The 110,831-nt window shown below is 60.7% G+C and carries 116 protein-coding genes (2 of these 116 only partly in view); 62 read left to right on the forward strand and 54 right to left on the reverse strand.

The window, feature by feature from the left end; all coding sequences use genetic code 11:
- From MCUTH_RS05220 to MCUTH_RS05295, 17 genes are all read left to right on the forward strand, one after another.
- Nucleotides 1–208, forward strand: partial view of a DNA-binding protein gene (locus MCUTH_RS05220; RefSeq protein WP_066956499.1) — the 3' portion only. Its footprint begins 131 nt before the window's first position; 208 of the gene's 339 nt are visible here — the last part of the coding sequence; its start codon lies off the left edge, out of view; the stop codon is at nt 206–208.
- The gene (locus tag MCUTH_RS05225) at nt 208–798 is read left to right on the forward strand and encodes a DUF7411 family protein (protein ID WP_066956502.1); all 591 of its coding nucleotides are present in this window, start codon (nt 208–210) and stop codon (nt 796–798) included. Before MCUTH_RS05220 ends, MCUTH_RS05225 begins: the two co-directional genes overlap by 1 nt.
- A gap of 20 nt (nt 799–818) precedes the next feature.
- Nucleotides 819–971 carry a 50S ribosomal protein L39e gene (locus tag MCUTH_RS11335; RefSeq protein ID WP_083524776.1) on the forward strand — a complete coding sequence of 51 codons (153 nt, stop codon included), beginning with the start codon at nt 819–821 and terminating at the stop codon, nt 969–971.
- A gap of 4 nt (nt 972–975) precedes the next feature.
- Nucleotides 976–1,239 carry a 50S ribosomal protein L31e gene (locus tag MCUTH_RS05230; protein ID WP_066956505.1) on the forward strand — a complete coding sequence of 88 codons (264 nt, stop codon included), beginning with the start codon at nt 976–978 and terminating at the stop codon, nt 1,237–1,239.
- A 1-nt stretch (nt 1,240) separates the two neighbouring features.
- Nucleotides 1,241–1,903, forward strand: coding sequence for a translation initiation factor IF-6 (locus tag MCUTH_RS05235; protein WP_066956507.1), 663 nt, complete (start codon nt 1,241–1,243; stop codon nt 1,901–1,903).
- A gap of 7 nt (nt 1,904–1,910) precedes the next feature.
- Nucleotides 1,911–2,102 carry a 50S ribosomal protein L18Ae gene (gene rpl18a, locus MCUTH_RS05240; protein WP_066956510.1) on the forward strand — a complete coding sequence of 64 codons (192 nt, stop codon included), beginning with the start codon at nt 1,911–1,913 and terminating at the stop codon, nt 2,100–2,102.
- Complete coding sequence (gene pfdA / locus MCUTH_RS05245) at nt 2,095–2,553, forward strand: prefoldin subunit alpha (RefSeq protein WP_224732729.1); 459 nt, start codon at nt 2,095–2,097, stop codon at nt 2,551–2,553. Before rpl18a ends, pfdA begins: the two co-directional genes overlap by 8 nt.
- Nucleotides 2,553–3,644, forward strand: coding sequence for a signal recognition particle-docking protein FtsY (ftsY, locus tag MCUTH_RS05250; RefSeq protein ID WP_066956514.1), 1,092 nt, complete (start codon nt 2,553–2,555; stop codon nt 3,642–3,644). The genes pfdA and ftsY overlap by 1 nt, the downstream gene beginning before the upstream one ends.
- Complete coding sequence (locus MCUTH_RS05255; RefSeq protein WP_066956517.1) at nt 3,644–4,975, forward strand: signal recognition particle protein Srp54; 1,332 nt, start codon at nt 3,644–3,646, stop codon at nt 4,973–4,975. Before ftsY ends, MCUTH_RS05255 begins: the two co-directional genes overlap by 1 nt.
- Nucleotides 4,972–5,553, forward strand: coding sequence for a tRNA (pseudouridine(54)-N(1))-methyltransferase TrmY (gene trmY, locus MCUTH_RS05260; protein ID WP_066956520.1), 582 nt, complete (start codon nt 4,972–4,974; stop codon nt 5,551–5,553). Before MCUTH_RS05255 ends, trmY begins: the two co-directional genes overlap by 4 nt.
- The gene (locus MCUTH_RS05265; RefSeq protein ID WP_066956523.1) at nt 5,541–6,779 is read left to right on the forward strand and encodes a tRNA pseudouridine(54/55) synthase Pus10; all 1,239 of its coding nucleotides are present in this window, start codon (nt 5,541–5,543) and stop codon (nt 6,777–6,779) included. Before trmY ends, MCUTH_RS05265 begins: the two co-directional genes overlap by 13 nt.
- A gap of 2 nt (nt 6,780–6,781) precedes the next feature.
- Nucleotides 6,782–7,075: a 50S ribosomal protein L21e gene (locus tag MCUTH_RS05270; RefSeq protein WP_066956526.1), complete on the forward strand. Its 294-nt coding sequence runs from the start codon at nt 6,782–6,784 to the stop codon at nt 7,073–7,075.
- Nucleotides 7,076–7,096: 21 nt separating this feature from the next.
- Nucleotides 7,097–7,447, forward strand: coding sequence for an RNA polymerase Rpb4 family protein (locus MCUTH_RS05275; RefSeq protein WP_066956529.1), 351 nt, complete (start codon nt 7,097–7,099; stop codon nt 7,445–7,447).
- 18 nt (nt 7,448–7,465) lie between these two features.
- Nucleotides 7,466–8,035 (forward strand): DUF655 domain-containing protein, encoded by a 570-nt coding sequence (locus tag MCUTH_RS05280; protein WP_066956532.1) that lies wholly within the window; start codon nt 7,466–7,468, stop codon nt 8,033–8,035.
- The gene (gene rsmA, locus MCUTH_RS05285; protein WP_066956535.1) at nt 8,032–8,811 is read left to right on the forward strand and encodes a 16S rRNA (adenine(1518)-N(6)/adenine(1519)-N(6))-dimethyltransferase RsmA; all 780 of its coding nucleotides are present in this window, start codon (nt 8,032–8,034) and stop codon (nt 8,809–8,811) included. The genes MCUTH_RS05280 and rsmA overlap by 4 nt, the downstream gene beginning before the upstream one ends.
- Nucleotides 8,808–9,386 carry a HemK2/MTQ2 family protein methyltransferase gene (locus tag MCUTH_RS05290; protein ID WP_066956538.1) on the forward strand — a complete coding sequence of 193 codons (579 nt, stop codon included), beginning with the start codon at nt 8,808–8,810 and terminating at the stop codon, nt 9,384–9,386. The genes rsmA and MCUTH_RS05290 overlap by 4 nt, the downstream gene beginning before the upstream one ends.
- Nucleotides 9,387–9,577: 191 nt before the next feature.
- Nucleotides 9,578–10,957 (forward strand): MATE family efflux transporter, encoded by a 1,380-nt coding sequence (locus MCUTH_RS05295; RefSeq protein ID WP_066956541.1) that lies wholly within the window; start codon nt 9,578–9,580, stop codon nt 10,955–10,957.
- Between the two features lie 242 nt (nt 10,958–11,199).
- Here the strand turns inward: MCUTH_RS05295 and MCUTH_RS05300 are convergent, their stop codons facing one another.
- The 5 genes from MCUTH_RS05300 to MCUTH_RS05320 are packed head-to-tail and all read right to left on the reverse strand — an operon-like array spanning nt 11,200 to nt 16,605.
- Nucleotides 11,200–12,951 (reverse strand): radical SAM protein, encoded by a 1,752-nt coding sequence (locus tag MCUTH_RS05300; protein ID WP_066956544.1) that lies wholly within the window; start codon nt 12,949–12,951, stop codon nt 11,200–11,202.
- Between the two features lie 6 nt (nt 12,952–12,957).
- Nucleotides 12,958–13,599 carry a class I SAM-dependent methyltransferase gene (locus MCUTH_RS05305; protein ID WP_066956547.1) on the reverse strand — a complete coding sequence of 214 codons (642 nt, stop codon included), beginning with the start codon at nt 13,597–13,599 and terminating at the stop codon, nt 12,958–12,960.
- Nucleotides 13,596–14,393, reverse strand: coding sequence for an ABC transporter ATP-binding protein (locus MCUTH_RS05310; RefSeq protein ID WP_066956550.1), 798 nt, complete (start codon nt 14,391–14,393; stop codon nt 13,596–13,598). The genes MCUTH_RS05305 and MCUTH_RS05310 overlap by 4 nt, the downstream gene beginning before the upstream one ends.
- Nucleotides 14,394–14,395: 2 nt before the next feature.
- On the reverse strand, nt 14,396–15,499 hold the full coding sequence (locus MCUTH_RS05315) for a FecCD family ABC transporter permease (protein ID WP_083524777.1): 1,104 nt from the start codon (nt 15,497–15,499) through the stop codon (nt 14,396–14,398).
- The gene (locus tag MCUTH_RS05320; RefSeq protein WP_066956553.1) at nt 15,496–16,605 is read right to left on the reverse strand and encodes an ABC transporter substrate-binding protein; all 1,110 of its coding nucleotides are present in this window, start codon (nt 16,603–16,605) and stop codon (nt 15,496–15,498) included. Before MCUTH_RS05320 ends, MCUTH_RS05315 begins: the two co-directional genes overlap by 4 nt.
- Before the next feature lie 229 nt (nt 16,606–16,834).
- On the opposite strand from MCUTH_RS05320, the gene MCUTH_RS05325 reads away from it, so the two are divergent.
- Together MCUTH_RS05325 and MCUTH_RS05330 are read left to right on the forward strand one after the other, a co-directional pair.
- Nucleotides 16,835–17,701, forward strand: a complete 867-nt coding sequence (locus MCUTH_RS05325) for a S16 family serine protease (RefSeq protein WP_066956555.1) — start codon at nt 16,835–16,837, stop codon at nt 17,699–17,701.
- A 174-nt stretch (nt 17,702–17,875) separates the two neighbouring features.
- Entirely contained in the window at nt 17,876–18,463 is a 588-nt protein-coding gene (locus MCUTH_RS05330) for a PsbP-related protein (protein WP_150468680.1), read from the forward strand.
- Between the two features lie 390 nt (nt 18,464–18,853).
- On the opposite strand, the gene mutL is transcribed toward MCUTH_RS05330, so the two are convergent.
- Complete coding sequence (mutL, locus tag MCUTH_RS05335) at nt 18,854–20,614, reverse strand: DNA mismatch repair endonuclease MutL (RefSeq protein ID WP_066956561.1); 1,761 nt, start codon at nt 20,612–20,614, stop codon at nt 18,854–18,856.
- Complete coding sequence (gene mutS, locus MCUTH_RS05340) at nt 20,611–23,235, reverse strand: DNA mismatch repair protein MutS (RefSeq protein WP_066956564.1); 2,625 nt, start codon at nt 23,233–23,235, stop codon at nt 20,611–20,613. The genes mutL and mutS overlap by 4 nt, the downstream gene beginning before the upstream one ends.
- A gap of 143 nt (nt 23,236–23,378) precedes the next feature.
- Between mutS and MCUTH_RS05345 the strand changes: the two genes are divergently transcribed.
- The 7 genes from MCUTH_RS05345 to MCUTH_RS05375 all read left to right on the forward strand — a co-directional run bounded on the left by MCUTH_RS05345 (nt 23,379) and on the right by MCUTH_RS05375 (nt 29,130).
- Nucleotides 23,379–24,632: a 3-isopropylmalate dehydratase large subunit gene (locus tag MCUTH_RS05345; RefSeq protein ID WP_066956569.1), complete on the forward strand. Its 1,254-nt coding sequence runs from the start codon at nt 23,379–23,381 to the stop codon at nt 24,630–24,632.
- A 3-nt stretch (nt 24,633–24,635) separates the two neighbouring features.
- Nucleotides 24,636–25,127, forward strand: coding sequence for a 3-isopropylmalate dehydratase small subunit (locus tag MCUTH_RS05350; RefSeq protein WP_066956573.1), 492 nt, complete (start codon nt 24,636–24,638; stop codon nt 25,125–25,127).
- Nucleotides 25,112–26,233, forward strand: coding sequence for an isocitrate/isopropylmalate dehydrogenase family protein (locus tag MCUTH_RS05355; RefSeq protein ID WP_066956576.1), 1,122 nt, complete (start codon nt 25,112–25,114; stop codon nt 26,231–26,233). Before MCUTH_RS05350 ends, MCUTH_RS05355 begins: the two co-directional genes overlap by 16 nt.
- A 91-nt stretch (nt 26,234–26,324) precedes the next feature.
- Nucleotides 26,325–27,485: a nitrogenase component 1 gene (locus MCUTH_RS05360; RefSeq protein WP_224732730.1), complete on the forward strand. Its 1,161-nt coding sequence runs from the start codon at nt 26,325–26,327 to the stop codon at nt 27,483–27,485.
- Between the two features lie 201 nt (nt 27,486–27,686).
- A complete protein-coding gene (locus tag MCUTH_RS05365) occupies nt 27,687–27,893 on the forward strand; it encodes a hypothetical protein (RefSeq protein ID WP_066956582.1) in 207 nt (68 codons plus the stop codon).
- Between the two features lie 202 nt (nt 27,894–28,095).
- Nucleotides 28,096–28,530 carry a GNAT family N-acetyltransferase gene (locus MCUTH_RS05370; RefSeq protein WP_224732731.1) on the forward strand — a complete coding sequence of 145 codons (435 nt, stop codon included), beginning with the start codon at nt 28,096–28,098 and terminating at the stop codon, nt 28,528–28,530.
- Nucleotides 28,531–28,545: 15 nt separating this feature from the next.
- Nucleotides 28,546–29,130, forward strand: coding sequence for a PH domain-containing protein (locus MCUTH_RS05375; protein ID WP_066956588.1), 585 nt, complete (start codon nt 28,546–28,548; stop codon nt 29,128–29,130).
- A gap of 17 nt (nt 29,131–29,147) precedes the next feature.
- Here MCUTH_RS05375 and MCUTH_RS05380 read toward each other — a convergent pair whose 3' ends face one another.
- From MCUTH_RS05380 to cfbC, 3 genes are all read right to left on the reverse strand, one after another.
- The gene (locus MCUTH_RS05380) at nt 29,148–29,621 is read right to left on the reverse strand and encodes a universal stress protein (RefSeq protein WP_066956591.1); all 474 of its coding nucleotides are present in this window, start codon (nt 29,619–29,621) and stop codon (nt 29,148–29,150) included.
- Nucleotides 29,622–29,704: 83 nt separating this feature from the next.
- Nucleotides 29,705–30,826: a nitrogenase component 1 gene (locus tag MCUTH_RS05385; RefSeq protein WP_066956594.1), complete on the reverse strand. Its 1,122-nt coding sequence runs from the start codon at nt 30,824–30,826 to the stop codon at nt 29,705–29,707.
- Nucleotides 30,786–31,604 (reverse strand): Ni-sirohydrochlorin a,c-diamide reductive cyclase ATP-dependent reductase subunit, encoded by an 819-nt coding sequence (gene cfbC, locus MCUTH_RS05390; RefSeq protein ID WP_066956598.1) that lies wholly within the window; start codon nt 31,602–31,604, stop codon nt 30,786–30,788. The genes MCUTH_RS05385 and cfbC overlap by 41 nt, the downstream gene beginning before the upstream one ends.
- 229 nt (nt 31,605–31,833) lie before the next feature.
- Between cfbC and MCUTH_RS05395 the strand changes: the two genes are divergently transcribed.
- Entirely contained in the window at nt 31,834–32,454 is a 621-nt protein-coding gene (locus tag MCUTH_RS05395; RefSeq protein ID WP_066956601.1) for a hypothetical protein, read from the forward strand.
- 73 nt (nt 32,455–32,527) lie between these two features.
- Here the strand turns inward: MCUTH_RS05395 and MCUTH_RS05400 are convergent, their stop codons facing one another.
- The 4 genes from MCUTH_RS05400 to nfi all read right to left on the reverse strand — a co-directional run bounded on the left by MCUTH_RS05400 (nt 32,528) and on the right by nfi (nt 37,228).
- Nucleotides 32,528–33,985: a TrkH family potassium uptake protein gene (locus MCUTH_RS05400; RefSeq protein WP_066956604.1), complete on the reverse strand. Its 1,458-nt coding sequence runs from the start codon at nt 33,983–33,985 to the stop codon at nt 32,528–32,530.
- 73 nt (nt 33,986–34,058) lie between these two features.
- Nucleotides 34,059–35,084, reverse strand: coding sequence for a phosphoribulokinase (locus MCUTH_RS05405; protein ID WP_066956607.1), 1,026 nt, complete (start codon nt 35,082–35,084; stop codon nt 34,059–34,061).
- A gap of 101 nt (nt 35,085–35,185) precedes the next feature.
- Complete coding sequence (locus MCUTH_RS05410; protein ID WP_066956609.1) at nt 35,186–36,376, reverse strand: FprA family A-type flavoprotein; 1,191 nt, start codon at nt 36,374–36,376, stop codon at nt 35,186–35,188.
- Nucleotides 36,377–36,514: 138 nt separating this feature from the next.
- Nucleotides 36,515–37,228: a deoxyribonuclease V gene (nfi, locus tag MCUTH_RS05415; protein WP_066956612.1), complete on the reverse strand. Its 714-nt coding sequence runs from the start codon at nt 37,226–37,228 to the stop codon at nt 36,515–36,517.
- A gap of 269 nt (nt 37,229–37,497) precedes the next feature.
- Between nfi and MCUTH_RS11340 the strand changes: the two genes are divergently transcribed.
- Nucleotides 37,498–37,698, forward strand: coding sequence for a rubredoxin (locus tag MCUTH_RS11340; protein ID WP_083524793.1), 201 nt, complete (start codon nt 37,498–37,500; stop codon nt 37,696–37,698).
- Nucleotides 37,679–39,298 carry a thiamine pyrophosphate-binding protein gene (locus tag MCUTH_RS05420; protein WP_066956616.1) on the forward strand — a complete coding sequence of 540 codons (1,620 nt, stop codon included), beginning with the start codon at nt 37,679–37,681 and terminating at the stop codon, nt 39,296–39,298. The genes MCUTH_RS11340 and MCUTH_RS05420 overlap by 20 nt, the downstream gene beginning before the upstream one ends.
- A 368-nt stretch (nt 39,299–39,666) precedes the next feature.
- On the opposite strand, the gene MCUTH_RS05425 is transcribed toward MCUTH_RS05420, so the two are convergent.
- The 5 genes from MCUTH_RS05425 to MCUTH_RS05445 all read right to left on the reverse strand — a co-directional run bounded on the left by MCUTH_RS05425 (nt 39,667) and on the right by MCUTH_RS05445 (nt 43,926).
- Nucleotides 39,667–40,410, reverse strand: coding sequence for an MIP/aquaporin family protein (locus tag MCUTH_RS05425; RefSeq protein WP_066956619.1), 744 nt, complete (start codon nt 40,408–40,410; stop codon nt 39,667–39,669).
- 63 nt (nt 40,411–40,473) lie between these two features.
- Entirely contained in the window at nt 40,474–40,683 is a 210-nt protein-coding gene (locus MCUTH_RS05430) for a DUF2180 family protein (RefSeq protein WP_066956622.1), read from the reverse strand.
- 13 nt (nt 40,684–40,696) lie between these two features.
- Nucleotides 40,697–42,196, reverse strand: a complete 1,500-nt coding sequence (locus tag MCUTH_RS05435) for a DUF2193 domain-containing protein (RefSeq protein ID WP_066956624.1) — start codon at nt 42,194–42,196, stop codon at nt 40,697–40,699.
- Nucleotides 42,197–42,560: 364 nt separating this feature from the next.
- Nucleotides 42,561–43,562, reverse strand: a complete 1,002-nt coding sequence (fen, locus tag MCUTH_RS05440) for a flap endonuclease-1 (RefSeq protein WP_066956627.1) — start codon at nt 43,560–43,562, stop codon at nt 42,561–42,563.
- Between the two features lie 49 nt (nt 43,563–43,611).
- Nucleotides 43,612–43,926 (reverse strand): hypothetical protein, encoded by a 315-nt coding sequence (locus MCUTH_RS05445; RefSeq protein ID WP_066956630.1) that lies wholly within the window; start codon nt 43,924–43,926, stop codon nt 43,612–43,614.
- Nucleotides 43,927–43,983: 57 nt separating this feature from the next.
- Between MCUTH_RS05445 and MCUTH_RS05450 the strand changes: the two genes are divergently transcribed.
- On the forward strand, nt 43,984–44,895 hold the full coding sequence (locus MCUTH_RS05450) for a presenilin family intramembrane aspartyl protease PSH (RefSeq protein WP_066956634.1): 912 nt from the start codon (nt 43,984–43,986) through the stop codon (nt 44,893–44,895).
- On the opposite strand, the gene MCUTH_RS05455 is transcribed toward MCUTH_RS05450, so the two are convergent.
- Nucleotides 44,828–45,808, reverse strand: coding sequence for an NOG1 family protein (locus tag MCUTH_RS05455; RefSeq protein ID WP_066956997.1), 981 nt, complete (start codon nt 45,806–45,808; stop codon nt 44,828–44,830). The two genes, MCUTH_RS05450 and MCUTH_RS05455, sit on opposite strands and share 68 nt — an antisense overlap.
- 48 nt (nt 45,809–45,856) lie before the next feature.
- Between MCUTH_RS05455 and MCUTH_RS05460 the strand changes: the two genes are divergently transcribed.
- From MCUTH_RS05460 to MCUTH_RS05470, 3 genes are all read left to right on the forward strand, one after another.
- Entirely contained in the window at nt 45,857–46,738 is an 882-nt protein-coding gene (locus tag MCUTH_RS05460; protein WP_066956639.1) for a CBS domain-containing protein, read from the forward strand.
- A 144-nt stretch (nt 46,739–46,882) separates the two neighbouring features.
- Nucleotides 46,883–47,092, forward strand: coding sequence for a histone family protein (locus MCUTH_RS05465; RefSeq protein ID WP_011844756.1), 210 nt, complete (start codon nt 46,883–46,885; stop codon nt 47,090–47,092).
- 243 nt (nt 47,093–47,335) lie between these two features.
- Nucleotides 47,336–47,593 carry a PRC-barrel domain-containing protein gene (locus MCUTH_RS05470; protein ID WP_066956642.1) on the forward strand — a complete coding sequence of 86 codons (258 nt, stop codon included), beginning with the start codon at nt 47,336–47,338 and terminating at the stop codon, nt 47,591–47,593.
- On the opposite strand, the gene MCUTH_RS05475 is transcribed toward MCUTH_RS05470, so the two are convergent.
- The 5 genes from MCUTH_RS05475 to MCUTH_RS05495 form a co-directional block, all read right to left on the reverse strand.
- Nucleotides 47,569–48,273 carry a phosphoglycolate phosphatase gene (locus MCUTH_RS05475; protein WP_066956645.1) on the reverse strand — a complete coding sequence of 235 codons (705 nt, stop codon included), beginning with the start codon at nt 48,271–48,273 and terminating at the stop codon, nt 47,569–47,571. The two genes, MCUTH_RS05470 and MCUTH_RS05475, sit on opposite strands and share 25 nt — an antisense overlap.
- Nucleotides 48,267–49,241: a DNA repair and recombination protein RadA gene (gene radA, locus MCUTH_RS05480; RefSeq protein ID WP_066956648.1), complete on the reverse strand. Its 975-nt coding sequence runs from the start codon at nt 49,239–49,241 to the stop codon at nt 48,267–48,269. The genes MCUTH_RS05475 and radA overlap by 7 nt, the downstream gene beginning before the upstream one ends.
- Before the next feature lie 108 nt (nt 49,242–49,349).
- On the reverse strand, nt 49,350–50,633 hold the full coding sequence (locus tag MCUTH_RS05485) for a nucleotide-binding protein (protein ID WP_066956651.1): 1,284 nt from the start codon (nt 50,631–50,633) through the stop codon (nt 49,350–49,352).
- Between the two features lie 16 nt (nt 50,634–50,649).
- The gene (gene lysA, locus MCUTH_RS05490) at nt 50,650–51,942 is read right to left on the reverse strand and encodes a diaminopimelate decarboxylase (protein WP_066956654.1); all 1,293 of its coding nucleotides are present in this window, start codon (nt 51,940–51,942) and stop codon (nt 50,650–50,652) included.
- Nucleotides 51,939–53,087 carry an LL-diaminopimelate aminotransferase gene (locus tag MCUTH_RS05495; protein WP_066956657.1) on the reverse strand — a complete coding sequence of 383 codons (1,149 nt, stop codon included), beginning with the start codon at nt 53,085–53,087 and terminating at the stop codon, nt 51,939–51,941. The genes lysA and MCUTH_RS05495 overlap by 4 nt, the downstream gene beginning before the upstream one ends.
- Before the next feature lie 351 nt (nt 53,088–53,438).
- Between MCUTH_RS05495 and cutA the strand changes: the two genes are divergently transcribed.
- Genes cutA through MCUTH_RS05515 form a run of 4 tightly spaced genes read left to right on the forward strand, consistent with a single transcriptional unit; the run spans nt 53,439 to nt 55,241 of the window.
- A complete protein-coding gene (cutA, locus tag MCUTH_RS05500) occupies nt 53,439–53,756 on the forward strand; it encodes a divalent-cation tolerance protein CutA (protein ID WP_066956660.1) in 318 nt (105 codons plus the stop codon).
- Nucleotides 53,756–54,499, forward strand: coding sequence for a formate dehydrogenase accessory sulfurtransferase FdhD (gene fdhD, locus MCUTH_RS05505; protein ID WP_066956662.1), 744 nt, complete (start codon nt 53,756–53,758; stop codon nt 54,497–54,499). The genes cutA and fdhD overlap by 1 nt, the downstream gene beginning before the upstream one ends.
- Before the next feature lie 2 nt (nt 54,500–54,501).
- A complete protein-coding gene (locus MCUTH_RS05510; RefSeq protein WP_066956666.1) occupies nt 54,502–54,987 on the forward strand; it encodes a DUF1890 domain-containing protein in 486 nt (161 codons plus the stop codon).
- Complete coding sequence (locus MCUTH_RS05515; RefSeq protein WP_066956669.1) at nt 54,963–55,241, forward strand: DUF1894 domain-containing protein; 279 nt, start codon at nt 54,963–54,965, stop codon at nt 55,239–55,241. Before MCUTH_RS05510 ends, MCUTH_RS05515 begins: the two co-directional genes overlap by 25 nt.
- A 45-nt stretch (nt 55,242–55,286) precedes the next feature.
- On the opposite strand, the gene MCUTH_RS05520 is transcribed toward MCUTH_RS05515, so the two are convergent.
- Entirely contained in the window at nt 55,287–56,426 is a 1,140-nt protein-coding gene (locus MCUTH_RS05520) for a PKD domain-containing protein (protein WP_161937574.1), read from the reverse strand.
- 203 nt (nt 56,427–56,629) lie between these two features.
- Here MCUTH_RS05520 and MCUTH_RS05525 point away from each other — a divergent pair, with 203 nt between their 5' ends.
- Nucleotides 56,630–58,957: a PAS domain S-box protein gene (locus tag MCUTH_RS05525; RefSeq protein WP_161937575.1), complete on the forward strand. Its 2,328-nt coding sequence runs from the start codon at nt 56,630–56,632 to the stop codon at nt 58,955–58,957.
- A 93-nt stretch (nt 58,958–59,050) separates the two neighbouring features.
- The gene (locus MCUTH_RS05530) at nt 59,051–59,536 is read left to right on the forward strand and encodes a TspO/MBR family protein (RefSeq protein WP_083524794.1); all 486 of its coding nucleotides are present in this window, start codon (nt 59,051–59,053) and stop codon (nt 59,534–59,536) included.
- A 109-nt stretch (nt 59,537–59,645) separates the two neighbouring features.
- Here the strand turns inward: MCUTH_RS05530 and MCUTH_RS05535 are convergent, their stop codons facing one another.
- From MCUTH_RS05535 to MCUTH_RS05565, 7 genes are all read right to left on the reverse strand, one after another.
- Nucleotides 59,646–60,248, reverse strand: coding sequence for a CDP-alcohol phosphatidyltransferase family protein (locus MCUTH_RS05535; protein WP_066956682.1), 603 nt, complete (start codon nt 60,246–60,248; stop codon nt 59,646–59,648).
- Nucleotides 60,245–60,757, reverse strand: coding sequence for an adenylate kinase family protein (locus MCUTH_RS05540; protein ID WP_066956685.1), 513 nt, complete (start codon nt 60,755–60,757; stop codon nt 60,245–60,247). The genes MCUTH_RS05535 and MCUTH_RS05540 overlap by 4 nt, the downstream gene beginning before the upstream one ends.
- The gene (hisC, locus tag MCUTH_RS05545) at nt 60,754–61,812 is read right to left on the reverse strand and encodes a histidinol-phosphate transaminase (protein WP_066956688.1); all 1,059 of its coding nucleotides are present in this window, start codon (nt 61,810–61,812) and stop codon (nt 60,754–60,756) included. The genes MCUTH_RS05540 and hisC overlap by 4 nt, the downstream gene beginning before the upstream one ends.
- Nucleotides 61,796–62,920 (reverse strand): acetylornithine transaminase, encoded by a 1,125-nt coding sequence (locus MCUTH_RS05550; protein ID WP_066956692.1) that lies wholly within the window; start codon nt 62,918–62,920, stop codon nt 61,796–61,798. The genes hisC and MCUTH_RS05550 overlap by 17 nt, the downstream gene beginning before the upstream one ends.
- A gap of 4 nt (nt 62,921–62,924) precedes the next feature.
- Entirely contained in the window at nt 62,925–63,842 is a 918-nt protein-coding gene (guaA, locus tag MCUTH_RS05555; RefSeq protein WP_066956695.1) for a glutamine-hydrolyzing GMP synthase, read from the reverse strand.
- Nucleotides 63,843–63,851: 9 nt separating this feature from the next.
- Nucleotides 63,852–65,441, reverse strand: coding sequence for a CTP synthase (locus MCUTH_RS05560; RefSeq protein WP_066956699.1), 1,590 nt, complete (start codon nt 65,439–65,441; stop codon nt 63,852–63,854).
- A 136-nt stretch (nt 65,442–65,577) separates the two neighbouring features.
- On the reverse strand, nt 65,578–65,988 hold the full coding sequence (locus MCUTH_RS05565; protein WP_066956702.1) for a PaaI family thioesterase: 411 nt from the start codon (nt 65,986–65,988) through the stop codon (nt 65,578–65,580).
- Between the two features lie 104 nt (nt 65,989–66,092).
- On the opposite strand from MCUTH_RS05565, the gene MCUTH_RS05570 reads away from it, so the two are divergent.
- On the forward strand, nt 66,093–66,326 hold the full coding sequence (locus MCUTH_RS05570; protein ID WP_066956704.1) for a hypothetical protein: 234 nt from the start codon (nt 66,093–66,095) through the stop codon (nt 66,324–66,326).
- 35 nt (nt 66,327–66,361) lie between these two features.
- Here MCUTH_RS05570 and MCUTH_RS05575 read toward each other — a convergent pair whose 3' ends face one another.
- Nucleotides 66,362–66,862 (reverse strand): SdrD B-like domain-containing protein, encoded by a 501-nt coding sequence (locus tag MCUTH_RS05575; RefSeq protein WP_236707435.1) that lies wholly within the window; start codon nt 66,860–66,862, stop codon nt 66,362–66,364.
- Nucleotides 66,863–67,246: 384 nt separating this feature from the next.
- The gene (locus MCUTH_RS05580) at nt 67,247–69,769 is read right to left on the reverse strand and encodes an SdrD B-like domain-containing protein (RefSeq protein ID WP_083524781.1); all 2,523 of its coding nucleotides are present in this window, start codon (nt 69,767–69,769) and stop codon (nt 67,247–67,249) included.
- Between the two features lie 369 nt (nt 69,770–70,138).
- On the opposite strand from MCUTH_RS05580, the gene MCUTH_RS05585 reads away from it, so the two are divergent.
- From MCUTH_RS05585 to MCUTH_RS05595, 3 genes are all read left to right on the forward strand, one after another.
- Complete coding sequence (locus MCUTH_RS05585) at nt 70,139–70,654, forward strand: DJ-1/PfpI/YhbO family deglycase/protease (protein WP_066956710.1); 516 nt, start codon at nt 70,139–70,141, stop codon at nt 70,652–70,654.
- Nucleotides 70,648–71,361 carry a dolichyl-phosphate beta-glucosyltransferase gene (locus MCUTH_RS05590; protein ID WP_066956713.1) on the forward strand — a complete coding sequence of 238 codons (714 nt, stop codon included), beginning with the start codon at nt 70,648–70,650 and terminating at the stop codon, nt 71,359–71,361. Before MCUTH_RS05585 ends, MCUTH_RS05590 begins: the two co-directional genes overlap by 7 nt.
- 152 nt (nt 71,362–71,513) lie before the next feature.
- Nucleotides 71,514–72,470 carry an HD domain-containing protein gene (locus tag MCUTH_RS05595; RefSeq protein WP_066956715.1) on the forward strand — a complete coding sequence of 319 codons (957 nt, stop codon included), beginning with the start codon at nt 71,514–71,516 and terminating at the stop codon, nt 72,468–72,470.
- A 158-nt stretch (nt 72,471–72,628) separates the two neighbouring features.
- On the opposite strand, the gene MCUTH_RS11345 is transcribed toward MCUTH_RS05595, so the two are convergent.
- A complete protein-coding gene (locus MCUTH_RS11345; RefSeq protein ID WP_083524782.1) occupies nt 72,629–72,778 on the reverse strand; it encodes a YHS domain-containing protein in 150 nt (49 codons plus the stop codon).
- Nucleotides 72,768–75,233, reverse strand: coding sequence for a heavy metal translocating P-type ATPase (locus MCUTH_RS05600; RefSeq protein WP_066957003.1), 2,466 nt, complete (start codon nt 75,231–75,233; stop codon nt 72,768–72,770). Before MCUTH_RS05600 ends, MCUTH_RS11345 begins: the two co-directional genes overlap by 11 nt.
- A gap of 143 nt (nt 75,234–75,376) precedes the next feature.
- Between MCUTH_RS05600 and MCUTH_RS05605 the strand changes: the two genes are divergently transcribed.
- A complete protein-coding gene (locus MCUTH_RS05605) occupies nt 75,377–76,336 on the forward strand; it encodes a HEAT repeat domain-containing protein (RefSeq protein WP_224732732.1) in 960 nt (319 codons plus the stop codon).
- Between the two features lie 71 nt (nt 76,337–76,407).
- On the forward strand, nt 76,408–77,478 hold the full coding sequence (locus MCUTH_RS05610; RefSeq protein ID WP_083524783.1) for a HEAT repeat domain-containing protein: 1,071 nt from the start codon (nt 76,408–76,410) through the stop codon (nt 77,476–77,478).
- Nucleotides 77,479–77,607: 129 nt separating this feature from the next.
- Here the strand turns inward: MCUTH_RS05610 and hisD are convergent, their stop codons facing one another.
- A complete protein-coding gene (gene hisD, locus MCUTH_RS05615) occupies nt 77,608–78,876 on the reverse strand; it encodes a histidinol dehydrogenase (protein ID WP_066956724.1) in 1,269 nt (422 codons plus the stop codon).
- A gap of 76 nt (nt 78,877–78,952) precedes the next feature.
- Here hisD and MCUTH_RS05620 point away from each other — a divergent pair, with 76 nt between their 5' ends.
- From MCUTH_RS05620 to MCUTH_RS05645, 6 genes are all read left to right on the forward strand, one after another.
- Nucleotides 78,953–79,309 (forward strand): hypothetical protein, encoded by a 357-nt coding sequence (locus MCUTH_RS05620; RefSeq protein ID WP_066956727.1) that lies wholly within the window; start codon nt 78,953–78,955, stop codon nt 79,307–79,309.
- A gap of 270 nt (nt 79,310–79,579) precedes the next feature.
- Complete coding sequence (locus tag MCUTH_RS05625; protein ID WP_066956730.1) at nt 79,580–80,557, forward strand: substrate-binding domain-containing protein; 978 nt, start codon at nt 79,580–79,582, stop codon at nt 80,555–80,557.
- A gap of 62 nt (nt 80,558–80,619) precedes the next feature.
- Complete coding sequence (locus tag MCUTH_RS05630; protein WP_066956732.1) at nt 80,620–81,315, forward strand: ABC transporter permease; 696 nt, start codon at nt 80,620–80,622, stop codon at nt 81,313–81,315.
- A 4-nt stretch (nt 81,316–81,319) separates the two neighbouring features.
- Complete coding sequence (locus MCUTH_RS05635) at nt 81,320–82,405, forward strand: ABC transporter ATP-binding protein (RefSeq protein ID WP_066956736.1); 1,086 nt, start codon at nt 81,320–81,322, stop codon at nt 82,403–82,405.
- 400 nt (nt 82,406–82,805) lie between these two features.
- Nucleotides 82,806–83,687: an ABC transporter permease gene (locus tag MCUTH_RS05640; protein ID WP_083524784.1), complete on the forward strand. Its 882-nt coding sequence runs from the start codon at nt 82,806–82,808 to the stop codon at nt 83,685–83,687.
- On the forward strand, nt 83,674–84,741 hold the full coding sequence (locus MCUTH_RS05645; RefSeq protein ID WP_066956739.1) for an ABC transporter ATP-binding protein: 1,068 nt from the start codon (nt 83,674–83,676) through the stop codon (nt 84,739–84,741). The genes MCUTH_RS05640 and MCUTH_RS05645 overlap by 14 nt, the downstream gene beginning before the upstream one ends.
- Nucleotides 84,742–85,020: 279 nt before the next feature.
- On the opposite strand, the gene MCUTH_RS05650 is transcribed toward MCUTH_RS05645, so the two are convergent.
- The 5 genes from MCUTH_RS05650 to MCUTH_RS05670 form a co-directional block, all read right to left on the reverse strand.
- Complete coding sequence (locus MCUTH_RS05650; protein ID WP_066956742.1) at nt 85,021–86,154, reverse strand: putative sulfate/molybdate transporter; 1,134 nt, start codon at nt 86,152–86,154, stop codon at nt 85,021–85,023.
- Nucleotides 86,155–86,405: 251 nt separating this feature from the next.
- Nucleotides 86,406–87,413, reverse strand: coding sequence for a mechanosensitive ion channel family protein (locus MCUTH_RS05655; protein WP_066956746.1), 1,008 nt, complete (start codon nt 87,411–87,413; stop codon nt 86,406–86,408).
- Complete coding sequence (locus MCUTH_RS05660; protein ID WP_066956750.1) at nt 87,410–88,294, reverse strand: mechanosensitive ion channel family protein; 885 nt, start codon at nt 88,292–88,294, stop codon at nt 87,410–87,412. The genes MCUTH_RS05655 and MCUTH_RS05660 overlap by 4 nt, the downstream gene beginning before the upstream one ends.
- 43 nt (nt 88,295–88,337) lie before the next feature.
- Nucleotides 88,338–88,706, reverse strand: a complete 369-nt coding sequence (locus MCUTH_RS05665) for a hypothetical protein (protein WP_066956752.1) — start codon at nt 88,704–88,706, stop codon at nt 88,338–88,340.
- Nucleotides 88,707–88,756: 50 nt separating this feature from the next.
- A complete protein-coding gene (locus tag MCUTH_RS05670; RefSeq protein ID WP_066956755.1) occupies nt 88,757–88,993 on the reverse strand; it encodes a hypothetical protein in 237 nt (78 codons plus the stop codon).
- Nucleotides 88,994–89,082: 89 nt separating this feature from the next.
- Here MCUTH_RS05670 and MCUTH_RS05675 point away from each other — a divergent pair, with 89 nt between their 5' ends.
- The 5 genes from MCUTH_RS05675 (at nt 89,083) to MCUTH_RS05695 (ending at nt 93,750) form a co-directional block, all read left to right on the forward strand.
- Nucleotides 89,083–89,892: an amino acid kinase family protein gene (locus tag MCUTH_RS05675; protein ID WP_066956758.1), complete on the forward strand. Its 810-nt coding sequence runs from the start codon at nt 89,083–89,085 to the stop codon at nt 89,890–89,892.
- A gap of 76 nt (nt 89,893–89,968) precedes the next feature.
- A complete protein-coding gene (locus MCUTH_RS05680) occupies nt 89,969–90,667 on the forward strand; it encodes an ABC transporter substrate-binding protein (RefSeq protein WP_066956761.1) in 699 nt (232 codons plus the stop codon).
- A 366-nt stretch (nt 90,668–91,033) separates the two neighbouring features.
- Nucleotides 91,034–91,909 (forward strand): substrate-binding domain-containing protein, encoded by an 876-nt coding sequence (locus MCUTH_RS05685; protein WP_224732733.1) that lies wholly within the window; start codon nt 91,034–91,036, stop codon nt 91,907–91,909.
- Between the two features lie 58 nt (nt 91,910–91,967).
- Entirely contained in the window at nt 91,968–92,669 is a 702-nt protein-coding gene (locus MCUTH_RS05690) for an ABC transporter permease (RefSeq protein WP_066956767.1), read from the forward strand.
- Between the two features lie 4 nt (nt 92,670–92,673).
- Nucleotides 92,674–93,750, forward strand: a complete 1,077-nt coding sequence (locus MCUTH_RS05695; RefSeq protein WP_066956770.1) for an ABC transporter ATP-binding protein — start codon at nt 92,674–92,676, stop codon at nt 93,748–93,750.
- A gap of 89 nt (nt 93,751–93,839) precedes the next feature.
- Here the strand turns inward: MCUTH_RS05695 and MCUTH_RS05700 are convergent, their stop codons facing one another.
- Nucleotides 93,840–95,213, reverse strand: a complete 1,374-nt coding sequence (locus MCUTH_RS05700; RefSeq protein ID WP_066956773.1) for a P-loop domain-containing protein — start codon at nt 95,211–95,213, stop codon at nt 93,840–93,842.
- 94 nt (nt 95,214–95,307) lie between these two features.
- Here MCUTH_RS05700 and MCUTH_RS05705 point away from each other — a divergent pair, with 94 nt between their 5' ends.
- Complete coding sequence (locus MCUTH_RS05705) at nt 95,308–96,090, forward strand: MBL fold metallo-hydrolase (RefSeq protein ID WP_066956776.1); 783 nt, start codon at nt 95,308–95,310, stop codon at nt 96,088–96,090.
- A gap of 2 nt (nt 96,091–96,092) precedes the next feature.
- Here MCUTH_RS05705 and MCUTH_RS05710 read toward each other — a convergent pair whose 3' ends face one another.
- Entirely contained in the window at nt 96,093–97,355 is a 1,263-nt protein-coding gene (locus tag MCUTH_RS05710) for a PAS domain S-box protein (RefSeq protein WP_224732734.1), read from the reverse strand.
- 234 nt (nt 97,356–97,589) lie between these two features.
- Nucleotides 97,590–98,774: a hypothetical protein gene (locus MCUTH_RS05715; protein WP_066956779.1), complete on the reverse strand. Its 1,185-nt coding sequence runs from the start codon at nt 98,772–98,774 to the stop codon at nt 97,590–97,592.
- Between the two features lie 174 nt (nt 98,775–98,948).
- Between MCUTH_RS05715 and MCUTH_RS05720 the strand changes: the two genes are divergently transcribed.
- The gene (locus tag MCUTH_RS05720; protein ID WP_066957012.1) at nt 98,949–100,598 is read left to right on the forward strand and encodes an ATP-dependent DNA ligase; all 1,650 of its coding nucleotides are present in this window, start codon (nt 98,949–98,951) and stop codon (nt 100,596–100,598) included.
- On the opposite strand, the gene MCUTH_RS05725 is transcribed toward MCUTH_RS05720, so the two are convergent.
- The 3 genes from MCUTH_RS05725 to MCUTH_RS05735 are packed head-to-tail and all read right to left on the reverse strand — an operon-like array spanning nt 100,595 to nt 103,504.
- Entirely contained in the window at nt 100,595–101,743 is a 1,149-nt protein-coding gene (locus MCUTH_RS05725; protein WP_066956782.1) for an Nre family DNA repair protein, read from the reverse strand. The genes MCUTH_RS05720 and MCUTH_RS05725 overlap by 4 nt on opposite strands.
- Nucleotides 101,744–101,745: 2 nt before the next feature.
- Entirely contained in the window at nt 101,746–102,780 is a 1,035-nt protein-coding gene (locus tag MCUTH_RS05730; RefSeq protein WP_066956785.1) for a DUF2117 domain-containing protein, read from the reverse strand.
- Between the two features lie 31 nt (nt 102,781–102,811).
- On the reverse strand, nt 102,812–103,504 hold the full coding sequence (locus tag MCUTH_RS05735; RefSeq protein WP_066957015.1) for a TIGR00266 family protein: 693 nt from the start codon (nt 103,502–103,504) through the stop codon (nt 102,812–102,814).
- A 209-nt stretch (nt 103,505–103,713) separates the two neighbouring features.
- On the opposite strand from MCUTH_RS05735, the gene MCUTH_RS05740 reads away from it, so the two are divergent.
- On the forward strand, nt 103,714–103,998 hold the full coding sequence (locus MCUTH_RS05740; protein ID WP_066956787.1) for an HNH endonuclease: 285 nt from the start codon (nt 103,714–103,716) through the stop codon (nt 103,996–103,998).
- Between the two features lie 16 nt (nt 103,999–104,014).
- Here MCUTH_RS05740 and MCUTH_RS05745 read toward each other — a convergent pair whose 3' ends face one another.
- The 3 genes from MCUTH_RS05745 to MCUTH_RS05755 are packed head-to-tail and all read right to left on the reverse strand — an operon-like array spanning nt 104,015 to nt 106,541.
- On the reverse strand, nt 104,015–104,257 hold the full coding sequence (locus MCUTH_RS05745) for a hypothetical protein (RefSeq protein ID WP_066956790.1): 243 nt from the start codon (nt 104,255–104,257) through the stop codon (nt 104,015–104,017).
- Nucleotides 104,254–106,095: a YgiQ family radical SAM protein gene (locus MCUTH_RS05750; protein ID WP_066956793.1), complete on the reverse strand. Its 1,842-nt coding sequence runs from the start codon at nt 106,093–106,095 to the stop codon at nt 104,254–104,256. The genes MCUTH_RS05745 and MCUTH_RS05750 overlap by 4 nt, the downstream gene beginning before the upstream one ends.
- Nucleotides 106,092–106,541: a PPC domain-containing DNA-binding protein gene (locus MCUTH_RS05755; protein ID WP_066956798.1), complete on the reverse strand. Its 450-nt coding sequence runs from the start codon at nt 106,539–106,541 to the stop codon at nt 106,092–106,094. The genes MCUTH_RS05750 and MCUTH_RS05755 overlap by 4 nt, the downstream gene beginning before the upstream one ends.
- Nucleotides 106,542–106,662: 121 nt before the next feature.
- Between MCUTH_RS05755 and MCUTH_RS05760 the strand changes: the two genes are divergently transcribed.
- Genes MCUTH_RS05760 through MCUTH_RS05765 form a run of 3 tightly spaced genes read left to right on the forward strand, consistent with a single transcriptional unit; the run spans nt 106,663 to nt 108,537 of the window.
- Nucleotides 106,663–107,844: an acyltransferase gene (locus MCUTH_RS05760; protein WP_224732735.1), complete on the forward strand. Its 1,182-nt coding sequence runs from the start codon at nt 106,663–106,665 to the stop codon at nt 107,842–107,844.
- Nucleotides 107,841–108,005, forward strand: coding sequence for a hypothetical protein (locus MCUTH_RS11720; protein ID WP_161937576.1), 165 nt, complete (start codon nt 107,841–107,843; stop codon nt 108,003–108,005). Before MCUTH_RS05760 ends, MCUTH_RS11720 begins: the two co-directional genes overlap by 4 nt.
- Nucleotide 108,006: 1 nt before the next feature.
- Nucleotides 108,007–108,537 carry an SRPBCC family protein gene (locus tag MCUTH_RS05765; protein ID WP_066956801.1) on the forward strand — a complete coding sequence of 177 codons (531 nt, stop codon included), beginning with the start codon at nt 108,007–108,009 and terminating at the stop codon, nt 108,535–108,537.
- A 57-nt stretch (nt 108,538–108,594) separates the two neighbouring features.
- On the opposite strand, the gene MCUTH_RS12055 is transcribed toward MCUTH_RS05765, so the two are convergent.
- Complete coding sequence (locus MCUTH_RS12055) at nt 108,595–108,723, reverse strand: hypothetical protein (RefSeq protein ID WP_263478091.1); 129 nt, start codon at nt 108,721–108,723, stop codon at nt 108,595–108,597.
- Between the two features lie 215 nt (nt 108,724–108,938).
- On the reverse strand, nt 108,939–110,831 hold the 3' portion of the coding sequence (locus MCUTH_RS05770) for a beta-glucosidase (protein ID WP_201784941.1). It continues 261 nt past the right edge of the window; the window shows 1,893 of its 2,154 coding nt (coding positions 262–2,154); its start codon lies off the right edge, out of view; the stop codon is at nt 108,939–108,941.

Genomic DNA, 110,831 nt, shown 5'->3' on the forward strand with positions numbered 1-110,831 from the left:
GCTCATGGAGATCCTCGAACCCGAAGCGAGAGAGAGACTCAATACCATCAAGTTGACCCGGCCGGATTTTGCGAAGGCGGTCGAGCAGCAACTGGTAATGCTGGCTCAGAGCGGCCGTATCCGACAGCGGATCACCGATGAGCAGTTAAAAGCCCTGCTCAGCCAGTTGACGCCGTCCAAAAGAGAGTTTCGGATTACACGAAAGTAATGAAAGCGGGTGTGCTCTTCTCGGGAGGGAAAGACAGTTCGCTCGCGGCGATCATGCTTGCGCGCGACTACGACGTGGAACTGAATACCTGCGTATTCGACCCTGACCGTGAGGTTCCGGCGGTGCAGGCTGTAGCAGCCGCCTTAAACCTTCCCTTCAAGAGAAGGGTGCTCGGGAGAGACGTCCTTGACGAGGCCGTCGATCTGATCCTCTCGTGCGGCTACCCGAACGACGCGATCAATATGGTCCACCGGAAGGCTGTTGAGACCCTCCTGCATGAGTACGAAGTGGTCGGCGACGGCACTCGCCGGGAGGACCGGGTCCCCCGACTCGAGCGCTCCGATGTGCAGCGCCTGGAGATGACGAGCGGCCACTCCTACGTCCGGCCGCTCCTCGGCTACGGGAAACAGGAGGTTGAACGCCTCGCGAAAAGGTTGTTTGTGATCCGCTACGGAGAGACGGGCACGATCGAGAACGGTGACTACGAGCAGGAGATCCGCAGCGCGATTCGCGCTCGCGGCATCGATCCGGCTCCTCTCTTTCCTCCCAACCACCAACAGTCGCTGGTGGTTGGGATGAGGGAGACCTGAAAGTTATAAGAGTGAGAGTTATGAGCAAGTTGATGAAGGGCCGGAAGATCCGGCTGGCGAAGGCATGCGAGCAGAATCGCCGCGTGCCGGCATGGGTGATGATCAGGACCAACCGTGCAGTCGTGTCGCATCCCAAGCGGCGCAACTGGAGACGGAGTACGTTAAAGGTGTAAGGCTATGGCAGAGGCATTGAAGGAGCATATCTATATCATCCCTCTCCGCGAGGTGAAGCGTGCACCCCGCTGGAAGCGAAGCAACACCGCAATTAAGGACATCAGGGCGTTCCTTGCCCGGCACATGAAGAGCGAGGACGTCAAACTGGATAAGAGCATCAACGAGAAGGTCTGGGAGCACGGTAATTCCAAGCCCCCGCGAAAGATTCGCGTCCGTGCGATGAAGTTCGAGGATGGGCAGGTCCAGGCCGAGCTCGCCGAGGAGTGAAATGACAGGAACGATCGATCTCGCCGGCGATCCGAACATTGGTGTCTACGCCCGCGTCTTTGAGGATATCGCGATCGTATATCCCGGGGCGCCGGCGGAGTTCACCGAGGCTCTCGTGCGAGACCTCGATGTCGATATCGTGACCACTACTATCCAGGGAAGCAACATTATCGGGTCGCTTGTTGCGGGAAACAGCCAGGGTCTGATCGTCAGCGGTCTTGCCGACGACGATGAACTGGCTGTTCTTGGTGATTATCGCGACATCATGCTGCTCGAAGGCTCCATGAACGCGGCCGGCAACGTGATCCTCGCAAACGACTATGTTGCCGCCGTCCATCCCGATATGAGCATCGACATCGCCGAGGAGATCGGGTCGTTCCTTGGGGTGCCGGTGATCCGGCTCTCACTTGGAGGCATCAAGACCGTCGGTATGGCCGGGCATGCGACGAATAAGGGGATCCTCGTCCACCCGAGAGCCAACGATACGGAGATCGCCGCCCTCGAACGGGTTGTCGACCTCCCGATTGGTCTTGGTTCCGTCAACATGGGTACGGGGCTTGTGGGTACCGGACTTCTTGCGAACAGCAAGGGGTACATTGCAGGCTCCGCCACGACCGGGTTTGAGCTGGGACGGATAGAAGAAGTCTTTGGGTTTTTGGAGTGAGTCAGTCATGGAGAACCAGACATTTGAAGTTGTGGGCGCGTGCATGATCAACAAAGAGTGGAGACCGTACCGTAAGGTTGTCGCGGCCCCAAACGAGAACCAGGCAAGAGAGAGAATTTTCACTGAGATTGGAAGCAAACACCGCTTGAAGAGAAGTTATATCACCATCGAGTCGGTTAACGTAGTAACTGGTGAATAACGTGGACCAGGCAGATCCTCGCGAGATACAGACCCTCCAGATGTACTTAAATGAGTACGGGCAGCAGATCGAGATTCTGACGCAGCAACTCTCGATGATCGAGCAGCAGCGACTTGAGGCAGCCGCCGCCGTCGAGACCCTTCGTGCCCTTCAGGAGAACGGGGATGCCACGCTTCTTCTCCCAATCGGGGGCGGCGCTCACCTCCGGGTGAAGGTGCTTGACGCCGGGCATGCAATCGTGAACATCGGGGCCGACGTCTCTGTCGAACGTGCCAGTGCGGAGGCGGTTGAGTATCTGGAGGATCGAATCACCGAGCTTGAAGCGCTTGGAAAGAAGGTCGCAGGTTCGGTTGAACAATTGCAGGGGCAGGCAACGGAGATCTCCCGCCGCCTTGAGGCGGCCTACCGGGGAGCCCGGCAGGCTCAGGCAGGCCAGAGCGGAAGTTCATAATGTTCGATTCATTAAAGAAAAAACTTCAGAATATTAAGACTAAGTTTACCTCAAGAATCGAGGAGGTCGCCGGTCCGGAGCCGGCGGCTATTGAACAGCCGGCGCTACCGGAGGCTGCAAAACCCGTCCAGCCCCCCGCCCAGTCCTCTCCCGAACCGACGGCCCCCGCAGAGAGTGTGCCGGAGGAGAAGCGGGAGGAACCTACACTTTTCAACAGGCTGAAGGTTCTCGTCCGCGAACGGGAGGTCCTTATCCAGGAGAAGGATATCGAGGAGCCTCTTCTTGAACTTGAGATGACTCTCCTCGAGAACGACGTCGCCCTCCCGGTCACGGACGAGATCATCACCCGTATGCGCACCGACCTTGTGGGCCGGCATAGAAAGATCGGCTCGTCGATCGACGGCCTGGTCGTCTCAACCCTGCGGTCCGCACTCTGTGGCGTTCTGGGTGAGGGTCTTGACCTCTGCACCTACATCCGTGAGCATGAGCGTCCGGTGAAGATCCTCTTTACCGGAGTGAACGGAACCGGAAAGACTACAACTGTTGCGAAGGTCGGGCATTACCTTCAGAAGAACGGGTTTTCCGTCGTGATCGGTGCGGGCGACACGTTCCGCGCGGGTGCGATCGAGCAGATCCGGACCCATGCAGACCGTCTTGGCATCAAGACGATCCAGCACCAGGACGGCGCCGACCCTTCAGCGGTCCTCTTTGATGCGGTCCAATACGCGAAGGCGCACAATATCGATGTCGTCCTCGCCGATACCGCCGGGCGGTTCCATAACCGGGCAAACCTCATGAACCAGCTCGGAAAGATCCGCCGGGTCATGAAGCCCGACCTTGTCGTCTACGTCGATGAGGCGGTGGCCGGGAATGATGCGGTCATCCGCGCCGACGAGTTCAACAAGACCGTCGGGACCGATGCGGTCGTCCTGACGAAGGCGGACATGGACCCCAAGGGCGGTGCGGCAATATCGATCGCTCACACGGTGGGCAAACCCATCCTCTTCCTCGGGACCGGTCAGGGCTATGACGACATCATGCCGTTTAACCCCAGCGTTGTGGTCGACGAGCTCCTTGGGGGTGAGGCCTGATGCTCGATAACCTTGGCACCTCCCTAAAGGATGCGGTCAAGAGGCTCGCCGGTAAGACGGTGATCGATTGGGCTGCGGTCGACGAACTGGTGCGTGATCTGCAGAGAGCGCTCCTCTCAGCCGACGTCAACGTCAAACTTGTGATGCAACTCTCCCAGGCGATCAAGCAGCGTGCCCTCGAAGAGGAGCCCCCGAAGGGCATGGGGGTTCGGGAGCACGTTCTCCGGATCGTCTACCAGGAACTGGTCCGGCTGATGGGAAAGCCCGGAGAGGTGACGCTTGAACCCCAGACGATCCTGATGGCTGGTCTGCAGGGGAGCGGCAAGACCACGACGACGGCAAAACTCGCCCGCTACTTCCAGCGCAAAGGGCTCCGGGTCGGCGTGATCTGTGCAGACACCTTCCGACCGGGAGCGTATGAGCAGTTAAAGACCCTCTGCGATCGGATCAGCGTCCCCTGTTACGGTGATCCGAAGGAGCCCGACGCACTCAAGATCGTCCGGGAAGGGCTCCCTAAGTTCCGCAAGCTCTATGAAGTGATCATCATCGATACTCAAGGACGGCACGCCCTTGAGGAGAACCTGATCGAGGAGATCATCAACATCAATGAGATCTCGCACGCCGACCACAGGTGGCTCGTGATCGATGCGGCGCTCGGTCAACAGGCAAGCGAACAGGCCCGCCGGTTCCACGAGGCGATCGGGATCGACGGTGTCCTCGTCACCAAGATGGACGGCACGGCAAAGGGTGGCGGCGCTCTCTCGGCGGTTGCCGAGACGCAGAGCGGCATCGTCTTCATCGGGAGCGGGGAGACGATCGAGGACCTTGAACGGTTCGACCCTGACGGGTTCATCTCCCGGCTGCTTGGAATGGGAGACTTAAAAGCCCTCGTTGAGCGGGCGGAAGAGGCGGTCTCGGCTGAGGATCTCGACGTCAACGCTATCCTCAAGGGCCGGTTCACGCTCCGGGATATGTACAAGCAGCTCGAGGCCTTAAACAAGATGGGGCCCTTAAAGCAGATCATGAGCATGCTCCCGCTCGGCGGCATGCAGATCCCCGATGAAGCTTACGATATCACCAGCACCAAGATGCAGCGCTACAAGGTGATCATGGACTCGATGACTCCTTCGGAACTCGATGATCCCTCGATCATCGGGGGCTCCCGGGTCCAGCGGATCGCACGCGGCGCCGGGGTGGCGCCCGAGGACGTCAGGGATCTCATCAAGTACTACAAGATCATGCAGCGGGCCTTGAAGGGCATGCGGGGCATGAGCGGCGGCAGGTTCAACATGCAGCGCATGTTAAAGAAGTTCGGCGGACCCAGCAGATGAAGCGATTCGCCATCGTGGGGCATCTTGCCGCAACAAGCGGCAACTTCAGCCTCAACGATCTTCCTGGAAGCGGCGGGAGGATGGACGTCCTCTGCCGCTCTGTCAACTCCTCGTTCTTCCTCTCACACGATCTGCGGCGCGACGTCGAGTGCTATCTTATTCTCTGTGGAGAGCCCGGGCCAGAAAAGACCGTCCTCTTCCGGGGCAGCGTTGTCCGCTACCTCTCGCCGGATGAGCGGAGCAGCGCCGCCCTGATCAAGAAGGCGCTCTCGATCCCCTGCGGCGACGAGTTTCGGGAGTCGACTCCGGGCGTCTACGTCCGTCGCGGTGGGCTTTCGCGGCTCCTTGCCGAGATCCCGTTTGCGGTCCTTGACGAGGCGGGAGAGGATGTCAGGACGGCCCCGGTTCTCCCGGAGTCATATCTTCTCTCAGACCACCTCAACTTCACCCCAGAGGAGCAGGAGATGATCGAAGGGTACTCCCGCTACTCGGTGGGACCACGGTCGCTGCATGCCGATCATGCTATTACCGTCCTCTTAAACGAGATGGATCGGAGGGAATCCGGATGGGTATCATAGAAGAGGTTGAAGCAATTCTTGGATACGGCGAGATCTGCAACCACTGTCTTGGGCGGTTCTTCGGTAAGCGGTCGTTTGGACTGACGAATGATGAGCGGGGCAGGGCGCTCCGGATCGCCTACGAGATAGCGGCAAACGTGCCGCACCACGAGCCTGATCCGGATTCGTGCTGGATCTGCGGGGGCGAACTCTCTCGCATCGATGCCTGGGCCGAGAGGATCGTGGAGGCTCTTGCCGGGATCGAGTTCGAGACGTTTCTTGTCGGCACAAAGGTGCCGCCGATCGCCGCGGAGAGCGAGGAGATGGTCTGGAGCGATCTCTCCCTCCGTGACCCCGAGCCGATGAAGGCGGAGATGAATCGGGAAGTAGGAAAGGCCGTATCGGCTCTCACCGGGAAGACGGCCGACCTCAAACGCCCCGACATCGTTGCGATCCTCGATCTTGCAGAAGACTCGGTCGAGATACAGGTCAACCCGGTCTTCTTCTTCGGCCGGTATCTGAAGTACGAGCGAGGCATCCCGCAGACTCACTGGGATTGCCGTGCATGCCGCGGGGCCGGATGCGAGAAGTGCAACTTCACCGGGAAGCAGTACGTCGATTCTGTCGAGGAACTGATCGGCCGACCGGTGATGGAGGCCTTCGAGGCGGAGAACGCCGTTCTGCACGGTGCTGGTCGGGAGGATATCGATGCACGGATGCTCGGTTCTGGGCGCCCCTTTGTGATGGAAGTGGAAGCGCCCAGGAAACGCTCCGTGGACCTTGCACTGCTTGAGGAAGAGATCAACAGAAGTGCCGCGGGCAGGGTGGCGGTCCATCTGACCGGATGGGCAGATCGGAAGACGGTGCAAAGTCTTAAGTCCGACAAGGCGCATAAAAAATACAGGATCCTGGTCGAGATCGACGGCCCTGTGGCCCCAGATGAGCTCAGGACGGCCCTCGATCAGTTAAAAGGTGTAACAATACGACAGCGCACCCCTACGCGGGTGTCACACCGACGGGCAGATAAAGTTCGGGAACGGCAGGTCCTCGATATCCAGTGTACGGGGAGAGACGACGATGGATACTGGATTGAAGTCGTCGGTGAAGCAGGCCTCTACATCAAGGAACTGGTATCGGGTGACAACGGCAGAACCCAGCCCAGCCTCGCCCAGATCCTGGGGCGCACCGCACGTGTTGTCAGCCTCGATGTGGTGCTGGTCGAAACAGCGAATGAGTATGGTGAGTAATTATGGCACAACACAATGGACCACGCAGAAAGACGCGGTATAAGTTCAAGAAGGACCTCCGAAAACGCGGTATTCCACCGGTAACCTCGGTGATCCAGAATTTTGAGATCGGGCAGAAAGTGCACGTTGTGGTCGAGCCGAGTGTCCAGAAGGGCATGCCCCACCGGAGATTCCACGGGAAGACCGGCACGGTCATCGGACAGCGCGGACGCGCATGGGTGCTCGAGATCCGGGATGGAGATTCGATGAAACAGGTGATTGCGAGACCGCAACATCTAAAAGCGCAGAAGGTATAATTCTCAACAGCAGTGATTGGCATGAAGGTAAAACGAATCATCAGTGAAGAGCGGATGCTACTCCCCGAGTTACGTGATGTTCTCCTTTCCGTGGAGGCAGCCCGGCTCGAGTCTGGAGATGAGATGTCCTACGAACTCCGTAAGAGTATCGAGCATGCCAATCACCTCTCTAAAACCTCCGCCGAGAAGGCCCGCGCTCTCGTCGACGAGCTGATGAAGCTCGAGAAGATGAAGGAGGATATCGCTTACCGCATTGCAAACCTGATGCCCCGGACCCGGGACGAACTCCGTGCAATCTACGCCAAAGAACGTTTCAACCTTACGACGGAAGAGCTCGACGAGATCCTCGACCTGGTAATGACCCACTTCTGAGCGAAGAGGGTGATACCTATGAAGACGGAAAGGGAGAGGAAGGAGGAGAACGCCATAGTCCTTGACGTTCTCCCCATGGGGTACGTGGGCGAGCAGCGGCCTGCTTTTAAGCGTGAGCCGATTGTCCAGGGCGTCGGTGTGGACCAGTTCAAGTTGCTTGAGCTCGTCCCTAAGCCGGGTGCGGATATCCAGATCCACGAGCGCGTCTATATCGGTGACGGGGAGCGAGAGAAGATCGAGCGCGTCAAGCGGCGGATCAGTTATGAAGACCTGACGGCGACGGCGAAGCTGGAACTGCCGTTTGCGATCGAGCAGATCGTTCGCGAGAACGAGCCGAAGTTCGTCGAGTTCTTCAACAAGTCTGTCCCGATCACGCCGAAGTTCCACATGCTGCACCTGCTCCCCGGGATCGGAAAGAAGTTGATGTGGGAAGTGATCCAGCAGCGGGAGCGGAAGCCTTTTGAGAGTTTCGCCGATATCTCTGCCCGAATCAAGTCAATCCCGCACCCGGAACGGATGATCGTCAGCCGGATCCTGCATGAGATTGAGGATCCGGAAGAGAAATATCATATCTTTACATCAAAATGAGCGCTCCGCGGGACCAACATTTCCTCGTCGACCAAAGAGCCGTCGAGAAGATTGCCGGTTTTGTCGACGTTGCAGGCCGGAGGGTGCTCGAGATAGGACCCGGTGAAGGGGTCCTCACCCGCGCCCTCCTTGATAGGGGCGCAAACGTGATCGCGGTGGAGATCGATCCGGCCCTTGTAGAGGACCTCGAGGCCACGTTTGCCGACGAGATCGAGGAGGGGCGTCTTGAGATCATCGAGGGCGACGCACAGAAGGTCGACCTCCCGCCGTTTGATATCGTCGTCGCAAACCTCCCTTATTCTGTCTCCTCTAAGATTACATTCCGGCTGCTTGAGATCGGGTTTGAGGTCGCGGTCCTGATGTACCAGAAGGAGTTCGCCCAGCGGATGATCGCGCCCCCGGGGACGTCGAACGTCGGCCGGCTCTCGGTGATGGTGCAGACGTATGCATCTGTAAAACCCCTGCTTGAACTCTCACCGAACGCCTTCCACCCAAAACCGCAGGTCTGGTCCTGGGTGGTCCGGCTTCTCCCTCACGAGCCACCCCACCCGATCGCGGATCGGAAGGTCTATGCCGACGCCGTCCGGGTGCTCTTTTCCTACCGGCGAAAGACCGTTCGGAAGGGGCTTCGGAGCGGCAAAGATACGTTCCCGCCCGAGGTTATCGAGCGGGCGATCGCGGATCTTCCTGACGACCTTCTGCAGCGGCGGCCGGAGGACCTGACGCTTGAGGAGTTCGCGTTGATTGCGAACAGGCTTGCCGGGTGCAGAGGATGAGCGACCGGAAGGTCCCGGACCAGGTCTATTCTCCCGCCGAAGACTCCGCTCTTCTTCTCCGGGCGGCGCTCCGCGAGATCCACCCGACCGACCGGGTGCTCGAAGTCGGGACCGGGAGCGGATACGTCGCGGCTGGCCTCCTGAACCGGGCGGCCAGGGTTCTTGCGACCGATATCAACCCCCACGCGGTGGCATGCGCCCGCGCCCGGGGGGTCGCGGTGGTCCGGACGGACCTTTTTGCGGGCCTCTCGGGTCCGTTCGACCTCATCCTCTTCAACCCCCCTTACCTGCCGACCGCCCCTGAGGAGCGGATCGACGACTGGCTGGAGTATGCTCTCGACGGCGGGCCGACGGGAAGGGTGGTGATCGAGCGGTTCATCGGGGACGTCGGCAGGGTCCTTGCTCCGTTCGGGCGGGTCCTGCTCCTCGTCTCTTCGCTGACCGGGCTCGATGAAGTCCGGGATCTCTTCGCCCGGGGGGGTTTTGTCTCGTTCATCGTCGACGAAGAGGCGCTCGAGGGGGAGCGGCTCTACGTCCTCCGGGCGATGCGGGACCTCTGTCGGATGGGTGCGTGAGCGAGGCCCGGGTTCTGTCACCGTCCCTCCTCTCTTGGTGGGTTCGTGCTAAAAATCCTATCCGTTTTGTTCGATATAGATGTCTGATTTAGTGCCGGATAGGTCTTAATTTTTGATTTAGCAGGTAATTTTGGTAATGTGTTTCGGCTAATATTTATCATCTAACCATACATATAATAATAAGTTTTGCAATGCAGTATTCCAATAACACTCTCACCGAAGGATCGGTCGGGAAAGGCCTCTGGATAGTGGCGCTCCCGATCATCATCAGCAACTTTCTTTCGAGCATCCTTGAGGTGGTGGATATGTATTTCATCGGCAAGCTCGGCGACGTCGCGATCGCCGGCGGAGCGATGAGCATATCCATCGTACTGGTGCTTACAACAGTGATCTTTGGGACAGTGACAGCAACGGCTGCATTCGTCTCGCGAGCCTACGGGTCCGAGCGGTTTGAGCGCATCCCGGTGATCCTTGCACATTCGCTGTATCTGGCACTCGCCTTCTCGGCGGTTCTGATGGTCATCGGCATCTTCTGGCCGCAGGATCTCCTCCTGCTTCTTGGGGCGGAGAGCGAGGTTGCAGAGACAGGAGCACGCTTCCTCTCCCCTGTCCTGATAGGGATGTTTGTCTTCGTCACATTGATGATCTTGACGACCGTCTTTCAGAGTACGGGTGACTCGAGAACGCCGATGTTCGTCATGATCGCCGTAAATCTCGTGAACATCGTTCTCAACCCGACACTGATCATGGGTCTAGGCGGTCTCCCGGCGTTCGGGATCGCCGGGTCTGCGTATGCGTCTCTCGCATCGCGTACGATCGGTGTACTGCTCCTGATTGGGGCGATGTATCTCCCATCCCGGAAGGACGGTGTGATCAAGTTCCCGAAGACGTGGACGTTTGAGCCACAGTTAATCAAGGATATCGCGAAGGTCATGATCCCCTCGGCTGTACAGAGCGGGGTCAGAAGTTTTGCGTTCCTGGGGATGACGGCGATCGTAGCACTCTACGGCACGGCGGCGGTGGCAGCATACGGTATCTGCCAGCGTCTGGATATGCTGGGTCTGATCTTCGTGATGGGGCTCTGCACGGGAGTCGCGGTGATGGTCGGGCAGAATCTGGGAGCGGGAAAAGTAGAAAGAGCGGAGAAAGCCGTGAGAATCGCGCTGGTTGTGAACGCCGCGTTTATGGCGCTGGTGGGTATCCTGTATCTGTCGCGTGCAGAGTCACTCCTTGCGATATTCGGGGCGACGGGCGAGTCGCTTGCAGACGGTATCCTGTTCATGCACATAGTCCCGTTGTCGTACTTCTTGATCGCTATGGCGATGACGATGGGATTTGCGATGAACGGTGCGGGGATGACGAGACCCGGCATGTATGCGGCGGTTGCCGGGCAGTTGATCGTGCAGGTGGGCCTTGCTTCGATCTTTGTGACGATGGGCATGCCGCTGCAGTTCATCTGGTTTGCAGTGGTCTGCGGCACTGTGGTGGTGTTCCTGTGCGACCTGTTCTTCTACAGACAGGGGGCCTGGAAGACAAAGAAGCTGAACCTCGGCGGGGAGAATTGCTCCTGAAAACCTCTGATAATCTTTTTTGGACAGGGCCCGCAAGGGTCTCCAGTCCCGCGCATCGTCAGGATGTCGCAGACACCCTTCAAGAACACCAAATCCTTGATTTTTCTTCGCGAACGTTGCGGTTCAAAACCTGACGACTTCTTGCGAAGCGGGGAATCGTTCAGTGGAGGGGTTTCGCATGCCCCCATGGTCCGTCTTGAGGTCGAGGCGGTCAGAAAAAGAGGATTGGTGGGAATCCCGGCCTACTGCCGTCTCGTTCCCGGGTGGGCAAACGAGCGGTTGTGGACGGCCGCCCGGTAGGGCACCCCGTAGAAGCGACGGTAGAACCTGTCTGCTTCCTCCTCAATCCTGAAGGCGAAGAGGTCGGGGTGGAGGGCGTTTGCGATCGTCATCAGGCCGAGGATCCATCGGGGACTCCCGAAGTCCCATGACGGGTGCATTGAGTAGACCCGCTGGTTCTGGACCGCCGGCACGTCGAGGCCGTGCTCTGCGCAGTAGCGGAGAGTATCTTCCACCGAGGAGGTGAGGAACCCCGACGTGAAGAGATACTCGGGTTCGAGCGCGACGAACTCCTCCCGTGAGATGGTGACGCCCGGTTTACCCTCCCGGCCGATCGCCCGGTTGACGTAGATCCCGCCGGCGGCCTCCACGAGTTTTCCTTCGAGCCTGCCGGGGTTGAGGGCGAAGAGCGGGTGGCCCATGGCGTAGAATACCCGGGGGCGCGGCGCGTCCGCAACCCGTCCCCTGATGTAGTCCAGCCGTTTCCGGATGTAGCCGGTGAGTTCCCGCCCCTCCTCCTCGCGGCCGGTCCGGTGAGCAAGGTCCATGATGAGGTCCAGGTATGCATCGATGTTGTTCATCCGGTCATGCAGTTCCCGACCAAGCATCCCGCTCTGGAGCACCCCGCCCCAGATCCTGGCAAGGTCCGCCCGGTCATCGACGCCGAGGCAGGTGAGGATTGCCCAGACCATCTCAAGCCCCCTGGTCGCCCGGTATCCTCCCATCATCCCGGGCTCGTAATAGACCTCGGGACTGACAGAACCCCGGACCGGGATGGTTTGGCCGCAGTCGCAGACGATCTGCGCCTTCCCTGCGAGATGCGAACCCATCGGGCCGAAGAACTCGCGCTCGATGCAGGGCTTTTTGCATGCCGGGCAGAATGTCGTCAGGTTCGCAGTCCCCGGCGAGTTGAAGAGGTAGACCCAGGGGAGGATATCGCGGAGCCGGTCACAGAGCTCCTCGCCTGCGTAGATCGTCGGCTCCTCATCGAGCCCCGCATCGCCGAAGGGGACAAACCGCATCACCTGGAGAGGGATATCCGGGGAGATTGCTGCAATCTTTCGCGCCACATCAAGCACCTCATCCTCTCCGTCCCGGCGGTAGACGACCGAGGCCTCGACATGCACCCCTCCTTCGTGAAGCAGCCGGATCGTACGAAAGACCGGTGCGGCACTCCTTGCACCGCAGGCACGGTAACTTTCGTCGGTTGTTCCTTTAAGCCCGATACTGACAAAATCTGCCCGCTCGCAGAGTCGCAGAGCGGATGCTTCTGTCATGTAGCCGTTCGTGGAGCAGCCGACGGAGAGCCCCTTCTCCCTTGCCCTCTCTGCGAGCCTGCAGAACGTCGGGAACGAGACGATCGGGTCGTTCAGCGCGAAGGCGATCCCGGTGCAGGCCTGATCATTCGCGAGGCGGAGCAGGTCGTCGGTCGTGAGGGCCGTCCCGGATGCTGCAAGCGGTTCGGCATGCTCAACCAGCATCTCCGAGACACACCCCCCGCATGAGAGGTTGCATCCGACCGTGCAGACCTGGAGGACCTTCGCGCCGGGAAAGAAGTGGAGCACCGGCAGCGTCTCGATCGCAACAGGGAACGCAGCAAGGAAGGCGTCTGGATACCGTTCAACGATCCCGGTGCCGTTGTTCTCGTACATCCGGCACCTGCCGACTCCCCCCTCGGGGATATCGCATCCGACCTCACAGATCTCGCACTTCATCCGTCGTCACTTCTCCATGATTATCCAGAACCCGGCCTCGTCCTCAAAGACCTTGTATGCCGGTATCTTCGCCTGCTCCAACTCCCGGCGGATGAGATCCCTGTTTCCTCTCGAGAGTCGTTCTGCAGCCTTTACCTCCCACTCGGGGTCTATCTCGCGCATCTTCTCCGTAATTTCTGCCTTCAGGGCGGGAGTGCCGAATCCTCCGCCGACAAACGTCCTCCCGCCGGGCCGCAGCACCCGCGCGATCTCGGAGAACGCCCGCACCCGGTCGTCCCAGAAGAAGAGCGAGCCGCGGCTCACGATGAGATCGATGGAGCCGTCGGCGTAGGGGAGGTTGTGGACATCGCCGCAGACCGGGCGTACGCGCCCGATGAGCCCGGCATCCTGGAGATTCCTCCGTGCGATCGAGAGCATGTCGGTCGATGCGTCAAGAGCGTCGATGGCGAGATCGCTTACTGCCGCGAGCGCCATCGCGAGGTGTCCCGGCCCGCATCCGATATCGACGCACCTGCCTTCGCGGATCCTGCAGGTATCCAGGATCTGCCGGGCGATTGTCGGATATATCGGCGCAAAAGGTCCTTTCGCGATGGCGTCCATCCTTCTGGCACCTTGGCCGGTGAACTGGTCGTCTGATTTCTCGGTCATGGTTTCACCCACCCTGCCACAGGTACGCAGATCTGCCGGTTGATCGGATCGCCGAGGTTTACAATCCTAACATCGGTGCCGTAGGCACGACGCATCGTATCCTCGTTGATAACCTCATTCGGACCTCCCATAGCAAGAATTCTTTGATTTTTCAGGATTGCAACCTGGCTTGACGTCAGAAGTGCGTGATCGGGGAAATGGGTCGCGACAACAATGGTCATTCCGTCCTCTGCGAGTCCCCTGATGACGTTGAGCACCCGTACCTGGTTACCGAGGTCCAGGTGGGACGTCGGTTCGTCGAGGAGAAGGATCCCCGGACGCTGTGCGATCGCCCGCGCGATCAGGACAAGCTGCCACTCGCCGCCGCTGATCTCGGTGCACGGTCTTTCGGCGAGGTGAGATATGCCGATCCGGTCGAGGGCGTCAGCAGCAATCTCTTCATCCTCAGATGAGGGAGTTGAAAAGGGGCCGAGATGGGCTGCTCTCCCCATGAGGACGATGTCCCTGACAAGGAACGGGAACGGCGAGACCTGTGTCTGGGGGACGAACCCGATCCGCCGGGCAATCTCGTGCGGCTGCATTCCTGCGATGTCATGCCCATCGAGGAGAACGCGGCCGTGCGAGGGGGAGATGAGCCCTGCCATGCACTTGAGAAGCGTGGATTTTCCGGTCCCGTTCGGGCCGAGAAGCGAGTATACGCACCCCTCATCCACGGTGAGCGTGATGCCCGTAAAGACGGGGGCTCCGCCCGGGTAGTTGAACGTTATATCCTCTACGCTGATACGGCTTCCCATGCTCACCACCCCGGGTTGTTGCGCCGGAGCAGCACTGCAAATATCGGCGCCCCGATGACCGCCGTCAGGATGCCGATCGGGATCTCGGCAGGGGCGGCCGTCCTTGCGATGGTGTCGACGGCAATCAGGAACGCTCCCCCGAGGAGCACCGAGACCGGCAGAAGGTAGCGGTTGTCGGGTCCGACAAGCATCCGTCCCATATGCGGGATAACAAGCCCGATCCACCCGATGATCCCGCTCAAACAGACCGCTGCTGCTGTGATCACGGTCGAGAGGAAGATGATGATAGCCTTCAAGTGCTCGGTGTTCACCCCGAGCGCCCGTGCCTCCTCGTCGCCCATCGTGAGGACATTGATTCGCCACCGGACGGCAAGCAGTCCTGCTATCGAGACGATGATGATCGGGCCGAGGATCATCAGGTCCGACGCCGAGACGTGGTTGAGCGACCCGAGCAGCCAGAAGACGATCGCCGGCATCTTGTTCATCGGGTCGGCCACGTACTTCGCCATGGAGGTGAGGGCCGAAAAGAGCGATCCGATCACGATACCTGCGAGAACGAGCATCAGGATCGGGGTCGAGCTCCTGACCCTGCTGAGCGCATAGGCCATCCCCACGGCAAGCAAGCCGAAGACGAACGAGAGAATCTGGACGAGAACGAGACTGTCCAGGAGGAGGATGCCAATCGCCGCTCCAAAGCCCGCGCCGGAGGCCACGCCGAGGATCTCAGAGGAGACCAGAGGGTTCCGGAACATCCCCTGGAATGAGGCCCCGCTGATGGCAAGACCCGCTCCGACGAGGAGGCCGGCGATGATCCGGGGGATACGGACGTCCACGATGGCTGAAGTCGCCGTCGCTGCCCAGGTCATCTCGATCGGGTAGACCGAACTTATGATTGTCGCGATCACCGTCTCCGGTGGGATCATATACCGGCCGGCCATCAGGGCGATGAAGATAACAACCCCGAGCACGCCGAGGAGGAGCACCAGGATGGTGCCGGGGTGCCGCTCCCCCCAGCTCCTGCTGGTGGCCTGGTTTGCCACCGCCGTCCCGGTCACCGTGGTTCCCCCATCGGTCTGTACACCGGTCTTCGTTGGTCTCTGTCTCATCCGAGCTGCTTCACCTGGCCGAACGTCACGCTCCCATAGGTGCCGTCGATGACCTTCTGCGCCTGCTCATCCGTGAGGGTGAACCCGAAGATCTCGGCGTAGAAGTCCTTCACCCGGTCGGTGAGCGGCACGTCCTCGAAGCGGTCGGGGTAGGCCTTGTACGCGAGCCAGACCGGGTAGAGGACGGCGGACTCGGCGGACGGACGGCTCCAGAGGAAGAGTCCGGTCGGTTGCTTGTAGACCCGGCCTTCTTTGACGGCACTAAGTTCCTTCCAGCGGCTGTCGTTCTTGAGTTCAGCGGGACTGCCGGTATCGATGATGATGATATCAGGGTCGGCGGCAAGGACCTGCTCCATCGAGATCTCGTTGATACCGGTGTGGATACCCTCCTGCTGTCCGTGCGTCGTCTCGATGGTGGCTACGGCGTTTCTGCACCCTGCAGCCGCGGTCCACTCAGTGAAGAACGTGTCTCCTCCAAGTGTCTGAAGGTGGCTTACTCCCTCGCCGAGGAAGACGGTGACCCGCTCGTCCTCGGGGATGTTGGCGGTGCGCTCACGGAGGAACTCGAGTGTCTCGTTAAGGTAATCGATGTAAGCCTGCGCTCTATCGGGCTTTCCGAAGACCTCGCCCATGAAGGCGATCTCCCGCCGCATCTCATCGAACCCGTCGCTCATTGTCCCGGAGAGGTAGATGACCGGAATATTGGTGTGAGATTCCACGATCTCCCCGTCGACGTCGAAGGCAATGACGCAGTCGGGGTTCGTAACCAGGAGTTCCTCGATGTTCACGTTGCCGTTCGTCGTCCGCGGTGCCGGTTTATCGATGATGCCCGGGTCCATCTCCTGCATCATCTCCATCAGCTGCGGTCCCTTCGTGACTGCAATGACACTGTCATTCGCTCCAAGGAGGTAGGGCACCTGGCTGATGGGCCCGCCGAAGACGGCGAACGTCGCTCCTTCTGCGGGGATTGTGATCTGGTTTCCCACCATATCGGTGATCGTTCGGGTCGCAGCCGGATCCTCCGGCATCGTTGTTGTCGTGCAACCGCAGCAGAGCATTCCTGCCGCAATGATGAGTGCAAAGAAGACATAACTGACTTTTGTCATCCTTAAACCTCTGTAGTTACTCTACAGCGGAGTATGCCTGTTTTAATGCAAAATCCGCTGAATAGGGGAGAAATTTCGATCTGGATGAAGAAAACAGTTGCCTTTTTCTGTCGGGTAAATTAGTTCTAATTAACCAGAGGTGATCGCGGCCGCCGGACCGGGAAATGGCACCTCTACTGACGTATCCCTGGAAAGGTATATATCTAAACGAATAATACCAGGGCACCGTATGCGTATACGGGAGAAGACTCTGACGATTCTGCTTCTTCTATCGCTCGTTGCAAATGTCTTCTTCCTGGCTGTGGTCTTCATGCCGGGAGTTCCCTCCCCCGCTCTCTCTAAGCAGGAAGAGATCGCTCCCTTCCCGACCACACCCGTATCCTCTCACGCTCTGGAGAGAGAGGCAGGGTTCGGCATGGCCTCCATGCAGGCACCGGTCATCATCCAGAAGGTTGAGGTCGAGCGCGGCTGGGGTCCGCTCATCTACGAGGAGGTGACCGAAGAGGGCGCGATGGTGACCGTCTCGGTCGAGGTCGTGCCCGGGAGGGGGAGGGTGCTTGTTCAGACGACGCCTCTGACGGGGACGGTCTTTCAGGAGACCGCGAATCGGGCCGTTGCCCTCGCCGCCAACCACTCACGTGTGGACCTCGCAGAGAGCGATATTATCTTTAGCATCCAGGGGCCCGTGGAGGTTTCCGAGATCGACGGCCCGAGTGCAGGGGCGTTGATGACCACGCTTCTCCTCTCGGTGCTTGAGGAGTTTAGGATCAACGAGAGCGTGACCATGACCGGAACGATCGGCGAGGACGGGAGCATCGGACCGGTCAGCGGGGTCCTCGAGAAGGCCAGGGCCGCTGCGGCAAGCGGCAAGACCCTCCTGATCCTCCCGGAAGGAAACGATCTGTTGATCGAGTGCCAGGAAGAATCCCGGTCACTCGGCGGGCTGAGGATCGCGGGGCAACGGCCGGTTGTCGTGGATGCGAAGGAGTATATTGAAGAGAATCTTGGCATCCACGTTAGATATGCGAACTCCATCGACGACCTGGTCGCCGATGTCCGCGATCCTCCCGCCGCCCCGGCGACTACGCCGATCTGAATCGTCAAAGGGCAACGTGCGGCCGCTCTCCCCCGGCGGCACTGCCGCCGGGAGAATACTTGGTGCTTGCGGTCCCGCACGGGGATCACAGAGCAGTTCCCCGCCGTGTTCCGTGAGGGTGTCCTGCGTAACTGATGGGTTTTTATGATTTCCCGGGCCATGTACGGGGTAAACATGAAGCCACAGAGTTTACTGATCGTCGGGGTTCTTGCGGTCGCCGCAATCGCCATCCTTGTGCTGCTGCTGCCGGGTACCTCGGCGCCTGCGGCGCCCGAACCCGTCCCCGTCCCGGGCAAACCTACTCCGGTTCCGGTCCCCGAGAACGGCACCTACGTCAACACAACCTACGGTTATGCCCTCACCTGCCCGGAGGGATGGTTCTACACCGAGTCGGGAGAGAGCGTCTGGTTCTCCTCCCCGGTGAAGCACGAGGAGGTCAGGGTGAACGCGATCCCGCTCGCGAATACGAACGCCACCGATGAAGAGATCCTTGAGACCCTGAACAAGACCTACGCGAAGGACCTTCGTGCCGATATCGGGGCCGAATGGGTATCCACGGAGCGGATATCGCTTGACGGTGTCCCGGCGTACAGGTCAACCTACTCCGTCCCGATCGTCGAGGACGACCGGTATACCTTCATCATCCGCTACGCCATCAAGGACGACATACTGTTTTCGGTCATGCACACGGTCTTCCCACCGGAGTATGATATCTATAATGTCGATGCGGCTCCGACGGCTGAGTCATTCCGTTTCATCTAACCCACTTTTTTCCCGGTTGCACTATGGCCCTATCCGATCCGGATCAATAGATCGGAAAAAAAGGGGGAGAGGTGATATGATGTTGGATGGCATTCAACAGGTAGGGCGTTTTAAGTGGTCTCCCGTCGTCTGAACACTCCGGTGAGACCACGGAAAGAGTGTGTCCCAAGAATGGGTTCTCCGGGTCATCGTTCTCGGGTGAATTCTGTGATGTGGTGTCACACGGCTCGTTCCCCTCTTCAGATACGGGCGAGTCCTGGTTGTGACATAGGCATACTTATCCTCGAAGGTTAAATCCATTCTGATACGGCATTTGGAGGAGATTCTCTCAATATCCAATGCATTTCTAAAAAAAGGGTGTTATTTGGGCCTGATTTGACCCTGATCACATTATCCCCGCCGGAAGAGTCCGTCGAGTTTGCGCTTGTCGAACGCCACGACCGTCGGCCTTCCGTGCGGGCAGGTCCAGGGGGTTTTGGTCCGGGCAAGTTGCATAAGGAGGCGCTTCTGCTGCTCGGCGGTGAGGAGGGCGCCGGCCTTCACAGCACCGCGGCATGCGATGATGCAGGTGACCGCCTCACGCCGGTCGGGAGCGGCCCGGGCCTCCCCGGCGAGGAACTCGGCTATCATCTCCCTGATGCTTGCGGGGTCCTCGACGGCCCCGAGGGCGGCCGGCACCGCCCGGACGGCGAAGGTATCCCGGCCGAACTCCTCCACCACAAATCCCTCGCCCGCGAGGAGAGGCACCGCGTCCCGGAGCGCGGCCGACTCTTTCGGTGGAAGGGAGAGGACGACGGGCATGATCAACTCCTGCGACCCGGCCGCCTTGTCGCGCTGTTCCACGACCTGGTCGTAGAGGATCCGCTCATGGGCCGCATGCTGGTCGACGAGGTAGAGGGTGCCGTCGGTCCCCTCCGCCACGATGTAGGTCGCGGCTACCTGTCCTATCGGCTCCATCGGGGGGAGGAGGTTCTCCTGTCCACCTGCCTCTGTCTCCGTCCGGCGGAGCTGACGATCCGAGAGGGCGAGTTCCCGGTGCCGGGCCGTGTAAGCCGCTTCGGGCTCGCCTGCCGCTGGAGCGGGAGCCGGGACAGGTTCTTGCGGCAGGAGCGGCTGCTGCACCGGTTCGGCCGGAGCATCGCCAAGAAGGTCGTGCCCGGCGAGGGCCTCTCCTACCGCGGTTGCAATTGCTCCCGTGATCTCCCGCTCCCGGGATAGGCGGACCTCCCTCTTTGTCGGGTGGACGTTGACGTCCACAAGATCGGTCTCGATCGTGAGATCGAGGAATGCCACAGGATAACGGTCCTTTGGGAGGAGGGTGCCGTAGCCCTCCCGGACGGCGGCGGCGATCTGGCGGGAGGAGATGCTCCGGCCGTTGATGCTGATATAGATCTCAGATTGGTTTCCCCGGTTCTCCGACGGGCGGGAGACATAGCCGCGGATGGTAAGGATCGGGAGCCTTCCCTCGACCGGGACGAGCGCCCGGGCAAGGTCTGCACCGTAAAGTCCGGTGATGGTGGCAAGAAGGTCCCTGGACCGCTGGGTCGAGAGCCGCTCCTTTCCGTTCTGCACCACCCGGAAGGCAACCTCACCGTGGGCGAGGGCCAGGTTCTCCACAGCGGCGTAGATGTGGGCAAGTTCAGTGTTCCTGCTCTTTAGGAACTTCCGGCGGGCGGGGGTGTTGTAGAAGAGGTGCTCCACGATGATCGTCGTCCCCTCCGGGGCGCCCACCTCGCTCTTCTCGACGATCTCACCGCCCCTGATCACCAGCCGTGTCCCGGCGAGCGCGCCGCTCCCACGGGGACGGGTGACCAGGGTCACCTCCGCGACGGCGGCGATGCTCGCGAGCGCCTCCCCCCGGAACCCCAGCGTCCGGAGGGTCGAAAGATCGGCGATATCTCGGATCTTGCTCGTGGCGTGGGGCGCAAACGCAAGGACGGCCTCCTCCGGCGTCATCCCCTCGCCGTCGTCGGTCACCCGGATCTTCGTGACAGCAGCCATGTCCGACGTAATCTCGATGAGGATGCTCGTCGAACCGGCATCGATCGCGTTCTCGATGAGTTCTTTCACCACCGATGCCGGCCGCTCCACGACCTCGCCGGCGGCGATCTGGTTCACGGTGTCGGGGTCGAGGACCCGGATCTTCGTCATCGCTTCTCCTCCCCGTCCCCGTTTACGAGCCGCTGGAGGCGGCAGAGGGTGTTTAAGGCATCAATCGGAGTCATCTCGTTGGGATTCAGGCATTTGAGCTCCTTGATTGCCGGGTTCTCCTCGGCAACCCCCTCGCCGGGGTCGATGAGGAGCATCTGCGTGTAGCGCGGGGCTCGCGGTCCGGCCGGGATCTCCCGGGCCGCTGCCTCCTTTAAGATCTCCATCGCCCTGTCAGTCACCTTCTTCGGGACCCCGGCAAGACGGGCCACATGGATGCCGTAACTCCTGTCGGTCGCGCCGGGAATGATCTTGCGCAGAAAGACGACATCATCCCCGGTATCCCTCACGGCGAAGTGGAAGTTCTTCACCCTCTTATGCGTCCCCTCGAGATCAATCAGGTCGTGGAAGTGGGTTGCAAAGAGGGTCCGCGGTCCGGCAACCGCCCTCCCGTGCAGGAACTCCACTACCGCCCGGGCGATTGCGCACCCGTCCAGCGTGCTCGTTCCGCGTCCGATCTCATCGAGGATGATGAGGCTCTGTGGGGTTACGTTATTCAAGATATTTGCAAGCTCGAGCATCTCGACCATGAACGTGGACTGCCCCGAGGCAAGATCGTCGAACGCTCCCACCCGGGTGAAGACCCGGTCGACGATCCCGATGGTGGCATGCCGGGCCGGGACGAAGCTTCCCATCTGGGCCATGATGCAGCAGAGCGCGACCGCCCGCATGTAGGTGGACTTGCCCGCCATGTTCGCCCCGGTGATGATCATGATCTGGTTGTCGGTGGAATCGAGTTCCGTATCGTTCGGGACGAACGGGACCGGGAGGTTCCGCTCCACCACCGGGTGGCGGCCGTCCCGGATAACGATCCGGCCGCTCTCCTCGATCACGGGGCGGGTATAGCCGTAGCGGGCGGCAACTTCTGCGAGGGCCGAATAGACATCGAGCAATCCTACCGCCCGGGCGGTCGCCTGGAGACCGGGGACCTCCGCCGCAAGCGTCCTGATGAGTTCTGCGTAGATCTCCGCTTCGAGAGCGCTGAGCCGATCCTCAGCAGTCGCGATCATCGCCTCTTTCTCCCGGAGGTCGGGTATCGTGTAGCGCTCGCCGTTCGCGGTCGTCTGCCGGCGCTCGTACTCCGGCGGCACCAGGTGCAGGTTCGGTTTTGTCACCTCAATATAGTAGCCGAAGACCCGGTTGTAGCCGACCTTGAGGGACTTGATTCCTGTCCTCTCCCTCTCCTGCTGCTGGAACTCCACGATCCAGTCCTTTCCGGTCGTCGCGAGGTGCCGGAGCTCGTCAAGCTTCGCATTGAACCCCTCCCTGATCATCCCGCCGGACTTTGCGAGCGCCGGCGGATCATCCACGATCGCCCGGCCGATGAGGTCGATGATCCCGGAGTGGTCGTTCATCGCGTCGAGGGCCTCGCGGATGAGCGCGGGAGGGTCGCCGGAAAAGAGCGCCTTTACATCCGGGATCGATTCCAGCGATTCCCGGAGTGTCGCGAGATCTCGCGGGCCGGCGTTTCCGTAGGCAATCCTTCCCGCGATCCGCTCGATATCGGCGAAGTTGCTGAGGCTTTCGCGAAGCGCCTGCCGTTCGAGAGTGTTGTTGAAGAACCACTCCACGGCATCGAGCCGCTCCTCGATCGCCTCTTTCCGAATCAAGGGGCTGATCAGGAACGACCGCATCGTCCGGCTCCCCATCGATGTCTCCGTGACGTCAAGCGCGGCAAGAAGGGTGCTCCCGTCGCCTTCGCCGCGGATGCCGGTCGTTATCTCGAGGTTCCGGAGGGTGATTGCGTCGAGCACCATGTTCCCCGATGGTATCCGGGTCGAAAGCCCCGTGATGTGGGGGAGGGGCGACTGCTGGGTTTCCTGGGCGTAGCGGAGGGCTGCACCGGCCGCGGCGATTGCCCCCGGCATCTGGGCGCATCCGTAGCCGTCGAGCGTCGTTGTCCCGAACTGCTCGCAGAGGTGCTTGTGTGCCGCGTCCACGTTGAAGGCGTCGTCGCGATAGCGGCTCACCGTCACCCCAAGAGTTTCGAGCCGCTCGGGGAGCGGCTCGCTGAAACTCTCCGGGACGATCGCCTCCGTCGGGCGGTATCGTACCACTTCCGAGATGATCTCTGCATAGCCGCGGCTGGCGCTCCCGGAGGAGACGAAGAACTCTCCGGTCGAGACATCCAGGAATGCGAGCCCGAAGGTTCCCTTTCGGTCGGGAGCGATCGCCATGAGGTAGTGTGCCCCGGCCGAGCCGAGCATCGTGGAGTCGATCAGGGTCCCGGGGGTGATCACACGTGTGACCTCTCGCTTCACCACGCCTTTTGCGGTCTTAGGATCTTCCACCTGGTCGCAGATTACCACTTTGTAGCCCTTATTCACCAGGCGGGCGATGTAGCCGTCGGCGGCGTGATGTGGGACGCCTGCGAGAGGCATCCGGTCGCCGTTCTTATCCCTGCCCCGGGCCGTCAGGGTGATATCGAGTTCCCGGGCTACGACGCCGGCATCTTCCCCAAAGGTCTCGTAAAAGTCTCCCATCCGGAAGAAGACGATGCCGTCAGGGTATCGGGCTTTCACTGAGTAATACTGCCGCATTGCCGGGGTTGGTCCGTCGGTCATCGCTTCTCCTTATACAATCCGCATGGGGTCACATAAGGGTACTCCCCCAAGATTCTGCGAAATTTTGCTTGGATTCGGCACCCGGATAGAGCGTGTCCAGATAAGCTAAATACGTCAGAAGCGCGTACCAAAACGAGATAAACATGTCGGCGACGATCGCAGAAAAGATATTCTCAGAACGGTGCGGCAGACCCGTCCGCGCGGGAGAGGTGGTGATGGCGCCGGTGGATGCGGCGATGATCCACGACATCACCGGCCCGCTTGCGGTCCGGGTCTTTCGCGAGATGGGTGGAGAGCGCGTCTATGATCCGGAGCGAATCATTATGCTCTTCGACCACCAGGTGCCCGCCGACTCGATACCCGCTGCCGAGAACCACGTCTTCATGCGGCAGTTCGCAAAGGAGCAGGGGATCCACAACTACGATCTCCTCGAGGGCGTCTGCCACCAGGTCGTGATGGAGAAGGGGCGGGCGGCGCCCGGTGAGATCATCGTCGGGACCGACTCTCACACCTGCACCTACGGTGCTGCGGGTGCGTTTGCGACCGGCATCGGCTCGACCGATATGGGATTCGTCTTAAAGTTCGGTGCTCTCTACTTCCGGGTACCCGAGAGCATCCGGGTCGAGGTGGACGGGAAGTTCGGCCGCAGGGTCGGAGCAAAAGACTTCATCCTCTCGCTCGCCGGGGATATCGGTGCTGATGGCGCAACCTACATGGCGCTTGAGTTTGCCGGCAGCGCGATGCGCGAGATGGATATGGCAGGCCGGATGACCTGTGCGAACATGGCGATCGAGATGGGCGCAAAGGCCGGGATCGTCCAGCCCGACGCAATTACCTGGGAGTATGTCACCGCCCGACGCGCAATCGAGCCCTTCGACCTTGCAGGCGACGACGACGCGGTCTACCGGGATCGCAGGCACTACGACGTCACCGATCTCGCCCCGCAGGTCGCCGTCCCCCACAATGTCGACAACGTCGTGGACGTAACGAAGGTCGCCGGGACGAGAGTAGACCAGGTCTTCATCGGCTCCTGCACGAACGGCCGCTACGAAGACCTTGCCGAGGCGGCCGAGGTGCTCGGGACCTCCGACAGATTCGCGGACGGTGTACGGGTGATCGTCATCCCGGCCTCGCGGACCGAGTACCTCAAAGCCCTCCGGGCCGGGATCATAGAGCGCTTCGTCGAGGCGGGCGCCCTCGTGGAAGCGCCCTGCTGCGGCCCCTGCATGGGCGGGGCGTTCGGGCTGCTCGCCCCCGGCGAGGTCTCGCTCTCGACGTCGAACCGGAACTTCCGGGGCAGACAGGGGAGCACGCAGGCCCAGGTCTACCTCTCCTCGCCGGCGACGGCGGCGGCGAGCGCTCTCTACGGCGAGATCACCGACCCGAGGGAGGTGTGAATCATGCGAGTCTGGAAGTTCGGCGACGATATCGATACGGATGCGATCATCCCCGGGCGGTTCCTCACCATCTACGACCCGGCTGAACTTGCGAAGCACGCGTTCGAAGGAACAAGAGACGAGTTTGCAAAGACCGCAAAGGAGGGCGACATTATCGTCGCCGGAACCAACTTCGGGTGCGGCTCCTCCCGCGAACATGCACCGCTCGCCCTCCTCGGCGCCGGGATCCGGATCGTGGTCGCGAAGTCCTTTGCGCGGATCTTCTACCGGAACGCCGTGAACACCGGGCTCCTGCCCCTGGTCTGTCCGGAGGCCGATGGGATCCGGGACGGTGACACCGTAACCGTGGATATCGCCGCGGGTTACATCGAGGTGGGCGGAAAGAGGCTTTCGATCGAGCCGGTGCCCGACTTCCTCAAGGAGATCGTCGATGCCGGTGGGCTCGTTGCATATGCGAAAAACCTGGAGAAGGTGGAGACATGCAGCACAAAGTAGCATTGATCGGTGGGGACGGGATCGGCCCCGAGATCGTGGCGGCGGGAAGAGAGGTTCTTGATGCCGCGGGAGAGCGGTATGGATTCGATATTAACTGGACCGAGTTCGATATCGGGGCGGAGCGCTACCTCGCGACGGGAGAACTCCTGACCGAAGAGGATATCCAGGAGCTCTCGAAGTTCCCGGCCATCTACTTCGGGGCGATCGGTGACGACCGGGTAAGGCCCGGGATCCTTGAGAAAGGTATCCTGCTTGCCATCCGGTTCCACTTCGACCAGTTCATCAACCTCCGGCCGATCAAACTCCTTGATGGCGTCACGACGCCGCTTGCGAATAAAAAGCCTGAGGATATCGACTTCGTCGTGGTCCGGGAGAACACCGAGGACTTCTACGTCGGGATCGGCTCCCGCTTCTCCGGCACGCACGAGCAAAAGACCCTCGAGGTCGTCCGGGATATGTATAACATCAAGTTCGGGCTGGACGTCGAGACCGATGCCGACGAGCTCGCCTACCAGATCGGCGTCATCACCCGGCCGGGTGCGGAGAGGGTGATCCGCTACGCCTTCGATCTCGCCAATCGTCGGCGCAAGAAGGTTACGTCGGTCGACAAGGCAAACGTCCTCTCCGACGTCTACGGCCTCTGGCGGGATGTCTTTACCGGAGTCGCCGCCGGCTACCCGGATATCCAGACGGAGTTCAACTTTGTCGACGCCGTCACGATGTGGTTCGTCAAGAACCCGGAGTGGTTCGACGTCGTCGTCACCCCGAATATGTTCGGGGACATCATCACCGATCTCGGAGCCATGATCCAGGGCGGGCTCGGGCTCGCCCCCGGCGGAAACATCAACCCCGACGGCACCTCGATGTTTGAGCCGATTCACGGTTCGGCGCCGAAGTACCGCGGTCAGGACGTTGCAAACCCGCTCGCCACGATATGGGCGGGCTCGATGCTCCTCGACCACCTCGGTGAGCATGATGCGGCGGCGGCCGTCCTTAGAGCGATCGAGAGGAGTATCCGTGACGGATACGTGACCCGGGATATGGGCGGGGCGATGAAGACGAGCGAGGTCGGGAGAAAGATCGCGGAGCTTGTAAAGACGGTGTAGGTCCATCCCTCCCCTCTTTTTTTCGAAAAAGACCGTCCTTTATATCCCCACACCGCCATGATCTTGTAGACCGATGCAAATAGAGCAGCATATGCCGTGCGAAAACCCGCTCTGGCCCTGTGCGATGACCGGGGCGGTCGCATGCCTTTCGGGATTCGATGGCCTCGCCGTCGTCGTTCATGGTTCAAGTGGGTGCTACTTCTACCCCGCGTCGCTCGTCGGCGTCCCCATCCACGGGACGTTTCTGGTCGAGAGCGAGGTCATCTTCGGGACGGAGTCCCGCCTCATGGAGGTCATCCGGGACCTTAACGGCCGGTACTCGCAGGTAGCCGTGGTTAATACCTGCGTGCCCGCGATCATGGGCGAGGATCTCAGCGCCCTTGCCCGTGATGGGCGGGTCCTCTTCATCGACAGCCCCGGGTTCCTCGGCGACCTTGAGGCCGGCTACCGCCGGGCGCTCGATACGATCGCACCGGTAGTGGACCCGGATACTCCCGGCGTCAATATCGACGGCATCTGCCGTACAGACCCCTTCTGCCGGGGAAATGCGCTCGAGGCGCGACGCCTCCTCAATCTCGCCGGCGCCCCGGTCGCCGCCACCTTCTGCCTCGACCGCTACGATGCGGCGCACCGAGCAGCGCCCTTCACCGTCGGGACGAATCCGGATCTGGCAAGCGGCGTCGGGACCTGGTGCGGCTCGCTTCTCGGGCTTGATGCCGTCGGCGAGACCTTCGAGCGGCTTGAATCCCTGGTCGACGGTGTTGACTCCCGACCAATCAAAGAGGAGATCGCTTGGGCCGATGCCCGGATACAGAAGGCCTGCGGAAAGTATCTTCGAAGGTTCGACCCTCCCCGGGTGGTGATCGCCGCCCAGAGCGCGTACGCTGCGTTCGCGAAAGATTTCCTCGATCGCTACCTCGGGGCCGATATCGTCTGCATTGCCGCTCGAAACAACCCCGGTGAAGATAGCAACGGTATCACCTCCACAACCGACTTCTCGACCATCCGGGAGATGATCCTGGATGCCGAACCGGACCTGGTCATCGGATCCTCCTACGAGCGGACGCTCGCTCCCGGTGCCGCCTTCGTCGGGCTGACGCCGCCCCTCCGGGGTATGGTCCTCCTCTCGTCCCGGATGATTGCCGGGGTCGAGGGGGCGCTCTGGTTCATGGATGAGGTGCTCAACGCCTGTGCAAACCGGAACCGGCGCTCAAAGAGCGAGAATGTGGTTCACGCCAAAGATCGGCGCTGATATCTTCGGTTTCGTGAGGCTTCGGGTGAATTTGTCACCCTCCATACAACATCTCTCGAAAAGACAGGCGGAGCACGGGAGGTTTCCCACAACCCCGAAAGAGTCCGGGGTAGTTGCGCCCACCATAAACTTTTTTATCAACCGATGAGCACCGGGGTGCCGTTCTGCCCACTGGGCAGATCGCAACAGGGAGGTTATGGGATGACACACGGTGGTGGAGGCGGCCCCCACGGGCTGCTCCTTGAGCAGATGTTTGAACTCCTCGACGAGAATCAGAAGCGGCAGTTGATGGTCCGGATGATTGAACACCGGATCAAGACGAAGGAGCACTGGGTCGAATCGATGAAGCAGAAGATCGAGACCTACAAGATGGCACGTGATATGCTCCAGGCGGGCATAAAGAAGTGAGTCCGGGCTATGGGACACCCCGGGGATTTGATATCCCCGGGCCGAATCTCTTTTTGAACATAGGATATAGTCGGGTTGAATGATTGCTGGAGACCGTACGCCTCGCGCTGCCAGCAGTCACGATTGTATAAACCCTCCCGATGAATAATACTCCAGTATGGACCTGGTCATCAGGCAATATTGCAAAGAGGATTTTACCTCTGTGTGTGATCTTGAGCGGGAGAATAGTCCGCAAGGGTGCAAGCCCGAGGTCTTTATCCGCCAGGCGGGGGTTCTCTTTGCCGATACCTTCCTCGTTGCGGAATGCGGCGGGGAGGTCATCGGCTATACCATCGGGGCTCTCGTGCAACAGCGCCCCGCTACCGGGTGGATCATCCGGCTGGTGGTCTCCGGGAAACACCGGCGAAAGGGTTTTGGAGATAGCCTCGTTACCGCAGTCATCAGCGGTCTTTTGGAACGCGGGGCAGAAGAGATCTATCTTTCGGTTGCACCGGGAAACAGAGCTGCACGAGCACTTTACGAAAAACATGGATTCCAGGAGACCGAGTTCTGTCCGGCCTACTTCGGTGAAGGGGCCGATCGATACATCCTCCGGAGGAGCATCGACGATCATAAAGGTTTAACCCGTTTGTATTGATATCGGTGCGATAACATGCCTCTTATACCGCTTCGAATTGGTGAGATATTCCGACCGGCGCTGCAGTTCCGGTCATACCTCTACGCATCCCTGGCCCTGGCCGTCGTCGTCTTCATCCTGCCGTGGCTCATCCCCGTTGTCATCTTCAGTCCACTGCCCGTTGCTCTCGCCGTCGCTATCCCGGTGCTCGCCGTTGTTGCGTTCGTCGCCTACTGGATACCCCTCTACTATGAGAGCATAGCCTACCGGCTCACCACGAGCGAGATCACCTGGCAGCGCGGCGTCTGGTTTCGGCAGACGGGGTTCGTCCCCTACAACCGGATCACAAACGTCGATATCACACAGGGCCCCCTGATGCGGTTCTTCTCCTTCTCGGCAGTCCGGGTGCAGACCGCCGGCTACTCGGCTCAGGCGCAGGCGGAGATCGTTCTCAACGGGATCGAGGACCCAAAGGACCTCCAGGAGAAGATCATGAGTTTCGTTCGGGGAACCGGTCCGGTCGCGGTCGGGGGCGAGCCGGAGGGTCAGCCGGCCGGGGATACGGTTGTGGCGGAACTTCGGGCGATCCGGCAGTTGCTCGAGAGAGTGCTTGAAAAATAGGATTTCTGGTACAAGACCTACCTTCCCGCAGCCGCGTCCCGCTTGATAACCAGGACCGGCTGGCGGGCGTTCTTGATCACGTACTCCGAGACCGTTCCGAGCAGGCGATCCCGGAGGTTCGACCGGCCGTGGGAGCCGATGACGATGAGCGAGACTCCCTCCGCCTCCGCTGCGTTCACGATCTCCGTTCCTGGCGTGCCGAGGGGCGTCCGGACCGTCACCTTCAGACCCTGCCTCTCAAGCGCCCGGCGGGTATCGATGATCCGGTGCTGGACCTCCTCCCGCAGTTGTCGTTGAGTTTCGGTCTCCTGGTCGGGTATGGTTCCGAGAAACCCCTGCCCACCCGAGGCGATCGTTGTGATCTCCTTTGAGTCGATGACATGGACAAGGATCACCTCCCGGGTTCCTGCCTCCTGCAGTGCAGGGATGTAATCCAGCGCCTTCATGGAGGGTCCGGAGAAGTCGGTTGGAAAGAGGATACGTTCGAACATGGGCCTCACTCCGATAACATCCCTTCCGCTGGAGATGTATAAAAGGCATCGTTTGATGGGCGAAGGAGGCGAGTGGCGGAGTGCTACCCGGGTGGCATCTCTCTTTCGCGCTTTGGGCGTTTGGAGTATGCCTTATCCTGCCTCATTCCCCGAATCAGAACTCTCCACCGGTGAAGCATCCGTCGAAGACCAGTAGTTCCGACCGGCGCAGGATACGGGAGGGGGATCGCCGTCCCGTCCGGGTCGACGACGAGATCGAGGGCGTCTGTACACTCGGTGCAGACGGTCTTCGCGTCCAGATCCGCGTCCAGCATGGGATGGGGCGACTGGAAGTATACCCGGCTTCCCGCGATATCGGCGAACTCCTCAAGCATCTTCGCCTGGAATACTTTCTCCTCCGCAACGGCTGCCGTAGCATCTATGCCGCAGATCCGGCCGATCTCCTCGATGAACCGGCATGTCCCGGCAAGGCCGACCGGGAACGAGTCTACGTATGGGATACTAAACCTCCGTTTGAAGTCCTCGCCGACCGGCCGGAGGGAGGGTTCCCGAAGAATGTTTACGGCGGCAGAGTTGAGGCACCCGACGTCATCTGTCCTGATCTCGCGCACGAACCGTAGGTTGACTGCTATACCGAGCCGGGAGAGAAGGCGCTCAATCTCGGCCGCATTCTCGTCGACGTCGTACTCCAGGTTCTTCTCGCCGATGAGGTTCGCCGAGAGGGTCTTTTCGGTCGCTGGCCGGGCCAGAGAGGCGACGGCGGAGAGGGCGTTCCTGATGCCGGTCTCAAACACCCCTCCAAGGAACCCCGCGGTCGGCACGGCAATCACCGGGATGCCCCAGTCCCGTGCACAGACAGCCGCGACGTCGTCACCGATCGTCTCGACGATGCAGGTTGAGAGGACGAATATAGAGGCGGGCGCAGGTGAGAGCGAGATTGCCCGCGCAATCGCCCTCTCCAGCGCCTCTTCACCCCCGAAGATGATGTCGTTCTCCGTTAAGCGGGTGGTAAGGAGACGTGGGACCTCAAGCCGGTCGTTTGAGAGGTGGGTAGCGTGGAGGAGGGAAAAGTTATGGTGGGTGCAGCCCGACGGTCCATGGATGATGCAGACGGCGTCCCGTACCTCTGTGAGCACCGAGAGCGCTCCGGTCAGGGTGCATCCTTCAAACCTGGACGAATTCGAGAGCGAAGGATTCGAGTTCATCCGTCTCAAGGGGCTTTGGGATGCTCGTTGTTTTGTTCTCGTAGACGGTGCGTGCAAGTCCCCGGTAGACCGCAGCCTGGTTGGAGTCGGGGGCGTACTCGACGACCGTCTGCTTCTGTAGTTCCGCGATCTGCACCACCCGATCGCGGGGGATATAGGCGATGAGCCGTGAGTTGATCCGGCGGGCGAACTCCTCGACCAGGTCCCGCTCGCCCTCGATATTCTTTGCGTTGCAGATCACCCCACCGAGGGTGCACCTGCTTCGCACTCTGCGTGAGAGGCGGGCGATGGCTTTTGCAATGTTGTTTGCTGCGTAGATGGACATCAGTTCGCCGGAGGTGACAAGATAGATCTCCTGCGCGTATCCATCCCGCATCGGCATTGCAAACCCGCCGCAGACGACATCTCCGAGGACATCGTAGACGATGACATCGCCTTTGAGGGCTTCCAGGCGCTCAAGGAGCTGGAACGTTGCAATGATTCCCCGCCCGGCGCACCCGATCCCCGGCTCCGGGCCGCCGGCCTCCACACAGCGCACGCCTGAAAACCCCCGGTAGACCACGTCGCCGACGGTGATCTCCGCCTCCCCGCGCTCCCGGATAAGGTCGAGGACCGTCGGGATCCAGGTCCCGTGCATCAGCATGCGGGTGCTGTCATGTTTCGGATCGCAGCCGATCTGCAGGATATCGAGCCCATCCTCTGCGAGTGCTGCCGATAGGTTTGCTGCAGTAGTGGATTTTCCGATTCCACCCTTCCCGTAGAGGGCGATCTGTTTCATTATTCTTACTATGCGCTTGCATGGGTAATTATGTGTCGGATGGGATCCAGCGCAATTTAATATATATACTTTGCTGTAATTCAGTCCGTCTTTTTGAGAATTCCTTTAGCCACAATTCTTAGTGTTTGGCCACTGTATAATTATCTGGCAATTATAATTGAAATTTTAGATTTAGAAAAGTATATTATAGTCGATATGAAACTCTTTGTTAGGCAGAGGGAGACGAACCATGGACCCACGATTCAGATCACGGTTGGTTGCGGCGATTATCCTGATCATCGTCGTTTGTTCGGCCTTTTCGGTGAGCCCGGTTAGTGGTTTCCGTCTGGAAAACAGGGATGGGGACAGCACTGAAGCGGCGATTGCAGAGGCTCTGGTGCTCCAGCAGAGCACCAAGATCAGGGATGAGTTCATCGAGGATGTGACAGTCTACATCGACAGCGCAAACCCGGCCTTCCGGCAACAGGATGCGTCGACGAACCCAGGCGGCCTGTATATCCCTGAGGAGAACGCCATCTATATTCGCTCAGATAAGGACCCGTCACGGGCCGATGAGGTCTTCGTCCAGCAGGTCGGGTACCGCGTCTACCACACCATGGGGTTTGATGAGAGCACAGTCTTCCCGACTCTTGGCGTTGCCCCTGGATCCTACCTGGACCAGGTCAACACCCCGGCCGGCGAGGATAAGGAGGCTGCTGTCTTCGCAGAGGCCTTCATGCTCTATCACACCTCTCCAGACCTCCTTGAGGAGGATGCCCCGGAGATTTATGCCTACATGGACTTGCTGGTCGAGAGCGGTGGGGACTGCGCAACGGTGGACGACCAATATATCAACTATCAGCCGGAGTAACCGGCATATTATTTTTTGTAAGCCCGATCCGTTTCCGATTGGGATGACCTGTCTTAGCCCCGGAACGGGCCGCTCACTCATACCGCTTGAAGAGACCCATTACCAGCATGATCACCGGTATGACCTCCAGGCGACCGATCCACATGAGCAGGATAAAGACGATCTTTGCCGGACCGTTCATCTCGGGCGAGACAAACCCTGTGGATATGCCGTTGTTGCACATCGCGGTGGATACCTCGAAGATCACGTTGCTTGAGTCGAAGGCTGTCGGCTGCAGGTGCATCAGCAGTATCGTGGCGACGAAGATGGTCAGGAAGTAGAGCATAATAATCAGCATGTTCCGCGAGACCTCGAGGTCGGCGATATTCTTCGGGATCACCCTGCCGTTGTACTTGAACGGCACGAGCACCTTTCCTGAGACGAACATCCGCCGGAACCACCAGACCAGGCTCTGAAACCCGAGGACTACCCGGGAGAGTTTGATGCCTCCGGCGGTGCTCCCCGACGCGCCGCCTATTATGATCAACATCGCAAGGAAGAGGACCGTCACGCTCGCCCACTCGTTTGGAGAGGCGACCTGAAATCCGGTACTGGTGACCGCCGCCGTCGACATGAAGAGCGCCTGCCGGATGGCGGTGGGAATATCCGTCGCGCTGAGTGTGACGAGGTCCCACGCAATCACGATGATCCCGAGCGCAATGAGTATAAAGAGGAGTCTGGCCTGCTGGTCGTCGAAGATGTGCACAGACTTCTGACGGTAAAAGAGGTAATAGAGTTTGAACGGCAGAGCACCGGCGATCATAACCGGGACGATCAGAACCTCAAGGAGCGGGTTATTGTAAAAAGAAATTCCTTCCGAGTGGACAGAGAACCCACCGGTGGCGATTGCGACAAGGGCGATATTCACGGCGTCCCAGACCGGTATCCCTGACAGGAGGATGAGGCCGATTGCAGCGGCGGTCAGTGCCAGATAGATCTTCCACATCTCAAGTCCCGTCGCGACAACGCTCGGCATCAGCGCCTCCGAGCGCCCTTCAGACCGATAGAGGCGGAACTGGGTCAATCCCGTCCGGGAGGCCATTGCGACGGTGAAGGCGACGATCCCGAGCCCCCCTAGCCACTGCATCAGCGATCGCCAGAAGAGGATGGTTCGGGGCAGTTCCTCGACCGAGCGCATCATCGTCAGGCCCGTATCCGTCCACCCGGACATCGCCTCAAAGACTGCGTCGAGGTAGGAGACACCGAGCCCGAGGGTGAAAGGAAGGGCGCTCACGAGCGCTATGGCGAGCCAGATCAGGGCGACGGCCATAAGGGCGGCGGATAGGGGTGCCTCACGATCTTCCCGGGGGACTTTGGCCAGGAGCGTCCCGAGAAGAAATAGAACGACCGGGACGGAGGCCATGGGCAGGACCATCGCCCACTCCCGGTAGATCGCCGCTACGAGAAGCGGGAGTGCCGTGACGATGCTGATATACCGAAAGATATTGCCAATATCGGGTGCGATGGTCGAGAACTGCTCGATCCTATCCATCAGTACACATTCTCCGGAAACTGATATCTACCTTCCCCAGTACAGCATTCGGATTTTAGTCCCCGGAAACTCGTTACCTCCGGTCGCCGCACCCGCACCCGCCACTTGCGGCCGCCGTTACCTTTCTGCCGGTTGATTCCGGGGAACTCTCGATGAAGATGCGCCGGTTGATGATCCGCCAGGCGAGGATGAGTTGCGCCACATCCCCGGCCGTCAGGTATCCACCGCTCTGGACCAGATCGATGGGTTGCACCTGTGTCTGAATCTCGATGTTCTTCTCCAGTCTCCTCACCACAGCGTAGTTCAACTCTCCGTCGAACGTGAGCGCCCCCATGGCTCTTCCCCCGATCTCTTCGATCGTAAACTCGACCATGAAGTTCCGCTCCGAGAGGGATAGGAGGGGGAAGAGATCGATGGAGAGGTCGACGTCTCTGATGCTCCGCTCGAGTTTGCTCTGGCAGAGGGTGACGTGGTAGACGTTGCGCTCCTCGCTTATCTCTCTCCCATACTTCGAGAAAGCAATCTTGATGACCGCGTCGGCAAACTGGCATTGCGGTGCGACGTACGCTTCGTAGTCGCGCTTGCGCTCGGCCATCTCCTGGACGACGGCGTCAGGGGTGTATCCCCTCCGTTCCACATCACGCTTGATCTTCCAGGCCCGTTTTACGTCGGGATCCGGGTCCACGTAGAGTTTGAAGTCGATCAGGCCCCGCAATCTTGGAGTGATGAATGGGTGCAGCCCTTCGAGGATCAGGATCTTCGTGGGGCTGAAGGGCACCGGAGGATCGAACCTCCCGGTGTTGTGGTTGTAGACCGGTTTCTGGATCGTCTTCCCCTCTTTGAGGGCAGCAAGGTGCTCTTCCAGGAGGTCGAATCGGTTCGCTTCGGGTGCAAGCGGGGTGATCCCGAGTTTTCTGCGCTCCTCGCGGTCGTATCTGTGGTAGTCGTCGATCGTGATCGTCGAGATCAGGTCCTTTCCAAAGATCTCCCGGATCGCTCTCGTGAAGGTGGTCTTTCCGGTCCCGCTGTCTCCCGCAACGCCGATGATGAAGACGTAGGGCGACTCGGCAATAACTCTCTTGAAGTCGGAAGGGGGCATAGATCAACTCAAGGGTGTGGGTAGGTATCCTGGCGTGTTAAGATTTCGGTGCGGGTTGACCGATCCATGTTCGAACCGGCAACCGTGAAAAAGGGTGGAGGTTACGAGGGGAGGATCCCCGCCTCCTTGTGCTTCTTTGCGATCTCGTCGGCGAGCCGGTCGAGAGCCGCGAAGTCTTCCTCCTTCGGATGCCCCTTGATGTAGACCGGATCAAGGAACTCGACCTTGAGCCGGTCGAGCATCTTCACGGTGGTGTCGACCGTCTTTCCGCCCCAGCCGTATGAACCAATCACCGTCGCGTAACGGGTCTTCGGGCGGAGGAGATTTGCAAGGTACATCGCGTAGACTGCTTGAGGATGGGGACCAAAGATGAGCGTAGGCGCCCCGATCACGACTGTTGCGGCATCCACCAGCGCTTTTGCGAGTTCACCGATGTCGGTCTTTGTGAGGTTGAACGGCTGGACCTCGACGCCGCGTTTCATCAGGGCGTCGACGAAGTGCTCGACCATCGCGAGTGTACTTCCGTGCATGGAGACGTACGGCAGCACCACCGTATTCGTCACGGCGTCGCTCGTCCAGTCCCGATAGGCGTCGAGGATGAACGCCGGTCTATTATAGACCGGGCCGTGGCTCGGCGCGATCAGATCGATCTCGCGTGAGGCAAGCTTCTCAAGGTGCCCCTTGATGCTCGACCGAAACGGCATCATGATCTCGGCGTAGTAACGTTTTGCGGACTCGTAGACCGCACCCTCGTCGGGGACGTAGAGGGAACTCGTCGCGTAATGTGAACCAAAGAGGTCGCAGGGGAAGAGGATCCGGTCTTCCGGCAGATAGGTCAGCATCGTCTCCGGCCAGTGGACCCAGGGAGCGATGATGAATTCGAGCGTCTTACCCCCCAGATCGAGCGTCTCACCGTCGTTGATGACGACGAACTGATCTTCCGGGACGTGGAGGAGGTCGATCAGGAAATCCCGGCATTTCTGATTCGTCACCACCTTTGCACCGTCGAACCTCTCAAGCATTGCCGGTATCGAGCCCGAATGGTCCTGCTCCGCGTGGTTGGCTATGACGTAGTCGATCTTCTCGACTCCGAGCGCCTCCAGGTTTGCCACAAGTTCTGCGGTCTTCGCCGGGTCGACGGTATCGATTAGCGCCGTCTTTTCGCTGCCCTGCACCAGGTAACTGTTGTAGGTGGTGCCGTCGGGGAGCGGGATCAGTTCATCGAAGATCCGTCGGTCCCAGTCAATGGCTCCTACGGCAAAGACACCCGGCACAATCTCACGTGCTGCCATCTCCAATCGCCTCCTCCGCCTTAAGGCATCTGCAAGTATCCGTCATGGTCATGCTCCATAGCTCTCAACCGTCCCGGCGGACGGGGTCCGCCGGTCAGCAAACGTCTCTCATGTCCGGACGCTGATAACGGTTTCGTTTTATCTTCCATGTGAGAGGGTGGTTTGTCTGCTTACCCCTCCTCCCTCTTTTCGGACGGTGTTTGCATAGAGATGGGCCTGTCGGGTCGGTTCGGGGAGGCGGTATCCCCGTGCGGTCTCAAGGACGAGGTCGACGGCCCGTGAGAGTTCAACCCGGTGGCCGACCGAGACATAGACCGGCTTGATACTCTCTTTCGTTCGCACAGCCATCCCGATCGTCTCGCCGTCCCGGAGGATCGGACTCGTCGATCCCCTGCCGGCCTCCGGCTCAGCCGCTGTGCCGACAAGGAGACTCTTTGCGACCCCTATGGTGGGGCGGTCGAGCAGGACGCCCATGTGGCTTGCGATGCCAAGTCCCCGGGGATGGGCGATCCCCTGCCCGTCAAAGAAGATGACGTCCGGCTCGGACCGCATTCTACGGAACGCCTCGATGAGGGCAGGACCTTCCCGGAAGGTCAGAAGACCGGGGATGTAGGGGAACAACGTCCTTATGGAGGCGGAGACCCGCTCGACGACGGTAAGGTCCGGGCAGCGGAGGGCGACGACGACCGCATGAATCTCGTCTGAGCTCTTCGTGTAGGAGGCATCTGCACCGGCCACAAGGGAGACCTCTCCGATCTCGCCGGAGGTGCGGACCCGGGTCCGAAGTTCCTCCTGGAGGCGGGCTGCCTCGTTCGGCGTCAGGTCGAAGGGGTGGATCTCCCGGATCTCCATAGTCGTCTCTTGCCCGTAGGCTTGCAGGTGGATATACCTTCTGGATGTGCGGCACTCCGGGTGGAATACCCGATCTGACCAGGCCCTACTCGATGCACAATTCTATAGGGGCTAGCGATTACCCCGCCTCCTTCACGATCTGCGGTCTTTTTCCTTGGGGTCTGGTGCTGTCGTAGACATCCTCACTGCCCCGGCCCGTGTCTCTCACCAGGTAGTTTTATATCCAGAGAAGGATACGGCCCGGCAAGCCACCTTCGGACGTGAGCAGTATGGGGCGTTGGATCTGCAGTGTTTGTGATTACGAGTATAACGAGGAGGCGGGAGACCCCGCCACCGGGATCCCGCCAGGAACCCTGTTTGAGGACCTCCCTGACGACTGGCGATGTCCCGGGTGCAGTGTAGGGAAGGAAGCATTTGTAAGGGTTAATGATGAGGGGGAGGCGAAGGCAGATGAAGAAGACTACCTCTGAAGGGGCCGCCACGACCGTGGCCGATGTCCTGGTCTCTGAACTTGCCGCATGGGGGATCACCCTTTACTTCGGTATCCCCGGAGCGTCGTCGCTCCCGCTCGTGGATGCGGTCAGGCGAAACCCTGACGCCCGGTATATCGTTGTCCGACACGAGCAGACCGCTGCCCTCGCAGCGTCTGCCTACAACAAGTTCACAGGAAAGATCGCGGTCTGTCTGACGATCGCCGGGCCCGGAGCGACGAATCTTGCCACCGGGCTATACGATGCAAAAGAAGACCGGGCGAGTGTCCTCGCGCTCTCCGGTCAGGCGAAGACGCAGTATGCCGGCCCGGGCGGCATCCAGGAGATCGATCAGGACGCGTTTTTCCGGCCTATTTCAGTCTTCAACAACACCGTTGCCGATCCAAAGACCGCGGTCAAGCTCCTGACGAGGGCCATCCGTTACGCCATCGTTGGGCGCGGTGTCGCCCAGCTCTCCATCCCGAACGATGTGCAGCGTGAACCCCTCGAGCCGTCCTACTGCGAACGCGAGACCTGCCTTCCCGAGGTCCGGGTTGCCCCGACCGACGAGGCCGTCAGGGCAGCGGTGGAGGTGATCGACGCCGCCCAACGGCCGGTCATTCTTGCGGGATTCGGGAGCATGAATGCAGCCGGAGCTCTCCTTGATCTCGCAAAGACGATCCAGGCTCCGATCGTCACCACCTTCCGGGCGAAGGGGGTCCTCCCCGAAGAGAATGAATGGGTTGCGGGGGTGCACGGGCCGCTCGGGACGCCGCATGCCCGTGCATTCGTCGAAGAGTCGGATCTTGTGATCGCCTGCGGTGCGAGTTTCTCGGACTTCACCGGGATCCCGTGGGAGAAACGGGTCGTCCATATCGATATCGACCCGCTCCAGCTCGGCAAGCATCCGTTCACGGCCGCGGTCTGGGGGGACTGTGCCGTTGCCATACCCCGGATCCGGGAGCAGGTTCGGGCGCGGGATGACCCGTCGGTCAGGAAACGGCTCGCGGAGCAGAAACAAGCATGGTCCGAGCAGCTCGACCGGGAAGCCGATCCGAAAGCCGTACCTATTCGCCCGCCCTACATCATGAAGGTTCTCTCCGAGACCCTTCCTGAGGATGCGCTCATCTCTATTGATGTTGGGGAGAACCTCTGGTGGTTCGGGCGAAACTTCCGGATGAAGCGGCAACGGTTCGCGATGTCGGGCTACCTCGGGACGATGGGTTTCGGGCTTCCCGGGGCGATCGCCGCGAAGCTTGCCTATCCTGATGCGACCGTCGTCTGCATCACCGGGGACGGGGGATTTTCCATGGTTATGGCTGACTTTGTCACGGCGGTCAAGTACGGCCTCCCCTTGGTCGTGGTGATCTTAAACAACCATGAACTTGCCATGATCCGGGAGGAGCAGCGAGAAGCGAATTATCCGCCGTACGGCACCGAACTCACGAACCCCGACTATGCTCTCTATGCAGAGTCCTGCGGCGGCGCCGGGATTCGGGTGACCAGGCCTCTGGACCTCCCCGATGCAGTTCGGCGAGCACTCATGATGGACAAGCCCGTTGTAATAGATATCGAGACCGACCCGAAACGGTTTGAGTGACTCCCTGGTGCACGAATCTTAGGGGTTGGGTTGCAGCGGGCATCGGGCGGGTGCGGCATGGTGCCCGCCCGAAACCTATAAATGTCCCCCGCGGGAATGGGGTTCCGAGGGTAATGTGAACATCCCGGCCATAGATGCTGCATCCGCGGTCTCTGTGCCGGGTATATGCGGATCGCCGGACGTTGATCCGGGTGGGAGCACGGGAATTTGCTCCACGCTTAAGGGCTCCGTGGGTGCCCGTTCAATCATGGGCACCCATGGAGGGATGTGCAGTGAACCGGAACGCTCCGGTTCGCCGCTCTTCTTCTGACTGTTGAAAATTCATAGCGTCCAGTGAGGCGGACTGTTCAAAAATAATTGGAGTTTGGTTACTCCTCGCAGAGGTAGTCGTAGAGGAATGCGGCGAGCACAGCACCGACGATGGGGCCGATGATGTAGATCGGGAAGAACTCCCAGAGGCTCTGGCCGGCAAGCAGCCAGTCCCCAAGGAAGGGGCCGAACGTACGGGCGGGGTTTAACGATGCACCGGTCAGGTTCCCGACCGTCGTGATGATCCCCGCGACCGCGAGACCCACCACAAGCCCGGCAAAGCCCGGCGTGGCCCGTTCGTCGACTGCGGCGCCCATGATGACGAGCATCAGGAGGAATGTTCCGATAGCCTCGATGACGATCGCCTGCAGGTAACCGATGCCGGGGAACGGCGTCGTCGCCCCAAGCCCGCCGATCGTGACGGCATCCGGGCCGACGACCCAGGCAAGGAGCAGGCTTGCTGCCGCGGCGCCGATCAGTTGCGCGACGATGTACGGGACGACGTCGCGGCCGGGGAGCCGGCGGGTCGCAAAGAGGGCTATCGTCACCGCCGGGTTGATGTGGCACCCCGATATCCTCCCGAATGCGTAGATCGATCCGGCGATGGCGATACCGAAGGCGAGCCCGATCGCGAGCCAGTCTCCAAGCCCACCGAGCGCACCGATCCCTATGTTGAAGGGGGTCGCCGGGGTCGTCCCCGCAGCGAGCATCAGCGTGACGACCGCGGCGCCGGTACCGAAGAAGACGAGTATGAACATTCCGACGGCTTCGGCGAGGCAGCGTTTTCCAAGGGATATGGTCATGGTTTCACCAGTACGTGAGATACTCCTTTTTGGTCTAGTCCAAAAAATGGGTTTTAAGTGCCTTTACTTCCCATACAGGGCGTTGTAGCACTCGGGACAGAGAATCCTCGGCAAGGGAGTCTTTACGCGTTTGCTTGGGAGCGGGTAGCCCCCCTCCCAGACATCGATGTCCTTTCGGACGATATGATCCATGCAGAGTCCCATCCCGCAGACGATGCAGATCGCGACTGCATCGCTATCCTTCCCCTCAAGGGCGCAGTAGTAGCACTTCATGCCCTCTCTTCCTCTAGACCGCCTCTCTCCACTGGCAGTACGGGTGTCGCCGATCGACCAGACATGCCGAGGCGCAGTTCTTGCAGGCCCGCACCGGAGCGGCTGCCGTCTCCTTCTCGAGAGCGATGATGTTCGTCATCATCGTTGCAGTCACGGGCTCGCTCGTCAGGAGGCACGGGTAGTCGGCGAGGCTCATCAGGGCGGCGAACCGGACCGTTATGGCGCAGGCCGGGTAGACGTACCACTGCGGATTCATCAGCACTTCGTTCTTGCGGATGGGTGTAAGATCGACGGGGTACTTGCCGACCCGGGGGATCAGTTCCTCGCCGGACCCGTTCGCGCCCCGTTCTGCCTTATCGAGGATCTTCCACCCGCGGTAGATCATGTCCATGAAGTCGCAGTTGTGGAGTTCCACCGCCGCGCCCCGGTCGGGGTAGACCTGGACATAGTTGTGGAACCTCTTCGTGAGCAGGTCGACGACCATGGGGGCGTTGAACCCATCGAGTTCGAGGAGGTACTCAGCCGCTGCGGCCGAAGCACCGGTTGCAAGATTGAGGACGTCCCAGTAACTCTTGTAGGCATCGAGTGAGTTTCGCAGCGTCGACTCCATCACATCGGTGACCGCCTCGATCGTCGCCATCACGACGTCGTCCTTACACATGTTGAAGGTCGACTGGGCGATGTGGTGTGCGACATCGCCGACACTGTAGGCGGGAACGGTCAGGATGTTGCCGTAGTGGACACCATCATCGATGGCTGCCTTGACGGTCGTCTCCATCCGCCGACGGTACTCGGCCATGTATTTCCTCGGGTCAAACGACGTCATCCCGGCTTCATCCATCAGCTCCGCCTGGGCTTCTACCGGTTCGCGGTAGAGTTTCTGCATGATCGCGATCTCTTTCTTCGTCGCCTCAGCGGGGGTATCCCCAGCTTCGAGGGCTTTAGAGAAGGCGTCGCCGAGCCCGTAGGAGGTGTTCATACCCCAAGATTTGGCGGCGAGAATGGCGCGCTTGTGCTCGACCGGGATATCGGTCTTCTGGAGTATGCGGTTCACCACGTTGCTCGTGCTCCCCGGCATCAGAGCGAAATCGACGACGCAGGTAGGACCGTAGAACCCGCCGTAGTGGCGCACCGATTCCAGACCGATCAGGGCCTCTGCATCGGCGATTGCCTGGATGAATGTATCAACGCTCTTTGCGAACGCTTCGTCCTGATCCTTTAAGATCTCAAGCACCACGGGTGTCTGGTAGTGCTCGACGAAGGGGTCGTCTTCGGGACGGACTGTCTTTGTGAGGCTCTTGAGGATCTCGTAGTGCGAGACTACCGAGTTCTTGTGGAGGTCGATGACTGCTTGGCTCTGGTCCCCGATCGCCGTCATCTTCTTCGCCACGTCGACGTAGGGTTTCGTGTCCTCGATGACGAACTTCTGACCGCGTTTCGCCCTTACCGTCTCCACGTCCGCCCGCTGGGCGGCCATGGCCTCATTTATCATCTTTTCGTAGAGTTCTCTCATATACGATCACCTGGTAACTTCCACTGTCCGGTCTTCGGACAGTCAGTCTGAATGTGCGATACATACGGGGGTCCCTGCTGGACCCCCGGAGTCCGGCAGACAATTCCCAGGAGGGAGAATGCTGACAGTTGCTTGGGATACTGGAGCGGGATTGAAATTTCGGAAATACGGTATCGGCCCGTGCACCCTCCCTCTCGCCTTCGAATCCCGATAGATACTCGTCGATCGGTGACTTGGGTCGTTTAAGGATATATGTTTTGTGTCGTAGTCCGGGCTCAGGGCTCCTCTTAGAAAAAAAAGTCATTCCGGGCCATCGATTTTTCTTTGATCTTCGGCCCCGTCGCTTAATGCCATTCCTCAAGTATCAAAACCAGGCATCCAGGGTCTTCTGCGCCGCCTTCACCGAGACCTTGGCGAGAGCGCTTCTGACGCGGTCTTCGGAGAAGTCGTAGCGCCCGCAGAGCATCTCAACGACCCCCTCCACGTCCGGAGCCCTCCACTCGAGGGTGTAATCGTCGGTGACCGGAGGGCTAAGGAAGAACTCCCGAATTGGATCGGGATCGAACTCGGGCTGCTTTTCGGCTATCACCGAGTCAAACGCGCCGCTTCGCACGATCTTCAGGGCCGTCTTGCCCCCGATGCCCCGGATGCCCGGGTTAAAGTCCGTTCCTACCAGGATCCCGATCTCGATCAACTGCTCCCTTGTCACGCCCAGGCATTTTTGGAGGGCTGATAAGACGATTCGTTCGGGATTCACCGTGATCGTCCGCCCTCTGATCTTTCGCCGGCCGCTGACCGTGAGGTTCCTCACCAGGACCGGAGAGCCGAAGAGGAGCGAGTCGTAGTCCTGGGAGACGGAGTAGGTGACCTTCCCTTCCTGAACCATGTATGCTGCCTGCGCCTCGCCCTCGCTTGGCGCCTGCACCCAGGGGATCCCGAGCAGGTCGAGGAGTTCATGGGACGACGTGATGACATGGCTGTCGATCCGGGATGATGCGCTTGCCTGCCGGTAAGCCTCCTCCATGTCTCCCTCCCGGAGCGCTGCCTTCCAGGCCTCGTCGGCCTTTGTGCGGGCGAGGCGCCGCTCTTCAATCGTCTCCTGTTTGAATTCCGGCGGTTTTCCATCAAAGACAAAGACGGGTTTGATGCCCATCTCCAGGAAGTTGACCGTTCGAAAGAGGATACCGGAGAGATGCGATGTGATCTCTCCTGCATCATTCATTAACGGAGTCCCGTCGGGCTGCCGGATGATCGAGAGGAACTGATAAAGCGCGTTGTGCGCATCCACTGCCGCAGTGCCGGAGAGTTCATCCCACGTCAGCGTCTCTTTACAGTCTGCCAGGATATCGCGGATAGCAACGCCCATGATACCTTACTCATGAGAAGGGAAGAGGCCATTAAGGTGGCGATCCGTATTACCGGTACATCCGCCGGGAGAGCCCGTCGACGATCTCTTCGATGTGGCTCACGGTATTCTCGTATTTGGCCGTCATCGTCTTCCCCATCTCTTCCATATTCACCCGTATGGTGCGCTCCCGCTGTGTGATACTCTCTTCAAGGCTCACAATCTTCATACCGAGCGAGATGAGCAACCCTCCAAGGGAGAGCATCATGAACGTTGCGGCAATCGCTATCGTCAGATCCTGCCAGAACCGCATGACCAGCACAACGGTCGAGATCACCATCACGATAGTGAGAACAATGTCGATGATGAGTTCGCGAATCTCCATATTTTAAAGTGATGAGGATGCATTAATTAACCTACCTAAAGTGAATGGAGTCCTGTTATGAAGATACGCGACTGGCTGCCAATTCTCGGGATGCCCATCATGCTCCTTGCCGTCCAGATCCTTGCTATCGTACTCGTCATGCCCATGCAGGCGGCAGGGCTTGTGGCGTTCGAAGACCCAGAGTCGGTCGCAAATCCCCTGTTTTTCATAGGGATACTGCTTGTATTCACACTCTTTCTGCTCCTCCTGATGCGGTTTGGAGGGCAGCGCTTCATTGCCGTCATCGTCGGTTTTGCGCTCTTTATGACCTTCCTCTACATCTTTTCGTCACTCTCCCTCCTCGTGCTCGGGACCACTGATGCTGCGGCTATTGTCGCGCTCGTCGGCGCAGGAGCCGCGACGGCGCTCCTCTACTTCTACCCTGAATGGTACGTCATCGATATTCTTGGCGTCCTGATATCCGCGGGCGTAGCTTCCATATTCGGGATATCTCTCGCAATTCTACCGGTGCTCGTGCTGCTCGTGTTGCTCGCGGTCTACGATGCCGTATCGGTCTATCGGACAAAGCATATGATTACGCTTGCCGAAGGCGTCCTCAAGACAAAAGCGCCCATCATGGTCGTGGTCCCGAAGAGAGCGGACTACTCGTTCCGGCGGGAGGGCCTCACTATGACGGAAGGGGAAGAGCGCGGCGCGTATCTCATGGGGATGGGCGACCTCATCATGCCCTCCATCCTCGTCGCGTCCTCGCATACGTTTGCAGGCGCCCCCCCGGTCCTCTGGATCCTCTCCGCCCCGACGATCGGCGCGATGGCGGGCTCGCTCGCCGGCCTTGCCGTGCTGCTCTTCTTCGTCAACAAGGGCAAACCCCAGGCGGGGCTGCCGCCGCTAAACGGCGGTGCTATTGCTGGTTTTCTGATTGGAGCGGTCCTCGCGGGCTCGCTTTCTTGGATTCCTTTCGGTATGTGAGCAAGAGGTCGAGGACCTCGTCCACCCCCTCGCCGGTGAGGGTGGACATCGTCGGGTATCCTTCGATTGCGCGGATATCCGCCTTGTTTACGACCGTGAGAATCGGAACCTCGACAAGCCGGCGGATCTCGTCCAAGAGTCGGACCTGGTTCTCTATCGAGTATCCGCAGTGTTCGCTTGTATCAATGATGAAGAGGACGAGATCGGCCGTGTTGATGATGGCGCTCACCGCTTGCCGCTCGATGGGGTTCCTCTCCTCCGCCGGGCGCTCGAGGACTCCGGGCGTATCGATGAACTGGATTCGTTCGTGTCTCCCGATATCGCGGTGGCCAACGATGATCCCCTTGGTGGTGAAGGGATATGCCGCAATCTCTGGCTCCGCCGTGGAGACAAGCCTGATGAACGAGGATTTCCCGACGTTCGGAAACCCTGCCACCACGATGGTGAACTCATCTTCGCTCACGTGCGGGAGTTTGCGCAGGATGTTTCGGGCTTCGTTTAAGAATATGAGGTCATCTTCCACCTGATGGACGATGGAGGCGATGCGGGCAACGGCCTGCCGCCGTTTCCGGTCAGTCTCCCCTCCTGACCGCATACTGCGGGCATAACCGGAGCCGACGGTCCTGGCCTGGTCGGCCGCCCAGGAGACGGCGCCGAGGGACTTTTTAATCCGGTCGAGGGAGATGAGGATATCGGCCACCTCGCGGTAGAAGGGAGGGAGGCGCTCGAAACTCGGAAACGAACTGACCACGCTCTTCAACTTATCGTGGATGGCGCTCGCGACCGCTCTCACAAACTCCTCGTTTGCTCTATCGACATTTGTCTTCAGTTTCTTCTTGGCAGCTGCCCTGCGAAGACTGCGGTCGAGCACTTCGTCCGCTGTCGGAACGGTCGGGATAGTTTCGAATTCCACTGCAAGCACAACCTAATGTATTTAAACAACATATTATGACTGATAACTATGGATCTCTCTCCGATTCAGAAGGACATCTTGATTACTTTAATTACTCTATATCATCAGTCCTCCCACTCTATAAAAGGTGAGGAGATCGCGGATGTACTGAAGCGCAACCCCGGTACTGTTCGCAACCAGATGCAGGCATTAAAAGCATTGGGGCTTGTCGACGGCGTGCCCGGCCCCAAAGGCGGTTACAGCCCGACTGCACGTGCATACAAGGAACTGAATCTGGGAGACCTCGAGCACCAGTCCGAGGTGCCGATCTTTCGCGACGGTGAGAAGGTGAAGGGTGTCCGGGTCGCTGAGCTCGATTTCACCACTCTCTGCCATCCGGACCTCTGCCACGCGATGGTCCGGATCATCGGGAGCGTGAAACTCTTCCGTGTCGGGGATATGGTCTCTATCGGGCCCACACCGGTGAATAAACTCCTTGTCCGGGGTGAGGTCTATGGAATGGATGAAAACCTGCAGGCGCTTCTTATCAGCGTCGCGGAGATGATATCCCTTCCGAAACAGGCGATCAAGCACTACATGAGCACACCGCTTCTGACCCTGCCGGTCTCCGCCACCCTTCGTGACGCAGTTCACCTCTTTAATCTCCACCGTATCCACGGTGCCCCGGTGATTGGGGATAATGGCGATCTTGCGGGCATCGTGACGCTGAGCGATATCGCTCGCGCTCTGGACGAAGGGTTGAGTATGGATGCGCCCGTTGCACAGATTATGACCCCCGATGTGGTGATGGTGCCGTCATCAATCCGACTCTACGAACTCGTTAGACGATTCAAAGAACGAGAGATTGGGAGATTGATTGTAGTCGAGGATGGTAAGCCCGTTGGGATCGTTACTCAGACCGATATTATTCGGGTCTTTCCCTCACTTTGATACCCTCCCCGTTCTGAATTTGTCACTTCAACCCCTCTGCTGACGGATAAGTATTTATATGAGAATACCTATGGTGCTTCTGTAAAACGAGCTCTGTTTGAGAGTACAATGAACAGAGCTCAATGAAAAGGGGGGAATAAGATCATGACTGATATACCTCTGGCACCAGTTGGGAGAATCGTGAAGAAATCCGGCGCGGAGCGAGTTAGTTCCGATGCCAATGAAGAACTTGCAAAGTTAATGGAGCAGTACGCGTCGAGAATCGCAAAAGAGGCGATTAAACTCGCAGGTCATGCAGGCAGAAAGACAGTCAAAGCAACAGATGTTCGGATGGCCGCCGAGACTGTTAAATGAAACAATTCTAACTTCTATTTTTCGGCCAGGGCAAACCCTTTGGGCGGCTTTTTTGCAGATATTCCTCTTGAAATCCGCATAGATCCTCCTCAATCGTCAATCCCGGTCTTTCTTGGGGTATGACCAGCACGATCCGGAATTCATCCGGGTGTTCTCAACCCTCATTCTAATTCCGGAACGCCGCATTTAAAGGATATTTGGGAAATTTAAAAGTTTAAATAGTAAAAAGACCTCAAACTCTGTATGAGCAAAACCTTCTGCCGGACCCTTGCAAAGAAAAGAGTAATGAGTAACGATGGCATGCTCATTGGAACTCTCAAGAACATCATGGCCGATCTCAATACCGGGCAGATAATTGACCTGATCGTCAAACCGGATGAGACATTCAGGACTGATGGTTACCGAATGGATGGGGACAAGATGCTCGTTCCGTTCGAGGCGGTAAAGGATATAAAAGATTATATTGTTGTCGACCGTTATCTGCTGAAGAGATCGGGATAATACTTCTTTACCGCCTCTACGAACCCCTCTCCGTACATCCCCTGTGAGACCCAGTCTGCCGCCGATTGCGTCAGTGCCGGGGCATTTCGTACTGCGACTCCAACTCCGGCGGCTCTGAGCATCTCGATGTCGTTCTCCGAGTCGCCGATAGCCATCATCTCGTCCGGGTGAATCCCCAGCTCTCCGGCGAGTTCCCGGAGCGCCGTTCCCTTGTTGACGCCGAGAACCTGGAGGTGGATCGCAAACCCGGTGTCGAGCACCCGGACGGGGAGGTGACGGTCGCGGATGATCGCCCTCGCTTCATCGGCGTCGATGTTCCGGGCAAAGGCCACATCGGCGAACCGGTACTGCGCGCCAAAAAGTTCGAGTTCAATACCCTTCTCGGCAAAATAATCCCTGAGTTCTTCAAACGCAGCAAGACAGACTTTCTGGTCACCGGAGATGTTGAGCGTACCTGAGAATGTCCTCCGATAGACTCCTCCGTTCTCGCCGATGATGGTCCCGTCCGTCCCAATCATCTTGCAGAGCCCGTCCATGAAGCAGACGGTGTTGCCGCTTGCAAGCACCACTGTGATCCCGGAATCGACGAGCGTCCGGATGGCCTCGATGGCGGCGGTATTGATCCGCCGCCGTCTGTCGGTTATGGTGCCGTCGACGTCCGTGACAAGCGCCTTTAACACGGTTTGAGCCCTGCCTGCTCGACTACGAATGCCGCTTCGCCTTCGGGGAGGTTGGGACTGTCCACCAGGCGGGCTACCCGCTTTCCTCCCTTGCTCTTGCGCAAGTATATCCGGAAGGTTGCAGTGTGCCCGACGATGTTGCCGCCGATAGGCTTCGTGGGGTCGCCGAAGAGGACGCCGGGGTTCGACATCACCTGGTTGGTCACGAGACCGACTGCATTGTGGTCGTCGAGCAGTTTTAAGAGGTCGTGCATGTGGCGGTTCAGCTTCTGCTGCCGGGGGGCGAGGGTGCCGCGCCCTGCATACTCCGAACGGAAGAGCGACGTCAGGGAGTCGATAACGAAGAGCCTGATCGGGTAGTCGGACTTACGCAGGTCGTTTGCTAACTCGCGTGCGGTATCGAGGAGCAGCATCTGATGGTCGGAGCTGTGTGCCCGGGCGACGTGGATCCGCTCGAGGACCTCGTCAATCGATCCTATATCGGCTTCTTCGGGGAGTCCGTTGACCATCTGCTCGATACGCTCCGGACGGAACGTGTTCTCGGTATCGATATAGACGACGCCGCCGTGCAGCCCTCCGATTTCTTCGGGGAGCTGGACGTTGACGGCCATCTGGTGTACGATCTGGCTCTTTCCAGACCCAAATTCTCCGTAGACCTCGGTTATCGCCTGTGTCTCGAAACCCCCGCCGATCAGTTCATCGAACTCGGGAACCAGCGTCTTGAGTTTCTGGACGTCCTTTCTCTTGTCGAGGATATCCCGGCCCGTCTTGAAGCCTCCGATATCCGCCATCTTGCGGGCGGCAAGGATCAACTTCTTTGCGGTCCCCTCACCGATCTCCGCTGCTTCGGCAAGATCCGCTGTGATAGCCGTTGCAACGCTTTCGACGGTCCCGTAACCGGCTTCGCGGAGTTTTTCTGCAGTGGCCGCCCCGACGCCGGGCAAATCTTCAAGATCAATCTCTGACATCTCAATCCTCACTTGATCTCTATGGTGTGTTCCGTTACGTTACACTAAGAGTCTATAGCGTGAGACATAAAGGTCGCTCGCCGTGCGGGGTGAAAGTGAAGATCGGGATCAGGGCTTCTCGTTGAGCCGATCCAGGCGTGACTGCAACGCGTCCCGATCGGGAGTTATGCTCTCCAGATGGCTTATTTGGATAACCCCCCGATAAACGGTTCCTCTCGCGCGCACCAGGTATCCGACCGGCAGGGGCTCGGCAAGGAGGTAGCAGGCATCGGCGGTCTCGAGAGCCGTCCCCTGTCGGGTTGGGATGATCGTCCCTTCGACCTCCACCTCCACCTCTTCTTTAGCAAGGATAACGAGGGCGCTTCCCCAGGAGACATGCACCTCAAGATCGCCGTATCGACCTTTCCGGGCGCTCACGTTGTAGACTTCGAGCGTGTCACCGACTGCCAGATGCTCTTCTGCCTTCTCGCCCCAGATGACGACCGGGATCTCCCCGGTCCGGTCGGCGATGACCAGGTTCCGGACCAAAGACTGCCTCCCGCTCCGCGTGACAAATGAGCGGGCGGGCTGCACCTGCACAACCGTGCCGGAAAGAGAATAGGCCCCCCCTTCCTCGACGTCGGCGATGGTATCCAGCGGGACGACGATCTCCCGCTCCGTTCGGGTGATGGAGCCCGCTTCGCCGAGGCTGTACTCTATTCCCTTCTCCCCATCCTTGACAGCGGCACCGCGGATGACGACCGTCTCCCCCGCACGGAACCCCTCTAGAATAGCGGGAGCCCAGACGACGAGCCGAAAGACTCCCTCTTCGTTCCCGATCACCGCTTCGACCATCTCTCCCGGGGTTCCATCGCGCCTCGTGAATGCCCGCGGGCTCCCGAGGGCGATGAGCCTCACTTCGAGATCTTCTCTCGAACTTTGGGGTGCAGAGGTCTCCGCCTCATCGCAGGTGATCTCGCACGCCGCCTCCTGGGCCGCAACGACGGTGACGTCGGGGATCTTCCCGCGCCCCTTCGGCCTGCCGAGGACCTCAAGGACGTCGCCTACCCCGATCTCGGCAATCCCACCGGCCTTCTCGTCCCAGAGGGTCAGCCTGGCCCTGCCGGTCTCATCGCCCACCAGCACGTTCGCGACAAGGCCGGTCGTGCCGTCTGGCCGCTCGAATTCCCGGGGCTCCTCGATGGAGAGGACCTTTCCAAAGAAGCAGGCGAGGCTCGAAGCCCCGGCAAGGTCGCGTATACGAACATGCGAACGGCCGAGGTCTTTTACGACCAGCATAGCCGCCGTCTGTTCGTCGAGGAGGTCTCCCGACTCCGCTACCTTCTCCTCCACCCGTCGTTCGAACTCCTCCTTTCCGAGGAGATCGTCGACCAGAAGGTAGTGGAACTTCACGTCTGCCGCTCCGCGCCTACTCCTGCCAGGGCACCGTCACCATGGTGGCGGTCAGGTCCTCGATCGTCTCGGCACGGCGCATCAGGGCTGCCTCCTTGCCTGCAAGGAGGACTTCGGCGCACCGCGGGCGGCTGTTGTACTGGGACGACATCGCAAACCCGTAGGCCCCGGCGTCGAGCACCGCGATGATGTCGCCTGCTGCAAGTTCGGGGAGCATCCGGTCTTTCGCGAGGATGTCGCCCGTCTCGCAGATCGGTCCCGTGACGGAGTACTCGGAAACGGCTGGGGCGTCGGCTTTGTTCGCCGCCACGACCTCGTGGTAGGAGTCATACATCGTCGGCCGGATCAGGAGATTGAACCCGGCATCGACGTTCGCGAAGGTCTTGTGAGCGGTCTTCGTGGAGTTGACCCTTGTTAGGAGGATCGTTGAGTCGGCGACGAGCCACCGGCCCGGTTCGACCCAGAACTCGGGCTCTATCCCGAGTTCTTTGATGCCGCGGAGGAAGACCGGCATCACCGCTCCCGCGTAGTCCTCAGGCGTCGGGGCCCGGTCCGTCTCCCGGCGGTAGGGGATCCCGAGGCCGCCTCCGATATCGATGAACGCGGGATCGACCCCGATATCGAGGAGGTCGCGGGCGACGTCGATCAGCACCTCGACCTCGCGGGCGAAGGGTTCCACGGCGAGGATCTGCGAGCCGATGTGGCAGTGGATCCCGACGGGGTTCACGTTCTCAAGCGCGAGCGCCTCGCGGTAGGCATCGAGGATCTGCCCGGCCGGAATGCCGAACTTGCTCGTCGCAAGCCCAGTTGCGATCTTCGGGTGGGTTGGGACATCGATTGCGGGGTTGACCCTGAAGGCGATCTCGACGGTCTTTCCCGCCTCTTTCGCTACGGCGTCAAGCTGCCGGAGTTCGTCGACCGAGTCCACCGAGACCCGGATCCCCTTCTCGACCGCGAGGGCATGGTCCGAGGGAGTCTTTGAGCTCCCGTTGAAGAGGAGCGACTCTGGCCGCATCCCTGAGGCGAGGGCGAGGGCGACCTCTCCTGCGGAGAAGACGTCCGCCCCTGCGCCCATCGATGCAAGGGTCTTGAAGACCGCGAGGTTGCCGTTCGCCTTTGCGGCGTAGAGGATGCGGACCTTTTTGTAATGGGCGGTGAGTGCGCCGGAGAGGCGCTGGAAGTTCTCGCGGATCCTGTCCTCGCTCGTGACGTAGAGCGGGGTGCCGAACCGTTCGGCAAGGCCCACCGTATCGTGCTCGCCGATCCAGAGGTGGCCGTCCCTGACCGAGAGGTGGGGTGGGAGGATCACAGGTCAAGCCCCCGCATCCGGTCGACCGCCTCGTTGATCCGCTCGATCGACCTGGTGATTGCGAACCGGACGAATCCTTCGCCGTTCTTGCCGAAACCTACTCCGGGGGTCGCGACGATCCCGGCCTGGTCGAGGAGTTTTGCAGCAAACGCCATGCAGTCGTCGACCGGCGCCCAGACGTAGAAGGTCGCCTTCGGCGCCTTGACGTCAAGCCCGATCTCGGTAAGCCCTTTCACAAGCGCGTCCCTGCGCTCCTGGTAGATCGCGCAGGCGTTCGCGACACAGTCCTGGGGGCCGGTAAGCGCGGCGATTGCGGCGTGCTGGATGGCGTCGAAGGCCCCGGAGTCGACGTTGGTCTTGACCCGGCCAAGCCCTGCGACAATATCGGCGTTCCCGCAGGCCATCCCGATCCGCCACCCGGTCATGTTGTAGGTCTTTGAGAGCGAATGCATCTCGATGCCCACCTCCATTGCGCCGTCCACCTCAAGGAACGAGGGCGCCCGGTAGCCGTCGAAGGTGATCTCGGAGTAGGCGTTGTCGTGGACGACGACGATGTTGTGCTCGCGCGCAAACTCGACGACCTCCTCAAAGAACGAGAGGGGCGCCGTGGCGGCGGTGGGGTTGTTTGGATAGTTGATGAACATCAGTCTTGCCTGCTTCACGACGTCGGCGGGGATATCCTCGAGCACCGGGAGGAAGTTGTTCTCCGCGAGAAGAGGCATCTCGTAGACCTTTCCTTCGGCAAAGAGCGTGGAGGTCTTGTAGACGGGGTAACCGGGGTCGGCGGCGAGGACGTATTCTCCGGGGTTGACAAAGGCCTCGGCTATGTGAGCGATGCCTTCCTTCGACCCGATGAGCGCGAGGGTCTCTTTCTTCGGGTCGAGGTCGACCCCGAACCGGGCCCGGTACCATTGGGCAACCGCTTCGCGGTAGGCGAGCATACCCGCGTAGGAGGGGTAGTGATGGTTCTTTGGATCGCGGGCTGCCTCACAGAGCGCCTCCACGATGTGCGGGGGAGTTGGGAGGTCAGGGTCGCCGACACCGAGGTCGATGACGTCGACACCCTGGCGCAGTTTCTCCTCTTTCATCTCGTCAATGCGTGCAAAGAGATACGGGGGAAGGTTATCCATGCGTCTTGAGTACATTGCCAGAATGGTTTCGCATGGAACCCTATCTAATTTCTTGCTTGCCCCCGGGGTGCTTTCCGTGCCGGTAATGCAGTTACGGTAGCAGACCCGACGCTCCGGTGGATACAAACTCTCCGGTGGAGCGCAAACCCAGCATATGAGATGGCGCGGGAAGGCAGGTGGCGGCGGCTCTCGGGGCTCTCCCGGCCGCGAAGGTGCACGACTTGAGCCCTTGCAAGCCATGCCTTCCGGACCACGATCAACGATTACCGAACCCATAGAGGGCTTTCTCCCTGGGAGATGGATAGGGTGGGTGCTCCGGCTCCCGTCCCGCGAACGGTTAAATACGGGCGATGCGAAGTTAAATTCATGGCTCTCCCGGAATACGTTGTGGTCTTCTGTACGGCCCCCGCAGATGAGTCGGAGGCAATAGCAGAGGCAATCATTGATGCACGCCTGGCAGCCTGCGTGAATATCACCGGTGTGCGGTCTCTCTTCCGGTGGGAGGGGGCGGTCGAGGAGGAATCCGAGCATCTCCTGATCATCAAGACCCGGTCGGATCTGCTCGACGCACTTGTTGCGCGGATCAAGGGCCTGCACAGTTATGAAGTCCCGGAGATCATCGCCCTCCCCATCATCGGCGGTTACGCGCCTTACCTAGACTGGATACAGGAGGCGACATCCTGATGCAGATCGTCTGCCGCGCCGGGATCCAGGTGACGGGTGAAGATGCACGGGAGGTTCACGATGACATCATCGTCGAGGACCATGTGCGGCTCTTCTTAAACGGAGAGTTCCTCACGGCCCTGGTGGCGAGCTACGACCGGCTCGCCGACCTCGGGGCCGGGTTCGTCATCACCGAGGGGCTGGCGGAGAGGGTCGATTCGGTGGAGGTCGACGGGAAGGATATCTATATCTCCGCCCCGGCGAGAAAGGAGTTCCAGCTTGAGACTGAGTCTTCCGGTGGCTCCCGCGTGGTCGGCGAACCGCGATCCGTCGCATCGTCCATAACCATAACGGCCGACGGCGTCCGCGCGGTCACGGCGGCGATCGAGTCGGATGTCTGGCGGAGAACCGGCGGCGTCCACTGCTCGGTTCTCTTCTGCGACGGCGAACTCATCACCCGGGCCTGCGATGTCGGGAGGCACAACACCGTCGATAAGGTCGTGGGCTATGCGGCCCTCCAGGGGCTTGACCGGTCCAGGTGCATCCTCGGCTGCACAGGCCGGCAACCGGCTGGGATGGTCGCGAAGGCGGCGAATGCGGGCATCCCGATCGTCGTCTCCCGCGCCGCCTCGACCGACCGGGGGATCCTCACGGCCGAGAGAGCGGGAATCACATTGATCGGCTTTTCGCGGGGGGAGCGGTTCACCATCTATACGCACCCTGAGCGGGTGCCTGACGTCTTTGAACGCCTAAAGAAGGCTTAATCATGAGAGAAAACGACAACAACGAAAAGACTGCACTCATCCTGCTCGGGTGCCCGCAGGTGCCCGTCCAGACGAGCATGGCGCTCTATCTCGCGCATGCGCTGAACCAGCAGGGTATCCGGCCGGTGATTGCCGGAACGACGGCTGCGCGGAAGTTAATGGAGGTGGCCGACCCGGGCCGGTATTACATCTCGGAGATGGCCGATCTTGACGATACTATCGATGCGATCACGGAAAAAGAGCGAGATTTCGACCTCTGCTTCGTCTTCATCCACAACGATTCAGGGATTGCGTATGCAGGCACCATGGCCTACATATCAACAGCGCGGTTGTATGCGGTTCTCTTCGGGGAGCACGCCGACGATCTCGCCGGCGAGATCGAGTTCCCCTGCGAGATCGTCGCGGCGAAGGCCGTGCACAACCCCATGCCGCTGAAGCGGAGACTTGACGAGGTGATGCAGCAATGGGCGGCTGTCTCGAAGCACTGAAACCCGAGATCATCCTCTCCCAGTCCTCATTCAAGGAGGCGCGGGAGTATATCAAGAAGAACGTCAAAGAATACCACGAGGTCGAGCCGGGCTATAAGATATTCGACGTCCACATCATCGGCGTCCCGCCGCTCTATATCGGCGTGGAGGGCGAGCACCTCATCTTCCCCTACACCAAACCCTGCCACGGAACGTTCGTGGTGAAGGTCCCGGGCGGAGAGGAGATCGCGCGGCTGCGGGCGAGGAAGAAGTAACCGTCTCTATTTTCCAAAAAAAAGTAGACGAGTTTTTGAGCCGTCTCAATCGTAATCCCGGGAGAGTCCCGGGTTCTGCCGCCGCCTCCACCAGCGGCGGACCAGATAGCCTCCGGCGGCAAGCACCAGGATCAACAAACCGATAAGGGCGAAGGTCCCGAGCGGGATCTCGGGCGCCGGCTCGCCGGCCGGAGCGGCCGTGGTCTGCGTCGCGGTGGGTTCTGCCGTCGCTGTCGGGGTAGTTGCGGGCTCCTCGGGCTGCTTGATCCCCGTGATCGCAGAGAGCCCGAACCCGGGACTCGTCGCCGTGAAGGTGGCCGATGTCCCGGTGATTTCCACGACCGTCGTCGGGAGCGCCTCCCACGCCGTGCCGTTGTAGCGGTACATCACCATCTCCTCTGCGGTGAGGTTGTGCTCATCGAGCCACGCGACCGGGACGGTGAAGGTGATCGTCGCCCCGGTGATCGTCTCGAACCGGGCCGGCACCAGGTTGATGTACTGGTACGGGATGCCCGGCACCGGGGGGATCCCGGAGCCCGGGGAGGACTGCGCCCAACCGGTGACGATCAGCCTGGAGAGCCCCGTGCCGGTGACATTGACCTTGCTCACGGCCGAGTCGCCGCCCACGTTGTAGCCGTCCGGCCCGCCCGTCTTGCCGCCACCACCACCACCACCGTGGCTCGGCTGGCTGGTCGGGGTCGGCGTGGGTGCGGCGGAGACCCAGATGTAGTCGGTCCTGGTGCTCGTGTTGCTCCCCGCCGCATTGCTGACCGTCAGGCTGACCGTGTAATTCCCGGCGGCGGCGTAAGTGTGCGTGACGTTCCTCTCCGCCGCGTCCGTGGTGTTGTACCACGTACCGTCCCCGAAGGACCTGTTCCAGACGATCGGCGATCCGGTGGAGGTGTCGTTGAACTGCACGGCAAGTGGGGCGGTGCCGGAGGTCTGGTTGGCGGTGAAACTAGCCGTTGGGGGGACCGGATCCGTGACTGTGATGTTCATTCGCGTGGCGTTGTAGCCGCCGTTGTTGTATACCTGCAGGGTTACCGTGTAGGTGCCCGGTGTGGTGTAGGTGTGCGTGGGGTTCCGGTCGTTCGATCCTGCGGTCTTAAGGCGCCAGACGTCGCTCAGGCCGCGGTCTCCTTCTCCATAGCCGCCGGAGAACGCCGGGCCCCGCCGGCCGCACACGATACCGCCGTCCCCCAAACCGCGGCATCGGTCCTGACCCGGCACACCCAAAGAATGAGGTATAAATCTCCCAGAGGAGGTACTACAAGTTAATGAATACCCGGTCGCGGGCATGGCCGCGCGCGGCGGTTAGCCTTTCTCGGCCGGAACAGATGCGTTTGCGCCGATACGTGCGGGTACCGGGCCTGGATGCGAGTGAGACCATGAGTGAACCCTTAAGCGTGCTGCTGATCGGGAAGAGTCCCGATAATCTCCGGGAGATTCTCCGCGAGTTCGGGCGTGAGGTTGAGTTGATCCACTGCGAGCGCTCGGAGGACGGGCTTACTGCGGTTTCGGGGGGTGGAACCGATGTGGTGCTCCTCGACCTCGATCATCTGGGGGACCCGGAAGCGACGGCCTTCGACCATCTGCGGGAAGTAGCGCCGGAAATCCCGGTAATCGTGCTTGCCGCGGCTGGAGATGACCCTGCCGTCCTCCGTGCTATGGAGTGCGGCGCGCAGGATTATCTGGTCAAAGGAAAGACTGATGCGGAACTCTTCTCCCGGGCCGTCAGGTATGCGCAGGAGCGGAAGCGGATGGAACTCGCGCTCCGCCGCTCAGAGGCGATGTACCGGAGACTGGTCGAGAATCTCAACGAAGGTGTTCTCTCCGTGGACGCGGCGGGCCTCATCACCTTTGCAAACCCGCGCATGGGGGAGATCCTTGGGTGCCCTGCCGAACGCCTGGTCGGGTCGCCGATTGCCGGGTTTATTGAAGCTCAAGTAAATCCGTTTTGCCGTCAAACCGACGAGAGGCAGGAGTTCGAACTGGACCTGCTCCGCAGCGACGGCGAGCGCGTCCACGCTCTTGTGGTCACGTCCCCGATCATCGATGCATCCGGAGTCTTTGGCGGCTGTCTTGCCGGAGTCCTCGACATCACCCGGAGAAAGCGCGTTGAAGAAGCGCTCAGGCAGAGCGAACAGAAGTACCGGCTTGTCGTCGAGAGTCTCAGCGAGGGGATATGGGTGCTTGACCCGGATGCCTGCACGTCGTTTGTCAACCCACGGATGGCGGAGATGCTCGGGTACTCACCGGAAGAGATGGTCGGCAGATCCATCTACGCATTTGTCTCACCTTCCTGCCGCGCCAGAATATCCGACCACCTGAACCGCCAGAAAGCCGGCATTCGGGAGGAGTATGAGTGTGAGTTTGTCAGGAGTAACGGCGAGCGGATCACGGCGCTGATGATCACGTCACCGCTTGTGGACGATGCGGGCGTATTCAAAGGCACCCTTGCCGCTGTGGTGGATATCACCGAGCGCAAGCGGGTGAATGAGGAGATCCGGATCCGAAACGAGCAGCTCATGGTGCTTAACCAGGTAATCAGTGTTACGGCGACCTCCCTTTCTCTTGCCGAACTTCTGGAGGAGTCTCTTGAGAAGACGCTTGACCTGATGGGGCTGCACCTTGGGATCGTCTATATGCTCGATGCCGAGCGAAAGCGGGCCCTCTTGCACTGCCAGAGAGGGATGCCCTCATCCAGCGTATCCCGGAACCGTGTGATCAAGGTCCATCACTGGCCGTTCAACTTCATCTTCGTTGCCGGCCAGCCCCGGTATATCGAGCGACGGGGTGATCTCAACTCAATCGAAGCAAGCATACTCGAGGAGCTCGAGGTCTCGTCGCTTGCCTGTATCCCCCTCATCGCAGAGTCGGTCGTTGTGGGGGCGGTCTATGTCGGGAGCAGAACAAAAGAATCCTTCTCCCGTGAGGAGAGGGCGCTCCTTGAGACGATAGGGAAAGAGATCGGGTCGGGCATCCTGAAAGCAATGCTCCATAAGAGACTCGAGGCGGCGAACCGGGAGGCGAACCTCTACCTCGACATCCTGACGCACGACATCAAGAACGCCGAGAATGTCTCGAGCCTCTATACGGATCTCCTCATTGAGATGCTGGAGGGGGAGGCCGGGCTGTACGCAAAGAAGATCAGGAGCAGCATTCGTAAGAGTGCTGAGATTATCGGGAATGTCTCGACGATTCGGCGCATCCATCATGATCCCCCAGATCTAGGCGAATTCGACCTTGACGCCATCATCAGGGGAGAGATTGCTGCCTTCCCGGATGTTGCGATTGAGTATGAGGGCACTTCCTGCAAAGTCTGGGCTGACGGCCTTCTCCCTGAAGTCTTCTCAAACCTCATCCGAAACGCCGCGAGGCTCGGCGGTCCTGAGGTCATGATCACCATACGGGTGGAGGAGTACGATGGCGAGAATGTGCTGGTATCGGTCGAGGATACCGGGCCGGGTATTTCCGACGGACTGAAGGAGGCGATCTTTCACCGGTTCGAGCGCGGATGGGCCGAGGGTTGCGGTGACGGGCTTGGTCTGTATATCGTTCGCACCCTCATCGAGCGCTACGGCGGGAGAATCTGGGTGGAGGACCGGATCGCGGGGCGGCTGGATGCCGGTGCGGCGTTTCGGTTCACTCTCCGTGAGGTCCTCCCCTCCTGGCCCGACGGGGATGATGAGGACCCTGATGATGAGTGTGAGTGAAACAGGCGTATTGTCGGCCTTTTGCTGAGGCAGTGATCGGCTCCCGGATTGATATCAAAAGATTTAAGGGCCACGATGCCCATCCTTGGCTTCGTGGCACCAGCATACATCCGGTTCGTTCAGCTTCTGGTGGCGATAGGGGTCTGCCTGATTGCGGCGCTCATCGGGTCTCTCTTCACGACGCCGGCTGTCCCGACGTGGTATGCAGGGCTTGCAAAGCCCGATCTAAACCCTCCTGCGTGGGTCTTTGGCCCCGTCTGGACGGTGCTCTACATCCTCATGGGCATTGCGCTCTACCTTGTCTGGAGCAAGGGGTGGAGCAAGAAGGGCGTGAAGGTTGCTATGGCGATCTTTGCCGTCCAGCTGGTTTTGAACGTCCTCTGGTCGTATCTCTTCTTCGGACTGCAGGCACCGCTCTTTGCTCTCATCGAGATCGTGCTCCTCTGGGTCGCCATCCTGATGACGGTCGCGGCCTTTTACCGGGTATCGGTACCCGCGGCGGTGCTGCTCATCCCCTACCTCATCTGGGTGACCTTTGCGACCTACCTCACCTATGGAGTTTATATCCTCAATCCATAGGGTGTACTTTCGTTCGAGGCAGAGGGCGTCCGCGCAATTGAAGGTATCGCATCGAGGTCGCAGAGGACCAATCGCGCTCGAGAGCGTGGTCGCTGCTCCCCATCGAACTTCAGTGCTTCTCTATCTGCCGCCAGACGTGCGCGAACCGCTGGATGGCGGTGTAATGTCCGAGGATGCCGAATATAACAAGAAGCCAGCCGAGATAGTTCAGGCCGTAGATCTCCCCCGGGATCAGCACCGTGAGAACGCCCGCGATGATGATCAGCACGAGCCTGTCCGCCCGGCCGAGGATACCCCCGTAGTACCTCCCAATTCCAACGGCCTGCGCCTGGGTGCCGAGGTATGAGGACATCAGGACGCCGGTCAGCGCAAAGACACCGATCGGCCAGGAAGCGGCGCCGCCCGCGAAGATCCCGGTGATGATGAATATGTCGGCGTAGCGATCGATGACGTGATCGAGGAAGTCGCCGCGGAGTCCCGCAACCCCCATCTCCCGGGCAAGCGCTCCGTCGAGCGCGTCGCAGACGGCGTTGAGTGCGACCATGATGGTGCCGAGGACAACGCCGCCGGCATAGAACGCAATTCCCGCCAGTGCCGATACAAAGAGCGATGCGATCGTGAGCCCGTTCGGGGTGATCCCGATCTTTCGGACCTGGTTTACTACGGGCTGAACGATCCACTGCACCTGCGGTCGGAACTGGTCGAGCGTCATCTGCCTATCTCCAGGTAATCGGTCCAGTCGATGGAGCCGTACGACGGCGGCACCTCTCCCCGGATGAACTGTTCTATCCGATCCGCGCATTCATGAACGGAGAGATAGGTTGTGTCCACCTCAAGGATCTGATCGTCCGGGTGCTCCTCGAGCGTCTCGATCAGGATGACGTCGAGCGCCTCCGCCTCGGCGTTCTCCGCAACCTTCTCTTGAGGGTAGTCTCTCGGGGCGAGGCGCTCGGCGAGGATATCCGGACGGCACCGGAGCACCACCACCCGGTCGCAGGGGAGAAGGTGCGCGAGATGTCCCTCAATGATCCCGTCGAAGGGTTCGAACTCATCGACCCACCGGTCGACGTCCACCACCATCGTCTGGCGGTCGCAGTCCTCCTCAATAATGTAAGGCTGCACCGTATCCTTCAGGTGGACGACCCGGTGACCTCGCCGTTCGAGTTCGACTGCGACGGACGTCTTTCCTGTTCCCGGCGTGCCGGTGATGCCGATCATCATATGTCCTTTATCGCCTCGAGGAATTGGGCGTTCTCCCAGTCTTCACCAATGCTGACTCTGATATAATGGTTGCCGAGCCCCGGGAAACTGGTGCAGGATCGGACGAGGACGCCCCTTGCTGCAAGGCGTTCCGTCACCTCATCACCGGTGTGGGGTGTGACGTCGATCATGACGAAGTTTGCGTCGGATGGATATACCCTAAACGGTATCTCTTCAAGGAACCGCCGCCGCCATATTCGCACGTGGTCGCGGATCTTCTGCATCCGGTCGAGATCCCCGAGCGCTCCGATGGCCGCCGCCATCGAGACCGAGTTCAACGCAAATGGCGTTGCTGCCTTCTGGTAGAACGGCTCCAGCCACTCCGGGACGAAGGCGTAGCCGACCCGGAACCCGGCAAGGGCGAAGAGTTTCGACATAGTCCGCCCAAGAATCAGGTTCTCATGACGGTGCATCAGCGGCCGGTAGTCGAGGTCGGCAAAATCGACGTAGGCGTTGTCGAGGAAGAGCAGCCCGTCCATCTCCTCGAGGATCTCCTCGACAACCTCCGGCGGGACGGAGTTCCCCGTGGGGTTGTTCGGTGAGCAGAGGAAGGCAAGCTTTGCCCCCCGGCATGCCTCGATGAAGGCCGCCGGGTCGACCGAGAAGTCCTCGCGGCGGGGGACGCTCGTGACCCGTGCGCCGTGTGCTGCGGCCGCAATCCCGTAAAAAGAGAAGGTCGGGGTCGAGACAACCACGCTCTCGCCGGGCTCGACGACCGTCCGGATCACCGTCTCAATGACCCCGTCCATGCCCGAGCCGGTTACGAACCGGTAGTCGCCGTGGTAGCGGCGGAGAGCCTCGATCAGGGCAGACGCCCGCTCGTCCGGGTAGCGGTTTGCCGTCCGGAGGGCGTCTGCCGCCGCCTCGATCGCGGCGGGAGAGGGGGGCCAAGGGTTCTCGTTGCTCGCAAGATGGGCGACCCGATCGAAGCCGTACTCCCGTGCGACATCATCCGCCTTTTTGGCGTATGAGTAACCGCCCGCACCCGTGTAGCACGCTCTAATCAAGCGCCGCATTGATGACACCGAGAGCGGTCTCGATCTCTTCGTCGGTGATCACGAGCGGTGGAACCAGTCGGAGGTTACCGTCGGCGGCGCAGTTGACAAGCACCCCGTTCTCGGCGCAGGTCTGCTGGACCTCCGGGCACCGCTCGCCGACGGAGATCCCGATCATCAGGCCGCGGCCGCGGGGGTTGTGGCGGGAGAGCCCCTTCATGAAGAGCTCGCCCTTGCGTGGGATATCGGGGAGGATCTCCTCGATGACCTCAATCGTCGCGAGGGCTGCCGCACAGGCGAGCGGTCCTCCGGCAAAGGTGCTGCCGTGCTCGCTCCGTTTGAACTCGAGCCCCTCGCGGGCGACGAGCGCCCCGATGGGGAACCCGCTCGCAAGCCCCTTCGCGAGCGTGACGATGTCGGGGAGGACGCCGGTGTGCTGGATCGCAAGCCACTTCCCTGTCCTGCCCATCCCGGTCTGCACCTCATCGACGATCATCAGCGCGCCGGTATCGTCGCAGATCTCCCGGACGCCCCGGAAGAACCCTTCCGGCGGGATCAGCACCCCGGCCTCGCCCTGGATCGGCTCGACGAAGACCCCGGCGGTATCCTTGTCGACCGCATCTGCAAGGGCGTCGAGGTCGCCGTAGTCGACGAAGGTGCAGGGGGGTGAGAGCGGCTCGAACGGCTCCCGGATCGCGGGCTTGTGCGTGACCGCAAGCGCCCCGCAGGTCCTGCCGTGGAACCCGTGGTTGAACGCGACGAACTTCTTCCTCCCTGTCCGCACGCGGGCCAGTTTGATCGCGCCCTCGTTCGCCTCCGTCCCGGAGTTCGAGAAGAACGCCTTGGACAGTCCCGTAATTTCCACAAGTTTTTTTGCGAGTTCCGCCTGGTTCGGGACGTAGTAGAGGTTCGAGCAGTGGATCAACTCTTTGGCCTGGTTGCAGATTGCCTCGACCACCTTCGGGTGGCAGTGGCCGGTGCTGCAGACCGCAATACCTGCCACACAATCGATGTACTCCCGCCCCTGATCATCCCAGACGCGTGAGCCCGAGCCGCGGACGATCTTCATCGTCCGGCCGAACGCGGGCATATAGTAGCGTGCATCAAGCGCGCGTGAATCTTCTGCCATATTCTCACTCATACTCGATCGTCGCCGGGGGTTTGGGGGTGACGTCGTAGACGACCCGGGCAACCCCGGGGATCTCGGCGGTGATCCGGGTTGCCATTCGCGAGAGCGTCTCATAGGGGAGTTGCAACGGGTCGGCGGTCATCCCGTCCCGTGACTGGACGGCCCGGATGGCGACGATCCAGCCGTGCAGCCGGACATCTCCCTTGACCCCCGTTCCAAGCCCAATGAGGGCCGCGAAACACTGCCAGGGGTGGAACTCCTCCACCAGGCACTCCTCAACGATGGCGTTCGCCTCACGGACGATCGCGATCTTCTCCTTTGTCACCTCACCGAGTACCCGGACCGCAAGCCCGGGTCCCGGGAATGGCATCCGGTGCTGGATCTCCTTCGGAAGCCCGAGCCCGCCGGCGACCTCACGGACCTCATCCTTGTAGAGATCGGCGAGCGGCTCGATGACGCCTTCGAATTCGATATCGAGGGGCATGCCGCCGACGTTGTGGTGGCTTTTTATGCCCCCTTCGCTCTCGATGCGGTCGGGATAGATTGTTCCCTGGAGGAGCATCGTCGCACCGGTCCGTTTAGCCTCCCGCTCGAAGATTCTGATGAACTTTGCGCCGATAGCCTTGCGCTTCTCTTCGGGATCGGTGATGCCCGCAAGGGCCTCAAAGAACTCATCCGCCGCATCCACGACGCGGAGGTTTGTGTCGGCAAAGAGGGACCGGATGCGATCGGTCTCTCCTTTGCGCATGAGGCCGGTATCTACATATATCGGGATGAGTCGGTCGCCTATCGCACGGGTGGCGAGCGCCGCACAGACCGAGGAGTCCACTCCGCCGGAGAGTGCCATGACAACCTTCTTCTCCCCGGCAGCGTCGCGGATCTGCTGGACTGCCTGGTCGATAAACTTTGAGACATCTACCATTCTATTACTTCACCTGTTTTTTGGGGATAATTTGTTCTTCTTGCATGCCTCTACAAACCCTATGTAGGGTGGGGAGGGATTTGTCGGGCTTGACTTGAACTCGGGGTGGAACTGTGTCGCGAGGTAGAAGGGGTGGTCCGGGAGCTCGCAGACTTCCATCCTCGATCCGGAGAAGCCCGAGAAGATGAGGCCGGCGGCCTCAAGGTCGGCGATGAACTCCGGGTTCACCTCGTAGCGGTGACGGTGCCGTTCTACGATTCTGGTCCTGCCGTAGAGAGCAGCCACCTTCGTCCCTTCCTTGAGGACGATCTCCGAGTCCCCGAGGCGCATCGTGCCCCCGAGGTCCTGGACTCCTTCCTGTTCGGGGAGGAGGGCGATGACATGCGTCCCCTCTCCCATCTCTTCGCTTGTGGCGTCTGAAATCCCAGCGACGTGCCGGGCGTACTCGATCACCGAGAGCTGGAACCCCAGGCAGAGGCCGAGAAAGGGTTTTTTGTTCTCGCGAGCGTACTGGATCGCCCTGATCTTGCCTTCAATTCCGCGTTTGCCGAATCCTCCCGGGATCAGGATGCCATCGACGTCGACGAGATCGTGGATGTCACACGTCTCTGCATCAAGCCAGCGTATGTTCACTTCGGTAGAGAGCGCTCTTCCGGCATGTTTGAGCGACTCTTTGATGGACATGTAGACATCCTCGATCCCGTACTTGCTGACGATGGCGACGGTCACCCGGTTCGTGTACTCCTGCGAGACGACCCGGTACCACGCGGGGTCCGGTTCCCGGTTCTCGATCTGGAGGTAATTGCAGATGACGTCCGCAAGACCCTCTTTTTCCAGTTCCATCGGGATCTGGTAGATGTCGGGAACGTCCTTTGCGGCGACCACGGCCTTTACCGGGACGTCGGTGAAGGCGGAGATCTTCTTCTTCGTCTGCGGCCCGATCACCTCTCTGCTCCGCGCAACGATGATGTCGGGCTGCAATCCGAGTTCCCGGAGCGCTTTGACCGAGTGCTGTGTCGGCTTGGTCTTGAAGTCGCCCATGGTGTCCATCGGGACCAGGGTGACATGGACCAGGATCATATCCTCCGGTGCCAGTTCCCCGTGCATCTGACGGATTGCTTCGAGGAACGGCATGCTCTCGATGTCGCCGACAGTCCCGCCGACCTCTACCAGGCAGATCTCAGCTCTCTTTCCGCCGTTGATCTCCTCCATCGCCGCACGGCGGATGCAGTGCTTGATCTCGTCGGTGATGTGGGGAATGATCTGGACGGTCGCGCCGAGGAAGTCCCCGCGCCGCTCTTTATCGATGACGTTCCGGTAAACCTTGCCCGTTGTGATGTTGTGGATCGATTTGAGGTTGATATCCAGGAATCGCTCGTAGTTACCGAGGTCAAGGTCGACTTCCCCACCATCGGAGAGGACGAAGACCTCACCGTGCTGGGCGGGGTTCATGGTACCAGCATCGATATTCAGGTACGGGTCGATCTTCACCGCCGTCACCTGATAGCCGCGGTTTTTTAAGAGGCGGCCGATGGATGCGGTGGTGATGCCTTTCCCGAGCCCGCTCATGACGCCGCCGGTTACGATGATATACTTCAAACTCTCGTTCCCCTCCGGTTGTTCCAGAGTCTCTATCTCATTATGTGATCTTTTGTATTGAGAATGTATTGTTCGGGATTCCCGGGGGAATCCCTGCCGGCGCGATGGCGGTCTCGATCGGGCGTCAATAGCGCCGTTATGGGCCTATGACAGCAAACGATGTTGATGTACGTGTAAGAAGTGTATCGTCTGCCGCGCTCCGGACCTCCCCGTCTGCAAACGCCACCCTGCGGCCCTTCCGGATGACTCTTCCGGTGGCGACGATCCTTCCGGCATTGACCCCTTTTATGAAACTGGTGTGCTCGTCAATCGTTGCGATCCTCTCGTTCTCGTCAAGGAGCGTGTAGAGCGCAAGCGCGATCGCCTCGTCCGCGAGCGCCACGTAGACCCCTCCCTGGAGCCACCCGGCGCCGTTGAGCATATCCGGCCGGACCTCCATGCTCAAGCGGGCGCGCCCGTCGCCGAACTCATCCACCTCGATACCCATCAGTTTGAAGAAGGGGTTTGCGTCCCTTCCGATCCGCTTTATCTCATCTATGTAGCCCACGTGACCACACCTGTCTCCAAGAGGCTTTGAAAGTCAGTTGCGATAAGTATTGTGAACATTTTTTCGGGGGAGATTGATGTGGGAGCGCTTCCTACCATTCACTCATGCAACAGGATGAAGAACTCAAAGAGATGCTCCGCGACCTTGTCTGGCTCAACGCCGTGATTGCTACCGAACTCATCCAGATAACCGAGAACACCTCCGCCATTCTCAGGAAGGCCGCCCCGCCGGAGACCTGCATCGCAGAGCACGCGGCCCTGCGCGCGAAGGCGCTCGAGATCGCCGATCGCTGGCAACCCGGCACGATGCTTCGGCAGCACGTCGAGAAGCACCGGTAATGTGCTCAAAAAAATGAGTGTTGTTTCCGGCTCCGTCAGCCTTCGGCCGGCACGAGCCCGGCGTCCCTGACGACGAGGTCCATCGTCTGGATAACCTCGGGAGTCAGGTCGATGCCGGTGGATCTCCCGCTGATCGGGTCGATGGTGCTCGCCGTCTCTCCCGGGGCGCCCCGGCCTGGGAGGGTGAAGGCGTATCCCTCCGGTAGAACGACCTCGACGGTGTAGTTCCCGGGAAGAACGCCGCTGAAGATGTAGAGCCCTTCACATGCGTGGGAGAACGTCTCCGCCGTCGCGATCCTCTCGCCCGCGGCGTCCCTGAGGTGGACGGCAACGCCGCTCATACCCCGCTCCCCGGGGTCCTGCACGCCGTTTGCGTTGGCATCAAAAAAGATCGTTCCTCCTATCGTACCGCTGGTTTTTGCCTCTCCTGCATCCGGCCCCGATGGGGTATGGGCCGTTGCGTTTGCGATCGAACCTAAGACGAACGCTGATACGATGATGGCTATTAGAATGCTAGCGCCTCTCAATCGGTTCACCTTCATTCCGGGATGCGTCTTTCATGCGCTCCCGGGCACATAACCCCTATGGAAGGCTGCAGCACTCGCCTGGCCGTCTGACGGCAGCAGGATGAATCGAAATTTTCCCCGGTACTTCGCCTGCCAGGGGTTCTGGCTCTGAATTGCTTTTATAATATAATAATGTTTTTATGGGTCAGGGGTTGCGGGACCCCGTTAGAATTGGAGTGTTCTGGTCTCTGCAGCCGCAAGTTGCGGAGAATAGGGTTTTTTAGGTGAATGTCTCTTATTTGCCGGGGTGTCGTCCAGCTCTCTCGCCCTAAGGCGACGACCAATGGGGTGCCGGGTCAGAGCTCCGGCGCGGGATGCTGCTTGTTTTTATGGAGCATTCCAAGCCCCGCGGGTCTATGCCCCAACTTCAGTCGGCGGTAGTCGCCCCATCTCATCCGCCGCCTCCACATCAGCGGCATCGTAGATCTGTCCTTCAAGCGGATGGGCAACGGGTCCGACCCCGATCCCTGCAGCAGGTGCGGGGATCAGCCCCGCATCCCTGACAACTATCTCCCCCTCGCCGACCGTAAACGGTGCCGTCATCCCGGTCTCTGGGTCGGCGTGACTATCCTGCCCGGGCTCCGTGAAGATGTAGTCGTCCGGCGCGGTGAATATCAACGAATACTCCCCGGGCGGGAGGGGGCCGAAGAGATACAGCGACGTGTAATCGTCATGATGACCCGTGCGGGTCGATGCCACCACATTCCCGCCTGCATCCATGAGGCGGACCTCGATATCGGTTAAGCCGTGGTGTTCATTCATGATGCCATCCTGGTCGCCGTCGTTCCAGGTCGTTCCGAGCACCCACCCGTAGGCGGCCGAGGGGGTTTGGGGCTGGTAGCCCCCGACAAACCCTGCGTTCAGGATCCATCGTCCCGCCCCGCCTTGGGCGAATGCCACCCCCTCGCCGGCCGGGCTGGCATCGCTGCCCAGACCCGGGATGGTGCATGAATAGCCGTTCGGGAGAAGAAACTCCGCACCGGCGTAGTCTCCGGTGGGGATCGTCTCAAACCGATATGACCCGTCCGGGCCGGTGACGGCATGGTCAAGCATGGTCCGTTTTCCAATCAGCCTGACCCCGATGCCGGGGATGCCCGGCTCACCGGGATCAAGGATGCCGTCGCCGTCCAGGTCGTACCAGACCGTTCCGGAGAGCGACCCGCTGCTGCCGGGATTGCTCTCGTTGTTGTCACTATTGTTCTCATCTCCTCCGTTACCGCCGGTCTCGTTGCCGTCGACGCCATTCTCATCTGTTCCGTTCTCGTCCCCGTTCTCATCCGGTGTTGTATTGGTGGTCGGTGTCGGCGTCTCCGTTGGTGTCGGAGTTGGGATCTCCGTTGGCGTCACGGTGGGTGTTGGTGTCGGAGTTGGGATCTCCGTTGGTGTCACGGTGGGTGTTGGTGTCGGAGTTGGGATCTCTGTTGGCGTCACGGTGGGAGTTGGGGTCGGCATCTCCGTCCGTGTCACGGTAGGTGTTGGCGTGACTGTCGGCGCTTCGGTAGGTCTTACGGTCTGTGTGGGCCTCTTCATCGGCGTCTCTGGCGGCTTTGTCATGGTCGGCCCCGGAGTTGCCGTTACCGGTGCCTTCTTGGGCACTTCCGGTGCTTTCGGTGGCTTTATCGGCGTTACCGTGGGTTCCGGCGTCGGTGTCGGCTCGGGGCGCGGCCCAAGTCTCACGGCCCAGGCGTCAGTATCTGCCGGTCCATCCGGCTTCGTAGCGTTAAATGTCCCTGCAAAGAGATACTCGCCCGGCGCGATCTCGATGACCGATGCAGCTCGATCGCCTGGCTCCTCACCCCCGAAGGTTCGGCTCCACCTCACCGCCCCTTCGGCATTGGTCGCGACAAGCCAGGCATCGGTATCATCCGTATCCGGATAGGCCGTCTCCCCGGAAAAGAGATAACCGCCGTCTGCGGTCTCGATGACGGATGCGGCCGATTCGTTCACGCCGAAATCGCCGTAAATCCAGTTCCAGACGATATCTCCGGCGGGGGTGAGTTTGATCAGGAGGGCGTCGGTATCGACCATTGCATTATCGGGCCTCTCCGTGAACGAGCCGGCAACGAGCAGGTTCCCATCCGTCGTGTTGATCACTGCCAGAGCAGCATCGTCATCAGGACTGCCGAACGTCCTGTTCCAGACCTCGTTGCCCGACTCGTTCAGCCGGACCACCCAGACGTCGCTTCCGCCGGCACCGGAAGACTCGGTTCTGCCGGCAAAGACGAAGTCACCGTCCGGGAGCCGTGTGACGGCGTTTGCCGTATCGTTTCCACCTCCACCAAACGTCCTGTTCCAGACCTCGCGGCCCGACTCATTCAGCCTGACCACCCAGGCATCCGACTCGCTCCCTTCGTGGGGCATGATGGAGCCGACGAAGATGTAACCGCCGTCATCGGTCCGGGTCACCGCGTTCGCCGAGGCGTTGACGTCCGGACCGCCGTAGGTCCGGTTCCATACCTCATTGCCCGAGCCCTCTATCTCAATAATCCAGGCATCGGTGTCCCGTCGCGTCTCGTTCGTGACGAACGTGAGGCTTCCGGCGATGAGCAGGTTGCCGTCACCGATCTCGATGATCGAGCGTGCAGTGTCGGCCTCTGCTCCGCCGTAGGTCCTGTTCCAGTCCTCGGTTCCTCGCGGCGTTGCCCGGATCACTAAAACGTCAGTCTTTCCATCCTCGAGCGGGTCTCTCTCCCCGGCGAGGAAGAACCCAGGTCTCCTGGGGTCCATGACGATAGAATATGCCGCCTCCTTCGAATCAGGCGCTCCATACTTCTGGTCCCAGATCACTTCAGGTTCATCTATCTGTGCCCCCACGATTACAACAAGTGCGAGCGCTGCCAGAAGAAGGACGATCCCGAGATACAAGTTGCGTCGCATGACTGCCACTCCTTATCTTCACCCCGGAAATGTGCTGTAGATCCATGATGAACACCCGGCATCCTTCCGCCTTATCTTGGTCCAGCGGGAGGTCGAGTCCCCTGTAGCGGTTATGGTTCTGTCCTATGCGGGGTTGGGACAAGAATGGCGCAATTATTATAATAATCTTATTTCAAAATTTAGTGTGGTCATAGACTGAAAAAACAGGTGATCTCCTTGAGATCATGCGGATCACGATGCCTCGCTCCCCGGGACGGCCGAGACATATGCCGGTACGTGCGGCGTTCTCGAACGATCCGGTTATGTCGGTCTATTCCCGCTCCACAACCATCAATACACTTATGAACAAAACCTGCTAGGGAACCCAACATGAGATTCGTGTTTGCGATTGCACCGGAGCAGTACAGGGACGAAGAACTGGAGGTCCCGAAGAGAGCGTTTGAGGAGGTCGGGATCGACGTCGATATCGCCTCGACGGCTGCCGGAACGTGCACCGGGATGCTGGGTGGCACTGCAGAGGCGGCCATGGCATTCGATTGCCCAAACCCGGACGACTACGCCGGGATTGTGGTCGTGGGCGGTTCCGGCTCAAAAGTTCACCTCTGGGGAGACGAGCGACTCATCGCCCTTGTCCGCTCGTTCTTTGAGCAGGGGAAGGTTGTTGCCGCCATCTGTCTTGCACCGGTCGTCCTCGCTCGGGCTGGTATCCTCTCCGGACGGCAGGCCACGGTATACCCTAGCCCGGAGGCAATTAGGGAGATGGAGAAAGCGGGAGCAAATCTCCTTGACATCCCCGTCGTCGCCGATATGCAGATCGTGACCGCGAACGGCCCCGCTGCTGCCGCGCAGTTCGCCGAGACCATCATCACGAAACTGGAATGCTAAACGATACACGTGCCGACGGTGTGAACCAGACTGACTGCACCCTGGTGATCCCTGCATATAACGAAGAGCGACGGATACAGTCGCTCCTTCGAGATCTCTCGGGTTTTGCCGGTGATCTCGTCTTCGTCTGCGATGGGACCGACGCCACTGCAGAGATCATCAAAGCGTTTGCAGCCGAGCATCCGGATCTCCGCATCCGGTGCCTGACGTTTCAGACCCGCCTCGGGAAAGGGGGAGGGGTTGTCGCCGGCATGAAGGCGGCGACCACGCCCTTTGTCGGCTACATGGATGCCGACGGCTCGACCGCCCTCTCCGAGATGGTGCGTCTCTTTGACCGTCTCACGACATCGGACGGCGCCATCGGCTCGCGCTGGGTCCCGGGCTCGATCCTGGAGGTAAAGCAGGGGCTCCGACGCAGGATCGAGAGCCGTCTCTTCAACCTTCTGGTAAGACTGCTCTTTGGACTCGACTACCGGGACACCCAGTGCGGAGCAAAGGCCTTTCGGCGGGAAGCTCTCGAACCCGTTCTCCCCTCTCTCCGATCGACCGGGTTTGAGTTCGATGTCGAGCTCCTCTGGCGGCTGCGGCAAGCCGGCCGCAGGGTGGAGGAGGTTCCGATCACGTGGGCGAACCGGGATGAGTCCAAGGTGATGATCTCGGATGCAAAGGAGATGCTGCTTGGGATGATCAGGCTCCGGTTTGGTTGACGGCCTTTACGCGCGAGACTCTGCCGTTATGCTCCCGACTCTATTCTTAGCCCGGGTGCTTGTTGTTCCATGGGATGTGGAACCAGTTCTGGAATAGATCGCCGGGTTTTAAAGTTCTTCGAGCGAACGAATTTCATAGGAGCAGTGATCCGGTGCTTGAGAAGATGCTCTTTGTCGCGGAGATCGGCGGGAGTATGCAGGTCGACGCACCCTTTGTGGTCGACGCTGCAGAACTGAAGGAGAAGAGGGATGGAGGCAAGTATATCCAGCTCTCCATCTCCGATAAGACCGGTCGGGGAACCTGCAAGGTCTGGGGGACGCCCGTTCAGACCGTGGAGCAGATGGAGGCGCTCTGCCACGCGATCCGGCCGGGTGAGGTCTATCGTATCCAGGGTTATGCGAAGGTCTACAACGGGACCTGTGAGGTCAACGTGAATGATGGGATCGCGAACCTTCGAGCCCCGATACCGCCGGACGGCTTCGATCCCTCCCTGTTTGTCTATGCGCCCGTCGACTGCGAAGCTGTCCGGCAGGGGCTCGCCCGCGTGGTCGCGAAGATCGAAGATCCCGGCATATACTCACTCGTCTCCGCTGTCATAGACACCACTGCAGGATTTCTTGAAGCCCCGGCGGCGAAATTTCACCACCATGCCTACATTGGCGGCCTTGCGGAGCATACTCTCGAGACCGCGGAGATTGCGCTCTCGCTTGCGAACACCGTCAGCCGGGCGGAGATGGATCTCGATGTCCTCCTTGCCGGAGCGCTCCTCCACGACATCGGCAAGGCGTCATGCTTCCGTCGTCAGGGGTTCTCGTTCGTCGCGCTCCCCGAGTACACCCTCGTCGGGCATACGGCGATCGGGGCTGCTGTGCTCCTCCGACACTCCGCCGGTGTCGACCCCTCCCGGTTTGCACACATTCTCCATATCGTGATGTCTCATCACGGCCCTCACGGCGAGATCCAGCCCCGGACGCCCGAGGCCTGGGCGGTTCACTTCGCTGATAACGCGAGCGCCTTCCTCCGGGAAGTCCTGGACGACGCCAGCGACCTTGCGCCGGGAGAAGGGCGTCAGGGGGCGCGGTGCGGACAGTCAGTCTATCGATTCTAATGCCATCACCCACAGAATGTGGTGCAGAGACGACGAGATTGCAGCAGGTCCCGGTTTTTTGAAAATAAGTAACCCGCTGAATATCTATCCCGGGCTCTCTTTGATCTCTCTATCCCCGGTTCGCTCCAGCGAGACGCCCCTCACCGGCAAAAAAAGGGTTACTCCCCTTTCAGATACGCCTCGGGGTCTCGCTCAAAGAGTTTCTTGCACCCGGGGGCGCAGAAGTAGTAGGTCTTCCCCTTGTACTCGGCGGTGTACTTCGCGGTCGCCTCGTCGACGTCCATCTTGCATACCGGATCAAGTGCCATGTGTATCAACCTCCGATAAGATCCCTCTCTTCGCTGGTGGTATATATCTCTTGAGCAGCAGGGAGAGCGAGACGACCGTCACCGACGAGAGCGCCATCGCGAGCGCCGCATACTCCGGCTGGAAGGTGATGCCGAAGACGGGATAGAGCACCCCGGCGGCGAGGGGGATCAGGGCGGCATTGTAGGCGAACGCCCAGAAGAGGTTCTGCTTGATCCGGCTCATCACCTTCCTGGAGAGTTCGACGGCCGCGACGGCGTCGACGAGATCGTCGCGGATGAGGACGACATCCCCGCTCTCGATGGCGACATCGGTCCCGCTCCCGATGGCGATCCCGACATCCGCCTGCGCGAGCGCCGGGGCGTCGTTGATCCCGTCGCCCACAAACGCCACGACCTCCCCCCGCTTCTGGAGGGCCCGGACCTCCTGTGCCTTCTCCTGGGGGAGCACCCCGGCATGGACGTCCGTGATCCCGACCTCCCGTGCGATGGCGTTTGCCGTCCGCGGGTTGTCGCCGGTGATCATCACGACCGATAGACCCATCCTTTTGAGGTCTGCGATAGCCGTTCTTGCCGTCGGCTTCAGGGTGTCTGCGATGGCGATGATGCCTGCAAGTTCACCCCCGGCGGCGACGAGGATTGCGGTCTTTCCCACATCCTGGAATGCGGTTATCCTCATCTCGGCCTTCGGCGGGATGGCGATGCCGCGCTCAAGGAGGAAGGGCTGGTTCCCGATGAGGATCTCCGTCCCTTCCACAACGGCGCTGACCCCCAGGCCGCCGTAGGTGGTAAACTGCGTTGATGCCGGGATCGCAACGCCGGCACTCTCCGCCCGCCTTACGACCGCTTCCCCGAGCGGATGCTGTGAGTTCTTCTCGACCGCCGCGGCGAGCGCTAAAAGTCGGTCCTCCGGAAGACCGAACGCAACGATATCGGTGACGTCGGGTTTTCCCCTGGTGAGGGTCCCGGTCTTGTCGAAGACGATCGTTGTCAGTTTCTCTGAAATCTCGAGGGCTTCGCCGTTCCTGATCAGCAGCCCGAGTTCGGCCCCCCGGCCGATCCCGACGGTCACGGCGGTCGGGGTCGCGAGGCCGAGCGCACAGGGGCAAGCGACGACCAGGATGGATATCAGCACCGTGAGCGCAAAGAGAAGCGAGGCGTTGAGTCCCACATACCAGATGAGGAAGGCGCCGATTGCGATCACGAGCACGACCGGGATGAAGTAAGAGACCGCAACGTCGGCGATCCGCTCCACCGGCGGCCTTGAACCCTGGGCGTCCCGGACGAGCCTGATGATCTGCGAAAGCACCATATCCTTCCCGATCTTTTCGGCCCTGATGCGGAGGACACCGTTCATGTTCAGGGTGCCGCCGACGACCTCGCTTCCCTCCCGCTTGTCGATCGGGATGGGCTCGCCGGTGATCATGGACTCGTCGACTGAACTCTCGCCGCCCACGACCACGCCGTCCACCGGCACCATCTCTCCAGGCCGGACCAAGACGACGTCGCCGACGACGACATCCTCGATCCTCGTCTCAATCTCCCGCCCGTCCCGGATCACGGTTGCGGTCTTCGGGCGAAGCCCTATCAATTTCTTGATGGCTTCGGACGTCCTACCCTTTGCCCGGGCCTCAAGGTACCTTCCGAGCGTCAGGAAGGCCGCAAGCATCACCGCGGTCTCGTAGAAGTTGAACTCCGGGGTGAGGACAATATCAAACGTCCCAAGAATACTTGAACCGTATGCGACGCCGATTCCCATCGCGTACATGACGTCCATCGTCAGCGCCCGATTTCTGAGCGAGGCGGCTGCCGTCTTGAATATGGGAGTACTTACGTAGAGAAAGACTGGCAGGGTGATGAGGAGCATGATGAGGTTGATCGAGACCGGGAGGGCAGCCGCGCCGGGCATCCCAAAGAGCATGTAGAAAAAGAGCGGGATGCTGACCGCAAACCCGATTGTGAACCGTCGGAATTTGTCCCGGAGGTCCGCTTCCCGCATCCTCTCTTCGACGTCCTCGGTGACTTCTTCCTCGAGTCCGAGATACTGGTAGCCGGCCTCTTCGATGGCGGCACGAATATCGGGTATCGTGACCAGCGCCGGGTTGTAGACGACGTGTGCGTCCTCTGTCGCGAGGTTGACCCGGGCCTCGTAGACCCCCTCGAGGTTGGCAAGCGAGGCCTCGATCACCTGGGCGCAGGCCGCACAGACCATCCCGCCGATTCTCGCGGTGACCTCGCTCCTCACAACCTCGTAACCGGCATCGGTGATTGTCCGTTCGAGGTCCGTGAGGCTGGCCTTCGTCGGGTCATATTCGATGGCGACCGTCTCGGCCGCGAGGTTGACCCGGGCATCGTAGACGTCGTCCCGATCCTGGAGGGCACGTTCTATATTGAGGGCGCAGGATGCGCAGTGCATCCCGGTGATCTTCAACTCGGCCGTCCTCTTCTCCTCAGGCATGATGATCACCTCGCTCTGCGGAGATAAATATCTGTAACCACCGGGCTACTGCTCCAGGTACAATTCCCCCAGGAAATAGTCCCAATTCCCAATATTCTATGCTGCAAATATTATACATAACATTATTATACTCACGCTCGGTTATGCCCCCTTATTCTGAGGTGATTGTGGTGCAAAGAAAGGATCCTCCAACGGGGGAGAAGCAATACGATCTTGAGCGTATGACATCAGGGGGGGACATCAGCGGTCTGACCGCTGCGTTGCAGAGCGGCGTTCCGGCCGTCCGCCGACGTGCAGCCCTCGCCCTTGGCTCGCTTGGAGAATGGAGGGGGGTGGATCCCCTTATCCGGGCGCTAACCGATCCGGCGCCAGATGTGCGGGAGGGGGCGGCAAACGCGCTTGCCATGATCGGGACGCCGGCGGTGGAGCCGCTGATCGAGATTCTCGAGCGCCCCAAGATCGCGGCGGCATACGGGTTACCGCGGGAAGCACCCGAGGAGGGCCTTACCCAGATCGACCTCCTCGGCGGCCCTGAGAATATTCCGCCCGAAAAGAGGAAACTCCGGCACAGGAGCGGTATCAGGCAGCACGACGCCCTTGGCGGCCCGGAAGATATCCGCGAGGCGGGGGGCGGAAGAGCCCGCGATGAGGAGGAGGGCCTCGCCCAGCACGATGCTCTTGGCGGTCCGGAGGATATCCGCAAGGCAGGAGGGAAAGTGTCCCGGGATACAGAGGAGGAGATCACCCAGCACGACCTTCTCGGCGGACCGGGCGATGTCGGGACGGGAAAGACTCTCCGGCACCGGGAGCTCGCCCAGCACGACCTCCTCGGCGGCCCGGAGGATGCAAAAGAGCACGAACGGCTCTTCCCTGGAGCGAGGAGGGCCGGTGCCGTACCGGAGGGCGTTCTTCCCGGCGCAGGGCTGCGCCGCGCCTATGCTGCCGTTATCCTTGGAGAAATTGGGGACCCGCGGGTGGAGGCGCCCCTTACCCGGGCCCTCTCCGATAGCGACCCCGCTGTCCAGAGGGCGGCGAGAGACGGACTTCATCGATTCCACGAGAGGCGGGGTGCAACGACGTCTGTCCCGCCTGCCTCGCGTTGAAGCCGGGATAGACTCATTTTTTCGCGGGTGCCGCGATACCGCCGGAGGGTGGTGGTACCCGCGGTTATCGGATGAACCACTCTCGTCAGATACCTCTCGCCGTTACCCCGCTGTGTCTTGTCCGGGATGCTCCTGCAGGTGGCCATGCAAAAGTTATTATATCGACCGTTCGCCATACCCCGGGCACGGAGGCGAAAGGATTGGAGCAAAAGAGCAATCTTCCTGGAGAGCGACAGAGCGGACGGAGGTTCAACATCGACCTCCTGCGGGCAAATGAGGACGTCGACGGCCTGATCGAGGCGTTAGGGAGCGATGACGGCCTGACCCGGCAGCGGGCCGCTCTTGCTCTCGGTGACCTCGGGGGGGCGCGGGCGGTCGAACCGCTCATCCGTGCCCTCGGCGACCCGCTCTCGGCGGTGCGGGAAGCGGCGGCGGACTCGCTCACTCTGCTTGCAGGCGCGTCGGTCGAGCCGTTGATCGAACTCATCGTGAATCCTGAGGCGTCCGGGAGGTATGAGGAGTCGGCGCCCACCGGGGGACCGGCTATTGTGGCCGCACCCACCGGTCAGATGGTGGAGATCGAGACCCGGCGAGACCTCCGGCGGGTCTACGCTGCCGCCATCCTCGGCGAGATCGGGGATCCGTCTGCGGTGGAGCCGCTCACCCGGGCGCTCAAGGATCCAAACGACGATCTGCGGTGTCAGGCGACCGGAGCCATAGCAAAGTTAGGTCGGAGAGCAGTTGAGCCGCTCGCTGCGATGCTCACCGACCCGGACCCCGAGATACGAACCGTCGCGGCCGGGATCCTCGGCGATATCGGAGGGGCGACCGCGGTCGAAGCGCTCGTCAAAGCCCTCCGCGACAGAGATCCCGACGTTCAAGGGGCGGCTGCGGGCGCTCTCTTCCGGATGGGTGATCTTGCGGTGGATCCGCTTATTGCGGCGACGAAGGACCCCGACAAGAACGTCAGGCTCTACGCGGCAGGGGCGCTCAAGTACATCGGCGACCCTCGGGCGATCGACGCCCTCGAGGCTCTCGCCCGGAACGGCGATGCGGAGGAGAAGAGCGTCGCGGAGGATGCCATCGAGAAGATTCGGATGGTCCGGGGCGAAGCCGCGCCATCGCCGCCGACGTCTCGGTGAAAGATGGGCGGAACGCCCGGAGTTGGCGTTTCAACGGCCAAAATTACGGGAGATTCAAAATGTGGGGGGTGTTCCGCGCTCTCGACTGTGGTCGGGAGCGCCTCCTCTATTAATAGTATGGGTATCCGCCTATCCTCTTCTCCGCACCCGCACTCTTCTCCGCACCCGCACCGACTCCGCGTGAGCGTGGAGCCCCTCAGCATCGGCGATCGTCTCCACCACGTCGCCGATGGCCTCAAGCCCCTCCCGCGTGATCATCTGGACCGTCGAGCGTCGGCAGAAGTGGTTTACGTCGAGGCCTGAGTAGAGCCGGGCGTAGCCGGCCGTCGGGAGGACGTGGTTTGTTCCGGAGGCATAGTCGCCGCAGGCCACCGCCGCGTAGGGACCGACGAAGATCGACCCGGCGCTCCGGATGCGGTTGATGACCGAGAGCGGGTCGGCCACCTGGATCGAGAGGTGCTCGGGAGCGATCCCATCGACGGTCGCGACCGCCTCGTCAAGGTCACCGACGATGATGTACCCCGAGTGTTCAAGCGCCTTTACGACGATCTCTTGACGCTTTGCCTCCCCCGCCATCCGCCTCACCTCGGCGCCGACGCGGTCGGCGACTCCCGCATCGGTCGTCACAAGCACGCAGGCGGCGTTCGGGTCGTGCTCGGCCTGAGCGAGGATATCGGCCGCGACGAAGGTCGGGTTCGCCGTGCCGTCGGCGAGGATCGCGATCTCGCTCGGCCCCGCGGGAAAGTCGATCTCGGCCTCGTCGCGCAGAAGCATCTTCGCGGCGGTGACGTAGACGTTCCCCGGGCCGACGATCTTCTCCACCTTTGGTATCGTCTCGGTCCCAATCGCCATCGCCGCGATCGCCTGGGCGCCGCCGACCCGGTAGATCTCGTCGACCCCGGCGATATCAAGCGCGACAAGCGTGATCGGGTTGATTGGCGGCGGGGTGCAGCAGCAGATCTCCGCAACCCCGGCGACCGTTGCAGGGACGGTGCACATCAGCGCCGTTGAGGGGTACGCCGCCCGTCCGCCGGGGACGTACGCACCCACCCGGGAGAGGGGTGTCGTCTTGACCCCGAGCGTGATCCCGGGCTCCATCTCCTGCAACCAGAGGTCGCGTCCGCGCTGCAGTTCGTGGAACTGGCTGATCCGCGCCTCCGCCTCCACGAGGCTCTCGACGAGGCGTGCATCCACCTGGTCGTAGGCCGCCTCCCGCTCATCATCGGAGACCGCGATCTCATCGAGATCGATCCCATCAAACCTCTTTGTCAGGTCAACGAGGGCCGCATCGCCCTCCGCCCGCACCCGTGCAATGATCTCGGAGACCGGTCCTTTCACCCGGTCGAGGTCCGACCTCCGGCCGGCAATCCAGGTCTCGATATCCAGGGCTTGCCACATGAGGAACAGGGTCGGCGGGTGGGAGCGTTAAGGTTTCGACCCTGGGCTTATTCCTGGGCAGGAGACCGGGAGCGGTATGGGCGAGACCCTGACCCTCGCCAACCAGAGGGAAGCTCACGGGCTCTCCGACATCGGAACTTACCTCGCCTTCCAGGACCAGTTGGACCTCGTGCAGCTGGTGACGGGGGGCGATGACCTCCTGAACCGCTACAGCGCAATCGTGGTCAATCCCGATATGGCGCAGGGTGTCATGATTGATGAGACCGACAGGTTCATCGACAGGATCTCCTCAAACGAGACCAAAGAGTTTCTCGGAGACTTCGGTCTTGTGGTGTTCGGCCAACCGCTCTTTACTCCGCTCTATCCACCTGAATGCACCGAACCTCCGTACAACTGCACCACATGTTCAGGATCGATGAATATGACGGCATGATCTGGAAGATATGGAGTATCCGCCTCCTGCCGTTCGTCCGGGCAGGCGGCATCGCCGTCTTTGCACAAAGGTGCGGTACGTTCTCCTTCATTCGCAAGGATTCTTTTGTTGACTCCGGATTATAGTTAATTAGGCTCTGTTGAAATGCCCTGGATAACCTCCAGCTGCCGCCCGGATACCAAAGATAGTAGGCAGTATGGCCTTCAAGGAAGAGGGTTTCAACAGAGCCGTTAATTATTTATCATCAACTGAACATCCAGACGCGTTGCTATGAAGACGAATGCAACTCTTCTGATGGCGGGGGCCATCACGATCCTCTTCATCCTCGCTCTCGCTGCGGGATGCACCACCCCGGCGCCGGGCGGAAACGAGACCCCGGCCGGAACGGCGACACCCGCTCCCGCCGGCGGGGCGAACGTGCTCCGGATAGCCACCACGACAAGCCTTGAGAACACCGGGCTGCTTGCGGAGCTCGAACGAGTTTACGAGAGCGAGACCAGAGTGGACCTTCAGTTCATCGCTCAGGGAACCGGACAGTCCATCGACTCGGGCAGGCGCGGCGATGTCGATCTCGTCCTCGTTCACTCCCCGGATCTCGAGCAGCAGTTCATCGACGAAGGCTACGGCATCAACCCGCGATGCATCGCCTACAACTACTTCATCATCGTCGGCCCGGCGTCCGACCCGGCCGGGATTGCGAACATGACCCCGGTGGAGGCCTTCCAGACGATCTACGCCGCCGGTACGAACGGGACGGCAGGCGTCGCCTTCGTCTCCCGCGGCGACAACTCCGGGACCCACAACCAGGAGAAGGCGCTCTGGGAGGAGGCGGGCTACGACTATGAGACCGAGATCGTTGACTCCGGAGCCTGGTACGTCGAGGCGGGCAAGGGCATGGGCGACACCCTGATCCTTGCAAACGAGCAGCAGGCCTACACGCTCTCTGATGAGGGGACCTACCTCTCATTTGCCGATCGCCTCGATCTCGTGCCGGTCATCGCCGAAGGGGCCGAACTTCTCAATCGCTACAGTGCGATTGCGGTCAATCCCGCAATGCATCCGGGTGTGAACGCGCAGGGTGCCGCGGACTTCATCAACTGGCTCACCACGAACGAGACTAAGCAGATGATCGGTGAGTTCGGTGCCGAGGAGTTCGGTAAACCGCTCTTTACGCCGCTTTATGCCCCAGAATGCACGGAGCCGCCGTTCAACTGCACCTGCGCGGAGCCGGTGCCCACCCCAACTTAAAGCAGGAAAGATAGGGGAGACGTGGATGAGGTGATTGGCAGGGCGACGGAGGGCAAGGGCGCATGGTGAATGGGAACCCTATCATCGAAGGGTTCATCGAGGCCATCGAGCTCATCATCACCCTTGATCCCCAGGTGGTGGAGATCACCATCCGCTCGCTCTACGTCTCCCTCACCGCCACCTTCTTTGCGTCGCTGATCGCCCTGCCTCTCGGCGCGCTCATCTACTTCTACGATTTCCGGGGCAAGCACGCGGTCATCTCCACGCTCCAGACGCTCTATGCCCTCCCGACGGTCATCGTGGGTCTGGTCGTGTTCCTCCTCCTCTCAAACGTCGGCCCCTTCGGGTTCCTTCGCCTCCTCTACACCCCCGGCGGCATGATCGCCGCCCAGACCGTCCTCATCATACCGCTCCTGATGGGACTGACAGTCACGGCGCTCTCGGGGATCGATCGGGACAAGCGCTACACGATCACCGCCCTTGGTGCGAGCAGGTTTCAGACGGTCCTGACCATCATCGCGGAGGCACGGTTCGCGGTCATGGCCGGCATCCTTCTCGGCTTCGGGAGAGCGATCGCCGAGGTGGGGACGGTGATGATCGTCGGCGGGAATATCCGGGGCGCCACCCGTGTCCTCACCACGGCGATCGCGCTCAACACATCGATGGCAAATTACTCCCTCTCGATTGCGCTCGGGATCATCCTCCTTGCGGTGGCGCTCGGCGTGAATATCGCCCTCTCTCTCGTACAACGGCGGTGATGCCATGACAATCATCGAAGCACACAATATCACGAAGTTCTACGGCGATCTGAGGGTTCTGTACGACGTCGACCTCTCGGTCGAGGAAGGAGAGATCGTAGGATTGATCGGCCCGAGCGGCTCGGGGAAGAGCACGCTCCTCCGGATTCTCGACCTCATCGAGCCGGCAAACGGAGGAGAACTCTCGATCTTTGGGATCGATGTGGCGAGGGAGCGCGGTCGCTGGCTCGATCTGCGCCGCCAGATGGGAATGCTCTTTCAAAGACCGGTCGTCTTCAATGCATCCGTCTACGATAATGTCGCGATGGGGCTGCGCTACCGCCGGGCCCCCGCCGACGAGGTCGATCGGCGGGTGAAGGAGGCCCTCGAGGCCGTCGGTCTCTCCCGCTGCATAAAGAGCCGTGCGACCGATCTCTCCGGTGGCGAGCAGCAGCGGGTGGCGCTCTCGAGGGTGCTCGTGACAGATCCCCGGATCCTCTTCCTGGACGAACCGACGGCGAACCTGGACCCGGGCTCGACCGCCACCATCGAAGCGATCGTGACGCAACTGAACCGCGAAGCCGGGACGACGGTCATCATGAGTACGCACGACCTTATGCAGGGGCAGCGGCTCGCCCACCGGATCGCCGTGATGATCGACGGCACGATCGCCCAGACAGGAAGTTCAAGCGAGATATTCCATGCGCCGAAGAACCGGCGGATTGCCCGGTTCGTGGGTGTTCAAAACATCATCCCGGGCCGGGTCGTCTCCCGGCGCGGGGGCCTCACCGTCGTGGAGGCGCGAGGAAAGGAGATCCTCTCGGCGACCCCGCCGCCCGCCGACGAAGTGGAGATGGTCATCCGCGGGGAAGACATCTCCCTGCACCGGAGAAAACCCGGCTACGAGGAGGCGGAGAACCTCTTCTCCGCCGCGATCGTCCGGATCGAGTCCACGGCGCCGTTCGTGAACGTTACGGTGAACTGCGGGTGCGATCTCTCCGCGCTCGTGACCGCGAGGAGGGCGGAGGCCCTTGAACTTCACGAAGGGATGGAGGTCTGGGTCTCTCTTCAGGCAAAGGCGGTTCATCTTATCCCGATGGAGGGGTCTTGAGTCAGATTCAAAGCGATACCGCCTGGTCCCTGCTCCTTCAGGGACTCCTGCGTTAATTATCGTACATTAACTCCATCCTGAATGAATACCTTTAACAATGGAGTTTTCAAAAGAATTTCTTCATGAAGATAACCCCTCCAAGCGCGTTTATCTCTCAAAACGCCGCTGCCGGGGTCCAATTCTCCGGCCGTATTGGGGCGACGGTGACCGACCCGGCGTCCGACACCAATATTCGGACCCCTGCACCAACGACGGCCAGCCTCCGATCGTGCCTGCAGGCAGCTACGGCAGCGTACCTCGCGCTTTCCAGTCGCTTGTTGCGAGCAAGGCCTGATCCTCACCTCATTTTCTGGTGAATCTCAACACTGCACCTATTTGGGCATTCAGCAGCATCACAACCATGAAGACCGAAACGCTCTCATCCGATCCTTTCCCGGCAGATAGGAAGACGGCCGTTACCCGGTGGAAAGAGCACCGTGGGTGGTACGTGGACTGGTGCACCGTATGGTTCTGCGTCCTTGGCGGTCTGATCGTCGGGATCACGGTGCTTGCGCTCGCGAACATAGCGATGACGGAACTCGCCGATCCGGCTCACCTCCTTGAGGTGGCACTATCGTCGGAAGTGATCCACTCGATCCTCCTCACGTTTGGTGCGGGAGCGAGCGCCGTCCTCCTCCTTATCCTCTTTGGGACCCCGCTCGCCTACGTCCTTGCGCGATCCCGTCCTTCCCGCTTAAAAGGGGTCGTCGAGAGCATCGTCGACATCCCCCTCATCCTGCCGCACACCGTGGCGGGCCTGCTTGTCTACCTCCTCTTCATGCGCCGGGGATGGCTCGGCGCGCCGCTCTCGGAGATCGGGCTCGCGTTTGAGGATGCATTGCCGGGAACGATCGTTGCGATGCTCTTTGTTTCTTCCCCGTTCTTCATCAATACCATGCGCGAGGGATTCGAGATGGTGCCGGTCCACATGGAGAACGTTGCCCGCACGCTCGGGGCGGACACATTCACAGCGTTTCGAACGGTCACCCTTCCTTTAAGCCTCCGGCACATGTACAGCGGAGCCGTTCTCGCCTGGGGAAGGGCCATTGGGGAGTTTGCCGGCGTCGTCATGATCGCCTACTACCCGTTCATCATATCGACGCTGATCTACTACTTCTTCACGACTGATGGAATCTACACGAGCAGGAGCATCGCATTTACGGTCATCCTGGTCAGTCTTGGGGTATTCTACCTTCTGCGGAGGATGACCCGGTACTTAGGGAGGTACGATGATAGAGTTTGACCGCGTCTCGCTCAATCTCGGCTCGTTCTCGCTTGACGACGTCAGCCTGACAATCGGTATGGGCGACTACTACTTCATCGTCGGGCCTTCGGGTGCAGGAAAGACAGTCCTCCTCGAAGTGATTGCCGGACTCCACCGGCCGGACAGCGGCCGCGTCCTCCTTCGAGGCACCGAGATCACCACCCTCCCTCCGGAGAAACGGGGGATCGCCCTCGTCTACCAGGACTACTCGCTCTTTCCGAACATGACGGTCGTGGACAACGTCTCATACGGCCTCCGGGTGCGGGGAATGCGAAAGAATGAGGCCCGTGCCGAGGTCGTCCCACTCCTCGAGCGGTTCGGGATCGGTCACCTCGCCGACCGCTACCCGGGATCCCTCTCCGGCGGCGAGCAGCAGCGGGTGGCGCTTGCACGGGCTATCGCGGTGAAACCGGATATCCTCCTCCTCGACGAACCGCTCTCGGCCCTCGACCCAATCACGCAGGAGAAGTTCATCGCCGATCTCAAGCGGCTCCACCGGGAGGACGGGCTCACCATCGTCCAGGTGAGCCACTCCCGGCGGGAAGCGCACCACCTCGCCACTCGTATGGCGGTGCTCATCGATGGAAAACTCGTGGACGAGGGGGAGGCGGGGGCCGTCCTGAACACTCCCCGCAGCCGCGAGGTCGCCAGGTTTGTCGGGATCGAGAACGTCCTGGATGGGATCGTGACCGAAAACGATGGAGGGCGAGCGATCGTGGATCTCGGGGGGTGGTCCTTCGAGGCGGTGACGGATGCCGCCACGGGCGAGGAGGTCACCCTCTGCATCCGGGCCGACGATCTCATCATCTCCGTCGGGCATGATCCGCGTACCAGCGCCCGGAACAGAGTGGCCGGCACGGTCGTCTCGGTCGTGGAGAACGGGCCAATTGCCGAGGTGCGGGTGGATGCGGGCGTCACGCTCACTGCGGTCCAGACCCGACGGTCGGTGCGGGACCTGGGCCTTGTCCCGGGAACGCCAGTCACCCTCTCCGTGATGGAGACGGGGGTCCACGTTATCCGTTCTTTTTCTTAAGCGAGAGGGAGGGGCCGACCAGGACGACTGTAGCGCCATTTGCCGCCACGATGGCAAGGCCTCCCTTTATCACTCCATAGGCGAACCAGAGAAGGGCATCTGTGGGGAAGATAACGAGCATCGCAAGCGAAAGTTCGGTGGTTGACTGCGTGCGCCAACCCGACAGATCTGCGGTGCAAACGCGGCTGTCATGAGCGAGCCGGGGCGACAAGACCGAGTGCGATTATGGTATCGTGGTTCAGCGGTCTCTCCCGCTGAACATGATAACCCCCGGTCTGATCACGACCCGGACTGCCGGCTGCCTTCCCGCCACTTGAGAGCGTAGGCGAGAACCATCCCTATGATGAACGCAAACGTGAGGCCTATTATGAGGGTGAGGATCGCGATGACCGCCGTGACCAGGTAGGACTCCGTCTTGATGCTGTGTTTCCCTAGCTCTATCGCTACAAAGACGAGGAGCGCTCCAAAGATCCCGAGCGGGATGAGTGTCAGCACCTCCGGCGGGGCGAAGGCAAGGGCGAAGATGAGAATGAAGATTCCGGCGACGATATTCGCCCCGCCGGTCCTCGCGCCGAACCGGTACATGGCCGCAAGCCCCCCGGCGCCGTGGCACATCGGAAACCCGCCGAGCGGCGTCGAGACCAGGTTCATGACCCCGATCGTCCGGGAGAGCCGGTCGGGGTCCACACCCTTCTTTGGGAAGAGGTCGTAGGTGAGGAGGGATGTCGCGAGGATGGCGTTTGCAATCGTGAGGGGAATCTGAGGCAGCGCAAGGTCCCAGGTCGCGGCGATGAAGTCCGTCGGCATCGGAATGAGGAGGGCGGGAAGGGGCATCAGGCGGAACGGCGGCATCCCCTGCGTGGCGATCCCCATGGCAAGCCCAATGATCAGGACCAGGAGTGCGGAGATGTCGGGGATCCGGGTGCGCTGCGATACGATGAAGAAGGCAAGGATGATTGCTATCGCGACCGCCGCAACAAGGAGGTCGGGGAGGATATAGCCAAGCGATGTCTCCAGGAGGACGAGTGCAAGCCCCGCCTGGACGCCCCGGATGACGCTCTTTGGGATCCGGTCCCCGAGCCACGTCATCCCGCCGACGAGTCCGAGCACCAGGAAGAGCACGCCGACGACGAGGCCCGAAGCCACGATCTCGGCACCGCAGAGTCCTTCGGCGATGACGATGGCCCCGATCGCCTTCATCGGCTCGATGGGGATTGGGAGGCGGTAGTAGAACCCGGTGATGATGAACCAGGCGGCGAGGAAGAGGAAGAAGTGGCTGACGTTCACGTCCGGGCAGACGATGGCCACACCGAGCAGAATCGGGAAGATGGTGCCGAAGTCGCCGACCGCTCCGGCGATCTCTTCAAGAGAGATCCGTATGCCGCCCATTCCCGTCCCGGTCTCCTCTGCCATCCTTCCCTCTTTGAGCCCTCCCTCGATTCAACGATTATGAATTGAGGATCCGGTGCGTCAGTGCTCTCTGATGCAGTATACTACTGCAACCAGGTAAGTAAGTGTGTTTATTTAATGGTGTTTATACGGGTCGATTTCTAATCGGGATTTCCTGCATGAAGGTATCCGTGCAAAAAGAATTCTGCATCTCGTTCGCCTTTCTGCAATCGAAACCTCTTGTTCTGGCCCTAAAGGGACTAAAGACCCAATTCTCACGTCGCCTGTCCGGGAGCGGTGCCCCTCTCGCGGCCTTCGCCGGTCGGGGGAGAGATCGGAGGGCCGGGTTCCTCCTCCTCCTTCTTCTCGTCGAGGAGGCCTTCGGCCTTCAGCCGTTCGATGGCCTGGTCCAGGTACTCCGAGACGATCCTGTCCCTCTCGTGGATCTGCCGTATCCAGACCCGCACCGTCAGCCTGATCCACTCCTCCTTGATCGACGAGACCTGCACCTTCGGCTCGAGGAATGCCTGGTCGGCGCGGGGGAGATCGGAGGAAAGGCGCCCGATGTAGGGCAGATCGAAGAGGCTCTGGAGGGCGGACCGCTCGGCCGGCTCGACGTGGGTCAGGATCAGGGGATGGTCATGCGCGGCGGTAAGCGCGATCTCCTCCACCCGCGTAAGATCTGCGGTGATCGGGACGGCGAGCGGGATCGAGACCTCCAGAAGTCCGGCGCGGGAGTAGTTGATCACTTTTGAGGTTATGATACTCGAATTCGGTGTGAGGATCAAACCGCCGTCGAGACCCTTGAGGGTCGTCGTCGTGAGGGAGATATCCTGCACCTTGCCGGGCCCGGTCTCCGGCCTTCCGCTGACGCTCACCCATTCCTCGAGCTGGATGGGGCGGTTGATGGTTATCAGGACGCCTGCGATAACGTTCTGGATAATCTGGCGCGATGAGAAGGCTATGACGATACCGAGGATACCGAGCGAGGCGGCGAAGGCCGTTGGATCGAAGGCGAGGAAGTGCCGTGCGCTCGCGTAGATCCCTCCAAGGGTTATGCCGTACTGCAGTACGGCCGATGTCCACTTGGCCGTCCCACGGGATACCCGCCCGTCAAGGACCCGCCGAAGGAGCATGTAAGCGAGGTTGCCGAGGAAGAGAAACCCGATAAGCGTGAAGAGGAATGCGAGGAACGCATCGAGGGGAACTCCGCCGATGAGGAGCGAACCGCTCTCCTGTATGGGGGTGAGGTGAGAGATGGTAGAATTAATTCCTTCCGTCATGCCGCATCGACCTTCACCGGGATCTCCTCGGCCGAGAGACGCCTGAGAACTTCTCGCATGTACCGGGAGATGATATCGTCCTTCTGTGGGATCTTGCGGGTCCAGACCCGGATGACCAGTTTGATCCAGCCGTCGGTGACCGATGTGATATGGATGGCCGGTGCAAGATCTGCAACGTCGGTGCTGTCGGAGGAGACGCGCCAATTGTAGGGATGGTTCAAGAGATCCTGAATAATGGAGTGCTCGACCGCATTGGGGTGCTGAATGATACGCGGGTCGTCGCGCGCCACTGAAAGTGCGATCTCCTTTGCCCGGGTCAGGTCCGCCCAGGCCGGGATGGTGATCGAGACCCGGATCTCCATCAACCCGCCCCGGGAGTAGTTGACAACCTTTGAGGCTATGATGCTTGAGTTCGGCATGAGGATGAGGGAGCCGTCGAGCCCCTGAAGGATCGTCGTCGTGAAGGAGAAGTCGCGCACCCTGCAAAGCCCTGTTGACGGCAGCTCCCCGACGACGATCCACTCCTCGAGCTGGACCGGGCGATTGATGGTGATAAGGATACCTGCAAGGATGTTCTGCGTGATCTGGGTCGATGATACGGCCACGACGATACTGATGATTCCAAGCGATGCGACGACGGCGTTCAGGTCGAAGGCAAGGAGATACCGGGCACTCGCATAACCCCCGCCGATGATGACGGCATACTGCAGGATAGCCGCCGTCCACTTGGCCGCCCTCGGTGAGACCCGTCCATCCAGTGCTCGTCTAAGAAGCATGTAGGCGAGGTTGCCAAGGATGAGGAGCACGATGAGGGTGAGGATGAACGCGAAGAACGCGCCAATGGATCCCCCACCGATGAGGGATGGCTCGCTCGATTGCATCTTAGGTGTAGTGGGTGTGAGAGAGAATTAACCCACTGTATCATCAGTCGCCGTCCTGACACCCGGGGACGGCTGCACGAGCCTGCAGTGCCGAATAGATGTCTGGCCCTAGGACCTCTTTTGCGCGCTCGCCGTAACGCTCTGCTATGACTGCAAGGAGCTTACGGGTCCCCGAGGCTGTGGTGGAGATTCCGACCCGTTCCACCCGGCGGATCAGCCCGTCGCGCTCCATATCGCCGAACCGGGGAAGGACATAGTAGTGGGGTATCCCGAGGTGCTCGGCGAGCTTTCGGGTCGTAGGGAACCGTATGGTAACTCCATCTGGTGAAAAACCGATCGTTATGCAGCGTTCCTCTTCAAGAAGGATTCTCGCGGCCGCGTCAAAGATGTCGTCGTGCTCGTGCGTGGTCATCCGATCGCAACAGTAGTTGCACCCGACGGGAAAAAAGAGAGTCGGTCTGGTTACGCCGCTTCGGCTGCCTTCATCTCGCCCCGCTCTTCCTCGGGCATCTCCTCGAGGTAGACAACCTCCGCCCCGACGTCTTTTGCAATCTGTTCGAGTTCAACTTTGCGGAAGTGGGTTCCCTCGACTTTCAGGTGTTTCTCATCGCCCTGCTCTTCGATAACGGCGACGACACGGAACCTGGGTTGCTTCACACCGGTGCCGACCTTCTGGCGCTCTCGTACGTAGATCTTCATACCGCATTCATCTCCTATCAGGTGGTATACCAGTTGGTATACCCCAAAGGGATATAACGTTTTCCCTCAAACTGAAAGTCAGTGGTTTTATGGCAGAACGGATTGAGATGAGATCGAGGTTCAAAGGTGAGAGCCTGGTCCGGCGAACCCTGCTCCGCGAGACCGAGGCGGGCGAGCAGATCAGGATCATGCCGGACTTAAACGTGGTCAAGATCGGCGGCCATGGCGTCATCGACTACGGACGGGCCGTGGTCTACCCGCTGGTAGAGGAGATCGGGGAACTCTCCCGGAACCATAAGATCCTGGTCGCCACCGGCGGCGGCGTCCGGGTCCGGCATATCCTCGACGTCGGGATCGACCTCGGGATGCCGACGGGGGTGCTTGCGGAACTCTCGGGTAAGATCAGTGAGCAGAACGCGATCATGCTCTCCATCCTCCTCTCGAAGTACAACGGAGTTCGGATCACTCCCGGCGATCTCTTAGATCTCCCCTCGATCATATCCCTTGGAATGCTCCCTGTCGTCCAGGGCACCCCACCCTACGGGCTGTATGAGCACCCGCCGAGACTCGGGAGCATCCCGCCGCACCGGACCGATACCGGCGCCTTCCTGATGGCGGAGGTCATCGGCGGAAAGAGTTGCATCCTCGGAAAGAACGTCGACGGTCTCTACACCGAAAATCCTTTTGAGAACCCCGACGCCGAGTTCATCCCGGAGATCACCGCCGACGAGCTCCTGGAGATGCACCTTGAGGATATGGTGCTCGAACCGATGGCGGTCGAGCTCCTCCGTGATGCCGTCCACGTGAGAGAGATCAAGATCGTGAATGCCCACGTGCCGGGGAATATCACGAAGGCCGTGAACGGGGAGCGGGTTGGGACCCTGATTCGGGCCTCGTAAACCTCTCTGTCAATCTTTTCCCATTAACTCGAAAGATGGCTTATTTAGCCTTGTAGGTCGATCAGTACAATATCCTATGACTATCTACCTTGGCATTGACGACACCGACACCCGCGAGTCCCGGGGAACCGGACGGCTCGCTCGCGCGATTGCAGCAGAACTCGCCAGGATGTATACGGTGACGGGGGTGACCCGGCACCAACTCTTTGTCCACCCCGCTGTCCCTTACACCTCGCATAACAGCTCAGCGGTCATCCACATCCATGAAGAGACAAACGGGGCCGTGGCCGAGATCTTTGAGACGGCAAAGGAACTGATGCTCGCCGACTTCATCGAGGGGAGCGATCCCGGGATCTGTGTCGCTGGCGACCGAAAGATCAACGGCGACATCACCCACTTCGGGCTCGCCGCAAAGACGAGTATCGTGACGCAGGATGAGGCGCGTTCCCTTGCCCGCGAGGCCGGAATCCTCCTTGAAGGGCTTGGAGGTACCGAGGACGGCGTCATCGGCGCGCTCGCTGGGGTGGGTCTCGCGGCATCGGGGAACGATGGCAGGTTTGTTCAGAAGGGAACGATCCGGGACCTACGCGGCAACCAGACGATTGCGGCGATCCTTAATTCCGGCGTCGACCGGGTCATGACCCGCGACGGCGCAGCGGTCGAGGAAGGTGTCGTCGCGCTCCGGAAGTTCCCAAAACCCGCCTGCGTCGGGGGAAAGGCGATCCTCTACGTCGAGGCTGACGGCGAGGGATATCGCGATATCGTGGTGGGATGAACCGCGGAGATCCCGGTTCTCTATAAATCTTTTTTGAGTTCGCCTTCGGCGGTCAATCCCTATCCTCCCATCGCACCCCTCGCAGTTGCTCGTTCTCTTTCCTGTCTTCGGGCTCCTAGTCTATTAATCAGCATCTTTACTGCGACTGCCGTTCCGCGCCCGGCGGCGGGGGGTCGGCGGAGCACCCTGTCCCGGGGGCCTTAATAATCAAATTTAGTTTCTTTTTTTTCTGTGTTAATATGATTAACTTTATTAAGTTTCTATTAATTCAAAACAGTTCTATTTAAATGTAGATATCACGATATCTCTTTGAGAACTATGCAACAAAGAACCATTTTTGCAGTTACGGCCATATTGGTCGCATTTATGCTCATCTGCGGCTGTACTGGGACGACATCCGACCAGACTCCCGGAGAAAAGCAGCAGCTCCGTATCGCAACGACGACCAGTCTCTACGATACCAAACTCCTCGATCACCTCACCCCGATCTTTGAGGAGAAGTACAACGCCGAGCTGATCATTGTCTCTGGCGGAACCGGCAAGGCGATCGAGTATGGACAGCGGGGCGACGTTGACGTCCTGATGGTGCACGACCGTGCACGTGAAGATGCCTTCCTCGCCGACGGCTACGGTACCAACCGGCGCGTATTCGCCTACAACTACTTCATCATCATCGGACCCGAGTCCGACCCGGCCGGCATCAAGGGCATGGACCCCGAGCAGGCATTCACCACCATCCGTGAGAAGGGAATGGCTGGTGAGAATGTCGTCTTCGTCTCGCGCGGCGACGCCTCGGGAACGCACTCAAAGGAGCAGGCAATCTGGAAGGCAGCCGGATTCAACTACTCGACAGATATCCAGGGCTCCGGCAGCTGGTACCAGGAGGCCGGGACCGGCATGGGTGCGACCATTGCGATGGCGAATGAAAAGCAGGCCTATGCTCTCTCCGACATCGGGACATTCCTTGCCTACAAGGGCGATGTTGACCTCGTAGCGCTCGTCGACGAGGGCGATGCCCTGCTCAACGTCTACTGCGCAATGCAGATCAACCCCGAGAAGTACCCCGACACCAACACCGCCCTCGCGAAGGACTGGATCAACTTCCTGATCTCTGACGAGATCCAGCAGGAGATCGCCTCCTTCGGTGTCGAAGAGTATGGCCAGCCGCTCTTCTATGCCGCCCAGAACGACTGGGAGAAGATCGGCGTGCCGCAGGCTGAAGTGAAGGACCCGGTCCTCTGATCCAGCCAAAAAATCTACCCTTTTTGTCCAGGAACGGACCACAGTTAGGTGCCAAAGTATGTACGAGATCATCGAGGGATTTCTGGAGGCGCTCCGGCTCATCATAACGCTTGATCCTGATGTTATGGCAATCTCCTTGCGGAGCATCATTGTCTCATTCACAGCAACGATCTTTGCCTCACTGATCGCCGTTCCGCTCGGCGGCGTAATCTACTTTGGGTCGTTCCCGGGCAAGAAGAGTCTCATTAACCTGATTCAGACCCTCTACTCTCTGCCGACGGTCATCGTCGGGTTGCTCATCTTCCTGCTCCTCTCCCGCGTCGGGCCGTTTGGATTTCTGCGACTGCTCTTCACCCCGACCGCCATGATCATCGCACAGACGGTTCTTATCCTGCCGATCATGATCGGTCTTACGATATCCGCTCTCTCGGGGGTCGATCCGATCATCAGGGATACCCTCCGCTCGCTTGGAGCGACTCGTTTTCAGTTCCTCGCAAACACCATGAAGGAGGCCAAATTCGCGATCCTTGCGGCCGTTGCACTTGGATTCGGGCGGGCGATATCCGAGGTCGGAGCGGCGATCCTTGTCGGCGGCAACATCATGGCGTCGTCATTTTCGAGTTCGACCCGGGTGCTGACGACCGCGATATCTCTCGAGACCTCGATGGGGAACATCTCTCAGTCCATCGCACTCGGGATCGTCCTCCTCGCAATCGCTCTCGTCGTCAACTTCGTCATAACCACGGTCCAGCACAGGTGATCCCATGATTGAACTTGAAGGCGTCAGAAAATCGTTCGACGGCAAGGAGGTGCTTGCCGGCGTTTCCGCACGCATCGAGCGTGGGGAGATCTTTGCCGTCATCGGGCCAAGCGGGTCCGGAAAATCAACCCTGCTGCGCCTCATCGACCTCCTCGATACCCCGACAGGAGGCGCGATCCGGATCAACGGCGTCGATATCCATGCAAATCGTGAAGAGAGTCATAGAGTACAGCGGATGATGGGGATGGTCTTCCAGAAACCCGCCGTCTTCAACACGACCGTTGCGGAGAATATTGCAGTTGGACTCCGGTTTAGAGGGATCAAGGAGGCGGCGATCAAGGCGAAGGTCGAGGAGGCCCTTGCCGTGGTCGGCCTTGCCGGCTACGAAGAACGGCGGGCCAGAACCCTCTCGGGCGGGGAGATGCAGCGGGTGGCGCTTGCCCGGGCGATGGTGATCGAACCGGAGATCCTCCTGATGGATGAACCGACCGCAAACCTTGATCCCGTCTCGGTGGAGAAGATTGAGGAACTGGTGGTGCGGATCAACCGCGACCTCGGGACGACGATCGTCTTTTCGACCCACGATATGTACCAGGGCCAGCGGCTTGCCCACCTGATTGGCGTACTGATGAACGGGCGGTTTGCGCAGGTAGGGACTCCGCGGGAGGTCTTCACCCATCCGGCAAGTCGGGAGGTCGCCCGGTTCGTCGGGATCGAGAATATCATCGACGGCGTCGTCGTCGCCAGCAACGGCACCTGTGCCGTCGATGCTGGCGGCGTCAGGATTCGGACTCGCTCGCCGCTTACCCCGGAGGAACTGGTCAGTCTCTGCATCCGTTCGGAAGACCTGCGGGTCACCCCGGCAGGTGAGGCGACGACCGCGCCGGGAAAGAACACCCTTCCCGGCATCGTGACCTCGATCGTGCCTCGCGGCCCGTTCAGCAGGGTGACTGTCGACTGCGGGATAACCCTCTCGTCAATTCTTTCCTGGAAGGTGGTCGACAATCTCGGCATCCGCGAAGGGAGCCATGTTGCGGTCTCGTTTGCGGAAGAGTCGGTTCATGTTGTCAGGCGGGGATGAGGGATTCCCGCGTGTTGGACTCTCGCGTGACCCGTACTATTGCGGCTGCACGGGTCGAGACGATAGACCCCAACCATCTTTTCTCAAGTCTACCGGTCTTTTGCCGCGAGGTGCTCCCGTACCTCCACCAGGTACCGATCCAGCCGGCGCCGGAACTCCCGGGGATCGAGGCCCCGCGCCTCGTGGCCCGACAACTGCAGGATACGATCGGCCTGCGCGATCAGGATGTCGAGCGATGATGCTGCGTAGATGAGCGTCGTCTCCCCGAGCGCCTCTCGCCGGGTGGCGAGCAGTGTCGATAACGGCGTCACCTCGCCGCTCTGGAGGCAGCCCGGAACCAGCAGATTTGTCGCGGAACGGTCCTCGTCGAGGATGAGGATCGGCACCCCGGCCGAGAGCGCGGTCTGGATCTCGTGCGCCATCACAAGCGACCCGCTCCCCTGACCGGATGCCGCCCCGGGATGGCCGTCGATCCCGGGCGGGAGGCGGCCAAAGAAGAGGCTGACGTCCGCCCTATCAAGGTGGCGCTCGCCTGCCTCAGCCTGGGCGATCCCGCCCAGGCTGACGAGGAGTTCCCGCCCGTCCCCTGCGGCATGGTCGTCCTGTCCGGCGATGACCGCATGAAGGAAGGTGCTCTTTCCCTCGGCGTTCGAGCCCGCGACCGCAAAGACCTCCCGCCGCTGCAGCCCAAGACCGGTCACGACCCTGCCGCTCCCGGCGAGTTCCACCTCGACCGGATCGAGTTCCAACGGGCATCGGAAGGGGATGTGCGTCCCCTCTTTCGGGCCCGCGATCCGGTGGTGACACCGAAACTGAGTGAACTGGCGGGCCGGCCGCGTCCCGTCGCCGATGAATGCCACAAGCCCCATCTTCGGGAGAGCGCGTCGGAGCGCCTTCTGGTCGATGGAGAGTTCTCGGGCCGCGGCAAGGTCCCTCTCGGGCACCCGGCGCACGACACGATCGATCGCCTCGAGGAGTGATCCGAGCCGCTCGAGAACCTCTCTTACCGTGGCATGCGTGGGCGGGCCCGGGTACGGGAGGGCGCCCCTGACGACGAGATGAAGCCCGGAGCCGTCAATCCGATTCTCGTTGTCCGGACGCCAGAGGTTCGTTCCGAGGGCACTGTTTGACGCGATCAGCGTGACCGGCTCCACGTTCTGCAGGCAGTGGGCGGGGTGCTCCGTCCCGATCCCGGCTATCGGACCGAGGTCCCGCTCGGTGGGGACCGCCGCCTTGATTGCCTCGATAATCACCCCGACAGCCCCATCGCCACCCAGATCGAAAATCTGTACCGGGAGCAGCACCGGGATGCTGAACCGGAGCGCCGTTGTATCGAGCGACCGGACAAGGTACGTGTTGACGAGGTCACGCGCTGCCTCCCGGTCGATGCGCACCCGGCCCCCGTCAAGATCCGCGATGATCCGGTGAACCTGCCCCTGCCAGGATTCCGCCGCCCCGCTCATCCTTTCTCATCAGGTAATGGTCTCCTGGATCCAAAGGTTTTCCGCACAACTGCCCGCCGCGCCCTTAAATAGAGATGCGGCCCACCATTCTATAATGGAACTGATAGTCCTTGCGAGCGGGAGCAAAGGAAACTGCACCTACCTGCGAGGGGAGCGAGGTGCGCTGCTCATCGACGCAGGGCTCTCAGCACGTGAGACCCTCCGGCGCCTTGCGGATGCCGGTGCCGATGCATCGCTCATTGAGGGCATCCTAGTCACCCACGAGCATATCGACCATGTTCGGGGCGTCGACGTCCTGGCAAGGAGGCTTGGCGTCCCGGTCTATGCGACCGGCGGCACGCTGGCCGCGCTTTCCGGGAAATGCAGGCAATCGATGGAACTGCGACGGTGCAGGTGCGGTGAGTCATTTGCTCTCGGCGACTTTTCTGTCGAGCCCTTTGCCGTCTCCCACGATGCTAACGAGCCCTGCGGGTTCTCGGTCACTGAGGGCGACCTCCGCATCGGGTGCTGCACCGATACCGGGACCATAACCCCGACGATCTTCGATAGCCTCGCCTCCTGCGATGCTATCCTTCTTGAGAGCAACCACTGTCCCAATATGCTTGAGAATGGTCCGTACCCCGCCTATTTGAAGAGCCGGATACGCTCAAAGCGCGGGCACCTCTCAAACCCCGACGCCGCTCGCTGCCTGCAGCGGCTTGCCGACCACATTCACATGGCCGTGCTCGCCCACTTAAGCGAGATCAACAACACGCAGGAGAAAGCGTTGGCGAGCGCCCTTGAAGGCCTCGGGTTCTACTCCGACCAGGTTGCCGTCACCGTGGCCTCCCAGAACCCGGATCCTCTGCACCCGGAGTTCTGCGGTCTCCAACTCTGATATCACGCCTTCCGGAGCGTGCAGACCATACCTATCACGCCACCCGTGACATCGGTGATCGGAGCAGCAGAGATGCGGACCCACTGGCTTAATCCCTCGTTTCCTACGAGCAGGGTTCCCTCAGTGCACTCTGCAGGTCTGCCCTGTCCGAGAACCTCCGATGAGAGAACTTCCCGAATGTTATCGCCAGAGAAGAGCGACCAGATCTCTCTCCCGGTCAATTCTTCACTCCCGTAGCCGATCAGATCCCCGGCGGCCTCGTCAGCGATGACGACCACCCCGGATGCATCGGTGGTGATCCTTACCTCGGCATCATCAGCAATCAGGTTGATCGATGAATCGAGCCACTCTTCTGCGGCTCTTCGCTCGCTCATCTCAATAGAATGGAGGAGTTGCTTGAGTTGCTCATTTGTGCGTTCGAGTTCGGCAGTCCGTTCGGCGACGAGTTCCTCCAGGTGTTTGTGGTGGCTCTGGAGTACCTGCTCTGTCTGCTTTCGCTCCGTAATCTCCCGGATGATGGCCATCAAGTGTGTGTCATGAAGCGGCACGACACGGGCCTCATAGTATCGCACTTCCCCGTTCTCCGTATGGCAGAACTCCAGGGACGTGGCAGGGGCACCGGTCTGGGCGGCCTGCTGAACGGCGTCCAGGAGTGCGTCGCCAATCTCTGCCGGGAAAATGTCCTGTATGCGCCGTCCGAGCAGTGTTCTCGGTACAAGCGAGGTCTTTGCCAGTCTGCCGATCCTGGTGTTGATGATCGTGCCGTCGATGTTTAATCGGAGGAAGAGGTCGGGAAATGCCTCAACCACCGCCGTCAATTCCGACGTGATCTGCCGGAGGCGTTCTTCGATCCGGACTTGTTCGGTGACATCCCTGACAGTGAGCAGATTGCAGCCGCTACTGAGTGATGATCGCCTGATCTCGATATCGCGGACTTTTCCGTCCCCGCAGACCACGCTCGTCACGAGGCTGTTTCGGCTCCCCTGGAGCAGTTCCTCCCACATCTCCTGTACTCTCTGACGGTATGCCGGGTTTGGGTGGGCACGCTCAAGCCAGGCAGAGGTTGTCGGAAGATCTTCGAGAGTATATCCGGTAATCCTGGTAAACGCCGGATTGAGATACTGGCACCTGCCTTCAGCATCAACCATGACGAACCCATCGGGCGCTTCAAAAAGAATCGAGCGGTAAGTCTCTTCATTGAGGTGCGATTGGTCGTGGAATGTTTCCCGCTTGGCGCCTCGACTAGTATCATTCCCCGTCATCATAACTCCCTCTGGTAGCTCCTGGACTGCGGACTCTGCCTATAGAAATTTTTCCCCGCAAGTTATTATAAATCCATCGTTCTTTACTTTCTACATATATTGCTGATAATCTTTTTTTGATTGATTTCGATCGGATTGCTGTAAATTTACCTCATTAATGATTTTTTTGCCTCTAGATAGGCACATGCAGTCTTGAACAGGGAGGAGGGGTGCGGCCTGGCTGCTCCAATGAGGAGTTCACAGTCGGTCTTCGCCGATCTTTAAGACACGCATACAATACCGGTCGACACTGGTGATGAAGGCCGATTTCGCCCGAATTTCCCGGCCTTCGCCCCCATCTATATAATCGCGGAGAATGTAGTCCAGCGCTGTAATGTAGTAGTCTCGCGCGGATGCGATCTTCTTTGCCTCCTCAAAACAGAGATAACTCGCGGCCTTATGGTTGCACATGATCTCGAGCACGGTATCCAGCAGCAGGAGCGGGCATTTTGGAAATCCCTTTATAATCGCCAGTTTCCGAAAGTTCGCGTAAGGTTCTGGTTGCGCCCCGAGGATCGCAAGTTTCAAACCAGAATAGAGAGTGTCGTGATCGTTGGGATACTGTTGCAGCATCTGTTTGACGATCGCGGCAGCCTCGCTTCCTTTGCGCAGTTCTATGCAGGTATCGAACGCCTCTGCGAGGAAGAATTTGTTGTCCGGGAACTGCTTTATGGCATGGCCGAGGAGTCGCTGGCGGTGCTCAAGGTCGTTCTCATGCTTTGTCTGCAGGATCCCGATGCGGTAAAGCCCCGATTCACTTGGGAACCAGGTGAGTGCCAGATCGAACATCGACCAGAAGATCTGGTTCAGCCGGGTTCCTTTGCGGTCAAACACCCCCAGACGGTTGAGCGGGGGTCGAGACCGGGCGAGATACAGCATCTCTTCACGGGCACGGATCTCCATATCACTGGATTGGGCACCCTGCTCCCCGTTGACTGCCCGGGATTGGATATGGTAACAATAGGCAATTGCGGCGTTGATCCGTCCGTCATAATTTCTATGACGCATCAGATAGTCGGTCGCCAGGTGATAGTTGCCTGCGTCGAGCAGCCTGAGGGCCACGATCACATCGAGGGTTGTGCGCTCTCTCTTTCGCCGCTTCCCCCTCATGGCGTGCCGCAGAATCTTCTCGAAGTATTCGGCTGTTGGGGCTTCGCGCGTAGCGTTAATGACCGTACCGGTGATCGCATCGATGAAATCATCGTAGGCCCTATCGTCCAGGTTAGGAAAGGTTTTATCAAGCGTGGCGGTAACATGCCCGAAGAAGACTGGGAGATTTGCCTCAACCCGGGCTATGTTTTTTTCGATATAACTATTCATAGTTGCCTGAAGTTGCTCGAGTCTTCTATTCCCGGGCACCTTGGACCGCCATATGCCTTCCATGTATTTTAGGAATGTTTAGCGAAAGATATCGTTTACTATATGTTCCTCTCCGGGTTCGTCCGGGATGCAGCCAAGTACGGTGTAAGAGATCCGCTCTCCTCCGTCCCCTCGCGGCACGCCAAAAGACAGAAGCATTGATTCACCCCGCCGGGAAATATTTCAGACGATATGGGTATGCAGTTTCTGGAGTTCGCTCAAATCTGCGAGCACCTTGAGGGTATCTCCGGGCGCCTGGAGATGATCGAGCAGGTCTCCGCCGTCCTGCCCCGTCTCGACGACGAGGAACTTCCGATCTTCGTCCGCTTCATCATGGGCAGGGTCTTTCCCGACTGGAGCACCAAAAACCTCGGCGTGGGTCCAAACCTCCTCTACGACGCCGTGGCCTACGTCGTCGGGACGAAGAGGGGCGTGGTCAGGGAGGCGATCAACGCGGTCGGGGATGTCGGTCTCGCGGTCGAGCAACTCCTGGAAAAGAAGGAGCAGACATCGTTTTTCATCCAGGAACTGGACCTCTCCGAGGTCTATCACGCTTTCGAGCGGATGGCCGCCGCAGAGGGGCAGCGGTCGCAGCGGGAGAAACTCCGCATCGTGCAGGGCCTCTTTGGGAACGTCCGACCGCTCGAGGGACGTTATCTCGCGCGGCTGATGCTCGAAGAGCTCCGGATCGGCATGGGCGAGGGGAACGTCCGCGACGCCGTCGCCCGGGCATTCAATGTCGACGTCCGCCTGGTCGAGCATGCCCACCAGGCGATGAACGACCTCGGTGCGGTCGCCCTCCTTGCCCGGCGGGACCCGGAGGCGCTCTCCCGCGTCACGATCGAGCCCTTCCACCCGGTGAAGATGATGCTTGCCCAGGCCGGGACGATCGCCGCTCAGATTGCCGATCACGGCGAGGTTGCGGTCGAGTACAAGTACGACGGGAGCCGGTTCCAGTTCCATAAGGTCGGCAATCTCTCCCGGATTTACTCACGGAAACTTGAGGATGTCACGGGCAGCCTCCCGGATATCGTAAAGATCCTCTCGGAGGCAACCGACCATGACGTCATCCTCGACGGGGAGGTGGTCGCCGTCCGGGACGGCAGGCCCATGCCGTTCCAGTACGTCATCAGGCGGTTCCGCCGTAAGCACGAGGTGAACTCGATGATGGAGAAGATCGAGCTCGTCCCGCGAGTCTTTGATATCCTCTACCTGGACGGCGAGACCCTGATGGATCGCCCCTTCGCCGAGCGGCGGAAGCTCCTTGAGGCGGTGCTCGCCGGATCATACGTTGCCCCGCAGTTCCGGGTGAGCGATCCCGCTGCGGCGGAGGCGGTCTACACCGAGGCGCTCGATCTCGGGCACGAGGGTGTGATGGTGAAGGTCCCGGACTCGCCCTACACCCCGGGCGTCCGCGGCCGCCTCTGGGTGAAGGTGAAGCCCGGTGTCGAGACCCTCGACCTCGTGGTCGTCGGGGCCGAGTGGGGCGAAGGCCGCCGGGCGGGGATGTTCGGCTCGTTCCTCCTCGCGGTTCAGGATCAGGGCCGGCTCCTCCCGGTGGGGAAGGTGGCGACCGGGATCACCGATGAGGTGCTTGCGGACCTCTATGCCCTCTTAAAGGACAAGGTCATCGCCCACTCGGGAAAAGAGGTGACGCTTGAGCCCGAGGTGGTCTTTGAGGTGGGCTACGCCGAGATTCAGACGAGCCCGAACTATGCAAGCGGCTACGCGCTCCGGTTCCCGCGGTTTGTCCAGGTCCGCGTGGACAAGAGCGTCGAGGAGGCTGAGAGCCTTGAATCTCTCGCCGAGCGCTATCGGCAGCAGAAGAATGGGCAGGGGTCGCTCTAGAAATCAAAGAGCGTCTTCTGCGTCATAATCTCCGGGATAAGTCTGCTGTGGGACCGCCAGTGGGAGAAGCCGATGATCCGCGAGGCAAGGTCGATTGCCTCCGAAAGACTCTCACACGGTGTCTTTTGGCCCCGCATGGCGTTCCGCGTCGCTTCCCGGACGACCCAGGTGCCGAGCGGCGCCCAGTACTCGCTCGTGACGTTTCTGAGCACAAGCACCCGTGCCGAGCGCTGCACGCTCTCCAGATACTCCGTGACCGCGAGGCGTGCCGAGTAGTAGGCCCCTGCGAGCGGGGAGTAGTCTGACTTGGTGAGATCTTCGCCGTCCCGGGCAATCGTCTCGCTCCCGCCGCCCCAGAGCGACTGTTTACCCCAGACCTCGATCATCTCGTACTTCCAGTCTCCGGGGACGAGGATGCAGACGATATGATTCCCGTAAAGTGAGGCGGAGAAGACCTCTATCCCGCCAAGCGGTGGGTAACGGGCGATCTTCTTCTTGAGCTGCTTTGAGACCGTGTCGTCGACCGCCGTGATCGCCCAGCGGGTAGGAACGACGCGTCGCTTCTTCTCACTCCCGAGGAGGCCGGCGGTGAGGAGCTGGGTGATCCGGTAGACGTCGGTCCCAGAGGTGTGGAGGATCTCACAGGCATCTGTCGCACCGAGATCGGTATCGGACGTCACCCGATCGACAGCCCGATCGACCCGGGCATTCCCGAGGATGTCCATCTTCTGGATGGCGCCGGTCAGCCCGACGGGTGCGATCGTCCCGTCGAACCGGAGGTCGAAGGAGACGGGTTTTGTGAACCGGACCTCCACGTCGAGGGGTTTGCTTGAAAGCGCAATCTCCTTCAGGTTCTCTGCAATCCTCATCGACTCATCCGCGCCGCGGATCGTGCGGGCCCGGAGCACCACGATATCCTCGATCCCGAGGCCCTTCGCCACCCATTCCGGCGGGTGGTCGGCGTCGTCGATCATCAGCGGCCCCCCTGCGACCTTCGGGTAGCCGTAACTCCCCACAAAGACCGACGGCGCCGCCCCCTCGTAGTGGTCGCTCTGCTTAACCGAGAGCCTGGCGTAGAACCTGCTCATGATCGGGCAGCGCTCAAGCCCGCAGAACCCTCTCCCCTTGCACTCGGCGCACTGCATCTCTATTCCTCCCGGAGGTCCAGAACGACCCGCACCCTCCCGGCGAGAGCGCGGAGCGTCTCTTCGACCCAATCCTCCCAGCAGGTTGCCTGGAGGCTGCGGGCAGCCGCAATCTCCCGGCCGATATCGTCATCGCGGCCAGAGACGACCTCGACCACCACCGATCCCTGGGCATACCCGGGCTCGATGATGGCGTCGGCGTCCCCGTCGACCACCCCGAAGATGGGGATGCCCGCGTGTGAGCAGATGTGGCCGCAGACTGCCGTGGTATCGTCGCCGATGGAGAGGACTCCGCAGACCTCTCCCTCAAGCTCGCGGTAGAGGGTATGGCCGCAGTGGTCGATGACCACGACTCGGCCGGAGCGGGGAGCGCGTTCGCCCGGACCGGGCGCCCTCCTTCGCACCGGCCCGCTCTTGCACCAGGCGGTCTGAAGGTCCGGTAGACCCGCCCGGAGGAGTTTCTCAAACCCGTGAGGCTTTGGGTCGAGGCCGGAGACGACCCATATGGTGCCGTCTTCGCTTGCAAGGACGACGGTCTCTTCCGTTGCGGTCCCGATGACGATCCCGTTTACAAAGACCGCCTCTCCAGGTATACACCCGCGGATCTCCCGCACGCCCTCCCGCCGGGTCCGGGTGCTCGTTGCGTGGACGAGGGCGTAGCCCGTCCGCTCCGCGATTGCGGCCGCGAGCCTCTCATCGGCGTTGTCCCAGCAGTAGACTGTGCTGTCTGAGCACTCCACGTGGATGAGCCCCGCAAGACGTCCGGCGACGAGTTCGCCGAATATCCGCCCGGACTCCGGGGTCTTTCCCCGGTTGACCATGCACGCGGGCCCGGAGAGTGCGCCGAGGACCACGCTCGGGCGCTCGTCCGTACAGGTGGCCGGAAGCCCCGACTCCTCGGCAGCGGTCCGGGCCATAATCCCTGCGACGAGGACCTGCCGGGGGGAGAGGAGCCCGTTCAGCCGTTCGACGTCTCCGGCATCGAAGGCTTCGGGGCCGTGCACCACCATGACGAGGTCTGCCATTGAGGGATTCATGCCGTAAAATTGGATCTTGTGGACTATCAGGTTACCGTCCCGACGTGTTGCTCTGGATGGGGAGGTAAGGAATCAATGAACTTGCGAGTTTTGCGATATCCATCGATTGCAGGACGACTTTACCCGGCCCCGTCAGCGTCGTCAGGAAGAGTCCTTCACCGCCGAAGAGGACGGTCTTTACGCCGCCGGCGAGCTGGATGCTGTAGTCGACGGTGCTCTCGAACCCGACGACGAGCCCGGTCTCGACCCGGACGACCTCGCCAGGTGCAAGCGTCATCTCCATGATGTCGCCGCAGCAGTGGAGGAAGACCTTCCCGGAGCCGGAGAGCCGCTGGAGGATGAACCCCTCACCGCCGAAAGCCCCGGATCTGAGGCGTTTGGTGAAAGCGATATCGAGGTCGACGCCCTGTTCCGAGCAGAGGTATGCATCTTTCTGGGCGATGAACTCACCGCCGGAAAGATCGAGGTCGAATATCTTGCCCGGCACATTCCCGGCGAACGAGACGAACCCCTCCCCGCCCGTTGGAGTGAACTCGGTCATGAAGAGCCCCTCGCCGGTCATCATCCGTTTGAGCCCCTTAAAGAGTCCACCCTTCATGTTGGTGGTCATCTGCATGTTCCCGCTCATGTTGACCATGGCGCCGGCCTCGGCGCAGACGCTCTCGCCAGGAGCGAGGTGGATGGTCACCATCTGCAGGTTGTCTCCCGCTATAGTATACTGCATGGAGATGCGTTTTTTGCCGTCGAACAATAGGTTTTCGGTTATCTTACAGAGAATTCTCCCAGTTCTCGCGGTTGTGCCGGACGGACCGGCGGCAGGACGGTAGAGCGCCTCTCCTCTCTCCCCTCCCGAGACCAGCCGGGAACCGGCTGTCCGTTCCGCCCCCTGCCGCCTGCCGTAAGGTATATCTTTCCAGACTGGTATCTCCCCGTGTGGTTAGCGAGCGCGGAGTACAGATAACGGCGCCTTCGAAAGAGGTGTTTGCCGGGGGAGCGTACATAACAGACGAGACCATGCAGGCTGTTCTCGAGCGGCAGTGCCACCGGTGCGCCGGGTGCAACGCCCCGCTGGTGGCCGGGTCGACGCACTTCGACTTCCGCGAACCCGTGATCTGCGGCGGCGCCCTCACGCCGGGGAACTTCGAGGCCCTCTGTCCGTTCTGTCACCAGAACAGGATGCGTCGGATCCGGGAGCGGTTTGCCGGCCGCAGAAAATAAGTACCGATCGAGTTACTCACCCGGTCATGGTCTGTAGACGGAGTGTATCTGAGGTTGGTGTGTGGCGATCTACGACGATGAGCACGGCGGGTGATCTGGCGGCGAGGTTTGCGCTCCCGGCCTCGCCCCCGGGAGGGGAATGGCGGTCCTCTACGATGAGGATGCTCGACGCCGTCGTCACCCCCGGGACGGCGGCCAACCTCGCGGCCTCGGTTGCCGTGACGACACTCGTGCTTCCCCGGATTCCGAACCGGTTCATCGCGGCGGTCGCCGGGTTTGCCGCTTGCGCGGTCCTCCAGAGGGGCTCCTGCCCCGCGCCGGGACGAGGCACTGCCACGCGTTCCCGATGAGGTCCTCTCTCCCGGCCGCCTGGAGCCCTTCGCAGACGAGCCCGTAGTTCTTCGGGTCCCGATAGTGCATGAGCGCCCTCTGGATTCTCTTCTCCCGGCCTTTCGGGACATGGACCTCCTCGAGGGTGAAGGGGTTTAGCCCGGTGTGGTAGATCGTCGTCGAGATGCTCATCGGCGTTGGCGTGAAGTCCTGGACCTGCTCGGTGTAGAGGCCCGTATCCCGGACGTACTCGGCAAGTTCGACCATATCTTCGATCCGGCACCCCGGGTGCCCGGACATGAAGTAGGGAACGAGGTACTGCCGCTTCTTCTTCCCCTCCTGGAGGGCCTCGAACCGCTTCCTGAAAGCATCGAAGACTTCGCGGGAGGGTTTCCCCATGCAGGCACAGACCCGGTCCGAGATATGTTCTGGGGCGACCTTGAGATGCCCGGAGACGTGGTGCTTGCAGACCTCTGCGAGATACTCTTCATCCTCCGGCCCGATAAGGTCGTAACGGATACCGGAGGCGATGAAGACCTGCTTCACCCCCGGTATCTCCCGGAGCCGCCGGAGCAGGCGGAGTTGCTCTTCGTGGCTGCGGTCGAGCACGGTACAGTCGATGCAACGGCGATCCGGGCAGGTCCCGGCGGACTCCCACCGGCCGCAGTGGATCCCGTACATATTGGCCGTAGGCCCGCCGACGTCCTGGATGATGCCGGTGAACTCCGGCATCTTTGCGATCCGCTCCACCTCGCGGACGATCGAGTCCACGCTCCGGCTCTGGATGATCCGGCCCTGGTGATGGGTGAGGGCGCAGAAGGAGCAGGCGCCAAAGCATCCCCGGTGACTGACAATCGAGAACCTGACGGGCTCAAGGGCGGGGATGGGCTCGGTGTAGGAGGGGTGAGCCCTCCGGGTGTAGGGGTACTCGTAGATCCGGTCGAGTTCAGGGCCGGATAGGGGCTTTGCCGGAAGATTCTGGACGACGACGGTCTTTGGGTGCGGCTGGGCCACAGGCCTGCCGCGGAAGGGATCCTGCTCGTTATAGTGCAGGGCGAACGCCCGTGCATAGGCGTACCGATCCTCCTTCACCTCCCGGAAATCGGGAAGGACGACGTAGCCTGTATGGTCCATGCCCCGCCAGGTTTTCAGGTCAACCCGGTAGGCGGTGCCGGGGATATCGGTGAGGGAGTGAATCGTCTCCCCGGCGGCGAGCCTCTCTGCAATCGTGACCACCTGGCGCTCGCCCATCCCGAAGACGAGGAGGTCGGCAGGGGCGTCGGCGAGGATGGACTGCCTGACCGAATCGGACCAGTAGTCGTAGTGGGCGAACCGACGGAGACTCGCCTCGATCCCGCCGATGACGATCGGCGTCTCCGGGAAGAGGGCGTGGATCCGGTCGGTGTAGACGAGGGTCGCCCGATCGGGCCGCAGAAGCCTCCCTCCGGGGGAGTAGACATCCGAACTCCGGCGTTTTAAGTTCGGCGTGAAGGCGTTCACCATCGAATCGACGTTTCCGGCCGAGACCGAGAAGAAGAGCCGTGGCTCGCCGAGGCGCAGGAAATCGGCATCGCTTCGCCAGTCCGGCTGGGCGATGACGCCGACGGAGTATCCTGCATCGACGAGCACCCGCCCGAGCAACGCCGTCCCGAAGGATGGGTGATCGACGTAGGCGTCTCCAGAGATGAGGATAATATCGAACCGGTCTATCCCGAGGCGCTCCGCCTCCGCAACCGTCATGGGGAGGAATTCGGGTTGATCGGTCATGGGAGTACCCGGTCAAAGACCGGCAGGTTGACGCCGGTCGCCTCGTCTGCGAGCCGCCGACCGGAGATGCCGAGGAACTCCATGACGACCGCCTCGACGACGATGTAGACCTCCGCTTTCTCCCGGAGGCATCCGGCGAGCGAACGTATCCCTTTCCCCGCCGCCGCGTGCATGTGAATCGACGGTCCATCCTCTCCCGGGTAGATGGTGGCGACCCCTAGGAGTTCCCAGCCGCCGAAGATCTCCTCTCCTCGTGGTGAGGGAGGGAGGACCGGTTCTTTTGGCCCCGTCACAATCTTTGCGTTCCGTACGGCGCCGAGGAAGTGGATCATGCCGTTCTGGATATTCATCGCCGCGACGAACCGCTCGATCTCCCTGATGAAATCCTCGCCGTCGTCGATCCGGACGGTGAATACTCTGCCGACCTGTCCTTCTGAGTACTGCATGATGGTGCAACTCCCGATAGATTGGTGGTGTCGTAAGGTATTATTAATGCCTGACCGGCCCGATCCAGGGATTCATATACCGCGGCCTTCAACCCTGTACTGCTCGCCCGCGGGCGGAGGTGTGACTTCGGTGGTCTGGTTCCGGGAGATCGAGTATATGCGCGGGTTTGCTGCCCTCGCCGTGATCGCCGTCCACATATCGATGAACTATACCCAGATCCCCACCGTGAACCTGCTTGCTCTCCTTAACCTCTTTATCTACATCGCCGCTCACTTTGCGGTGCCGGTCTTCGTCTTCATATCCGGGTGGGTGCTTGCGGCGCGATACGCGCGTGAATATCCGGTCATGACGTTCTACCGGCGCCGGGCCCGGACGATTCTCCTCCCATATCTTTTCTTTACGGCTCTCTACCTCATGGTGAGGGTGGACGGCACGATCGGGTTTGCCGGAGTGCCTACACCCGGGAGGGTGGTTGAGGCCCTTCTGCTCGGGACCGCGGCCTATCACCTCTGGTTCTTTGTGCTGATCATCCAGCTCTACCTTCTTTATCCGCTGATTGCCCTGGGCTATGACCGGTTCGACCGGGCTGGAACCGGGCTCTGCCTCCTCCTCTTGCTCCTCATCGTCCAGCCTCTCTGGAATGCAGGGGCCCATCTGGTGGGGGGGCTGGCCGGTCCGGAGTGGTATACGGTCCTGATCCGACTCTTCCCCTCGCACCTCTTCTACTTCGTCCTCGGGATCCACGTCGCCCGGCATACGGGTCAGTTCCGGTCGACACTCCGGTCGCTGCCGACGATAGGGGTTCTTGCTGCAGCTGGCGGAGGGGCTCTAGTTCTTGGCGGCATGTGGGTAGCAAGCGCCCTCCTGTTGGGGAGCCTAACCAGCACAACGCTTGCGGTCTTCTGCATCTACCGCCTCCTCGAGCCCTTCTACTATATCCCGGTCATCGCCGTGCTCGTCCTCGCGGCCTGGCGACTGGAGGGGGCAATCGGCCGGGTGAGCGCTGCCGCCCGGTCGTTTGGGGACTATTCCTACGGCATCTACCTCGTCCATCCACTCGTCATCGCCGCCGGTGCGAGCATCTTGTTCTCCCTTACGGGGCTGTCATGGGCGGACTGGCTCACCTACCCGGTGCTCTTCCTCGCGGCGGCAGCGGTGAGTTACGGGGTGGTGCGGGGGGCATCGAGGGTCCCGTACGCGGGGTATCTGATAGGAGAGTCACGGGGTTCACGGGAGCCCGGTAATAGATCGTCTTCCCACCTGGCCGAGCGGGGAGATTTTGAGATCGATCTGCCGCGGTGAACTACGATACTGTCGAGTCGGGGATCGAGGCCCCGGTCCGGGGTGACGCCGAGTTTCGGACGGCACGGCACCTCAATGGAGGTTGCCCGGTGGGTCTTGTAGCGCGGCCGATAACCTATAATATGGATGAAGTCGGTTGGGGGACGAAAGGAGATGGATAGCATGGCAGAGCAATCGCGAAGAAGCGGCGAGCAGGCGTTGAAGGAGAGGAATCCCACCCGGATCACTGCAGAGCCCGGAAAGCAGGAACTGATCATCGTCCGTGAGTTCGATGCTCCGCGAGACCTTGTCTTTTTGGCCCACACCGACCCGAAACTCTATGAGCAGTGGATCGGTCCGCGGGGCTACACCACGAAGATAGAGGCGTTTGAGGCCCGGAGCGGTGGGAACTGGCGGTACGTTCAGAAGGATAAGGACGGGAGCGAGTACGGGTTCCACGGGGTGTTCCACGATGTGACGCCGCCCGAGCGGATCATCCAGACGTTCGAGTACGAGGGGCTCCCGGAGTCCGGTCATGTCGTCCTCGAGGAGGGGAGGTTCGAGGAGCTGCCCGGCAACCGGACGAGGTTCACCGGCAGGTCGGTCTTCCTCTCGGTGGAGGATCGCGATGGGATGGTGCAGTCCGGCATGGAGGAGGGTTTGAAGGACTCTTTCTTGCGGCTCGACGAGCTCCTGGAGAGACTGCAGAAGTAGATGTAGGCCGATAGGGGGTTCTCGATCCACCCTCCCATCCATGAGCCCGGCTTCCGGTCACCCCGGCGGGCTGACCGTCGCGGCGGAGAGGAGCGCGCGGACCTCCCCGCGGATGGAGTGAGTTTCTCCGGTGATGGTGAACCCGGCGCTGGACCGGATATCGCTCGAACTGCTGCCCGCGCTCACCTCCACCGGACCGGGCTCTAGGTCGAGCCGGGCGAACCCGACGAGCTGCTGTGCGGGGGGTCACGCCGGTGGCGGTGTCGGCGGCGTAGAGTTGCACGACCTCGGTCCCGCGCCGGGTCCTCGTGTTGGTGACGGTGAGCGAGGGGGTTTCTTCTGCCGATTTTTTCCGGTGTTACAGCCTTTTGTACCATATCATCCTCTCTCGCCGGGATCGGTCAACTCCCAAACAGCCTCGCGGATAACCAGGTCTCGCCTGTCAATACCAGATCCGTGGCTGATTTCCCGATCGCCACCCGGTATGTTCCTTCTGCAATGCGCCACCTGCCGGCTTCTTCGTCGAATCGTGCAAGCAGGCGGGGGTCGGCCTCGATCGTCACCTGCCGTCTCTCACCCGGCCCGAGCAGGACGCGCTGGAATCCGAGAAGCCGCATCCGCCTCTCACCCGCCGCCTCCGTCAGATACACCTGTGGTACGTCCGCACCCTCGCGTTCGCCGGTGTTCGTCACGGTGAACCTCGCCGTGATCGTCTCGCCGCCGCCGACCGCAAGATCGCTGTAGGCAAACGTCGTGTAACTCAACCCGTGGCCGAAGGGGAAGAGCGGTGTATCACCCGTCTTTGCGAACCAGCGGTAACCGACCTCCGCGCCTTCGTCGTAATGGATGGTGGTCGGTGTGCCCCACGGCGTGCCGAGGCCGGGGAGGTCCGGCCTCGGAGTCTGGGCGAGGTCGGCCGGGAAGGTAATCGGCAGACGGCCGGAGGGGTTTACCGTCCCGGTGAGCACCTCGGCGATCGCCTGTCCGCCGGCCTGTCCTGGATACCACGCCTGGACGACCGCCTTCACCTTATCCAGCCACGGCATCGCGACCGGGTTGCCGGTCTCCAGCACCACGACGGTGTTCGGATTGGCAGACGCCACGGCCTCGATGGCGGCGTCCTGGCCCCAGGGCAGCGAGAGATCGGCGATGTCGAAGCCTTCGCCCTCGACGCGGATCCCGAAGACGATGGCGACGTCCGAGCGTCGTGCGAGCAGAACCGCCTCCGCCGGCGTCTGTCCGGGGTCAAACTCGATCTCCGCTGAGGGCAGGAGTCTCTTCAGCTCCTCAAGAGGTGACGACGGGAGAAGGTAGAGGTTCCGTGCGCGCCCCAGGGGCCCCGGGCCGCCGATCTTGACGATACCTGCATACCCACCCCCCGGGAGCACCGCACCCGATCCGGTGCCGCTCGGGACACCGAGCTGCGCGTAGCCGCCGATCACTGCGATCTTGAGCGGTCTTTCGGTCGCGAGCGGCAGGATGCCGTCGTTCTTCAATAGCACGATACCCTGCCGGGCGGTCTCGAGGGCGATCTCGTTGTGCGCTTCCATGTTGACCTCGGGCGCCGGCCCCCACGAGTCGGCCCCGACCGCGTAGAGCGAGCGCAGGATGCGGCGCACCATATCGGAGAGACGCTCCTTCGGGAACCTGCCTTCGGCGTAGGCCTTCCGGAGCGGGTCCGTGAAGGGCTCCGTCTTCCAGAAGACTGCGTCTGCCTGCACGCCGGATTCCTGGTCGAGCCCGGCGAGAGCGAACTCCCAGGAGGGCGTCGCGCCCCAGTCGGACATCACCCAGCCCTTATATCCCCAGGCGCCCTTGAGCACCTCGTTTAAGAGATAATGGTTCCCGCCAGCATACTCGCCGTTGATCTTGTTGTAGCCGCTCATGATCGCGCCGGGCTCCGAACGCTCGATCGCGATCTGGAATGCGAGCAGGTCGGACTCGCGGTGCGCCGCCGGGTCGATGATCGCGTCCAGCCAGTGCCGGTTGGTCTCGTTGCAGTTGAGCGAATAGTGCTTGAGCGTCGAGATGACACCCTGGCTCTGGATGCCGCTTACCGCCCCGGCGCCGAGGACGGCGGTGAGGAGCGGGTCCTCGGAGTAGTACTCGAAGTTGCGGCCGTTGCGCGGGTCGCGGGCGAGGTTGATCCCGCCGGCCAGCATGATGTTGAACCCCCGGATCCGGGCCTCGCGGCCGAGCAGCACGCCGCCGTCGCGGGCGAGGTCCGGGTTGAAACTCGACCCGACGACGATGGAAGCCGGCAGCGCGGTTGCGCCCGTATCGTCGGGGCGGTA

It is taken from the genome of Methanoculleus thermophilus, assembly GCF_001571405.1.
GTDB lineage: Archaea > Halobacteriota > Methanomicrobia > Methanomicrobiales > Methanoculleaceae > Methanoculleus > Methanoculleus thermophilus.

Excerpts from the sequence above, each read along its gene's own strand:
- MCUTH_RS05225 (WP_066956502.1), top strand. The coding sequence starts at position 208 with ATGAAAGCGGGTGTGCTCTTCTCGGGAGGGAAAGACAGTTCGCTCGCG.
- MCUTH_RS11335 (WP_083524776.1), top strand. The coding sequence starts at position 819 with ATGAGCAAGTTGATGAAGGGCCGGAAGATCCGGCTGGCGAAGGCATGC.
- MCUTH_RS05230 (WP_066956505.1), top strand. The coding sequence starts at position 976 with ATGGCAGAGGCATTGAAGGAGCATATCTATATCATCCCTCTCCGCGAG.
- MCUTH_RS05235 (WP_066956507.1), top strand. The coding sequence starts at position 1,241 with ATGACAGGAACGATCGATCTCGCCGGCGATCCGAACATTGGTGTCTAC.
- rpl18a (WP_066956510.1), top strand. The coding sequence starts at position 1,911 with ATGGAGAACCAGACATTTGAAGTTGTGGGCGCGTGCATGATCAACAAA.
- ftsY (WP_066956514.1), top strand. The coding sequence starts at position 2,553 with ATGTTCGATTCATTAAAGAAAAAACTTCAGAATATTAAGACTAAGTTT.
- MCUTH_RS05255 (WP_066956517.1), top strand. The coding sequence starts at position 3,644 with ATGCTCGATAACCTTGGCACCTCCCTAAAGGATGCGGTCAAGAGGCTC.
- trmY (WP_066956520.1), top strand. The coding sequence starts at position 4,972 with ATGAAGCGATTCGCCATCGTGGGGCATCTTGCCGCAACAAGCGGCAAC.
- MCUTH_RS05265 (WP_066956523.1), top strand. The coding sequence starts at position 5,541 with ATGGGTATCATAGAAGAGGTTGAAGCAATTCTTGGATACGGCGAGATC.
- MCUTH_RS05270 (WP_066956526.1), top strand. The coding sequence starts at position 6,782 with ATGGCACAACACAATGGACCACGCAGAAAGACGCGGTATAAGTTCAAG.
- MCUTH_RS05275 (WP_066956529.1), top strand. The coding sequence starts at position 7,097 with ATGAAGGTAAAACGAATCATCAGTGAAGAGCGGATGCTACTCCCCGAG.
- MCUTH_RS05280 (WP_066956532.1), top strand. The coding sequence starts at position 7,466 with ATGAAGACGGAAAGGGAGAGGAAGGAGGAGAACGCCATAGTCCTTGAC.
- rsmA (WP_066956535.1), top strand. The coding sequence starts at position 8,032 with ATGAGCGCTCCGCGGGACCAACATTTCCTCGTCGACCAAAGAGCCGTC.
- MCUTH_RS05290 (WP_066956538.1), top strand. The coding sequence starts at position 8,808 with ATGAGCGACCGGAAGGTCCCGGACCAGGTCTATTCTCCCGCCGAAGAC.
- MCUTH_RS05295 (WP_066956541.1), top strand. The coding sequence starts at position 9,578 with ATGCAGTATTCCAATAACACTCTCACCGAAGGATCGGTCGGGAAAGGC.
- MCUTH_RS05300 (WP_066956544.1), bottom strand. The coding sequence starts at position 12,951 with ATGAAGTGCGAGATCTGTGAGGTCGGATGCGATATCCCCGAGGGGGGA.
- MCUTH_RS05305 (WP_066956547.1), bottom strand. The coding sequence starts at position 13,599 with ATGACCGAGAAATCAGACGACCAGTTCACCGGCCAAGGTGCCAGAAGG.
- MCUTH_RS05310 (WP_066956550.1), bottom strand. The coding sequence starts at position 14,393 with ATGGGAAGCCGTATCAGCGTAGAGGATATAACGTTCAACTACCCGGGC.
- MCUTH_RS05315 (WP_083524777.1), bottom strand. The coding sequence starts at position 15,499 with ATGAGACAGAGACCAACGAAGACCGGTGTACAGACCGATGGGGGAACC.
- MCUTH_RS05320 (WP_066956553.1), bottom strand. The coding sequence starts at position 16,605 with ATGACAAAAGTCAGTTATGTCTTCTTTGCACTCATCATTGCGGCAGGA.
- MCUTH_RS05325 (WP_066956555.1), top strand. The coding sequence starts at position 16,835 with ATGCGTATACGGGAGAAGACTCTGACGATTCTGCTTCTTCTATCGCTC.
- MCUTH_RS05330 (WP_150468680.1), top strand. The coding sequence starts at position 17,876 with ATGAAGCCACAGAGTTTACTGATCGTCGGGGTTCTTGCGGTCGCCGCA.
- mutL (WP_066956561.1), bottom strand. The coding sequence starts at position 20,614 with ATGACGAAGATCCGGGTCCTCGACCCCGACACCGTGAACCAGATCGCC.
- mutS (WP_066956564.1), bottom strand. The coding sequence starts at position 23,235 with ATGACCGACGGACCAACCCCGGCAATGCGGCAGTATTACTCAGTGAAA.
- MCUTH_RS05345 (WP_066956569.1), top strand. The coding sequence starts at position 23,379 with ATGTCGGCGACGATCGCAGAAAAGATATTCTCAGAACGGTGCGGCAGA.
- MCUTH_RS05350 (WP_066956573.1), top strand. The coding sequence starts at position 24,636 with ATGCGAGTCTGGAAGTTCGGCGACGATATCGATACGGATGCGATCATC.
- MCUTH_RS05355 (WP_066956576.1), top strand. The coding sequence starts at position 25,112 with ATGCAGCACAAAGTAGCATTGATCGGTGGGGACGGGATCGGCCCCGAG.
- MCUTH_RS05360 (WP_224732730.1), top strand. The coding sequence starts at position 26,325 with ATGCCGTGCGAAAACCCGCTCTGGCCCTGTGCGATGACCGGGGCGGTC.
- MCUTH_RS05365 (WP_066956582.1), top strand. The coding sequence starts at position 27,687 with ATGACACACGGTGGTGGAGGCGGCCCCCACGGGCTGCTCCTTGAGCAG.
- MCUTH_RS05375 (WP_066956588.1), top strand. The coding sequence starts at position 28,546 with ATGCCTCTTATACCGCTTCGAATTGGTGAGATATTCCGACCGGCGCTG.
- MCUTH_RS05380 (WP_066956591.1), bottom strand. The coding sequence starts at position 29,621 with ATGTTCGAACGTATCCTCTTTCCAACCGACTTCTCCGGACCCTCCATG.
- MCUTH_RS05385 (WP_066956594.1), bottom strand. The coding sequence starts at position 30,826 with ATGAACTCGAATCCTTCGCTCTCGAATTCGTCCAGGTTTGAAGGATGC.
- cfbC (WP_066956598.1), bottom strand. The coding sequence starts at position 31,604 with ATGAAACAGATCGCCCTCTACGGGAAGGGTGGAATCGGAAAATCCACT.
- MCUTH_RS05395 (WP_066956601.1), top strand. The coding sequence starts at position 31,834 with ATGGACCCACGATTCAGATCACGGTTGGTTGCGGCGATTATCCTGATC.
- MCUTH_RS05400 (WP_066956604.1), bottom strand. The coding sequence starts at position 33,985 with ATGGATAGGATCGAGCAGTTCTCGACCATCGCACCCGATATTGGCAAT.
- MCUTH_RS05405 (WP_066956607.1), bottom strand. The coding sequence starts at position 35,084 with ATGCCCCCTTCCGACTTCAAGAGAGTTATTGCCGAGTCGCCCTACGTC.
- MCUTH_RS05410 (WP_066956609.1), bottom strand. The coding sequence starts at position 36,376 with ATGGCAGCACGTGAGATTGTGCCGGGTGTCTTTGCCGTAGGAGCCATT.
- nfi (WP_066956612.1), bottom strand. The coding sequence starts at position 37,228 with ATGGAGATCCGGGAGATCCACCCCTTCGACCTGACGCCGAACGAGGCA.
- MCUTH_RS11340 (WP_083524793.1), top strand. The coding sequence starts at position 37,498 with ATGGGGCGTTGGATCTGCAGTGTTTGTGATTACGAGTATAACGAGGAG.
- MCUTH_RS05420 (WP_066956616.1), top strand. The coding sequence starts at position 37,679 with ATGAAGAAGACTACCTCTGAAGGGGCCGCCACGACCGTGGCCGATGTC.
- MCUTH_RS05425 (WP_066956619.1), bottom strand. The coding sequence starts at position 40,410 with ATGACCATATCCCTTGGAAAACGCTGCCTCGCCGAAGCCGTCGGAATG.
- MCUTH_RS05430 (WP_066956622.1), bottom strand. The coding sequence starts at position 40,683 with ATGAAGTGCTACTACTGCGCCCTTGAGGGGAAGGATAGCGATGCAGTC.
- MCUTH_RS05435 (WP_066956624.1), bottom strand. The coding sequence starts at position 42,196 with ATGAGAGAACTCTACGAAAAGATGATAAATGAGGCCATGGCCGCCCAG.
- fen (WP_066956627.1), bottom strand. The coding sequence starts at position 43,562 with ATGGGCGTTGCTATCCGCGATATCCTGGCAGACTGTAAAGAGACGCTG.
- MCUTH_RS05445 (WP_066956630.1), bottom strand. The coding sequence starts at position 43,926 with ATGGAGATTCGCGAACTCATCATCGACATTGTTCTCACTATCGTGATG.
- MCUTH_RS05450 (WP_066956634.1), top strand. The coding sequence starts at position 43,984 with ATGAAGATACGCGACTGGCTGCCAATTCTCGGGATGCCCATCATGCTC.
- MCUTH_RS05460 (WP_066956639.1), top strand. The coding sequence starts at position 45,857 with ATGGATCTCTCTCCGATTCAGAAGGACATCTTGATTACTTTAATTACT.
- MCUTH_RS05465 (WP_011844756.1), top strand. The coding sequence starts at position 46,883 with ATGACTGATATACCTCTGGCACCAGTTGGGAGAATCGTGAAGAAATCC.
- MCUTH_RS05470 (WP_066956642.1), top strand. The coding sequence starts at position 47,336 with ATGAGCAAAACCTTCTGCCGGACCCTTGCAAAGAAAAGAGTAATGAGT.
- radA (WP_066956648.1), bottom strand. The coding sequence starts at position 49,241 with ATGTCAGAGATTGATCTTGAAGATTTGCCCGGCGTCGGGGCGGCCACT.
- MCUTH_RS05495 (WP_066956657.1), bottom strand. The coding sequence starts at position 53,087 with ATGTACTCAAGACGCATGGATAACCTTCCCCCGTATCTCTTTGCACGC.
- cutA (WP_066956660.1), top strand. The coding sequence starts at position 53,439 with ATGGCTCTCCCGGAATACGTTGTGGTCTTCTGTACGGCCCCCGCAGAT.
- fdhD (WP_066956662.1), top strand. The coding sequence starts at position 53,756 with ATGCAGATCGTCTGCCGCGCCGGGATCCAGGTGACGGGTGAAGATGCA.
- MCUTH_RS05510 (WP_066956666.1), top strand. The coding sequence starts at position 54,502 with ATGAGAGAAAACGACAACAACGAAAAGACTGCACTCATCCTGCTCGGG.
- MCUTH_RS05515 (WP_066956669.1), top strand. The coding sequence starts at position 54,963 with ATGGGCGGCTGTCTCGAAGCACTGAAACCCGAGATCATCCTCTCCCAG.
- MCUTH_RS05525 (WP_161937575.1), top strand. The coding sequence starts at position 56,630 with ATGAGTGAACCCTTAAGCGTGCTGCTGATCGGGAAGAGTCCCGATAAT.
- MCUTH_RS05535 (WP_066956682.1), bottom strand. The coding sequence starts at position 60,248 with ATGACGCTCGACCAGTTCCGACCGCAGGTGCAGTGGATCGTTCAGCCC.
- MCUTH_RS05540 (WP_066956685.1), bottom strand. The coding sequence starts at position 60,757 with ATGATGATCGGCATCACCGGCACGCCGGGAACAGGAAAGACGTCCGTC.
- hisC (WP_066956688.1), bottom strand. The coding sequence starts at position 61,812 with ATGCGGCGCTTGATTAGAGCGTGCTACACGGGTGCGGGCGGTTACTCA.
- MCUTH_RS05550 (WP_066956692.1), bottom strand. The coding sequence starts at position 62,920 with ATGGCAGAAGATTCACGCGCGCTTGATGCACGCTACTATATGCCCGCG.
- guaA (WP_066956695.1), bottom strand. The coding sequence starts at position 63,842 with ATGGTAGATGTCTCAAAGTTTATCGACCAGGCAGTCCAGCAGATCCGC.
- MCUTH_RS05570 (WP_066956704.1), top strand. The coding sequence starts at position 66,093 with ATGCAACAGGATGAAGAACTCAAAGAGATGCTCCGCGACCTTGTCTGG.
- MCUTH_RS05580 (WP_083524781.1), bottom strand. The coding sequence starts at position 69,769 with ATGCGACGCAACTTGTATCTCGGGATCGTCCTTCTTCTGGCAGCGCTC.
- MCUTH_RS05585 (WP_066956710.1), top strand. The coding sequence starts at position 70,139 with ATGAGATTCGTGTTTGCGATTGCACCGGAGCAGTACAGGGACGAAGAA.
- MCUTH_RS05590 (WP_066956713.1), top strand. The coding sequence starts at position 70,648 with ATGCTAAACGATACACGTGCCGACGGTGTGAACCAGACTGACTGCACC.
- MCUTH_RS11345 (WP_083524782.1), bottom strand. The coding sequence starts at position 72,778 with ATGGCACTTGATCCGGTATGCAAGATGGACGTCGACGAGGCGACCGCG.
- MCUTH_RS05600 (WP_066957003.1), bottom strand. The coding sequence starts at position 75,233 with ATGCCTGAGGAGAAGAGGACGGCCGAGTTGAAGATCACCGGGATGCAC.
- MCUTH_RS05605 (WP_224732732.1), top strand. The coding sequence starts at position 75,377 with ATGCCCCCTTATTCTGAGGTGATTGTGGTGCAAAGAAAGGATCCTCCA.
- MCUTH_RS05610 (WP_083524783.1), top strand. The coding sequence starts at position 76,408 with ATGAACCACTCTCGTCAGATACCTCTCGCCGTTACCCCGCTGTGTCTT.
- hisD (WP_066956724.1), bottom strand. The coding sequence starts at position 78,876 with ATGTGGCAAGCCCTGGATATCGAGACCTGGATTGCCGGCCGGAGGTCG.
- MCUTH_RS05620 (WP_066956727.1), top strand. The coding sequence starts at position 78,953 with ATGGGCGAGACCCTGACCCTCGCCAACCAGAGGGAAGCTCACGGGCTC.
- MCUTH_RS05625 (WP_066956730.1), top strand. The coding sequence starts at position 79,580 with ATGAAGACGAATGCAACTCTTCTGATGGCGGGGGCCATCACGATCCTC.
- MCUTH_RS05630 (WP_066956732.1), top strand. The coding sequence starts at position 80,620 with ATGGTGAATGGGAACCCTATCATCGAAGGGTTCATCGAGGCCATCGAG.
- MCUTH_RS05635 (WP_066956736.1), top strand. The coding sequence starts at position 81,320 with ATGACAATCATCGAAGCACACAATATCACGAAGTTCTACGGCGATCTG.
- MCUTH_RS05640 (WP_083524784.1), top strand. The coding sequence starts at position 82,806 with ATGAAGACCGAAACGCTCTCATCCGATCCTTTCCCGGCAGATAGGAAG.
- MCUTH_RS05645 (WP_066956739.1), top strand. The coding sequence starts at position 83,674 with ATGATAGAGTTTGACCGCGTCTCGCTCAATCTCGGCTCGTTCTCGCTT.
- MCUTH_RS05650 (WP_066956742.1), bottom strand. The coding sequence starts at position 86,154 with ATGGCAGAGGAGACCGGGACGGGAATGGGCGGCATACGGATCTCTCTT.
- MCUTH_RS05655 (WP_066956746.1), bottom strand. The coding sequence starts at position 87,413 with ATGACGGAAGGAATTAATTCTACCATCTCTCACCTCACCCCCATACAG.
- MCUTH_RS05660 (WP_066956750.1), bottom strand. The coding sequence starts at position 88,294 with ATGCAATCGAGCGAGCCATCCCTCATCGGTGGGGGATCCATTGGCGCG.
- MCUTH_RS05665 (WP_066956752.1), bottom strand. The coding sequence starts at position 88,706 with ATGACCACGCACGAGCACGACGACATCTTTGACGCGGCCGCGAGAATC.
- MCUTH_RS05670 (WP_066956755.1), bottom strand. The coding sequence starts at position 88,993 with ATGAAGATCTACGTACGAGAGCGCCAGAAGGTCGGCACCGGTGTGAAG.
- MCUTH_RS05675 (WP_066956758.1), top strand. The coding sequence starts at position 89,083 with ATGGCAGAACGGATTGAGATGAGATCGAGGTTCAAAGGTGAGAGCCTG.
- MCUTH_RS05680 (WP_066956761.1), top strand. The coding sequence starts at position 89,969 with ATGACTATCTACCTTGGCATTGACGACACCGACACCCGCGAGTCCCGG.
- MCUTH_RS05685 (WP_224732733.1), top strand. The coding sequence starts at position 91,034 with ATGCTCATCTGCGGCTGTACTGGGACGACATCCGACCAGACTCCCGGA.
- MCUTH_RS05690 (WP_066956767.1), top strand. The coding sequence starts at position 91,968 with ATGTACGAGATCATCGAGGGATTTCTGGAGGCGCTCCGGCTCATCATA.
- MCUTH_RS05695 (WP_066956770.1), top strand. The coding sequence starts at position 92,674 with ATGATTGAACTTGAAGGCGTCAGAAAATCGTTCGACGGCAAGGAGGTG.
- MCUTH_RS05700 (WP_066956773.1), bottom strand. The coding sequence starts at position 95,213 with ATGAGCGGGGCGGCGGAATCCTGGCAGGGGCAGGTTCACCGGATCATC.
- MCUTH_RS05705 (WP_066956776.1), top strand. The coding sequence starts at position 95,308 with ATGGAACTGATAGTCCTTGCGAGCGGGAGCAAAGGAAACTGCACCTAC.
- MCUTH_RS05710 (WP_224732734.1), bottom strand. The coding sequence starts at position 97,355 with ATGATGACGGGGAATGATACTAGTCGAGGCGCCAAGCGGGAAACATTC.
- MCUTH_RS05715 (WP_066956779.1), bottom strand. The coding sequence starts at position 98,774 with ATGGAAGGCATATGGCGGTCCAAGGTGCCCGGGAATAGAAGACTCGAG.
- MCUTH_RS05720 (WP_066957012.1), top strand. The coding sequence starts at position 98,949 with ATGCAGTTTCTGGAGTTCGCTCAAATCTGCGAGCACCTTGAGGGTATC.
- MCUTH_RS05725 (WP_066956782.1), bottom strand. The coding sequence starts at position 101,743 with ATGCAGTGCGCCGAGTGCAAGGGGAGAGGGTTCTGCGGGCTTGAGCGC.
- MCUTH_RS05730 (WP_066956785.1), bottom strand. The coding sequence starts at position 102,780 with ATGAATCCCTCAATGGCAGACCTCGTCATGGTGGTGCACGGCCCCGAA.
- MCUTH_RS05735 (WP_066957015.1), bottom strand. The coding sequence starts at position 103,504 with ATGCAGTATACTATAGCGGGAGACAACCTGCAGATGGTGACCATCCAC.
- MCUTH_RS05745 (WP_066956790.1), bottom strand. The coding sequence starts at position 104,257 with ATGAACCGGTTCGGAATCCGGGGAAGCACGAGTGTCGTCACGGCAACC.
- MCUTH_RS05750 (WP_066956793.1), bottom strand. The coding sequence starts at position 106,095 with ATGACCGATCAACCCGAATTCCTCCCCATGACGGTTGCGGAGGCGGAG.
- MCUTH_RS05755 (WP_066956798.1), bottom strand. The coding sequence starts at position 106,541 with ATGCAGTACTCAGAAGGACAGGTCGGCAGAGTATTCACCGTCCGGATC.
- MCUTH_RS05765 (WP_066956801.1), top strand. The coding sequence starts at position 108,007 with ATGGCAGAGCAATCGCGAAGAAGCGGCGAGCAGGCGTTGAAGGAGAGG.